This is a genomic window from Pseudomonas sp. PDNC002, assembly GCF_016919445.1.
Classification (GTDB): Bacteria; Pseudomonadota; Gammaproteobacteria; order Pseudomonadales; family Pseudomonadaceae; genus Pseudomonas.
Genome location: NZ_CP070356.1, coordinates 5,289,812 through 5,402,530, shown reverse-complemented (window position 1 = coordinate 5,402,530; position 112,719 = coordinate 5,289,812). Strand labels below are relative to the sequence as shown.

Sequence of the window (112,719 nt, the reverse complement as noted above, 5' to 3'; positions counted from 1 at the left end):
GTACGCCTTCCGCCTCGGCGAGGCGCAGGTCCCGGTAAACCCGCTGATCGGCAAGACGGTGCGCCTGGAGTACCTGGGCGAAATCTTCTGCAGCCACTGCGGGCGCAAGACCAAGAAGAGCTTCGCCCAGGGCTACTGCTACCCGTGCTTCACCAAGCTGGCGCAATGCGACAGCTGCATCATGAGCCCGGAGAAGTGCCACTTCGAGGACGGCTCCTGCCGTGATCCGGAGTGGGGCGAGCGTTTCTGCATGACCGATCACGTGGTCTACCTGGCCAACTCCTCGGGCGTGAAGGTGGGCATCACCCGCGCCAGCCAGGTGCCGACCCGCTGGATCGACCAGGGCGCGCGCCAGGCGTTGCCGATCATGCGCGTCGCGACCCGCCAGCAGTCCGGCTTCGTCGAGGACCTGCTGCGCACGCAGGTCACCGACCGCACCAACTGGCGCGCGCTGCTCAAGGGCGAGGCCGAGCCACTGGATCTGGTGGCTATCCGCGAGCAGATCTTCGACGCCTGTGCCGAGGGGATCGTCGGCTTGCAGCAGCGCTTCGGCCTGCAGGCGATCCAGCCGGTGGTCGGCATGGACCCCATCGAGATCAGCTACCCGGTGGAGGCGTACCTCGCCAAGATCACCAGCTTCGATCTGGACAAGACGCCGGTGGTCGAGGGTACCCTGCAGGGTATCAAGGGCCAGTACCTGATCTTCGATACCGGCGTGATCAACGTGCGCAAATACACCGCGTACCAGCTGGCGATCAGCGCCTGATCGCATCTGCATTGAATTTCCGGCTCGCGGCACGCATCTAGGGATAGATGCGCGCGCGACTCGCCCGCTTCGCTCTAGCTCGCTAGAGTCAGTACCAGATTCCTCCGGCCGGCCCACCGCGCCGGCCGCCTGCCAAGGGGCCAAAAGCCATGCGTACCGAGCAACCGAAAGTCATCTACCTCAAGGATTATCAGGCGCCCGAGTACCTGATCGACGAGACCAACCTGACCTTCGAGCTGTACGAGGACCACACCCTGGTCCACGCCCAGCTGGTGATGCGCCGCAACCCGGATCGTGCGGCCGGCGCTCCGGGCGACGGCCTGCCGCCCCTGGTGCTCGACGGCCAGCAGCTGGAGCTGCTTTCCGTCGCGCTGGATGACCGCGCCCTGGAAGCTGGCGACTACCAGGTCGACGAGAACCACCTGACCCTGCAGCCGACCGCCACGACCTTTACCGTCGACAGCACCGTGCGCATCCACCCGGAAAGCAACACCGCGCTGGAAGGCCTGTACAAGTCCGGCAAGATGTTCTGCACCCAGTGCGAGGCTGAAGGCTTCCGCAAGATCACCTACTACCTCGACCGCCCGGACGTGATGAGCAGCTTCACCACCACGCTCTCCGCCGAGCAGCACAAGTACCCGGTGCTCCTGTCCAACGGCAACCCGGTGGCCAGTGGCTCGGAAGAGGGCGGTCGCCACTGGGCGACCTGGCAGGACCCGTTCAAGAAGCCGGCCTACCTGTTCGCCCTGGTCGCCGGTGACCTCTGGGCGGTGGAAGACAGCTTCACCACCATGAGCGAGCGCGAAGTCGCGCTGCGCATCTATGTCGAGCCGGAGAACATCGACAAGGTCCAGCACGCCATGGACAGCCTGAAGAACTCGATGCGCTGGGACGAGAAGGTCTACGGCCGCGAGTACGACCTGGACATCTTCATGATCGTCGCGGTCAACGACTTCAACATGGGCGCCATGGAGAACAAGGGCCTCAACATCTTCAACTCCAGCTGCGTGCTGGCGAAGGCCGAGACCGCCACCGACGCTGCGCACCAACGGGTCGAAGGCGTGGTCGCCCACGAATACTTCCACAACTGGTCGGGCAACCGCGTGACCTGCCGCGACTGGTTCCAGCTGTCGCTCAAGGAAGGCTTCACCGTGTTCCGCGACAGCGAGTTCTCCGCCGACATGAACTCGCGCACCGTCAAGCGCGTCGAGGACGTGGCCTTCCTGCGCACCAATCAGTTCGCCGAGGACGCCGGCCCGATGGCGCACCCGGTGCGCCCGGATTCCTTCATCGAGATTTCCAACTTCTACACCCTGACCGTCTACGAGAAGGGTTCGGAAGTGGTACGCATGATCCACACCCTGCTGGGCGCCGACGGCTTCCGCAAGGGCACCGACCTGTACTTCGAACGCCATGACGGTCAGGCCGTGACCTGCGACGATTTCGTCAAGGCCATGGAAGATGCCAACGGCGTCGACCTCACCCAGTTCAAGCGCTGGTACAGCCAGTCCGGTACTCCGCGCCTGGCGGTGGAGGAGAGCTATGACGCCGCCGCGCAGAGCTACACCCTGACCTTCCGCCAGAGCTGCCCGGCGACGCCGGGGCAGAGCGAGAAGCTGCCCTTCGTCATCCCGGTGCAGATGGGCCTGATTGACAAGCTTGGCAACGCTCTGTCGCTGCGCCTCAAGGGCGAAGAGCACGCCCATGGTAGCGACCGCGTACTGCAGGTCACCGAGGCCGAGCAATCCTTCACCTTCGTCGGCCTCGCCGAGAAGCCGTTGCCGTCGCTGCTGCGCGGACTCTCCGCGCCGGTGAAGCTGAGCTTCCCCTACGACCGCGACCAGTTGATGTTCCTCATGCAGTTTGATGAGGACGGTTTCAATCGCTGGGAAGCCGGTCAGCAGTTGTCCGTGCAGGTCCTGCAGGAACTGATCGGCCAGCACCAGCGGGGCGAGAAGCTGGTACTCGACCAGCGTCTGATCGTTGCCTTCCGTACGCTGTTGCTGGATACCGGTCTCGACCAGGCCATGGTTGCCGAGATGCTCTCGCTGCCCAGCGAGGCGTACCTCACCGAGATCAGCGACGTGGCCGACGTCGAGGCCATTCACGCGGCCCGCGAGTTCGCCCGCCAGCAGATCGGCGCGGCGCTGCACGAGCAGCTGTGGGAGCGTTACCAGGCCAACCGCAAGCAGTCGCGCGAGACCGCCTATGTCGCCGAAGCCTCGCACATCGCCCGTCGCAGTCTGCAGAACATCGCGCTGTCCTACCTTATCCAGAGTGGCAAGGCCGAAGTGCTCGCCGCCTGCCAGGAGCAGTACAAGGATTGCGACAACATGACCGAGCGCCTGACCGCGCTGGCGGTGCTGGTCAACTCTTCGTTCGAGAGTGAGAAGGCAGAGGCGCTGGCGATGTTCGCCGACTACTTCAAGGATGACCCGCTGGTGATGGACCAGTGGTTCAGCGTCCAGGCCGGCTGCACCCTGCCGGGCGGGCTGGAGCGCGTACAGGCGCTGATGAATCATTCGGCCTTCACCCTGAAGAACCCGAACAAGATTCGTGCGTTGATTGGTGCCTTCGCCAACCAGAACGCGGTGAACTTCCACCGTGCGGACGGCGCGGGTTACCGCTTCCTCGCCGACCAGATCATCACCCTCAATGCGCTCAATCCGCAGATCGCCTCGCGCCTGCTGACGCCGCTGACCCGCTGGCGCAAATACGCACCGGCGCGCCAGGCGCTGATGAAGGCCGAGCTGGAACGTATTCTCGCGTCTGGCGAACTGTCCAGCGACGTTTACGAAGTGGTCAGCAAAAGCCTCGCCTGAGTTTCCCGCCGCGCCCTTCTCCGGGCGCATTGGGTTATCGAAAAGGTGTTACCAACTTTGGTTGGTAACACCTTTTTGTTACCTATCGAAATTGATCGATCATTTCCTTATCGCTTTGCGCTATGGCGAAACCCCGACGGATGCGTCTGTGTCGCGCCTTCAGGGGCCGATTGCGCCATGAGGAATGGCGAATGGCGCAATCGGTCCCAGGATTTGATCAGTGAATGACCAGTCACAAAAAGTAGCGGGAAAGTTGTTTGTTTTTTGTAAGTGAAATCTGACTAGTTGACCAACTTGGCACTGGGGTTGCACCGGCCGATCCCGCTTAGCCTTTGCCCGTCCATTGGGACGGGAGGCGTGTCGAGCACCTTTGGGGGAGTTTCCTTCAGATCGACGACAACAAGGCCGTGGAATAACGGCTGACAAGGCGTACCGCTAGCACTGGCGACGCCGCTAAAGAATGATCAGTCCATGGAGTGAGTCCTAATGGAAATCCCAGTTCGCAAGCCCGTCTTGCGTTTTGCTCCTGCTCGCGCGGGTTTTGCCCTGGCCGGCGTACTGCCGCTGCTGATGTCGGTCCCCGCGGCTGCCGTCGAGTTCAGCTTCCTCGACAACGAGGTCACCGGCTCGCTGGATAGCACCGTGTCCTATGGCGCCCTGTGGCGCGTGCAGGGCCAGGACAAGAACAACAACGACATCAACGGCAACGACGGCAACCGCAACTTCAGCACTGGCCTGGTTTCCGAGGTGTACAAAATCACTTCCGACCTGGAAGCGACCTACAAGAACTACGGTCTGTTCGTACGTGGCTCGGCTTTCTATGACACCCAGATCATGGACAAGCGCAACGACTACTACGATCACAACCAACCGCCGCAGCCGAGCCAGACCTATCCCAACAGCGACCGCTTCACCAGCGAGACCCGCGATGCCGCCGGCAACCGCGCCGAGATTCTCGACGCCTACGTCTACGGCAACTGGGACGTGGCCGATCACCCGCTGACTGCGCGCCTGGGCCGCCAGGTGTTCAACTGGGGCGAGGGCATCTTCTACCGCGGTGGCGTGAACACCACCAACCCGGTGGATGCCGCCAAGTTCCGCCTGCCGGGCTCGGAGCTGAAGGAAGTGCTGATGCCGGTGGAAGCCGCGAGCTTCAACATCGGCCTGACCGACAACCTGTCGATGGACGCCTTCTACCAGTGGAACTGGAAAGAGACCCGCATCGATCCGGTCGGCACCTTCTTCTCCGAGACCGACCTGTTCGCCGATGGCGGCAAGACGGCCTACACCACCGTCGGTGCGCTCTCCAACCCGCTGTTCCAGAGCCTCTATCCGCAACTGTCCGCCGCCCACGTGGGTGGCCTGCAAGGCAGCGATTACCTGGACTCCAACGGTGTGTTCAAGGTGGCCCGCGTCGGCAAGGACATCAACGCGAAGAACGACGGTCAGTTCGGCGTGGCGTTCCACTACATCGCCGAAGAGCTGAACTCCACCGAGTTCGGTTTCTACTTCGTCAACTACCACTCCAAAGAGCCGACCATCTACGCCGACCTGAACAAGGACTACGCGGGCGTGGATCTCGACCAGCTTGCCGGCGTCGGTGGTTTCACCTCCTACGATCAGCTGCTGAGCGCCGCCGGTAGCGGTAACGCCCTGGCCGGCCAGGTGCTGAGCCTGGTCAACGGCGCTACCTCCGTGGACGTGGCCAACCAGGTCAACGCCCGCCGCGAGTACGTCGAGAACATCCGTATGTACGGCTTCAGCTTCAACACCACCGTGGGCGATGCCTCGGTGTTCGGTGAGCTGGCCTATCGCCCGAACCTGCCGATCGGCATCGCCACCACCAACGACCTGCTCGGCGACCTGCTGGTCCAGGCCCCGGGGCTGGCCAGCGGCAAGACCGTGAACATCGGTGGCGGCGACGTCTCGATTCACGACCAGATCCACAACTACGAGCGCGTCGAGGCCTTCAACACCTCGCTGGGCACCATCTACAACTTCGGTCCGTCGCTGTCGTTCGACTCGCTGATGGGCGTCGCGGAGCTGGCGTCCGAACACCTGCGTGGCAGCGATCTGCAGTACACCGCCTATGACGGTTCCAACCGTTACTACTCCGGCCGTGGCAACGGCGCCTACATCTCCGGCTATAACCGCGACGATCAGGTGAACAAGAACGCCTACGGCTACACCCTGCTGCTGTCGGGTACCTGGAACGACGTCTTCGCCGGCGTGAACATCTCGCCCTATGCCGTCTACAAGGACGACTTCGAAGGTAACTCCTACCAGACCGGCAACTTCATCGAAGGCCGCAAGGCCTACACCCTGGGCGTCAAGGCGACCTACCTGAACGCCCTGGAAGCGGAGCTGCAATACACCGAGTTCTACGGCGCCGGTGAAAACAACGCCAGCCGCGATCGCGACAACGTCGGCTTCAACGTCAAGTACTCCTTCTAACGACAAGCATGCGCCGGGTTCCCGTAGGGGCCGGCGCATGAACTTCACGGAGAATCACCATGCGCAACATGCGTACCCTGGTCGGCGCGGCAGTGGCACTCGCCCTGTCCGCCGGCAGCGCCCTGGCGGCGGTTTCCCCGCAGGATGCGGCCAAGCTGCAATCGTCCCTGACCCCGATGGGCGCCGAGAAGGCCGGCAACGCCGCCGGCACCATCCCGGCCTGGACCGGTGGCATCACCCAGGCACCGGCCGGCTACAAGCCGGGCCAGCATCACATCGATCCGTTCGCTGCCGACAAGCCGCTGTACACCATCACCAAGGCGAACCTGGACCAGTACAAGGCCAACCTGACGCCGGGCACCCTGGCGCTGTTCGCCACCTACCCCGATACCTTCCAGATGCCGGTGTACCCGAGCCGCCGCAGTGGTTCGGCGCCGCAGTGGGTGTATGACAACACCCTGAAGAACGCCACCAGCGCCAAGCTGGCCGAGGGCGGCAACGGTTTCGTCGATGCCTTCGGTGGCGTGCCGTTCCCGATCCCGCAAAGTGGCGTGGAAGCGGTGTGGAACCACATCGCCCGCTACCGTGGCACCTACATCGTGCGCCGCGCTTCCGAAGTGGCGGTGCAGCGCAACGGCGACTACTCGCTGGTGACCTCGCAGCAGGAAGCCCTGTTCAAGTACTACATCCAGGGCAACAGCTTCGCCAACCTGAACAACCTGCTGTTCTACTACCTGTCGTTCACCAAGAGCCCGGCGCGTCTGGCCGGTGGTGCCGCGCTCGTTCACGAGACTCTCGATCAGGTGAAAGAGCCGCGTCAGGCCTGGGGCTACAACGCCGGCCAGCGCCGCGTTCGCCGCGCGCCGAACCTGGCCTACGACACCCCGATCGCTGCCGCTGACGGCCTGCGCACCGCCGACGACACCGACATGTTCAACGGCTCGCCGGACCGCTACGACTGGAAGCTGGTGGGCAAGAAAGAGGTTTACATCCCGTACAACAACTACAAGGTTTCCAGCCCTGAGGTTAAGTACAAGGATCTGCTGACCCCGAACCACCTGAACCCGAAATACACCCGCTACGAACTGCACCGCGTGTGGGTCGTCGAAGGCACCCTGAAGCCGGGCTCGCGCCATATCTACTCCAAGCGCGTGCTGTTCCTCGACGAGGACAGCTGGGGCGCCGCCGAGGTCGACCAGTACGATGGCCGCGGCGAGCTGTGGCGCGTCTCGCTGGCCTACCTGAAGAACTACTACGAGCTGCCGACCACCTGGACCGCCCTGGATACCTTCCACGACCTGCAGGCCCGTCGCTACCACGTACAGAACCTGGACAACGAAGAACCGACCACCATCGACTTCAGCCAGGCCGTACCGGACGACTCCTACTTCAGCCCGTCCGCGCTGCGTCGCCGCGGTACTCGCTGAGTTAGTTCGCTGCATGAAAGAGCCCGCCTTCCGGCGGGCTTTTTCTTGGGCGCGGAAAAGTCCGTTGGGAAGCGTCGCGAACCAGCTTTCCAATCCCGGTTCTGTGAAAAGTGTTACCGGACACCCCGCTGCGAGCCGTCAGTGACGCCGCTTTCGGCCGAGATGGCGTAATGCAGTCATCCTTTTGGGTGAGGCCGCGAGGGCTTAACAAAAGATAACGTGGCGTTAATTGTCAGCCTCGGAAAAGGCTGGCTATATAGCCACCACACTCCATACCGCCTGCATAAGAACAAAGAGGTAAAGGCATATGCGTGAGCCCATGTGGCGCACTTCGAGCGAGCAGCCCGTATCGGGAGTGCCGCGCTCCTTCCCCATGTCGCGCAAGTCGATTTCCCTGCTCGGCGCGCTTTCCTTCCTGATGTTGTCCCTGGCTCCGTTGCATGCCGTCGCCGCGACGGAAGCTGCCAGCGATTCCAACTCGATCCCGTCCGCCAAGGCCTCCAACAGCCTGCTGCTGGGCGTCGCCCATGCCGGCAAGCGCCTGGTTGCCGTCGGTGACCACGGGCACATCCTCTACTCCGACGATGCAGGCAAGACCTGGACCCAGGCCACCGTGCCGACCCGCCAGTTGCTGACCTCGGTGTTCTTCATCAATGACAAGAAGGGCTGGGCCGTCGGCCATGACGCCCAGGTCCTGGTGACCACCGATGGCGGCACCACCTGGACTCGCCAGTTCGAAGACCTCAAGCGTGAAGCGCCGTTGCTGGACATCTGGTTCCAGGACGAAAACCACGGTGTGGCCGTCGGTGCCTATGGCGCACTGCTGGAAACCACCGACGGTGGCCAGCACTGGGAAGATGTCAGCGACCGCCTCGACAACGAAGATCAGTACCACCTGAACGCCATCACGGCGGTGAAGGATTCCGGGCTGTTCGTGGTCGGCGAGGCGGGCAGCATGTTCCGCTCCAAGGACTGGGGACAGACCTGGGAGAAACTCGAGGGTCCGTACGAAGGCTCGCTGTTCGGCGCCACCGGCACCACCCAGGCCGGCACCGTCCTGGCCTACGGTCTGCGTGGCCACCTGTTCCGCTCCACCGACTTCGGCACCACCTGGCAACAGGTCAGCCTGCCCACCGCCAACGGCGGCGAACTGGAATTCGGCCTCTCCGAAGGCAGCCTGCTGGATGACGGCACCATCGTCGTCGTCGGCCATGGCGGCAGCGTACTGGAGAGCAAAGACGACGGCGTGAGCTTCACTGTCGTCAACCGCCCGGATCGCCTGTCCCTCGCGGGCGTGAGCGCGGCCGGCAACGGCAACCTGGTGCTGGTCGGCCAGGGCGGTATCCACCTGGCTACGGCGACCGGCGCCGAGCTGACAGAACAACAATAAGCCGGGAGCCTTCATGAACGCTCTGAACAAGCATCAACAGGACAAGGCGACTTTCCTGGAACGCATCATCTTCACCCACCGGCCATTCGTGATCATCACGTGCCTGCTGGTGACCGTCTTCCTCGCCTGGTCGGCCACGCAAGTGCGCCCGTCCACCAGCTTCGAGAAGATGATTCCGCTGCAGCACCCGTTCATCCAGAACATGCTGGAGCACCGCAACGACCTGGCCAACCTCGGCAACACCGTGCGCATCTCGGTGGAAGCGGTGAATGGCGACATCTTCACCAAGGAATACATGGAGACGCTGCGGCAGATCCATGACGAGGTCTTCTACATTCCCGGCGTCGACCGCTCCGGCATGAAGTCGCTGTGGAGTCCGAGCGTGCGCTGGACCGAAGTGACCGAGGAAGGCTTCGCCGGTGGCGAGGTGATCCCGCAGACCTACGACGGTTCCACCAAGGCCCTGGACCTGCTGCGCAACAACGTGCTCAAGTCCGGCCAGATCGGCCGCCTGGTCGCCAACAACTTCAAGTCGAGCATCGTCGACGTGCCGCTGCTGGAGGTCTACCCGGACCCGAAGGACCAGGGCAAGCTGATGAAGCTGGACTACCGCCAGTTCTCCCATGAGCTGGAAGAGAAGATCCGCGACAAGTACCAGCTGCAGAACCCGAACGTGAAGATCCACATCACCGGCTTCGCCAAGAAGGTCGGTGACCTGATCGACGGCCTGCTGATGGTGGTCGGCTTCTTCGGTATCTGCTTCGTCATCACCCTGGTGCTGCTGCTGTGGTTCACCAAGTGCGTGCGCTCTACCATCGCCGTGCTGTCCACCACCCTGGTGGCGGTGATCTGGCAGCTGGGCCTGCTGCACATCATCGGCTTCGGGCTGGACCCGTACTCGATGCTGGTGCCGTTCCTGATCTTCGCCATCGGTATTTCCCACGGCGTGCAGAAGATCAACGGTATCGCCCTGCAGTCCAGTGATGCGGAGACTCCGCTGCTGGCCGCCCGCCGTACCTTCCGCCAACTGTTCCTGCCGGGCATGATCGCGATCCTCGCGGACGCCGTCGGCTTCATCACCCTGCTGGTGATCGACATCGGCGTGATCCGCGAACTGGCCATCGGCGCCTCCATCGGCGTGGCGGTGATCGTGTTCACCAACCTGATCCTGCTGCCGGTCGCCATCTCCTACATCGGCATCAGCAAGAAGGCGGTGCAGCGCAGCAAGGAAGACGCCGTACGCGACCATCCCTTCTGGCGCGCGCTGTCCAACTTCGCCAGCCCGACCGTGGCGCCGATCTCCGTGGTCATCGCCCTGGCAATGTTCGCTGGCGGCATGTGGCAGGGCCATCACCTGAAGATCGGTGACCTCGACCAGGGGGCGCCCGAGCTGCGTCCGGACTCGCGCTACAACCTCGACAACGACTTCATCATCCGCAACTACTCCACCAGTTCCGACGTACTGGTCGTGATGGTCGAGTCCGCGTCCGAAGGCTGCTCCACCCACAAGACCATGTCCGCCATCGACGAGCTGGCCTGGCGCCTGGAGAACACCCAGGGCGTGCAGTCGGCCATTTCCCTGGTCACCGTCTCCAAGCAGATGATCAAGGGCATGAACGAAGGCAACCTGAAGTGGGAGTCGCTGTCGCGCAACCAGGACGTGCTGAACAACTCCATCAGCCGCGCCGAAGGTCTGTTCAACAGCAACTGCTCGCTGGCGCCCCTGCTGGTGTTCCTCAACGACCACAAGGCCGAGACCCTCGACCGCGCCATCGCGGTGGTCCAGGAGTTCGCCAAGGTCAACGAGAAGGATGACCTGAAGTTCAAGCTCGCCGCGGGTAACGCCGGTATCGAGGCGGCCACCAACGAGGTGATCAAGCACTCCGAGCTGACCATCCTGATCCTGGTGTACATCTGCGTGGCGGTGATGTGCCTGATCACCTTCCGCTCCTTCGCCGCGACCCTGTGCATCGTGCTGCCGCTGATCCTCACCTCGGTGCTGGGCAACGCGCTGATGGCGACCCTGGGCATCGGCGTGAAGGTGGCGACCCTGCCGGTGATCGCACTCGGCGTGGGTATCGGCGTGGACTACGGCATCTACATCTACACCCGCCTGGAGTCCTTCCTGCGCCAGGGCCTGTCCCTGCAGGAGGCCTACTACGAGACGCTGAAGTCCACCGGTAAAGCGGTGCTGTTCACCGGCCTGTGCCTGGCCATCGGCGTCGCCACCTGGATCTTCTCGGCGATCAAGTTCCAGGCCGACATGGGCCTGATGCTGACCTTCATGCTCCTCTGGAACATGTTCGGTGCCCTGTGGCTGTTGCCGGCACTGGCGCGCTTCCTGATCAATCCGGAGAAGGTGCGTCAGAAGAAGGCGTCGATCCTGGTTCACTGATCGGTAGTCGAGCGGTAAACAAAAACCGCGGCCCTCGGGTCGCGGTTTTTTATTGCGCTGGATCGGGGCCTGGAGCGGCCGGGAAATCATCGCGGACGGAGTCCGCTCCTACGAGATGCTTCTGCGCTTGGGGCGGCCCTCACCCTAACCCTCTCCCAGGGGGAGAGGGGACTGTTCGGTGCAGGTTGAAGCCTTTGCGTCAGTCGGTTGCCCCTCACCCTGAGGAGCGGGCGCTCAGCCAGGGCTGGGGTGAGGGAAGACCCCGCTCCTACGATATGTCATGCCGTGTAGGAGCGGACTCCGTCCGCGATTGGCTTCACTTCGCTCCGACGTATCGGCGGATCACGGCAGGATCGCAAACACCCGCGCCGGGAACCCTGTGCCCTGGGCGATCTTCGGGAAGCTCACCACTGCCAGTGCACCGGCCTCAGGCACCTTATCCAGGTTCGCCAGCAGTTCGATCTGGTAGTGGTTGGTGCCCAGGATGTAGGACTCCAGCGAGTAGTCGTCCTTGCTGGTGGCGATGCCCGGATCGGTGTCGGTGGTCTCGTGGCCGGACGCGGTGATCTTGCGCGTCTCATAGAGGTACACCAGCGCCTCCTTGCTCCAGCCCGGGTAATGCGCCACGCCCTTGGCGTCCTGGTTCTGCATCTTCGCCTGGTCCGGCCAGCGCTCTGACCAATCGGTGCGCAGCGCCGCGAAGGAGCCTTCGGGTACCGGGCCGTGCTTGGCTTCCCAAGCCTTCACGTCGGCCAGGCTCAGCACGTAGTCGGGGTTCTTCGCCACCTGCTCGTGGATATCGAACACCACCAGCGGCAGGAACTGCTCCTTCACGTCGAGTTGATCGACGCTGCGCAGGCCCTTGTGGAAGTGCACCGGCGGATCGACGTGGGTGCCCCATTGGCCGACGTGGCTGTAGAGCTCCACCTGGAACCCGTCCTTGTCCACGGTGTAGAGCGTCTTGCGGCCCATGGGCTCGAAGCCTTTCCAGTGCGGCGTGTTGCTGTCGAACGAGTGGGTCAGGTCGACCCAGTCGTGCTGCTTGAGGCTGGCGTAGGTGTCCCACAGGCCCGGCTGGGCGGCCTGGGCCGACTGGACGAGAAGCGGTAGCAGGGCGACGGCGAAGAGCAGGGCGGGGCGGCGTTGCATGGGTCTGATTCCTTGACGGGGATGGGAGAGAACGCCTTATCTTTCTCCATCGCTTGTCCAGTCATCCAATTCTGAATTCTGCTTTTCTTATTCCAAAACCTATAGGGAGCAACCATGTCCTTTCAACTGATCGAGTACGCCGACGCCAGCCCTGAAGTCCGCGCCGTCTATGACGACATCATGGCGACCCGCAAGATCGATTGGGTGAACAACTTCTGGAAGGCCCTGGCCAACCATCCGCAGACGCTCAAGCGCACCTGGGAAAGCCTCAAGGAAGTGATGGGGCCGGGGCAGTTGGACCCACTGGTGAAGGAGCTGATCTACGTCGCGGTCAGCGTCACCAACAACTGCAACTACTGCATCGGCTCCCATGGCGCGGCGGCGCGCAAGGCCGGGATGGACGACGCCATGCTCGGCGAACTGATGGCGGTGGTGGCGATGGCCAACGAGACCAACCGCCTCGCCATCGGTTACCAGGTGCCATTGGACGATGTGTTCAAGGGCTCGGTGATGGAGAGCGGTGCCAGCTGAGCCGGTTTCCGGATCGGGTTCTGAGCTGCTGGGAGCTATCGCGGACGGAGTCCGCTCCTACGAGATGCTTCTGCGCTTGGGTCGGCCCTCACCCTAACCCTGGCTACGCGCCCCGCTCCTGAGGGAGAGGGGACCGTTCGGTGCAGGATGAAACTTCGGCGTCAGCGGGCACGGACGGCTCCCTCTCCCTCAGGAGCGGGGCGCGTAGCCAGGGCTGGGGTGAGGGGAAAGTATCGGCACGGATTCACCGGAAGAAGACAGTTGCTCCTACGCTATTTCATGCCCCGTAGGAGCGGACTCCGTCCGCGATTGTTTTCGCCCCACTCGAACCATCAGGGGCTGGATTGGGACAACCGCTGCATCGCCTTCACCGGCGTCCCGTCGCTCCAGCGCCCCATGGACAGTTGGGCTGGCCCGCCGCCCAGCGCGTAGTCGCGATCCTGTCCGTAGAAGGCGGCATCACACAGGGCATCGAACAGCTTCCAGATGCCGTACCAGTCCAGCGCATCGGTGGCCAGGGCATTGTGCGCCGAGGTCTGGCCCTGCTTGAGACGCTGGCGCACGCGCTCCTGCACGCGGTTGAGCAGCCAACTGGAAGAGTCGCTGGGCGGGTAGCGCGGGTCGAAGCGGGGCGCGGTGGGGGCGGCATGGTTGGCCAGCAGCGGCGGGCTGCCATGGCGGTCGCTGCGCAACAGCAGCAAATCCTTGTCGCGGGGAGCCACCTGGGTGCTTTCCGTATAGATGCGTCGTGCGTCATCGCAGGCGACGCGCTCGTCCTCGTCGCCGCACACCGCCAACAGCAAGGTACCGGCGGGAATGTTCGCCAGCGGCTCCAGCGGGACCTGCCGCCAGCGCGGACCACTGCTCTTGCCCGGCTCCACCGCCAGCAGCGCACGCGGCTCTGGTACGCCCAGCCGTTGCCAGGAAGCGGCGAGTCCGCTGGCGATCAGGCCGCCCGCCGAATGCCCGACATAGGCCACATGCTCCAGCTCCGGCTTTACGTTCAACGTGCCCGCCTGCAAGTCGGCGATGGCGCGATGCACCGACTCGGCGGCGTTGGGCAGGAACTCCGCCGCCGGGGTTTTCAGCGTCGCCTGGTAGCGCGGGTAGATGAGGATCGCGCCACGCCGGACGATGTGTTCGATCCAGGCGCGGTAGAGGTCCGGCTGCATCACGCTCCAGCCGTGGGTGAACACCACGACGGGCGCGCTGGCCGGAGCAGGGCGGTCCGGCGTGAAAACCCAGTACTCGTTGCCGTCACTGTTGAAGTGCCACTGGCGCACATCGGCATGGGCGTAGTTCGAGCCGCCAGGGCCTTGTAGCGGTTGGGCCGGCGGTAGGGCAGGGGTTGCCCACGCAGTGGTGCTCAGCAGTAGGCTGGCGATCGACGCCAGGATCAGCCGGTGAAGACGCATGGACGAGCTCTCGGGACGTTGGTGACAGCATAGCCGCCGCTCGAAAGCCGCAGGCCGGGGCTCCGTATCTTCTCCCAAGGCGTGCATGCCCGGCCAATCGAGGCTCAGGCGTCCGGCCTGCGGAGCGGCGCCAATGCTGTTCTGAGCGTGATTCCCAGGGCCTCGAATGTGTCCACGGAAGTGCTGCTGCTCACACTCGAGTGGAAGTCCCGGGCCATCGCCCGGAACGGGGAAGTTCCGCTGCCCTCCGCGCTGCCCGGCGAGCCGATCATCAGCACGACGCCCAGCAAGTGGGCGACATACGACGGGCAGCTCACGCGGGCTTTATCGCGGTGGCTGGCCAGTGCCGACCGGATAACTCTGCGAGCCCTGGGTGCTGCCGTAGCCAGATGGCAACCGTCGCTTGGCACTGGAAGGTTGCAGCATTCATCGGCACTTCCTTGCTTGGAAAAAGTCAATCCACCAACCCTGGCCAGGATTTCCCGGCATCAGGATCGCCCGCTTTCAGAGAGCGATGGAGTCGCTGTCAGGCGTGTCGAAGAGTCGTCCGAGCGCATTTTTTTTGTACAGTCATTAGTTTGCAAATAATTGTTGTTAGTTATTTTTTATTGTGCGTCCTTCCTGTTCGACTTGGATTTGTTACAGCCTGTGTGCGATGTTTGTCGCTTTCTTCGGGCAGGCGTCTAGTACGCTATTTTTCAATTCTCCAGCGGAATGGACTTGATCGCAGTGAAAGCTATTTGAAAGGCGCGGCGTGTAAGCTGTACCGTTCGCGCGGATCCACGTTTATCGAATATTTCTTGTTTTTAATAAATAATTTTAATTATTAAGTGCTGGCACGAGCGGAAAACCGCAGTGAGGGTTTGATGAACTTCAGGTTATGTCTTTCGTCAGGGAAGACAGTTTTGTTCGTGCCGAAACAGAATCGGCTGTACATCGAAGACTCCGAAGAAGTGCGCGATCTCAGCCACACCGAGTCGCGGGTTCTGCTGTTCCTGTTGAGCGAGCCGGGCGTTACCCGCAGCCGCGACGAGATCATGCGCTTCGCCTGGGAGGGGCGTGTGGTGACCATGACCAGTATCAACCTGGCGGTGTTCTCGCTGCGCACGGCCCTGGACGACGGCGACCACCGCGAGGTGATCCAGACCGTGGCCAGGAAAGGGTATCGATTCAATCCCGTCAGCCTGCATTCGATGGCTGAGGACGACACGGCGGCATCGGGCGCCGCCGGTGTGCGCCCCGTAGAGGGCTCGGTATCCAACGAGTCGAGCTCGGGGGCATCCTCGCTGTGGTCGCGCCTGGGAAAGTCCGATGCGCAGGACTGGGGCTGGCGGGTGCTGGCCGTGGGCTCATTGGCGGGGTTGCTGGTCCTGGCGTTGCTGTATCGCATCGACCTCTGGCTGCCGTTGTACCTGAGCTCGCGTTTCGTCCAGGAAAGCGTCCGGTTCAACGACCTGGAAGTGCACCTGGTCGACAGCAATGCCGCGCGACTGGCGGCCATGAAGCGCCTCGTGCTGCCGGTGCTGCAGTCCGGCGAGCTCTCGGGCAAGGCTGACGTCTGGGTGAACCACAAGGGTGGTGCCTACCAGATCATCTGCGCCAGCGACGAGCGCATCCCGGTCGAGATCGTCATCGGCGGGCGAGCGCCGTCCGGCGATGAGCTGCGAGATCAACTGGCGGTCTGTCTGGGCGGTGTTCGATGAAGTGGCTGGCTATTCTACTGGCGTCGTTGTTGGTGCTCCTGGCTTGCTGGGTGGCGGCCAATGGGGAGGGCCAATTCGAAGAGGGCGTCGGCTATTCGAGCCGTTACTTCCTGCGGCCCTCGGCGGGGGTCCAGGTGGAAGGCTGGCGTTCGATACGCTTCAGCGACGAGACCTTCTATTTCAGTTACCTGGAGAACTCCTCCCTGGGCACCGGCACCGGAAAGATGCAGGGGCATATCGAGTCGCAGATGGGCAGGTTCATGGTGCTCAGTGTGGAAAGTGGCAGCCATCAGGGACAGTCGGATCTGACGCAACTTCCCGGCGCGGAAAACATGTATCTTGATCGCGAGTACATCACCACGCCTGGAAATCTGATTCATGTTGTGATGTTGCCGCGTCGGTATAAGGGAAGTATCTGCTACTACTTGGTTGAGTTTCGTTCGGTAGAGTGCAAGTCGCAATATTGAATCAGGTTATGGTAATGCGCTGGTTGTTACATGGCATGGCATCGTTATTGTTAATAATTGTTTTTAATCAAGAATAACGACGGCAATCAAAGGTCGCTCTGGGATACTTCCTGTTGTACGTGGAGCGGTCCTTGATTTATGCGAATCACACATCTTCGCCAATTCATCCTCGCCGCCGAGGAAGTATCTTCCGGCAACAGTTCTGGATACCCAGCCAAAGGTTCCGCCCAGCTCGCCGAATTCTCGGAGCTGGAGGCATTCCTCGGCGCCCGCCTGTTCAGGCAGGAGCGCCGCGCGATGCGCCTGACGGTTGCCGGCAAGCTATTCCTGCAGGACGCTCGGCGGCTTGTGGCGATGTTCGAGCAAGCCCAGCTCAGTGCCCAATCCGTCGAATCGGAACCGGATTGTGTCCTGCGCGTGGCGCTCTCCCACGGCCTGGGGCCAGAGTATTTCGCCGGTATGCTCGGCCAGCTTCACGAGGATGAGCCGGAGGTCCAGGTGCGATTCTTCGAGGTGTCACGGGAGCAGCAACTGGCCGGCCTTCACCAGCACGCCTACGACCTGGGATTTGCGCGATCGCCGGCGGACGGGGAGGGGTTGCTCAGCGTTCCATTCTGGGACGACAGCTTGCTGGTCGTCATTCCAGGCCTGCATCCCCTGGCCCCGCGCACGCAGGTCGATATCGAGTGCCTGCCGGATTTTCCCTTGCTCCTGCAATGCTCACTCCGGGATTGGCAGGTGCGCACGGTGCTGGGAGCGAGGCAGGGCGGGGGGCGCCCTGTGGAGTATGTTTCCAGCGCGGAGATGCTGCTGAGCCTGGTGAACGCTGGCTACGGGGTGGGTATCCTGCGCCAGGCGGACCTCAAGGCGAACCATCGCAGCGGCCTGGTGGTGCGACCGCTGGTCTCCTATGTCGCCAGGGAGTCGGACACGACCTGGTTGCTCCATTGCGAAGCGGTGCCGGCGCCGCACATCCAGCGCTTCATCTATCGCCTGGCGACCTATTTCGCTCGGGCCTGAGCGTCATCGGCCCGGCGTACGGATCAGCGCGGGTAGAGCGGTGGCAGGCTACTGGCTTCCGGAGGCGGCGGGGCATCCGGATCGGCGCCGGGGAGGGTGCGGATCGCTCGCCAGAGGTCTTCGCCCTGCCAGTTGCGGCCGCCTTCGCTGTCGCTGTAGAGCGCGCCGTTGAGGCCGTCCAGCGCATCGGACAAGGGCACGAAGCGCGCCGCCATGTCCGCCAGGGTTTCCGGTTGCTGGCGCGCCCAGGCATCCAGCGCCTGGCGGGTGGCATGGGAATCGTTGGCCTGGCAGGCGCGGCGCAACTCGTCCAGCAGGGTGCGGGTGCTCGGGCCGGCCTGCGCCACGCGGATCACCGCCGGCTGGCTGCGGGCACGCCACCAGAGACCGAAGCCGAGCAGTGTGGTGAGGCTGAGCAGGGCGCAGGCGAATTGCCAGACCCACAGTTGGGCGTTGTCGCCGGCGGCGGCTTCGGCGGGCGCCGAGGGGACGTCGACGTGATCGTCCAGTTGCGGATTGGCGGCGACCTGCAGGGTGCGCGCCGGCAGGCTGGTGCGTTCGACACGGCGGTCCTGGGTGTTCCACCAGACCACTTCCACCGGCGGCAATTCGAGCGTGCCCGCCTTGTCGGCGATCAGCGCTTCGCGCTCTTCGCGGCTGCCGATCACGCCTTGCTCGCCGTTTTCGTTGGCGAGTTGCGGCTGGTCGGGATAGTGGCGCAGGCCTTCCGGGAGCTTGATCGGCAGCGGCGGCAACTGGGCACTGGAAAGGCCATCCACGCGCAGCATGATGTTGCGCGTCAGGGACTCGCCAGCCTTGGCATCCTCGGGTTGCGGGTTCCAGGTTTCGCTCAGGCTCAGCGAGCGCGCCGGCAGCCAGGGGGCGTCCTTCGGGTAGTCCGCGGGCTTGGGGTCGACCTGCAGCGGAATGCTCGGCGAGATGACGCGCACCTGCTTGCCCGGTTGCGGGCCGAAGGGGTTGTAGTCGTCGCTGCGGCGCTGCGCGACCTGGGTGGCATTGAAGGCCTGGCCGGGGATTTCCAGGCTGCCGCTCTTCTGCGGGAAGATGGCGTAGCGCACCTCGATCACGCCGTGGCGCACTCCGTTGATGTCCTTCTCGTAGGTGCGCGGCTCGCCCAGTTGCTCGACGCGGGCGTCGTTCATGCGCAGCGGCGTCAGGCTGCTGTCGTCGTACAGCGACACCGAATGGTAGATGCGCAGGGTGAGGATCACCTGCGACTGCACCCAGGTCTCCTCGCGGTCGACGCTGGCGTCGATGAACACCGGCGCGAGCTTCTGGGTTCCGGCATTGTCCTCGGCCTTGAGCACGTCCAGGCTGATCGGCTCGCTGGCGTTGCCGCCCAGGTGGATCGGCGGAATCTCGACGCTGCCTTCATTGCGTGGCTGCAGGGTGATGATCCAGCGCGTGGTGGCCTGGGCCTTGCCGTTGAGCGTGGTCAGGCGGTTGACCTGGCGGGTGCCGAGCACCACGAACTGGTCGTCCAGCGGCTTGAGGTCGGGCTTGCCGAACAGCGTCGGGTCGTCGGACTCCAGCGTCAGCTCGACGCTTTCGCCCTGGGTCAGGCGCGTGCGGTCGACACTGGCGGTGAAGCTGGCCTCGGCGCGGAAGGCGGCGAGGCAGAGCAGGGTCAGGCAGATCAGCCTTTTCATGGGGTCGGTTCCTGGCGCTGCTGCTGTTGCTGGTACCAGAATTTCCGGCGCAACAGCTCGGACGGATCGTCGGGAATCTGCCGCAGCCACTGTTCCAGGGCCTGACGGCGCTCGTCACCCAGTGGACCGGCATCCTCCGGGTTGGTTTCCTGTTCTTCGCGAGTGTCGTCGCCGGGCTTGTCGCTCTGGCTGGCGGAGGGGCGGTCGGACTCCTGCGAGGGGTTCTTCGCCGCTGGCGCCGGTTTTGAATCGCGCTCGCTGGAGTGTTCTTCCTCACTCTGCTGATCCTGCGGCTTGGCTGCCTGAGGATCGCTGCTCTCGGCAGGGTCGCGGTTTTCCTGCGGCGGCTGCGCCTCGCCGTTGCCCGACGGGTTCTCCTTGCGCTGGCGCAACAGGTCTTCCAGCAGGGCCTTGTTGCGCTTGGCGGCTGCCAGTTCCGGGTCGCGTTCCAACGCCTGGTCGTAGGCGTCGATGGCGGCTTCCAATTCGTTCTGTCTCGCCAGGGCGTTACCCCGGTTGTAGTGGTCGGCGGCCTCGTCGCCCTGGGAGAAGGCCTGGGCAGCGTCGACATAATCGCCGGCGCGGTACAGCGCCAGGCCGCGCCAGCGGAAGTCCTGGAACTGCTCGGCGGCTTCGGCGGGCTTGCCGGCATCGAGCAGGCGATGCCCCTGCTGGTCGGGACGCAGCCAGAGGTCATTGAACTCCAGCGCGTTGGCGTCCTGCGGCGGCGCCCACAGCAACGGCAGTAACAGCGGCAGGCTGAACAGCCAGCCGCGCCGGCCGGCGCAGGCGGCTAGCAACAGGAGTGGCAGCAGTAGCCAGTAGCCTTGATCGGCCCAGCGTTGCAGGCGCATCAGCGCATCCTCCTCGCTCACCTGCAGGCCCTGGGTGTTATCCAGCAGGCCCAGTGTGCGCAGGTCGCCCGTGCTGGCGCGCAGCCGCTGGAAGCGTCCGCCCATGTCCGTGGTGAAGGCGCGCAGCGAGCTTTCATCCAGGCGCGGGACGAGGATGTCGCCCTGGTCGTTCTTCAGGAAGGTGCCGTCTTCCTGGGCGATGGGCGCACCGCCGGCGGTGCCCACGGCGAGCAGCAGCAGGTCCTTGCCCTTGCCCTTGAGGGCCTGGCGGATGCCCTGGCGTTCGCGGGCATCCAGCGAGCTGGTGATCAGCAGGATGCGCCCATTGCCTTCGGCGCCGTTGTCCAGCAGCCGGCGCGCCTGGGCCACGGCGAGGTCGGCGCGCTGGCCGGGTTCGGGCATGATCGAGGGCTTGAGCGCGTCGAGCAGGTTGCGCGCGGTGCCCAGGTCGTTGGACAGCGGCACCAGCGTGTGGGCGCTGCCGGCGTAGACGACGATGGCGGTCTGCGCGTCGCTGCGGCTCTGCAGCAGGTCGAGCAGCTTGCGCCGGGCCTGTTCCAGGCGCGTCGGCTTGAGGTCGGTGGCGAGCATCTGCGGGGTGAGTTCCAGCACCACTACCAGCGGATCGCTGCGCTCCATCGCGGGCTGCTCCAGCTGCTGCCAGCTCGGCCCGAGCAGGGCGAGCACGGCGAGCAGCCAGGCGATGCCGAGATAGATCCAGGGCCGCCGCTCATGACGTCCGCTACCCCCGGCGAGCAGCCAGGGATGGAAGGCTGGCGGCAGCAGCAGTTGCCAGCGACCGGCGCGGCGCTCGCGGTGCCAGAGTTTCCACAGCAGCCAGCCGAGCAGCGGTAGCAGGAGCAACCACCAGGGGCGCAGCAGGTGCGGCCAGAGTGCACTCATGGCTGACGCTCCTTGCGCAAGCGCGCCAGCCATGCGGGCAGGCGCCACTCCTCGGGCGGCCAGAGGGTCCCGACCACCAGCGCCACGCTGACCAGCAGGGCCAGCAGCAGCGGCCAGCTATAAAGGGCGATGGCGGGACGTGCCTGGGTGGGCTTCTGCTCCACCGGTTCCAGTTGGTCGAGGCTGTCGGAGATGCGTTGCAGCTCTTCGCCATTGCGCGCACGGAAATACTGGCCGCCCGTGGTTTCGGCGATGGACTTCAGCGCCGGCTCGTCCAGGTCCAGGCCCGGGTTGAGGCCGAACAGGCCGGCCACGCCGCCCTGTTGCGGATCGGCGCCGATACCGATGGTGTAGACCTTCACGTGCTCCTCGGCGGCCAGGCGCGCGGCGGTCTGCGGGGATATCTCGCCGGCGGTGTTGGCGCCGTCGGTGATCAGCACCAGCACGCGGCTTTCGGCGGGGCGCTGACGCAGGCGCTTGACCGCCAGGCCGATGGCGTCGCCCAGCGCGGTGTCCTTGCCGGCGATGCCAATCAACGCCTCGTCCAGCCAGACGCGAACGGTGTGGCGGTCGAAGGTCAGCGGCGCCTGCAGGTAGGCGCGGGTGCCGAACAGGATCAGTCCGACACGATCCCCCCGTCGCCCTTCGATGAAGTCACCGAACAGCTTCTTCACCAGTTCCAGGCGGCTGACCTCGGCGCCGTCCCAGGTCATGTCGGCGTAATCCATGGAGCCGGAGACATCCACCGCCACCAGCAGGTCGCGGCCGGTGGCAGGAATCGGCAACGGTTCGCCCACCCACTGCGGGCGCGCGGCGGCCAGCAGCAGGCAGAGCCAGAGCAGGGCGAAGGGTGCCTGCTGGCGCCAGGCCGGCAGGCGCGCGCGGGCTCGGCGGCCGGCGAGGCCTTCGAGTTCCTTGAGGAAGCTGACCTTGAGCGCCGCCTCGCCGTTGTCGGCGGGCGGCAGGATGAAGCGCATCACCCACGGCAGCGGGGCAAGCAGGAAGATCCACGGCCAGGCGAACTCAAACATGCTTGCGCACCCAGGTTTCCACGGCGGCGGCGAGGCCGTCGATGGCCTTGTCGTCCAGCTTGCATTCGGCGCGGTAGCCGCCTTCCACCAGGATCATCCAGCGGGTCAGACCCGCGGCCGGGCAGCGGGTGTCGAGGAAGGCCAGCCAGGCGCGGCCGCTGAGGGTATGGCTATGGCTATCGGGCCAGCGCGCTCGGGAGAGACGCTTGAGCAGGCCGTTGAGCGATTGCAGCCAGGGGCCGGCGGGCGCGTGATCGTAAGGGCGCGGCAGGCGCTTGAGTTCTTCCAGCGCGGCTTCGCGCAGCGGGTCCAGCGGCGTCTCTTCGACGACCCTGGCCTTGCGCTTGGGCAGCCAGCGCCGGCGGTTGCGCCACAGCAGCCAGAGCAGCAGCGGCACCAGCGCGGCAAGCAGCCACCAGCCCGGTGCCGGCGGCCACCAGGGCACCGCGGCCGGTTCGATCAAGGGTTCCAGCTGGTCGAGCGGGTTCATTTGGCGTACCCCGGCTGGTGCTGTTCCAGCAGGTTGCGCAGTTGCTCCACCAGTTCTTCCTGGGTGGTCAGCGGCAGCAGTGGCACGCCCAGTCGCAGGGCCAGGCGCTGCCAGCGTTCGCGGCGTGCTTCACCGAGGGCGCGGTAGGCCAGGCGCTGTTCGTCGATGTGGGTGTCCAGTTCCAACTGTGCCAGACCCTCCGCGAATCTCAGCAGCCCGGCGGCGGGCAGGGCGTGGTCGAGCGGGTCGGACACCGGCAGCATCACCAGGTCGGTGTGCCGCGCCAGCAGGGACAATTGCTGTTCGGCCACGTCGCTGAGCGCGCGCTCGTCGCACATCACCATGATCAGGCTGCCGGGCCGCAGCACTTCGCGGGCGCGGCGCAGGGCCATGCCGAAGCCGTCGCCGCTGTGGTTGAGATTGGAGCCGGCGAGCAGGGCGTTGTTGGCGCGCACGATCAGGTTGAACAACTGCAGCAGGCTCTGCTTGCTGCGCCGTGGCTTGATCTCGTGGCATTCGCTGTCGGTGAAGACCAGCCCGCCGATGCGGTCGTTGTGCGCCAGCGCGGCCCAGCCGACGAAGGCGGCGGCGCGTGCGGCAAGCACGGACTTGAAGGACTGCCCGGAGCCGAAGAACATCCGCGCGCTCTGTTCCACCAGGACGTACACCGGGCGCTCGCGCTCCTCATGGAACAGCTTGGTGTGCGGCTCCTGGCTGCGCGCGGTGACGCGCCAGTCGATGGTGCGCACGTCGTCGCCGGCCTGGTACACGCGCACCTGGTCGAAGTCCACGCCACGACCGCGCAGGCGCGAGTGGTGCAGGCCGATCAGCGGGCTGCGCCGCGAGGGCGTGGAGAACAGCTGGACTTCGCGCAGGCGGTGACGGATCTCGATCAGCTCGCCGAGCGAGACGGCCACGCCGGGCGCCAGGACATTGTGCATGTCAGGCGACGGCGACCACGTCGAGGATGCGCTGGACCACGCGGTCCTGGTCGATCCCGGCGGCTTCCGCCTCGAAGGTGAGGATCAGGCGGTGACGCAGCACATCGAAGAGCATCGCCTGGATGTCTTCGGGGCTGACGAAATCGCGGCCGGCCAGCCAGGCGTGGGCGCGTGCGCAGCGGTCCAGGGCAATGGAGCCGCGCGGGCTGGCGCCATAGGACAGCCATTCGGCCAGCTCGGCGTCGTACTTGGCCGGGGTGCGCGTGGCCATGATCAGCTGCACCAGGTATTCCTCCACGGCGTCGGCCATGTACAGGCCGAGGATTTCGTGGCGCGCGGCGAAGATGGCTTCCTGGGTGACCCGGCGCTCGGGTTTGGTCTCGCCGTTCAGTGCTTCGCCGCGGGCCTGCTGGAGGATGCGACGCTCCACCGAGGCTTCCGGATAGCCGATCTTCACGTGCATCAGGAAGCGGTCGAGCTGCGCTTCGGGCAGCGGGTAGGTGCCTTCCTGCTCGATGGGGTTCTGCGTCGCCATCACCAGGAACAGCGGCGGCAGGTCGTAGGTGCTGCGGCCCACGCTGACCTGGCGCTCGGCCATGGCTTCGAGCAGCGCGGACTGCACCTTGGCCGGCGCACGGTTGATTTCGTCGGCCAGCACCAGGTGGTGGAAGATCGGCCCCTGCTGGAACACGAAGCTGCCGTTCTCCGGGCGATAGATCTCGGTGCCGGTGATGTCCGCCGGGAGCAGGTCGGGGGTGAACTGGATGCGGTGGAATTCGGCTTCCAGGCCTTCGGCCAGGTCCTTGATCGCCTTGGTCTTGGCCAGGCCCGGCGCGCCTTCCACCAGCAGGTGGCCGTCGGCGATCAGGGCGATGAGCAGCCGCTCGATGAGCTTTTCCTGGCCGAGGATCTGGCTGGAGAGATACTGGCGCAGTGCAAGGAGCGACTCACGATGTTCCATCGCGTGGATTTCCTGGACGAGGGGTGGGGCTGTAGGACCGCCTACTTTACTGCATCGGCCCTCACTCTTGCAGCGCTGTGCTGCGAGCCCTGTGCGGCGCTACCGGTTCCTGTGGCATCGCGACGCCGGGCAGGGGCGTCAGGCAGCGCAGCGCGCTGTTGGCGTTGCGCTGATGGCGCATGTCGCGGGCGCCGCCATGGACCACCGCAAAGCGGTAGACCCAGGCCACCAGGCGCGGCATTCCGGCCTCCAGCAGCATGCGGTGGAACAGCTCGTCCGCCTCGGCCTTGGTCACCGGGGCGACGTTGAGGAACTGGTACAGCGCGTCGTGGACCAGGCTGGCATGGTGCGCCACCGGCCAGAACATCACGCGCTCCTTCTGCTTGCCGTGGCGCAGGCACTGCACGCTTTCCAGGTGTTCCCACCAGTCCGGCGTGCCAAGAGTCGCAATCCAGAAGAACGGCACCTTCGGCGAGCAGCCGTCCCAGGCGTAGGTGCGCGTGCAGCCGAAGTCGTAGGTGACGGTGCCGGCGCTGAGATCCACGCTGGCGGGACCGGGATTGATGATGATGCGCCCGTCGTGCACCACCAGCCATTCGCTATAGAAGAAGCGGCCCTTGAAGAGGTCGTCCTCGCGCACCAGCGGGAAGTCGATGTAGTTGATCCAGGGACCATTGCGGTCGCGACTGCAGAAGCCCCAGGCGCGCACCGAGCATTCCCGTGCCGCCTCGACCCGGCGCAGGCGTTCGCGGCGGCCTACCCAGCGCGGCAGGAACACCCCGAGGTAGACGGGAATGGCGCCCAGCAGCAGCGGGCGGACGGCTTCGTCGAGAAACAACCAGGCCAACACCACCAGTGCCACGCCCAGCAGGGTGACCAGCAGGTTGTCCAGGTGACGCAGCAGCGGGCGGTGCAGGGGTGGGTGGCGTTGCATGGCGTCCGTTCCAGGCGAGGGGACTCCATGATAGCGCTTTGATATTTCCTACGGCACTTGCGGAACGATCGTGCCGTGAAATTTGTCGCTTCCCTGGGAATGTAGTGCCTGCATGCCGTTGAACGAATATGTCGCAGCCCCGTAAGCCAGTGCCGGCCGACTCCCGATAAGCTCGGTGGGATCGGTGACCGCCCGGTCGGGGCTGTCAATCGAGGGTCACACTGCCCGGCTATACCTGTGGCCCGACACGAGACGATATGCGTTCTACGCTCAATCCAAATAAAACGAGCCCAGCGGAGTAACAACATGGCGTTCTTCACCGCAGCCAGCAAAGCCGACTTCCAGCAACAACTGAAAGCGGCCCTGGCGCAGCACGTCGACGACAAGGGTCTGCCACAAGTGGCCCTGTTCGCCGAGCAGTTCTTCGGCTTCATCTCCCTCGACGAATTGACCCAGCGCAGGCTGTCCGACCTGGTCGGCTGCACGTTGTCTTCCTGGCGCCTGTTGGAACGCTTCGACCCCGCCCAGCCCGAAGTGACGGTGTACAACCCCGACTACGAGAAGCATGGCTGGCAGTCCACCCACACCGCTGTGCAGGTGCTGCACCCGGACCAGCCGTTCCTGGTCGACTCGGTGCGCATGGAACTGAACCGTCGCGGCTACAGCATCCACACCTTGCAAACCAACGTGCTCAGCGTGCGTCGCAATGCCAAGGGCGAACTGCTGGAAATCCTGCCCAAGAACAGCACCGGCAAGGACGTGCGCCAGGAATCGCTGATGTACCTGGAGATCGACCGCGTCTCCCAGACCGGCGAGCTGCGCACCCTGGAAAAGGCCCTGCTGGAAGTGCTCGGCGAAGTCCGCCTGGCGGTCGCCGACTTCCCGGCCATGCGCAGCAAGGCCGAAGAGCTGCTGGCCTGGCTGGGCAAGTCCAAGTCCAAGGCCCGCGCGGAAGAGACCGCCGAAGTGCGCGCCTTCCTCGAATGGCTGCTGGACGACCACTTCACCTTCCTCGGCTATGAAGAATTCACCGTGCAGGAGGAGGCCGACGGTGGCCACCTGGTGTACGACGACAAGGCCTTCCTCGGCCTGACCAAGTTGCTGCGCGCCGGCCTGAACAAGGACGACCTGCACATCGAGGACTACGCGGTGGCCTACCTGCGCGAGCCGGTGCTGCTGTCCTTCGCCAAGGCCTCGCAGCCCAGCCGCGTGCACCGCCCGGCCTACCCGGACTACGTGTCGATCCGCGAGATCGATGCCAAGGGCAAGGTCGTCCGCGAGTTCCGCTTCCTCGGCCTGTACACCTCCGCGGTCTACGCCGAGAGCGTGTTCGACATCCCGTTCATTCGCGGCAAGGTCGCTGCCGTCCTGAAAGACTCCGGCCTGGACAGCAAGGCGCACCTGGGCAAGGAGCTGGCGCAGATTCTCGAGGTGCTGCCGCGCGACGACCTGTTCCAGACGCCGGTGGACGAGCTGCACAGCACCGCCATGTCCATCGTGCAGATCCAGGAACGCAACAAGATCCGCCTGTTCCTGCGCAAGGACCCGTACGGCCGCTTCGCCTACTGCCTGGCCTACGTGCCGCGCGACATCTATTCCACCGAAACACGGATGAAGATCCAGCAGGTGCTGATGGAGCGCCTGAAGGCCAGCGACTGCGAGTTCTGGACCTTCTTCTCCGAATCCACCCTGGCCCGTGTGCAATTCATCCTGCGCGTCGATCCGAAGAATCGCATCGACGTCGACGCCGCCCAGCTGGAGCAGGAAGCCATCCAGGCCTGCCGCTCCTGGCAGGACGACTACGCCGCGCTGGTGCTGGAGAACTTCGGCGAAGGCCAAGGCAACAACCTGCTGGAAGACTTCCCCAAGGGCTTCCCGGCCGGCTACCGCGAGCGCTTCGCCCCGCATTTCGCGGTGGTCGACCTGCAGCACCTGTCCAGCCTGGGCGACAGCCGCCCGCTGGTGATGAGCTTCTACCAGCCGCTGGCCCAGGGTGAGCAGCAGTTGCACTGCAAGCTCTACCACGCCGATACGCCGCTGGCGCTGTCGGACGTCCTGCCGATCCTGGAGAACCTCGGCCTGCGCGTGCTCGGCGAGTTCCCCTACCGCCTGCGCCACACCAACGGCCGCGAATACTGGATCCACGACTTCGCCTTCACCTACGCCGAAGGCCTGGACGTCAACATCCAGGAACTCAACGAAACCCTGCAGGACGCCTTCGTCCACATCGTCAACGGCGATGCCGAGAACGACGCCTTCAACCGCCTGGTGCTGACCGCCGGCCTGCCCTGGCGCGACGTGGCGCTGCTGCGCGCCTACGCCCGCTACCTCAAGCAGATCCGCCTGGGCTTCGACCTGGGCTACATCGCCAGCGCGCTGAATGCCCATGTGGACATCGCCCGCGAACTGGTGCGCCTGTTCAAGACCCGTTTCTACCTGGCGCGCAAACTCACCGCCGAAGACCTGGAAGACAAGCAGCAGAAGCTGGAACAGGCGATCCTCGCGGCCCTGGACAATGTCCAGGTGCTCAACGAGGACCGCATCCTGCGGCGCTACCTCGACCTGATCAAGGCGACCCTGCGCACCAACTTCTACCAGCCGGATGCCGCCGGACAGAACAAGAGCTACTTCAGCTTCAAGTTCAACCCCAAGGCCATTCCGGAAATCCCGCGGCCGACGCCGAAGTTCGAAATCTTCGTCTACTGCCCGCGCGTGGAAGGCGTGCACCTGCGCTTCGGCGACGTGGCCCGTGGCGGCCTGCGCTGGTCCGATCGCGAGGAAGACTACCGCACCGAAGTGCTGGGCCTGGTGAAGGCGCAGCAGGTGAAGAACGCGGTGATCGTGCCCACTGGCGCCAAGGGCGGCTTCATCCCGCGTCGCCTGCCGGTCGGCGGCAACCGCGATGAGATCCAGGCCGAGGCCATCGCCTGCTACCGCATCTTCATCTCCGGCCTGCTGGACATTACCGACAACCTCAAGGAAGGCCAGGTCGTGCCGCCGGCCAACGTGGTGCGCCACGATGCCGACGATCCCTACCTGGTGGTGGCGGCGGACAAGGGCACCGCGACCTTCTCCGACATCGCCAACGGCCTCTCCGCCGACTACAACTTCTGGCTCGGCGACGCCTTCGCTTCCGGCGGCTCCGCAGGCTACGACCACAAAGGCATGGGCATCACCGCCCGTGGCGGCTGGGTCTCGGTGCAGCGTCACTTCCGCGAACGCGGCATCGATGTGCAAAAGGACAGCGTCACCGTCATCGGCATCGGCGACATGGCCGGCGACGTGTTCGGCAACGGCCTGCTGATGTCCGACAAACTGCAGATGGTCGCGGCCTTCAACCATCTGCACATCTTCCTCGACCCGAATCCGGACCCGGCGGCGAGCTTCGCCGAGCGCCAGCGCCTGTTCAACCTGCCGCGCTCCAGCTGGGCCGACTACGACGCCTCGCTGATTTCCGCCGGCGGCGGCATCTTCCTGCGCAGCGCCAAGAGCATCACCCTGACGCCGGAAGTGCGCGCGCGCTTCGACATCGATGCCGAGCGCCTGACGCCCACCGAGCTGATCCATGCGCTACTCAAGGCGCCGGTGGACCTGCTGTGGAACGGCGGCATCGGCACCTACGTGAAGTCCAGCGATGAGACCCATGCCGACGTCGGCGACAAGGCCAACGACGGCCTGCGCGTGGACGGCCGCGATCTGCGGGTGAAGGTGGTGGGCGAGGGCGGCAACCTCGGCATGACGCAACTGGCGCGGGTCGAGTACGGCCTCAACGGCGGCGCATGCAATACCGACTTCATCGATAACGCCGGTGGTGTGGACTGCTCCGACCACGAGGTGAACATCAAGATCCTGCTCAACGAGGTGGTGACCGCCGGCGACATGACCAGCAAGCAGCGCAACAAGCTGCTGGCGGAAATGACCGACCAGGTGTCCGAGCTGGTGCTGGGCAACAACTACAAGCAGACCCAGGCGCTGTCCCTGGCCGAACGTCGCGCCCGCGAGCGCATCGCCGAGTACAAGCGGCTGATGAGCGACCTCGAAGGCCGTGGCAAGCTGGACCGCGCGCTGGAGTTCCTGCCGACCGACGATGCACTGGCAGAGCGCATCGCCGCCGGACAGGGGCTGACGCGTGCGGAGCTGTCCGTGCTGATCTCCTACAGCAAGATCGATCTGAAGGAGCAACTGCTGGGCTCGCTGGTACCGGATGATGACTACTTGACCCGCGACATGGAGACGGCCTTCCCGCAGACCCTGGTCGATACCTTCGGCCCGGCCATGCGCAGGCACCGCCTGAAGCGCGAGATCGTCAGCACGCAGATCGCCAACGACCTGATCAACCACATGGGCATCACCTTCGTGCAGCGCCTGAAAGAATCCACCGGCATGACGCCGGCGAATGTGGCGGGCGCCTACGTGATCGTGCGCGATATCTTCCACCTGCCGCACTGGTTCCGTCAGATCGAGCAACTGGACTACCAGGTGCCGGCGGAAGTCCAGCTGACCCTGATGGACGAGCTGATGCGCCTGGGCCGCCGCGCGACCCGCTGGTTCCTGCGCAGCCGCCGCAACGAGCAGGACGCCGCCCGCGACGTGGCGCACTTCGGTCCGCGTATCGCCGCCCTCGGCCTGAAGCTCAACGAACTGCTGGAAGGCCCGACCCGCGAGCTGTGGCAAGCGCGCTACCAGGCCTACGTCGATGCCGGCGTGCCGGAGCTGCTGGCGCGGATGGTCGCTGGCACCAGTCACCTTTATACCCTGCTGCCGATCGTCGAAGCGGCGGACGTCACCGGCCGCGACCCGGCCGACGTGGCGCGCGCCTACTTCGCCCTGGGCAGCGAGCTTGAGTTGACCTGGTACCTGCAGCAGATCAGCTCTCTGCCGGTGGAGAATAACTGGCAGGCGCTGGCCCGCGAGGCGTTCCGCGATGACCTGGACTGGCAGCAGCGGGCGATCACTGTTTCGGTGCTGCAGATGCAGGACGGTCCGGCGGAGATCGATGCGCGGGTGGCGTTGTGGTTGGAACAGCATGCTCCGCTGGTCGCGCGCTGGCGCGCCATGCTCACCGAGCTACGGGCTTCCACCAGCACCGACTACGCCATGTACGCTGTGGCCAACCGCGAGCTGCTCGACCTGGCCCAGAGCAACCAGCAGGGTGCGCCGACGTCCTGATGCGCGCCGCTCGTTAACCTTTTGATGCTCCAGCCCCGCCTAGTGCGGGGCTTTTTTTCGACTGTGGCCTGGAATCCGAAGGGCTTTCGTAGAGGTGGACCTGTTCCGCGATCCCGCCGCAGGGTCGACGACATACGCAGCACGAAGAGGTGTTTCCCCGATGGGCACGGATTCCGCTGTCAGGGATTTCGCGGACAAGGTCCGCTCATACAGATGCGCGAAGGTGAGCGGCTTCGGCGCCTCAGCTCCCGCTACGACCATCCTCGCGCGGCTCGGTCAGGGCGCGGCGGTACTTGGCATACAGGTCGTCGGACATGTTGCTGGCCCCCAGCATTTTCAGCGCGAAGGACTTCACCTGCTCGTCGCTGTAGGGCTGTTGCTGCGGCGCCGGTTGGCTGCTGCAGCCCACCAGCCACAAGGGCGTGATCAGGGAGAGAAGGGCGAGGGCACGGGTCATGGTTTTCACACGCAGGCTGGTTCGGGACGGGTGTCAGGCTATCAACCGCTCTTTGTGAGCAGAAATCATCCCGTTCAATAGTGGGTATTGCTCTGGCGACTTCCGACAGACCTGTCTGTCAGAAGGTTCCCCGGCTACGGCGTTTTTCCACAAATACGGATATTCTTCGCGGCTGTTCATCTCTCGCCAGGATTTCCCCATGAAAGCGCAACTCGTCGAACTCCTCACGCTGATCAGCTCCGGCTGCCTGGGTGAAGCCGAGATCGAGCAGATAGCTGGCGAGGCCGCCCAGGCCTACGCCGATCCGCAAGCGTTCCTCGCTGCCAATCCGGACATCAATTACGACGACAGCTTCCCGATCCCGTTGGGCGAGTGGGTGGTGACGGGCAGCCTGCCGGAGATCGTGCTGTTCCAGGGCGACAGCTTCGAGGAACTGTTCGGCGAGATTCGCGCGTCGTTCGATCCCAGCGTCAACTTCGTCCTGCAGGCGAAGCAACTGCGCAAGACCGAGCCGCTGGCCGCGCTGAACCGTATCCAGACGCAGCTCGGCGCGCTCTATCCGGAGAAGGGCGGCTATGTGCTGGTGGACTTCAGCGAGTCGCTGGACACCGAGTTGCAGACAGTGCTGGTCTATCGCCAGGATCTGCAGCGCATGATGGCGCTGTGCGTGGAGATCGGCATTCCCGCCGCCCCCGCTCTTGAGGCCGCGCAGCGCGCCGATCAGGACTGAGCTGGGTCCCGGCGCGACGGACGAAAGTTGCCGATGTTCGTCGGCAGCCAGCGATAGTAGAAGTGGAAGGCGAACAGCCTGGGATGGCGGCACGTGCATAGCACGGGTTGGCGGTCGAGCTCGGGCTCCTGCATGTGCAGCAGACCGATGCGCTGGAAGTCCCGCAAGGCCTCGCATTCGTCGTGATCGAGGAGGACCTGCCGGCCGCGCGCCAGGTCGGCGGCGCCGAGGCAGATGCGTGGCAGCAGCGAGGTGCTCATTGTTTGGCGTCCGTTTGCTTGAGCATGGCGCTAAGATCCACCATGAGGTGGCCGCCGATATAGCGGGACGGTACCTCGCCGAGGTCGATCCAGCGCCGTACCACCGCCATCCGATCGGTCATGCCGATCAACTGTGCAAAGCGCTCGGGCGTCAGGTAATACTTGCCCTGGATTAAATCCGGAGAGAACGGTTCTTCCACATTCATGCGGCATCCTGCACCATCGGCAATCGCTGGAAACGTGCGGTGTTGACCGCCTGTTGAGTGGCTAATTTATCCTAATTATTAGGAAAAATGGTAGCACCTCGAAGTCTCGGAAACTGACTACATATGGTGAAGAAATACTTCCTGTTCACTGCGGGAGAAAGACTACGGGCGCTTCGTGCGCTCACAGGCCTGTCTCGCCGCGCATTTGCCGAAACTGTGGGAATGAAAGAGAAAGATGTGGAGAACATCGAGTACGGCAACCAGCGCATGCGCGACGAGGACTTTCAAAAAGTTTGTAGTGTCTATGAGGACTTCAGCCGCTGGATCACCTACGAAGGACCGATCGATTCGGTCCAGGTGACCTGGAAGGTGGCCGACTCCGCGCAACGTGCGGCGGTCTACATGGTGAAGAGCAATCCGCAGTTGCTCCCCACGCTTGGCCTCAGCCTGGAGGAGTGGCAGACCCGGCATCACGAGGTGCTGGAAAGCCTCGATGAGGAAGAGCGGCGCATCCGCGACGACGCGGCGGAGGAGTGACGAATGCTTCAGCCCGGGTGGCCGGCGTGGCGCAGATAGTCGATCACGTCAGGCGCACCGGCGGCCCGCAAGCCCTGGCCGAAGGCGTCCGATTGCGGATGATCCCTGGGTAGCAGCAGGCTTTCCGGGGTTTCCGAGTTGAACAGGCCGAAGCGTGCGTAAGGCATGCCGGTTTCCAGCAGCAACTCCATGAAGGCCGCATCGCTCCATGCCCGGGTGGGCATGGCCAGCATGTGGAAGTCGCGCGCCAGTTCATCGATCACCGGTGCCTGCAGTTCGAAGCGCTGGATGGTCGCCGGCAGGACGATCTCCAGCCCGCGGCGCCGGGCATAGACGGCTGCGTTGGCCAGTTCGCAGGGATGGTTGTCTTCGTCCCAGAACAATCTCGTTCCATGCCATCCGGCGCTGCGCAGCTGCAACGGCGCCTTGCGCTCGAAACCTGGCAGCGCGACGCCCAGCACCTTGGTGAAATCGTTGTAACTGATGATTCGCACCCTGCGGCAGCTGTCGCTGTTGGACAGTTCTTCCAGCGAGGCGAGGTTGCTGTCGAGCTGCGCCCGGCAGCACAGGCCGTCGACGCTGCGCAGGTCAACGGCCGGCAGGTGCTCCTGATAGCTGCTGACCAGGCGCCTGAGGACGGCATGGATGCGCGCCTTGTCTTCCTGTACCGGGCCCGACAGCGCACCGCGCGGCAGGTCGATCAGGCGGTGCAGCGGTGGGCCGGACTGCCAGCCGATGCCGGCGACCAGGTCGGGCAGCGGCTCGAAGGGCAGGGTGAGCGCGCGGCTGCGCTCCGCCACGTTGTGCTCGTCGGCGCCACCAAGGCCCAGGCGCTGGGCGAGGGCGGCCAGGCGACTGGTGACGCTGCGGGGGCGAGGTGGCTGGCTCATGGACGACGCAAGACTCCCGATGGCCGGACGGTCAGTGCAGGAAGCGCCGTGCCTGTTGCGCGGCGAATTGCCCTAAGCATAGAAAACCCTGGCGCCCTTGGGCACATGCGTTGTGGCAAAATTCTTTCCTTCACGTCCGAGGTGGCCTCCATGCCGAGCGTTGTGCTGGATATCTCGCTGCCGACGCACCGGCTGCAAGCGCTTTACCGTGGGCAGGCCAACCGGATTCAGGTGGTCAGCCGCGACGGTCGGCAGGTGAATCTGCCGGCGCATCATCTGCGCCCCTTCATCACCCACACCGGGGTGCAGGGTAGCTTCGAACTGGAATTCGATGAATCCGGTCGGCTGCTGGCGCTGCGTCGCCTCGCCTGAGCGAGGGCGGACTGGCTATAATAGCGCCCCATTTTGCCGACCGATGCCCGACCATGTACAGCCTGGCCCGCGAGCTCCTGTTCAAGCTCTCCCCGGAAACCTCCCATGAATTGTCCATCGACCTGATTGGCGCCGGTGGCCGCCTGGGTCTCAACGGTCTGCTGACGCCCGCGCCGAGGAGCCTGCCGGTGACGGTGATGGGGTTGGAGTTCGCCAACCCGGTCGGCCTGGCGGCCGGCCTGGACAAGAATGGCGATGCCATCGACGGCTTTGCCCAACTGGGCTTCGGCTTCGTCGAGATCGGCACCGTCACGCCGCGTCCGCAGCCGGGCAACCCCAAGCCGCGAATCTTCCGTCTGCCGCAGGCGACCGCGATCATCAACCGCATGGGCTTCAACAACCACGGCGTCGATCACCTGGTCGCACGGGTCAAGGCGGCGAAGTACAAGGGCGTGCTGGGTATCAATATCGGCAAGAACTTCGACACCCCGGTCGAGCGCGCGGTGGATGACTACCTGATCTGCCTGGACAAGGTCTACGCCCACGCCAGCTATGTCACCGTGAACGTCAGCTCGCCGAATACCCCCGGCCTGCGCAGCCTGCAGTTCGGCGACTCGCTCAAGCAACTGCTCGAAGCGCTGCGCCAGCGCCAGGAAGACCTGGCCGTGCAGCACGGCCGTCGTGTGCCGTTGGCGATCAAGATCGCCCCGGACATGAGCGACGAGGAAACCGCGCTGGTCGCCGCCGCGTTGGTCGAGTCCGGTATGGACGCGGTGATCGCCACCAACACCACCCTGGGCCGCGAAGGCGTCGAGAACCTGCCGTTCGGCAACGAGGCGGGCGGTCTGTCCGGCGCTCCGGTGCGCGAAAAGAGCACGCATATCGTCAAGGTGCTGGCCGCTGAGCTGGGTGGGCGCCTGCCAATCATCGCGGCCGGTGGCATCACCGAAGGCGCGCATGCGGCGGAGAAGATCGCGGCCGGTGCGAGCCTGGTGCAGATCTATTCGGGGTTCATCTACAAGGGCCCGGCGCTGATCCGCGAAGCGGTGGACGCCATAGCGGCCGCCCGGCGGGCGTGAAGAGAGGGAGCAGAAATAAGTAGGGCTCCTTTCGGAGCCCTTGGGCTTGCGCCCTTTTCCGCCCGGATGGGGCGGCTTGGGGAAGTCGGTGGTGACCCGCGATCAGCCGCTTGCGTGCTGCATCTGGTTCAGTCGTTGAATACCGGCGGCGCCGGTCAAACCATCCCAGTTGTCGCCACGGCCCTCACGCCAGCCATTGAGCCAGGATTGCCGTGTGGTGGGATGGGTAAATGGACAGAGATCGCGAGATTTTCCAGTAATGCCGTGCTGATATCCGCGCACAAAGGCTCTTTCCAACGGATCACGCTTAAGTCTTCTCATAGGGTGTTGCCCTCACTTGTTGACTGTTATGTCCCGTTGGCCCCCCAGGGAGGCCGGGCGGAAGTTTCCGCCAATGGGGCGCATTGCCGGCGTGACGCGCCCCGCCCGACACCATTGCGGTGAAGGATTACCCCGAGTTCTATCGAAAGGTTCCGGGGCTGTGAATGACCAATTTGTCATAAGGACGTAACTCTTATGGGTTCAAGCCATAAGGTTCGGCCGGGTTGCAAAGTGCCAGTACGGCATAACCCGCCAGGGGCGGGAGGTTGCCAGGGATCAAGGGGAAAGTGTGTCTAAATGCGACTTTCTCTCGTTCCGACGAGTGGGATGACTTCTGCGACTCGAGGTCGCAGACCGGATCGCCGGTCCATCCCTGAAAATGAATACAGGGGTCGCCTTTGCTTCGCGCGGACGAACAAAAGGTGGCCGACAAGGCCGTAAGCGGCTTTGCTGAAAGGGCTCTGGCCCGGGAATTATTTGCGATGGCGGATTTGCACGATCTCTTCCTCACCTGCCCGAAAGGGCTCGATGGCCTCTTGCTGGAGGAAGCCCAGGCGCTCGGGCTGACCGAGGCGCGGGCCCAGGTTTCGGCCATTCGTGGCAAGGGCGACCTGGAGACGGCCTACCGCCTGTGCCTCTGGTCGCGCCTGGCGAACCGAGTGCTGCTGGTGCTCTCGCGCTTCCCGGTGAACAACGCCGAGGAACTCTACCTGGGCGTCAACGCCGTCCAGTGGAGCGACCACCTCGACGCCGGCGGCAGCCTGGCCGTGGAGTTCAGCGGCAAGGGTTCGGGCATCGACAACACCCACTTCGGCGCGCTGAAGGTGAAGGACGCCATCGTCGACAACCTGCGTGCCGAGTTCGGCAAGCGTCCGACGGTGGATAAGGTCAATCCGGACATCCGCGTGCACCTGCACCTGGATCGCGGCCAGGCCGTGCTGTCGCTGGACCTTTCCGGCCACAGCCTGCACCAGCGCGGCTACCGTCTGCAGCAAGGCGCCGCGCCGCTGAAGGAAAACCTCGCCGCCGCCGTGCTGATCCGCGCCGGCTGGCCGAAGATCGCCGCGGAAGGCGGCGCGCTGTCCGACCCCATGTGCGGTGTCGGCACCTTCCTCATCGAGGCCGGCCTGATTGCCGCCGACGTCGCACCGAACCTCAAGCGCGAGCGCTGGGGCTTCACCAACTGGCTGGGCCACGTCCCGGCGATCTGGAAGAAGCTGATCGAGGAGGCGCAGCAACGCGCCGAGGTTGGCCTGTCGAAGACCCCGCTGTGGATTCGCGGCTACGAGGCGGACCCGCGTCTGATCCAGCCGGGCCGCAACAACATCGAGCGCGCAGGTCTCGCCGAATGGGTGAAGATCTACCAGGGTGAACTGGCCACCTTCGAGCCGCGCCCGGACAAGGGCCAGAAGGGTCTGATCATCTGCAACCCGCCCTACGGCGAGCGTCTGGGTGACGAAGCCAGCCTGCTGTATCTCTACCAGCACCTGGGCGAGCGCCTGCGCCAAAGCTGCCTGGGTTGGAGCGCCGGCGTGTTCACCGGTGCGCCGGAACTGGGCAAGCGCATGGGTATCCGCAGCCACAAGCAATATGCCTTCTTCAACGGCGCGCTGCCCTGCAAGCTGATCATGCTCGACGTGGAGCCGCGTCAGTTCGTCACCGGTGATCGCGGCGAGCGCAGCGAATCGGCGCCGACGCAGGGCGCTGCGGTGATTGAGCAGGCGCGTTTGAGCGAAGGCGGGCAGATGTTCGCCAACCGCCTGCAGAAGAACCTCAAGACACTGGGCAAGTGGGCGCGCAAGGAAAAGATCGAGTGCTATCGCGTGTATGACGCCGATATGCCCGAATACGCCCTGGCCGTGGACCTCTACCGCGACTGGGCACACGTGCAGGAGTACGCCGCGCCCAAGTCCATCGACCCGGAGAAGGCCCAGATCCGTTTGCTCGATGCCCTGGCCGCGCTGCCGCAGGCGCTGGGTATTCCCACCGAGCGCATCGTGATCAAGCGTCGCGAGCGCCAGGCCGGCAAGAAGCAATACGAGCGGCAGAACGCCGAAGGCCGCTTCATGGAAGTGGAAGAGGGCGGGGTCAAACTGCTGGTCAACCTGACCGATTACCTCGATACCGGCCTGTTCCTCGACCACCGTCCGATGCGCATGCGCATCCAGCGCGAGGCTGCCGGCAAACGCTTCCTCAACCTGTTCTGCTACACCGCCACGGCCACCGTGCACGCGGCCAAGGGCGATGCGCGCAGCACCACCAGCGTCGACCTGTCGAAGACCTATCTGGACTGGGCACGGCGCAACCTGTCGCTCAACGGTTTCTCCGACAAGCAACGCCTGGTGCAGAGCGACGTGATGGAGTGGCTGCGCGAGGATCGCGGCGAGTACGACCTGGTGTTCATCGACCCGCCGACCTTCTCCAACTCCAAGCGCATGGAAGGCGTGTTCGACGTGCAGCGCGACCATGTCGAACTGGTCGACCTGGCCATGGCAAGACTGGCCAAGGGTGGGGTGCTGTACTTCTCCAACAACTTCCGCAAGTTCGAGTTGGACGAGGGGCTGGCGGCGCGTTACCAGGTCGAGGAAATCAGCGCCCAGACGCTGGACCAGGACTTCGCGCGCAACGCGAAAATCCACCGTGCCTGGCGCATCACCGTACGCTGAGTGCAGGCGGCGCGCGGCGAGGGCCGTGCGTCGTGTCGGCGCTGGGCAAATGGCCATCGGCTGCTATAAAAACTGAGTGACCCTGGGAACGCGAACTCACATGACTCAGTTGCCGGCCTACGAGCAGTTGCCCGTCGCTCAGGGAGTCGCAAGCCAGAAGAAGGCGTTGCAGGCCGCCGGGCTGGTGCTGGTGGCTGGCCTTTTGTTGACGGCGCTGCTGAGCTGGAATGTCTGGCGCAATGCCCGAACCGCCCTGGAGCAGCAGTTCGCGCTGGCCGCCAACGAGCGGATCGACCGGGTTCGCGAGCGGCTATCGATGCAGCAGAGCGAACTGGAGTCGATCCAGCGCTTCTTCGAAAACTCCGAACAGGTCTCCCGCGAGGAGTTCGAGCACTTCGTCAGCCCGCTGCTGGGCGATACGCTGGGCTATGCCTGGTTGCCGCGCGTGGAGCAGCGCAATCGTGCCGCCTTCGAGGCCGGTGCCCATGCGGCCGGTATGCTCGACTTCATGATCTTCGAGTTGACCTTGCAGGGGCAGCCGATTCCCGCGCAGCAGCGCGAGCAGTATTTCCCCATCCTCTATGGCGCGTCCGAGTACCTGGAGGAAATGCCGCTGGGCATGGACCTCAATTCCACGCTGCCGGGGCGCGACCTGGCGCAGCGTGTGGTGAGGGGGCGCACGGTCGAAGCCTCGATGCCGGTGATCCTGCCCGGCGCACCGCCAGCGGACTCCACCGGCGTGCTGCTGGCGGCGCCGCTCTATCGCACCAGCGCTACGGTCAGTCCTACCGCGGAAACCCGTGTGGGCGTGCAGGGCATTCTGCTGGCCGCGATCAGCTACCGCCTGTTGATCGAGCAAGGGGCCGATGGCCATACCGAGCAGTTGGCGCTGACCATGCGCGACGCCAACGATCCGCGTCCGGACGTGCCGCTGTATCGCAGCCCGGTGACGCCGGATGCCACGGCGGAACTGGTTTCCGAGCGCCACCTGAGTTTCGCCGGGCGTGACTATCTGGTGCGTGTCGAGCCATCGAGCGACTTCCTGCGTCGCAACCAGGGGCACCCGCAGCTCTGGATGATCTTCGCGGGTGGGCTGACTTCCGTCCTGCTGGCCGGCTACGTCCTGACGCTGCTGGGGCAACGCCAGCGGGCCCTGCAACTGGTGGCCGAGCGGACCGCCGAACTGCGCGCCAACCAGTTGGAGCTGCAGGAGAACCAGGCACGCCTGCACTTCGCCATGGACAGCGCCGGCCACGGTGTCTGGGACTGGAGCCTGGATACCGGAAACGTCTTCTACTCCCACGCCTGGAAGGCCATGCTCGGCTACCGTGACAGCGAAGTCGGCGCGACCACCGAGGAAAGCACCAGCCGCGTCCACCCGGACGACCAGGCAGCACGCTGCGAGGCGATGCGTCGACACCTGCGCGGGGAGTCGACCCTGTACCAGAGCGAGCACCGCCTGCGTTGCAAGAGTGGACGCTGGCTATGGGTACTGGACCGGGGCCAGGTCGTGGAGCGCGATCATGATGGCTCGGCGCGGCGGATGATCGGCACGCAGACGGACATCAGCTCACGCAAGGCGGCCGAGTTGGAGTTGGGCGAGGTGAACAGCCGGCTGCACGGCTTGCTCGATGCCGCGACGCAGGTGGCCATCGTGTCCACGGACCTGCGCGGATTCGTCCGTAGTTTCAATGTGGGCGCCGAGCGCATGTTCGGCTACAGCGCCCAGGAGGTCATCGGCCGCCCGGTGCCGGAGAACGTCTTCGTCAAGGACGAGATCCGTCGTCGCGCCCATGATCTGTCCAGCGTGCTTGGGCGTGATATCCGTGGATTCGAAGTGGTCGGTGCGCTGGTCGGGGAAGGCCATGAGGAGCACGAGTGGACTTGTGTGCGTCGAGATGGGCGGCAACTGAAGATCAACCTGATCATCACCGGCGTGCGCGACTCGACCGGCAACACCACCGGTTACCTGGGAGTCGCCACCGACATCACCCGGCGCAAGGAGGCTGAGCTGGAGCTGCGCCGGCTGTCAGTCACCGATGCGCTCACAGGTATCCACAATCGCCGCTACTTCAAGGAACAACTGGACCAGGCCATGGCCCGCTGCGCGCGCAGTGGCGAGCCGCTGTCGCTGGTGATGTTCGATATCGACCACTTCAAGGACATCAACGACCGCTACGGGCACGAGGCGGGCGATACCGTGCTGGTGACGCTCTGTCAGCGTATCGCTCAGCGCCTGCGCAAGGTGGATGTGTTCTGCCGCCTGGGTGGCGAGGAACTGGTGGTGCTCTGTCCGGGGAGTACGGTAGAGCAGGCCTGGCAACTGGCGGAGGCGCTCTGGCAGGCGTTGCGCGGCCAACCGATGGACGGCGTCGGGGTGGTCACGGCGAGTTTCGGCGTGGCGTCCTGGTGCCCCGGCGAAAGCGCGGATGACCTGATGCGCAAGGTGGATCGCGCCGTCTACCGCGCCAAGCGCCTGGGCCGAGATCGCCTGGAGCGCGTGGAAGCCTGATGCGCGAACCCCGGCCGTTGGCCGGGGTTCCGAGGGGATCAGCCCTTGGTGCTGCTGTAGAGGTCCAGCAATACCTGATCGAGAATCGACGAGGCGCCCCAGGGGCGGTTGCTGTTGAGGATCGCCACCACCACCCAGTTGCGCCCGTTGGCATCGCGGCTGAAGCCGGCGAGGGCGCGTACGGTGTTCAGGGTGCCGGTCTTGACGTGGGCTTCGCCGGCCATCGGCGTGCCGCGCAGGCGCTTACGCATGGTGCCGTCCTTCGCCACGATCGGCAGCGAAGAGATGTACTCGGCCGCATATGGGCTGTGCCAGGCCGCCTGCAGCATGGCCGCCATCTCGCGGGCGCTGACGCGCTCGTCGCGCGACAGCCCGGAACCGTTCTCCATCACCAGGTGCGTCGCGGTGATGCCCTTGCGTGCCAGCCATTGGCGGATCACCCGCTGGGCGGCCTGGGCATCGTCGGCGTCGGCGCCGTTGCGGTACTGACGGCCGACGGAGAGGAACAGCTGACGGGCCATGGTGTTGTTACTGAACTTGTTGATGTCGCGGATGATTTCCACGACATCCGGCGACATCGCACGGGCCACCAACGTGGCGCTCTTCGGTACGGCCCCTTCGCGATCCTTGCCCAGGATGCTGCCACCCAGTTCCTGCCAGATACCGCGTACGGCGCCGGCGGTGTAGGCCGGGTGCTCGAGCAGCGACATGTAGGTCTGGGCGCTGCAGCCCTGGGGAATCTGCCCGGTGGCGACCAGCGAGGTGCCATCGAACTGGGTGACCGGACTGAAGCGCAGCTTCGGCCAGGCCGGGCAGGGGGCGGCCTTGCTGACCTGGATCTGGTTGTCGATGCGCACGTTCGCCAGCGGTGGGTCCATCAGCACGGTGGCCTTGCTGCCTTCGGTGCGGATCACCAGGCGCACGCTCTTGAGGTTGACCATCAGCGAGTCGGGGCCGACCAGGAACGGTTTGTTGTCATCGCCGCCGTCATCGTTGAACACCGGCAACTGCGGGATATTGAAGTAACTGCGATCCAGGACGAGATCGCCGGTGATGGTGCGGACGCCGTTGGCACGAAGGTCGCGCATCAGCAGCCAGAGCTTTTCCAGGTTCAGCTTCGGGTCGCCACCGCCTTTGAGGTAGAGGTTGCCGTTGAGCGTTCCGTCCTTGAGCTGGCCGTCGGTATAGAACTCGGTCTGCCACTGGTAGGTCGGGCCGAGCATTTCCAGGGCGGCGTAAGTGGTGAACAGCTTCATGGTCGACGCCGGGTTCACCGAGACGTCGGCATTGAAATAGGTGGCGTTGCCAGGTCCATCGAGGGGAATCATTACCAGCGACAGGGCGTCGTTGGTCAGTTTGCTGGCCTTCAGCGCTTTCTGTACGCGTTCGGGAAGGGTGGTATTGATCTGGGCGACGGCCGGCAGGGCGAAAGGCAGCAATGTAGCGAGAGCGAGGACACGCAGTGATTTGAACATAGAAAAGGTGACATCCCAGTGGTCGGGCATTGACTTGAAAAAATGAAAAGATGAAGCGCAACACTACAGATGAAATACTCCCTGTTGTATCGGGAGTTCGACACATTATGCCGCAAGCTGCGGTGGGATGCGCTGGACATCGCGTGCCAGTCGTCATCACGCCAGTCTTGTGTAGCGCAACGCTTTGCCGTGGGCTAGTTACTGTTAATGCTCAGCGCGGCAGTCTTTGCCGGCGCGTGAATGTCCGTCACAGGAGAAACCCATATGGCCACCCATCGCTCCCGCCGTTTACGCAAGAAGTTGTGTGTCGACGAATTCCAGGAGCTCGGATTCGAGTTGAGCTTTCGATACAAGGAAGGGCAAGGCGAGGAGGGGATCGGGGCCTTCATGCAGCGCTTTGCCACCAGCGCGGTGGAGCCGAATGAGATGGTCTATAGCGGTTGCGATGAATATGGCTTGATCTGCCTTGCACGGCGGGGATCCGTGAGTGCCGAACAGCGCGGGCTGATCGAACAGTGGTTGAAGCAGCAGCCCGAGTTGAGTGATTTCACCATCGGCCCGCTGATCGATGCGTGGTATCCGGATCAGCCGGTCGAGCCGCGCCCGCATTGATGCAATGGGGGGAGAGCCTCAGGTCAGCTCTATTCCGAGAGCCTGCAGCAGCGCGTTCTGATCCAGGGGCTTCGAGAGACAGGCGAGGACGGGCAGGCCTCGCCCCTTGAATGACTCGTGCAGTGCGGACAGGTCATCCTCACTCTGGCAACTCAGCAGCACTGCCTGCCGTATCTGACCCGCAAGCACCAATTCGCCGACCAGTTCGACACCGTCGCCGTCGGGCAGGTTGATGTCACATATCAGCAGATCGAAGGGAGTGCTGCGGCGTGCGCACTGCCGTCGAGCCTCGTCGGCATCCAGCGCCGGTGTCAGATGGAAGAATCCCATTCGGTTCAGATGCATCTGCACGGCGATGAGTTGAAAGGGGTGGTCCTCGACGACAAGGATGCTGAGTTTTGTAGCTAGCACGAATGTGGCTCCGTGTAGGGGGGGATTGGTGCCTCGGCTGCTTCCGATATTTAGGGTGGATATGCCCGGCGTGCTTTGACGAAGTGGCTGGGCGCAGCGGCAATGTTGTTAGAGTGGGAGCTGCCATATTCTTGCGTGGTTACGCTGACGATATTCGACGTTTAAAACGAAAAGCATTTTTCGGAGGTCCTGATCCTCTGTTGTATGTCTCTTGGTGTTTCTTTAGTGGTTGATTGTAATTCTCTTGTGAGTAACGCCCCTCTAATGCGCAGTGTGGATTCGGTGATGCTGTTTGTCGCGTATGTTTTTGATTTGGAAAAATGTTCCGATATTGAGGGGTGGGATTTATTTAAACTATGGATGTCGACTTGGTCGAAACCCCTCTGCTGAAATTCTGTAATGCGATGTCCGGCGTCTGATGGCAGGTTGAGATTGCTTTCCCAGCCCACGATCCACGGGTGATTCAGCGCCTGGAAGTAGCGGCCAATACGTCATCTGTCTTGGCCGGTCTGGCGTAGGCATCATGCTCGACGCTCGGTTTGGATTTCGTGTGAGGGAATGAATGTATGTCATCCGGCAATCCGAAAGGTACATGAATGGATGGTGCCGGAGTTCTCTATGAACCGAAGTCGGAAAATCTCGTGTTTCATGTCGGAATGGTCTCTCGAGATATTCCTATGAGTTATACGGTTTGTCTTTCAATGGAGATATTCTGGCGTTAATTGAGATTGGTTGTAGGAAATATATATATATGCTGTAGGAAAAGCCTCTAACGACAAATAACGAGGGTGGCCAACCTCGACAGAATAGGCGTGGCATATATCTTACCGACGGATATTTCATTTTGATGGAACTGTCGGAGGACGATGGATGAGCAAGGTTCTTATTGTTGATGATCACCCGGTCATTCGCATGGCTATGCGAGTGCTGCTGGAGAAGGAAGGTCACGTGATCGTTGGAGAGACCGACAATGGAGTAGACGCACTTTCGCTCGTCAAGGATCTGGTGCCGGATCTGGTGGTGCTGGATATCGGCATTCCTCGACTCGATGGGCTGGAGGTCATCAGCCGAATCTCCGCTTTCGAACTTCCACTCAAGGTGCTGGTGCTGACCGGGCAGAGCGCCTCGCTTTTCGCCATGCGCTGCATGCAGGCCGGCGCCTCGGGTTTCGTCTGCAAGCAGGGCGGCCTCGCGGAACTGATCAGTGCCGTGAATGCGGTGGTCGCCGGGTACAACTACTTCCCCAGCACCGCAATCCGACAAAGCCGGCGCAACGGCGGCCAGGTCGACGACCAGGAGCTCATTCAACGTCTTTCCGATCGGGAAATGGCGGTGTTGCAGTACCTCGCCAACGGCTATTCGAACAAGGAAATCTCCGAGCAGATGTTCATCAGCAACAAGACCGTCAGTACCTACAAGACGCGACTGTTGTTGAAGCTCAATGCTCATTCGCTGGTCGATCTGATCGAGTTCGCCAAGCGGAACGCACTGGTCTGAGGTGAGTGATGTTGAAGTGGTGCGCACGACTCCGCCCAACCATCGGCGTGCTTCTGCTGCTGGTCTGGACTGGCTTCGCCGGAGCCGATCCCATGCCTTGGGCCCCGCTGGGGCTTCTGGCTAGATCCGCGGATGAGCCAATTAAGGTTCGGCTCGATGACTCCGAGTGGCATTGGTTGCGTGACAAGCGCACCCTGGTTCTGGGGGTGACCGCGCCGGACTACGCGCCCTTCGACATTACTTCAAGCGGTACTGATCTGGAGGGAGTAACGGCGGATTACGCCGGTATTCTTTCCAGCAGTCTGAACGTGCGTGTCGAGGTTCGCCTCTATGCCGACAGGACCACTGCCCTGGAGGCGCTGACCCACGGCGAGATCGACCTTCTGAGCCGAGCCACCCGCTTCGAGGGCCTGGCTCCCGGCATCACCCTGACACACCCCTATTTCGTCAACCAGCCAGTGGTGATAGGCCCTGAGGGTATTCAGCTCTCCAGTGCCGATCATCTGGCCGGCAGGCGCATCGCTGTGGTCAGCGATTACTTCTCCAGCCTGGAACTCGGCCGGTATCTTCCAGACGCACAGATCCAGCCCTACCAGTCAGTTCGGCGGGCTCTCGAATCCGTCGCGTTCGGCCAGGCCGATCTCTTCGTGGGCGATGCGTTCAGCGCCCAGTATCTGATCAGCCAAGGCTATCTTCCCAACCTGAAACTACTCAATTTCGCCAGCTTCAATGGCGATGGCTTCGGTTTCGCCGTGCGCGCGGATGCCCAGCCACTGTTGGGGATAATCGACAAGGCGCTGGATGCCATACCGGTGCCGGTAGAAAACGCGGTTCAACGTCGCTGGAGCTCCACAGGGGCCTTCTCCATTGCCAACCAGCGCCTGATTCTCACGCCCCAGGAGCGCCGCTGGCTCGAGCGCAATCCTCGCCCGGTGCTGGTGGTGGACCAGGCGCTGGCGCCGATTTCCTTCTTCGATTCCCAGGGGAACTTCCGCGGCATCACGGCTGACCTGCTGGAGCTGATCCATGCACGTACCGGCCTCAGTTTCGAGGTTCGTCCGGAGCCCAGCATTCCGGCGATGCTGGATAGCATGGTCAACAATCAGGCGAAGGCCATCGGTGCGCTGACGTCTTCGCCGCAGCGCGAAGAATGGCTGAATTTCAGTCGCCCCTATATGACCGCTTCATTCGTGGTGGTCGTTGCCAAGCAATCGAACTGGCTGCACACGCTCGACGACATCAAGGGCAAGCGGATTGCCGTTCCCAGAGGCTCGGTGATCGCCGCGTTCATGCGCCAGCAGCACCCGGAGGTCGAACTCGTCGAAATCGAGAACAACGCCGACGATCTGCCCATGATCAGCGAGGGTAAGGTGGACGGCGCCATCCACTTGCTTTCCTCGGCCAATTACCTGATCTCCCGCTACTACCCGGACCTTCGAATCGGTGCTGCGCTCGACCGTGAGCCTGGGCAGTTCTCCATTGCCGTTTCGCAGACAGACCCCGAGCTTCTGAGCATTCTCAACAAGGCCATCCTGGCGATCTCCCCGGAGGACATGGCCAGCATCACTAGCCGCTGGACCGCCAGCGTGGAGAGGCCCGACAGTGTCTGGAATGGCTATCGGATAATGATCCTGCAACTGACCTGGGGCGGCATTGCACTCCTGCTGCTGGTCCTGGTCTGGAACTGGCGCCTGCAGGTGAAAGTGCATCGGCGTCAGGTGTCGGAGCGCGAGCTGAACTACCGGCTGGAGTTCAAGCGCGCGGTGATCGACGGCATACCGCACCCCGTCGCCGTGCGGGACAGCCAGGGCACGTTGCTCACCTGCAATCGCAGTTTCCTCGAGGCCACGGGCCTGACTCGCGAGACGGCCCCGGGTTCACGCATCGTGGACTGCACATCGATTCTGAAGATGGACGCCCAGGCCCTGCATCAGGTCTATCAGCAGGTCATGGCCGAAGGCGCTGCCCAGGCGGCTGACCTGGTGATGCAGATGAACGGTCAGGTGATGGAGATCTACCATTGGGCCACGCCTTATCGCGACCCCAGGGGAACGCTGGTCGGGTTGGTGACGGGCTGGATCGATATCACCGAGCGCGAGCGGATGCGTCACCAGCTTGAGGCGGCAAAGGAACAGGCCGAGGAAGCGAATCGTGCCAAGAGCACCTTCCTCGCCACCATGAGTCATGAAATCCGAACCCCCATGAATGCCGTGATCGGCATGCTGGAGTTGGCTTTGACCCGAGCAGGGGAGGGGCATTGGGACCGAGAGCCGGTGGAAGTCGCCTATGACTCCGCACGCTCGCTATTGACGCTGATCGGCGACATCCTCGACGTGGCCAAGATCGAGTCCGGGCGCCTCACGCTCATGCCGGAGCGGGCTCGCCTTCGCGAGCTGGTGGAGTCGGTGGCGCGCGTGTTCGACGGCCTGGCGCGGCAGAAAGGCCTGGACTTGAAACTTGAGATCGAGGCGGATGCGGCCTGCGAAGTTCTTATCGACCCGCTTCGGTTCAAGCAGATTCTTTCCAACCTGGTCAGCAATGCCATCAAGTTCACTGATCGGGGACGCGTGAAGATACAGGTATCCGGCGAGCGCGTTCCGGGAGAGCGCCTCTCGCTGGCAGTGAGCGTGGAGGACAGCGGGATAGGCATTTCGGCGGAGGCGCAAAAGCAGCTGTTCGAGCCTTTCAGCCAGGTCGCCTGCGACAGCCATAACACCCGCGGCGGGACGGGGCTGGGGCTGACGATCTGCCGCAAGCTCGCGGAAATGATGGGCGGGACCGTCACCCTGGAGAGTCGCCCGGGCGAGGGCACGCAGGTAACGGTGCGTCTACTGGTGCAGATTCTCGAAGCGTTACCCGAGCAGAAGGTCTGCCTGATTGGCCAAACGGCGTTGCCTGACCGTGTCCTGACGGTGCTCGTGGTGGATGACCACGCTGCGAATCGTCTGCTGCTGACGCAGCAGCTGGAGCACCTCGGTCACCAGGTGGAGGTCGCACGCGATGGTGCGGAGGCCTTGCAGATCTGGCATCCGGAGGATTTCGATCTGGTCATCACCGATTGCAACATGCCTGTACTCAACGGCTACGCCCTCGCCGAGAGAATTCGCGAGCTCGAGGCCGAGATGGAGGCGACTCCGTGCGTGATCTTCGGCTTCACCGCCAACGCCCAGCCCGATGAAGTGGAGCGCTGTCGGCGGTCGGGTATGAATGATTGCCTATTCAAGCCTATCGGCCTGGAGAATCTGCGCATCCGGCTCGGACTGATACCGAGTATCGCGGTGATCAATCACCCGGCGGTGAAAGAGTCAGAGAAAGCCAGTGGTTTCGATCTCCAGGCATTGCAGGAAATGACCGGAGGAAATCCGGGATTGATCCGCCGCCTGATCGAGGAGTTGCACAGCAGCAACGCGGTCGATGCCGGGCATCTCTCGCGACTGGTGAGTGCGAAGGATTGGCCACAGTTGGGCGAACTGGCTCACCGACTGAAGGGCGCTGCTCGCCTGGTCAACGCCAGCGAGCTTCGTGACCTGTGCGGGGCGCTGGAGTGCGCCAGCATGGACGGCCTGGAGGAGCAGGAGATTCGGCAGCGGGCGAAGGCGGTCGAGCTCGCTATCGATACCCTGCAGAGAAGCCTGCTCGCCTACCTCAAGGTCGCTGCCTGACGATGGTTCAGACCGGGCTGGAGCGCCCGGTCATTTCCCTGGCCATCTCGGTGGCATAGCTGTCGGTCATCCCGGCGATGAAGTCGATCACCCGCAGGAAGGCCCGGTAGAGCGACCATTCCGGGGCCGGCGCGTTGTGCCCGAGCAGGTCGAGAATGCGCTGGTTCTTGAACGAGGGCGTGCTCTGGCTGTATTGCTCCAATGCCGCGCCACAGAAGGAATTCAGCAGGATTTCCAGGGTGGTGTAGGCGCCGATCTCGTGCAGTGTCTTGCGCTTGTCCTGGAAGATCTTCTCCCGCGCCATGGCCTTGGCCCGTTGGACGCAGCGTTTGGCCGGGCCGTGCATGTGTTCCACCAGGTCGCCTTGCAGCTGTCCTGCGAGCAGGACGGATTCCTGCTCGACGAAGGCACGGGCAGCGGCATTGGTCAGGTGTTCGATGGCCTTGCCGCGCAGGATGGCCAGTTTGCGTCGGCGCGAATCCTTCGGGCCGAGCTGGCGGTAGGTCTCCGGTAGATCGTCGCCGACCAGGTCAAGCAGCAGCGCTTCGACCTCCGTGTAGTCGAGCAGGTCCATTTCCAGGCCGTCTTCGAGATCAATCAGGCCGTAGCAGATGTCATCCGCCGCTTCCATCAGGTACACCAGCGGGTGGCGCGCCCAGCGTTCATCCTCCAGTTGCGGCATGCCCAGCTTGTGGGTGATCTGTTCGAGCAGCGGCAGCTCGCTGCGATAGCAGCCGAACTTGTGCTTCTTGTAGCCGAGGGAGTCAGCGTGGCGAGCGGTCCAGGGATACTTCAGGTAGGTGCCGAGGGTGGCGTAGGTCAGGCGGGTGCCGCCGTCGAACTGGTGGTACTCCAACTGCGTGAGGACTCGGAAGCCCTGGGCGTTGCCCTCGAAGTTCAGGAAGTCCAGGCGCTCTTCCTCGCCCATGCCATCCAGCCAGCCGCGCCCGGCAGCCTGCTGGAACCAGTGGCGAATGGCGTCTTCGCCGGAATGGCCGAACGGGGGGTTGCCGATGTCGTGGGCCAGGCAGGCGGACTGAACGATCACGCCCATGTCCGCAGGGTCGCACCACTCCGGCAGGCGGTCGCGGATGATCTCGCCGACACGCATGCCCAGCGAGCGGCCCACGCAGCCCACCTCCAGCGAGTGGGTCAGGCGTGTGTGGATATGGTCGTTGCTCGATACCGGGTGGACCTGGGTCTTGCGACCCAGGCGGCGGAAGGCGCCGGAGAAGATGATGCGGTCGTGGTCCTTGTGGAAGGCACTGCGGCCCAGTTCGGCGCTGCTGTGAACCGGTTTGCCGAGGCGTTCACGGGGGAGCAGGGTGTGCCAGTCCATTCGTCTTTCCGCAATCGAGAGAGTTACCGGCAACGCTAGCCGTTCGCGCCGGCAATCTCAATCGCGGCGCTAGAGGCCTTCGGCATCGATGTCGATGAGGAGAAGGCGTCGGCCCTGGTCGATGAATTGCCCGGCGGTCATGCAGTACTGGTTGGTGGTGGCGTCGCGGTAAGTGTTGGACAGGGTGAGGCGGCGCTCTTCCCAGCCTTCGGCCAACAACTGATAGAAGTACGGTCGCCAGGACCAGTTATGGCCCAGATAACGGCGGTTCTCCTTCCAGAACAGGCCGTTCCATTCCAGGTTCGGCGATGTCTGGGTGCCGTGGCGGTCGCACTGGTAGATGCGCAGCAGGCGGCTGAAGGATTCCGGCGCCGGCGGCAGGCTGCTGAGCATGGCGCCGCCTTCGGCCCAGGGCCGCAGCATGTTCATCAGTTCGGAGAGCTGCTGGCGCAGTTGGATGAGATTGGCGCGTTCGTTCAGCTTGCGCCGCACGTAGTGATCGCGGCGGTGCGCGAAGGCATCGCGGAAGGCGTCGCTGGCGGGGAAGTCCAGGGCGGGCTTGGCGAACAGATAGCCTTGGACGTAACGCGCGCCGCACTCTAGGGCGAAGTCCATTTCCTCCTCGGTTTCCACGCCCTCGGCGATGATCCAGCAGCCGGTCTTCTCGGCCATCTGCGCCAGGGCTTTCACCACTTCGCCGCTCGGACCGCCGCGGGCGGCTTCCTGGAACAGGCGCATGTCCAGCTTGAGGATGTCCGGTTGCAGGGCGAGTACGCGGTCGAGTTGCGAGTAGCCCGCGCCAAAGTCATCGATGGCGATGCGCGCGCCGGCCTCGCGGTAGCGCGCCACCACTTCCGGCAGGCGCTGGTGGGCGCCGCCCAGTTCGGTGATCTCGAATACCACGCGTTCCGGCGGTACACCTTGCTGCTGCAGTTGCTTGAGGCTGGGCAGAGGCTGGTTAGGTCGCAGGCGGCTGATCCAGCGTGGCGAGATGTTCAGGCTGAGAAACCAGTCCGCCGGTGCTTCGTGGATACGCGCCAGGGCGGCATCGCGGATTTGCCGATCGAGACGGCGCAGCTCGGCGAGGCCGACCTTGGGATTGAAGAAGAGAGGGCCGACCGAGAGGAGGTCGCCGTTGTCCTGGCGCAGCCGCCCCAATGCCTCGACGCCCGCGATCAGGCCTGTCGCGGTGTCGATGAAGGGCTGGAAGCAGGCGGTGGGTTGCCCGTCGATCAAGGGACACATCCTTAGTGGCGTAACAGATGGCGCCTTCGCGCATGTCTGCGTCACGTTGCAAGAATGTGGCCAGCCTCGACTTCAGAGATGGGTGGAAGGCGCTGGCGGGTCCCCGGGGTCGGACTTCTTGCGCATCTGCAGGATGATCGGGGCGAGGGCTATTCCCAGGCGCAGCAGGCGAATCCAGCCGCGTTTGCGTCCCAGCAGCAGGGCCAGCGCCGCGGCGCCTCCCGCGCCCCAAAGCGGCGCGCTACCGTGCAGGCCGTGGCGCACGCTCTGGCCGAGGTTACGTGCCTGCTGCAAAGGTTGCAGCAGCAACTCGCCTTCCTGGCGAATCTGCTGGCGCTGCATTTCCAGGCGCAGGCGAATGATCGCCTTGCGCAGTTCGGCACGCGTCAGGTTACGGGCATCGGGCATTTCACTCATGGCAGCAGTCGCTCCCTGTCCCTGGCCAGTTCGTCGAGGGTGGCGCTGAACGGCGAACTCTCGTCGCTGACCAGCATGTGCAGGCGCCAGGCACAGAACAGGCACCCGCCGATATAGAAGACGCAGAGACCGATGGCGGCGGGTAGCCGGTAGCTATCCCAGAAGATGATGAGCACCAGTACCGACAGCGCGACCAACAGGAGCAGGGCGAAGACCAGCGCGAGGCCGGCCATCAGCAACATCTGCACCGTGCGGGTCTTCTGTTCCTGCAGCTCGACGCCCAGCAGCTCGACATGCCCGTGCAGCAACCCGAGGATTGCGGCGCCGAAGCGCCGCAGGGAAGGGGAGTTGGCCGAAGGCTTCGGCCCGGCGTCCATTCCGTCGTTCATGAATCAGCGCCGGCTGACCAGCAGGCCGAGCAGGAAGCCGACGCCAGCGGCGATGCCGACGGCCTGCCATGGATGGTCGCCCACGTAGTCTTCGGTGGCATCCACGGCGGCTTTGCCCTGGTCGCGCACCGAGTCCTTGGTGGAGTAGATGGCATCGCGGGCGCGTTTGAGGCTCTGGTGGATCTGCTCGCGCATCTGATCGGCTTCGGCGCCGGCCAGGTCGGCGGAGCTCTGCAGAAGTTTTTCGGTGTCGCTGACGAGGGCCTGGAATTCGGCCAGAAGTTCATCCTTGGCGGCGTTCACTGCGGGCTTGCGAGGCATGTGATGCTCCTTGTGCGGGTTGGGGTTCCTAGTTTTTGAACCCCATGGCTGGAGGAAAGTTTCTCATAAATTCGCCGCCCACCCTCGCGCGGCCGCGAGCTAAAGCCTAGTCGGTGATTCTCCGGGCGGTGGTATGCCGCTTGCATTTCCCTGGTGCGCAAGGAGAGCGGAGCGCCCCAAGGCGGGGCGTCCCCGGAACTTCGAAAGGCCGGGAAAACACGCTCAAATGACTGAAAAACAAAAGGAAGAGTATGAAACTGCCAAGCTGATCGGAAGGCCTGTGGGCCAATCTGGTTCAGTCTTCGGCTCCTGCCTGGTGCGCCGATGCTTCAGTGTGGTGCGACGGGTAAGGGCCGTGAGCCGTTTTGGTGCTTTTCCCCTGACTTCCGGGGCTGCCTGTATCGATGGAAAACCTCAATAGCGCCGTAGAGACCCTGGTCCACGGCTCCAACACGCTGTTCCTCCTGATGGGCGCTGTCATGGTGTTGGCCATGCACGCCGGCTTCGCCTTTCTCGAAGTGGGCACGGTGCGTCTGAAAAATCAGGTCAACGCCCTGTCGAAGATTCTGTCGGACTTCGCCATTTCCACCCTGGCCTATTTTTTCATCGGTTACTGGATCGCATATGGCGTGACCTTCCTGCAGCCGGCGGCAACCCTGGCGAACGAAAACGGCTACGCCCTGGTGAAGTTCTTTTTCCTGCTGACTTTCGCCGCGGCGATTCCCGCGATCATTTCCGGCGGTATCGCCGAGCGCGCCAAGTTCGGCCCGCAGCTGAGCGCCACGGCGCTGATCGTTGCCTTCGTCTATCCGTTCTTCGAGGGGCTGGTCTGGAACGGTAATTTCGGTTTCCAGAAATGGTTGCAGAGCGAGTTCGGCGCCAGCTTCCATGACTTTGCCGGCTCGGTGGTCGTGCATGCTTTTGGCGGCTGGCTGGCACTGGCGGCGGTGGTGCTGCTGGGACAGCGCAATGGCCGTTACCGCGAAGGCCGCCTGGTGGCCTTCGCGCCGTCGAACATTCCATTCCTGGCGGCCGGTTCCTGGATTCTCATCGTCGGCTGGTTCGGCTTCAACGTGATGAGTGCGCAGTCGTTGGCGGGCGCCAGCGGACTGGTGGCGGTCAACTCCCTGCTGGCGATGGTCGGTGGCACGGTGGCGTCGCTGCTGGTCGGCCGCAATGACCCCGGTTTCCTCCACAACGGCCCGCTGGCCGGCCTGGTGGCGGTCTGTGCTGGCTCCGACCTCATGCATCCCATCGGTGCGCTGGCCACCGGCCTGGTGGCTGGGGCGCTGTTTGTCTGGGCGTTCACCGCGACCCAGGTGCGCTGGAAGATCGACGATGTGCTGGGTGTCTGGCCGCTGCACGGCCTCTGCGGCGCCTGGGGCGGTATCGCCTGCGGGATCTTCGGCCAGCAGGCGCTTGGCGGTCTCGGCGGTGTGAGCCTGGCCAGCCAGGCGATCGGCACGCTGCTGGGTGTGATCGTGGCCTTTGCCGGCGGTTTGCTGGTCTACGGGTTGGTGAAGTCGGTCGTGGGCATCCGCCTGACGAAGGAGGAGGAGTACTACGGTGCCGACCTGTCGATCCACAAGATCGGGGCGCTCAGCCAGGACTGAAGGAAATTGCCGGAGCGAGCTTGCTCGCGAACGCGGAGTAACGGTAGAGAGGCTCGCTCCTATGGAAAGAGCAAGAAAAAGCCCGGCATGTGCCGGGCTTTTTCGTCATGCCGTGAGGCTTACCAGAGCGGCATGGTGTAGCTGACGATCAGACGGTTCTCGTCGTAGTCGTTGGTGTAGTTGGTGCGCATGGTCGCGTTACGCCACTTCACGCCCAGATTCTTCAGCGGACCGTCCTGGAAGACGTAGGCGATGTCGGTGTCGCGCTCCCATTCCTTGCCTTCGCCGTCGGTGGTGATCAGGTCGATGTTGTCGCCTTTCACATAACGGGTCATGAAGGTCAGGCCGGGGATGCCGATACCCGCGAAGTTGTAGTCGTAGCGAGCTTGCCAGGACTTCTCGTCCTTGTTGGCGAAGTCGCCGATCTGGATGTAGTTCACCAGGTAGGGGTCGGTGCCGTTGATGTAGGCGAAGCCGGTGTCGCCGCTCATCTTCTGGTAGCCCACACCGAAGGCGTGGTAGCCCAGGGCATAGGTGAACATGGCGTTGAGCGCCTTGTTGTCGACGTTGCTGCCACCGTCGTCATCGGACTTGGCCCAGCGGATGTCGGACTTCAGCGATTGCTTGTCGGCGATCGGCAGCACGTGCATCAGGCCCAGGTAGTGCTGCTTGTAGATGTCTTCCAGGCCGCCGTAGTGGTAGCTGGTGCTGAGGCTGTCGGTCCACTTGTAGGTCAGGCCGCCGAACAGGAACTTGTTGCTGGTGGTGGTATCGCCCAGCTTGATGTTGCGCTTGCCGCCACCGGTGATGGTCATGTCCTCGTAGTCGGAGGAGTCGCGCTGGTTCACCTGGTAGAGGCGGCCGCCGTCAACGGTCAGGCCATCGAGCTCCGCGGAGTTCAGGGCGAAGCCGCTGAAGGTCTGCGGCAGCAGGCGGGTGTCGTTGTACTGCACCACCGGCATCTTCGGCAGCAGAGTGCCGGCTTTCAGTGTGCTCTTGGATGCGCGCAGCTTGGCGGTGATGCCCAGGTCGCCGTAGCTGTCCTCGGCGCGGCCATCGCTGCGCGAGCGCTGCAGCAGGCCGGTGCCGCTGCGGTCAGGCGATGAGTCGAGTTTCAGGCCCAGGGTGCCCAGGGCATCGACGCCGACACCGATGGTGCCGTCGGTATAGCCCGACTCGTATTTGAGGATGAAACCCTGGGCCCACTCCTCAGCCTTGCTCTGGCTCGGTGGCGGGGAGGATTGGCGGAAGTCACGATTGAAGTAGAAGTTGCGCAGTTCGACGGTCGCCTTGCTGTCGTTGATGAAGTCGGCATGGGCAATGGTCGGAACGGTCAAGCTGGTACCCAGCGCGGCCAAAGCCACGGCACGGGCGATCGGGGTCTTGCTCATTGTTATTGTCTCCTCGAGCGCTTGGGGCAGTTCGGTGATGCCGGGTGGATCGGCCCGGCATGTCGATCTGTTACAGCCTATCTACTAAATCATTACCGAATGTTGACGACTCTTAGACCTTAGTCGCTGATTAGTGAGCTGGCTATTGAAGCGCCGAGCGGCGGCTGGCGGGGCTTTCACTGTATCCAGTGGGGGAAGTAGCCGAGCTTGTCCTGCACTTGCGCATCATGGGCGGGCACTACGGTCAGCTTTGGATAGGCAAGCATCAGTTCGTGAACGCGGGCCACTTCGGCCAGGGTCTGGTCGCGGTCGCTGTCCACCAGCTTGCGACTGACCCAGAACTTCTCGTGGGGGCCGGTAAAGCCCGACAGACGCCAGGTGGTGTCGCCGCTGAAGAAGAAGCGCCGTCCGTCGTCCAGCGTAATGAACAGCCCCATCGAGCCCGGCGTATGGCCGCGCATCGGCACCAGGACGAGGCTGCCATCGCCAAACAGGTCGAGGCTCTCGTCGTAGCTCAGGAAGGGGCCGGAATCGAACTGGAGGGGCATCCACTTCACCGGGTGGCGGAACTGACTGGGGAATACCGCCGGCGGCTGGGCGATATGGGCGTAGTTGATCTCTTCGTACGGTGCCCAGACCGGGACGTCCGGAAAGTCCGACAGCCCCGATGCATGGTCCCAGTGCGCATGGGAAAGCAGGATGCGGTCGATGCGGATGCCGCTGCCGGCCAGCTGATCGCGAGCGGGCTTCAGGCCTTCGTACTGGAACAGCGGTTTGTCCCACCAGGGCATGTCCTGCTTGAACTGGGCATCCGCCTGGCTGCCCAGGCCGGTGTCGAACAGGAGGGTGGCGGCGTGGTGCTGGATCAGCACGGCGGTGTGGTTCATCGGCACCTTGCGGGTCCAGTCGCCACCGGCGACGGTGAAGGCTTCGAGGGTGGTGACGCCGGACGTGCGGATCAGCGAGAAACGCACGTCGGCGGCATGGGCCGGGAGGCAGGCAAGGGCCAGCAGCCCGGCTAGCAACAGGGATGGCAGACGCATAGGGGGATTCCTTCAACGCAACGGCAGCGGCCGAGGGCGCCGGCCCTTCGAGTGGTCGGCGCCTGGTCGGGCAGTGGGATCAGATGCGCGGCTGGGCGACGTAGCCGGGCAGGGCGCGTACGCGGGCCAGCCAGTCCTGGACATACGGATAGCCGGACGGTTCGAGTCCACCTTCCTCGGCCAGCGTCACATAGGCATAGACGGCAATGTCGGCGATGGTTGGCTCGTCGGTCTGCGCGAGCCAGCGGTGATAGGCCAGTGTCCCGTCCAGCAGTTCCAGGGCATGGCGGCCCTTGGCTTGCGCAGCGGGCAGATCGCCAGGGCGCTTGAACAGCAGGATCACCCGCGCCAGGGCAAGGCCATGCTGCACCTCATTGGCGGAGAAGCTCAGCCAACTGGCGATGCGGCCCTGGGTGGCGGCGTCCTGCGGGTTCCAATGTGGCTGGGCGTATTGCCGGGCAAGGTAGACGAGGATGGCGTGAGAGTCGCCGATGCGCAGCTCCCCATCCTCCAACGCTGGCACCTGGCCGCGCGGGTTGATCGCCAGAAACGCCGGGCGCTTGTGTGCGCCGCCCTGCAGGTCGATCGGTACGATTTCGGCCCGCTGACCGATGAGGCCGAGGAACAGGCGGATCTTGTAGCAATTGCCGGAGAGCGCAACGTCGTGGAGTTTCATGGCGGCGGACCTTGGAGGGGAAGTGGCGGAATAGATATTAGACAGACAGGTCTGTATAGTTCAAGCGAAATGCGCGCAATCAGCCCGATGTATGTCCAGGCTATGCACCCGCTTCGCTCCCACCTGGGCGAGGCCTCGCGCATAATGTCCGGTCAGGAGGTAATGCCATGGCATCCAGCAAACGCGAGCTGCTGCTCACCACCGCCCAGGATCTGTTCTACCGCGAGGGCTACCACGCCACCGGTATCGATCGCATCCTCGCCGAATCCGGTGTGGCGAAGATGACGCTGTACAAGCACTTCAAGTCCAAGGACGAACTGATCATGGCCGCCCTGGAAGAGCGCCATGCGCGCATGGTCGAGCGCATGGCGGTGGCCGAACGCATCCTTGCCCCACGCGAGGCGATCCTGGCTGTCTTCGACGGCCTGCAGGACGTGTTGAACAGCCCGGATTTCTGCGGCTGCGCCTTCATCCACGCCGCCGGCGAATTCCACGATCGTGAACATCCCATCCATCAGCAGGCCGCCGAGCACAAGGCCTTCCTTGGCCGCTTCTTCGCCGCCCAGCTGGCGCGCCTTGGCGCCGCGGAGCCGGAGGCCCTGGCCCGCCAACTGCAATACCTGCTCGAAGGCGTGCTGGTGATGGCGCACATGCAAGGCCCGGCGCAGCAAGGCCGGGAGGCACGCGCCGTGGCCGACACGCTGTTGCAGCACGCCGGAGTCTGAACCCATGCCGCCAACCCTGGAGCCTCACATGCCCCCGGAATGCCAACTCTTCGGCACCCTCGGCTGCCACCTCTGCGAGGTAGCCGAAGCCGTGCTGATGCCCTTCGTCGAACACGGCCTGCTGGTCGAACTGGTGGACATCGCCGACCGTGAGGAATGGGTCGAGCAATACGGCCTGACCATCCCGGTGCTGCGCCGCTGCGATACCGGCGGCGAGCTCAACTGGCCGTTCGACGCCGAACAGGTCGCCACCTTCCTCAGCCGCTGACTCTTCGGTGGCCTTTCCACTCCTCAAGCAATCGTTGCGAGGCGTTTTCTTATGAAGATCGGATTTCTCGGACTGGGTGGCATGGGCGCCGCCATGGCTACCAATCTCATCAAGGCCGGCCACCAGGTCATCGTCTGGAATCGCTCGCCTGGCGCCGCCGAGCCGTTGGTGGAGCTGGGCGCCATCGCCGCGGCCAATCCGGCGCAGGCGTTCGACGTCGAGTTGGTCATCTCCATGCTGGCCGACGACAACTCGACCCGCGCCGTGCTGCTGGACAGCGGCGCCCTGGCCTCGGCCAGGGCCGGGCTGGTCCACCTGAGCATGGCCACGCTGTCTACCGCCTTCGTCAGCGAGTTGCTGGAGCTGCACCGTGAGCAGGGCGTCGAGTTCGTTGCCGCGCCGGTGTTCGGTCGTACCGATGTCGCCGCCGCCGGCAAGCTGAACATCCTGGTTGCCGGTCCCGAAGCCGCCATCGCCAAGGCGCAGCCGGTGCTCGACGTGCTCGGCCATAAGACCTGGCCGCTGGGCGATGATCCGCTGCGCGCCGTCGTGGTGAAGATCGCCGGCAACTTCATGATCGCCAGCGCCATCGAGGCGATGGGGGAGAGTGCGGCGCTGGTGAAGAGCTTCGGTGTCGCACCGGGCGAACTGCTGGAGATCATGGGCAACACCCTGTTCAACGCGCCGGTGTATCGCAACTACGGAGCGCTGATCGCGGAGCAGCGTTTCGACCCGGCGGCATTCCGGCTGGTGCTGGGTCTGAAGGACGTAGGTCTGGCGCTGTCGGCCGGGCAGGAGCAGCGTGTGCCGCTGCCGTTCGCCAGCATCCTGCGCGACAACCTGCTGGAAGCGATTGCCCACGGCGATGGCGAGTTGGACTGGAGCGCCCTGTCGCAAGTGGCGCTGCGCAAGTCCGGGCAGCTCTGAGTCGCCCATGAAAAAGCCCGTCCGGTTGGACGGGCCTTTTTGTGCCTGGGGATTGGTCCGGAGGAAAAATCGCAGGCAATAAAAAACCCGCCGTTAGGCGGGTTTTTCGGGATTTGGTCGGAGCGACTGGATTCGAACCAGCGACCTTCTCGTCCCGAACGAGACGCGCTACCAAGCTGCGCTACGCTCCGTTTGATGGCGCGCATTCTACCGAAAAACTTTTGATGCACAAGGGGTTAGCGGAAAATTTTTCTAAATGGTTTCCGCGCCCGGCAAAAACGCAGACGCCCCGCAGACCGGCAAAGGTCTGCGGGGCGTCGTCACCACCTGAAGAATCAGAGGTCCTTGACGGTCCGCACCTGATCCTTGTTCACACGGGCGGTTTTGCCATCCAGCTGTTCGAACTCATAGAAGCCGGATTCTTCGTCGTACTTGGGCTTGTCGACCGATTGAATCTCGCGACCGTCGTTCAGGGTGATGACCGACGGAGTGGAGCAACCTGCGAGTACTCCGAAGCCCAGGGCGAGCAGGAAGGCGGGAAGCATCCGTTTGTTCATTAGTGAATCTCCTGATGAGCGAACATAAAGGTACGAAAAATCTGACTGGGAGTTTCGCCGCATAGTTCCCGGAAAATTTTCGAATGTGTCGCTAACGGGCGTGATAGAGCAGCTCCGGGGTATTCAGGTTGGCCAGGCGCGGGTCGTCGACCGGGCACTCCACCGCGCGCAGGCCGAGTTGCGCAAACACATGGCGAGGGCTGCGGTCGCCATTGTTCCAGGCGTCTTCCACCGCCGTGCGCATTACCACCGGCACGATGCAGAACAGCGGCTCCCACTGCTTGCCATGGCGGAGCATGTGCACGACGTCCGGCGCGGCGGCCGATGCGCACAGCAGGTGTTCCAGCAGTGCCGCATCCAGCCGCGGTGCATCGCAGGGCAGCACCAGCAGATGGGGATGGCGGGCGGCGGCGAGGCCAGCGCGGATGCCGGCCAGGGGGCCGGGAAAGTCCGGGCTGTCGTCCTGCACCAGGCGGTCGGCATAGGCGGCGTAGACGTCCGCGTTGCGGTTGCAGGAGATGATCAGGTCGTCGCTGAAGGGGCGGGCGAGGGCGGCGGCGTAGCTCACCAACGGTTTGCCCTGCCAGTCCAGCAAACCCTTGTCCTGGCCGCCCATGCGCTGGCCGCGTCCACCGGCGAGAATCAGGACGGAACAGGGGGGCAGCGGGGCTTGTGGCATGTCAGGGTCTCCGGGGCGGGCCTGTGATATAACACCGCGCATTCCCACCTCACAAGCAAGGGCCCTCATCATGAGCCACAAGGCCGAGCAGCCATTCGTCCCGCTGAATATCGCCGTCCTCACCGTCAGCGACACCCGCACCCTGGAAACCGACACCTCCGGCCAGCTGTTCGTCGATCGCCTGAAGGCCGCCGGTCATAACCTCGCCGCCCGCGTGCTGCTCAAGGATGACCTCTATCGCATCCGCGCCCAGGTCGCGACCTGGATCGCCGAAGACGAAGTGCAGGTCGTGCTGATTACCGGCGGCACCGGCTTCACTGGCCGCGACAGCACTCCGGAAGCCGTGACCTGCCTGCTGGACAAGGTGGTGGACGGCTTCGGCGAGCTGTTCCGGCAGATTTCCGTGGCTGATATCGGCACCTCCACCGTGCAGTCCCGCGCGCTGGCGGGCCTGTCCAACGGCACCCTGGTCTGCTGCCTACCGGGCTCCACCAACGCCTGTCGCACCGCCTGGGATGGCATCCTCGGCGAACAGCTGGACGCCAGCCACCGCCCGTGCAATTTCGTGCCGCACCTGAAGAAGGCGGCGCCCTGCGAGAGCCGCGGATGAGCTGCTGCGACAAGCCCGGCCTGCTGCCGGTCGAGGACGCCCTGGCGCGCCTGCTGATGCTGGCCGAGCAGTCCCCGATCCTTGAGCGCGAAACCCTACCGCTGAACGAGGCCGATGGCCGCGTACTGGCCGAGCCGCTGCTGGCCGGGCTGGACCTGCCGCCGTGGCCGAACAGTGCCATGGACGGTTACGCGTTGCGTCAGGCCGACTGGCAGGGCGAGGCGCTGGTCGTGAGCCAGAAGATCTTCGCTGGCCAGGCCGGTGAACCACTGCAGCCGGGCACCTGCGTACGCATCTTCACCGGCGCGCCGGTGCCGCAAGGCGCAGACTGCGTGGAAATGCAGGAAAACGTCGAAGTGCTGGCTGATGGCCGCGTGCGCTTCCTCGAATCCCTGGAAGCCGGCCAGCACATCCGCCCGCAGGGCCAGGAAACCCGCAAGGGCGACTGCGTGCTGCCAGCCGGTACGCGCCTGGGGCCGATCGAGATCGGTCTGGCTGCCTCGTTGGGCCACGCCGAACTGACGGTGCGCCGCCGCCCGCGCGTGGCGCTGCTGTCCACTGGCGATGAGCTGGTGGAGCCGGGCAAACCGCTGGCGCTAGGGCAGATCTACAACAGCAACCGTCACCTGCTGCGCACCTGGTTGCTGCGCTTCGGTTGCGAGGTGGTGGACGCGGGCATCCTCCCGGACGACCTGGAGCGCACCCGTGCTGCCCTGGCAGGGCTGTCGAACGTGGACCTGATCCTCTCCACCGGCGGCGTGTCCGTCGGCGAGGCGGACTTCCTCGGCGCGGCCCTGCGCGAAGCGGGCGAGCTGGCGCTGTGGAAGTTGGCGATCAAGCCGGGCAAACCGTTGACTGTCGGCCACTACCAAGGCGTGCCGGTGATCGGGCTGCCAGGCAATCCCGCATCCACCCTGGTGACTTTCGCTCTGCTGGCGCGGCCCTACCTGATGCGCCGCCTCGGCATGCAGAAGGTGGAACCGCTGCGCGTGCAGGTACCGGCCGGGTTCAACTGGACCAAACCGGGCAACCGTCGCGAATACCTGCGCGCACGCCTGGAGAACGGCCGCGCGGTGCCCTACGCCAACCAGAGTTCCGGCGTGCTGCGTAGCGCAGCCTGGGCAGAGGGACTTGCGGAGGTGCGCGAAGGCACGACGCTGGCCGAGGGTGATTGGCTGGCCTTCATTCCGTTCAGCGAACTGTTCGACTGATCAGCCGATCGCGGACGGAGTCCGCTCCTACGCAAAACCGCCCACCGTGTGGACGCAGGGAATCATGCCAGCTCCATGAAAAACGCCGGTCTCAGACCGGCGTTTTTTTATGCTGCTGGCGGTACTCGCCGGGCGTCTGGTCAGTCCAGCCCTTGAAGCTGCGGTGGAACGAGCGCGACTCGGTGAAACCCAGGTACTGGGCGATGTCCTGGATCGGCAGGTCGCTGTGCACCAGATAGTGCTCGGCCAGTTCCTGGCGCAGTTCGTCGAGGATCTGCTGGTAGCTGGTGCCGGCCTGCTGCAAATGGCGTTGCAGGGTGCGTACGGTCATCTCGAAGCGCTCGGCGACGCGCTCCTTGCGCGGCAGACCATCCTTGAGCAGCAGGCGCAGGGCGTTCTTCACCCGCAGCGGCAGCGGCTCGTCGTCGTCCAGTTCGGCCATCAGCGCCAGGGCGTGCTCTTCCAGGGTGCGCAACAGGTTGGCGTCGGCCTGGCGCAGCGGGTAGCTGAGCAACTGCAGGGGCACCAGCAGGGCGCTGAAGGGTTGCTCGAAACGCACCGGGCAGCCGAACAGCTGTTCGTACTCGGCGACGTCTGTCCCTTCGGGCTGCGCATGCTCGAACCAGACTTCCTGCGGCGAGCCATTGGTGTCGGCGATCCAGCGCGCATAGAGCAGCCAGGATGCGAGCACGTTTTCCACCATGTGCCGGCGGATCTGTGCGGCCTCGTGGCGACAGTTCCAGATCAGTTTGATATGGCCTTCGCCGGGCTCCAGGCGGCTGACGCCCATGTCACCGACCAGCTTCTCGTAGGGAATGATGCGGCCCATGGCCTCGCCCAGATTGGCGCAGTTCATGGTGATATAGCCGAGCACGCTCCACGAGCCCGGCTGGACGAAGCGCGCCGAGTGCAGGCCGAACAGCGGGTCGCCCGAATGCGCGCACAAGTGTTGCAGCAGCCGTTCGTGAGCCTCGCTGGGCAGGCGCTGGCTGTTGTCGCTCAGTTGCGAGCGCTCAAGACCAGCGGTCTCGAGGGCGACGTCCAGGTCCATGCCGAGCGACTCGGCGTGGCGCAGGTACTTCAGCAGTGCGGGGACGGAGGTATAGCCGAGGGAATGCATGGCGTTCGTTCTTGTTCTGGGTGTCTCGATCGGCAACTGCGCCTGTCTTGATCCGACAGTGACAGGGCAGGGCGGCTGGCTAGTATAGGCAGCCATCAAGCGGCACCGAAATAGCTAATACAGACCCTATTGAAAAGGAGCGGGCATGCGACGCTGGAACGGCTGGGGCGAAGAAACGACGGTAGTGGAACTGCCCGACAACGGGCGCGGTTTTCTCGCCGAGCTGGTCGGTCCGGGCCTGACGCTGCCGGATGCCACGCTGGAGCAGGTACTGGCCAAGGTGCCGGCCTCGCGCCTGCCCGAGCACCCGCTGGTGGTACGCGAAGCCCGCGACCGCCTGCTGCACGCCCGTGGCCAGAGCCTGCCGGACTGGCTGGCAATGCGCGAAGGCGAGTTCGGCGTGTTCCCCGATGGCGTGGCCTACCCGCAGACCGCCGAGCAGATCCGCGAGCTGCTGAAGTTCGCCGAGCTCTGGGATTGCCTGGTGATTCCCTACGGCGGCGGCACCTCGGTGGCCGGCCACATCAACCCGCCGGCGTCCGACAAGGCGGTGCTGACCGTTTCCCTGGAGCACATGAACCGCCTGCTGGAGCTGGACGAGCAGAGCCTGATCGCCACCTTCGGCCCCGGCGCCAACGGCCCGCAGGTGGAAAGCCAACTGCGCGCCCGTGGCTATACCCTTGGCCATTTCCCGCAGTCCTGGGAGCTGTCCACCCTCGGCGGCTGGGTTGCCAGCCGTTCCAGCGGCCAGCAGTCGCTGCGCTACGGGCGCATCGAGCAACTGTTCGCTGGTGGAACCCTGGAAACTTTTGCGGGTAGCCTGGATATTCCGACCTTCCCGGCATCCTCCGCCGGCCCTGACCTGCGCGAAGTGGTGATGGGCTCCGAAGGGCGCTTCGGCATCCTCTCGTCGGTGAAGGTGCGGGTCACGCGCATTGCCGACGACGAACGCTTCTACGCCGTGTTCCTGCCTTCATGGGAGCAGGCGCTGGAAGGCATCCGCACCCTGGTGCAAGCGCGCGTGCCGCTGTCCATGCTGCGTCTGTCCAATGCCATCGAAACGACCACCCAACTGGCCCTGGCCGGCCATCCGGGGCAGATCGCCTGGCTGGAGCGCTACTTGAAGATGCGTGGCGCGGCGGAGCGCAAATGCATGCTGACCTTCGGCGTCACCGGCGACCGGGCGCAGAACGCCACTTCCCTGCGCGCCGCGCGCCGCCTGCTCAAGGGCTTCGGCGGCGTGTTCACCGGCACCTTGCTGGGCAAGAAGTGGGCGCAGAACCGCTTCCGCTTCCCCTACTTGCGCGAGGCGCTGTGGGAGAATGGCTACGTGGTCGACACCCTGGAAACCGCCACCGACTGGTCCAACGTCGACAACCTGCTCAACCGTATCGAGGCCAGCCTGCGTGAAGGCCTGGCCGCCGAGGGCGAGCGTGTGCACGTGTTCACCCACCTGTCCCACGTCTACGGCGAGGGCTCGAGCATCTACACCACCTACGTGTTCCGCCCGGCCGCCAGCTATGCGGAAACACACGAGCGCTGGAGCAAGCTCAAGCACGCCGCCAGCCAGACCATCGCCAACAACCGCGGCACCATCAGCCACCAGCACGGCGTGGGCAAGGACCACGCGCCTTACCTGCCGGTGGAAAAGGGTCCGCTGGGCATGGCGGCGATCAAGGCGCTGGCCGGGCATTTCGATCCGTCCGGCCGGCTGAACCCCGGCACCTTGCTGCAGGACTGAGCCGATGCCTGCCTGGAGTGCGGCGTGGCGCGCCGAGGCGCTGCCGGAGCTGGCGGCGCGCGACTGGGACCTGATCGTGGTCGGCGGCGGCATCACCGGCGCCGGCATCCTGCGCGAAGCCGCACGGCGCGGCTGGCGCTGCCTGCTGGTCGAGCAGCGCGACTTCGCCTGGGGCACCTCCAGCCGCTCCTCGAAGATGGTTCACGGCGGCTTGCGCTACATCGCCAAGGGCCAGTTCGGCCTGACCCGCGACTCGGTGCGCGAGCGCCAGCGGCTGTTGGGCGAGGCGCCGGGGCTGGTCGATCCGCTGAGCTTCATCATGCCGCATTACCAGGGCGGCTTCCCCGGCCCGCGGGTGTTCGGCACCCTGCTGTCGCTGTATGACGCGCTGGCGGGGCGACGCAATCACCTGTTCCATCGCTTGGAGGAACTGCGCTACCTGGCGCCAGGGCTGAAGGAAGATCGCCTGCTGGGCGGCACCCGCTTCCAGGATGCGGTGACCGATGACGCGCGCCTGGTCATGCGCGTGCTGGGCGAAGCGCGGGCTGAAGGTGGCGAAGCCCTGAACGGCCTGAAGGTGATCGAACTGGATCGCCGTGACGGCCGCGTGCAAGGGCTGGTTGCCGAGGACAGTGAGAGCGGCCAGCGTTTCACCTTCCGCAGCCGTGCCGTAGCGCTGGCCACCGGCGCCTGGGCCGATGCCTTGCGGCAGAAGCATGGCAGCGAGCACATCCGCCCGCTGCGTGGCAGTCACCTGCTGCTGCCGGCGTGGCGCCTGCCGGTCGCCCATGCCTTCAGCTTCATGCATGGGCAGGACAAGCGCCCGGTGTTCGTCTTCCCCTGGGAAGGCGCGACCGTGGTCGGCACCACCGACCTGGACCATCGCGAAACCCTGGATGACGATGCCGCGATCAGCCGCGAGGAAGTGGATTACCTGCTGGCGGCCTGCGCACAGCAATTCCCGTCCGCGCAGATCACCGCCGGTGACGTGCGTTCCACCTGGGCCGGCGTGCGCCCGGTAGTCAGCGATGGCGCGCCGTCGCTCAAGCCGTCGGATGAGAAGCGCGAGCACGCGCTGTGGATCGAGCCCGGCTGCGTGACCCTGGCCGGCGGCAAGCTCACTACCTTCCGCCTGCTGGCGCTGGAGGTGCTCACCGCCTGCGCGCCGATGCTGGAGCGCCCGCTGGAGGCTGCCGGCGAGCAAGTCTTCGAGCCGGTCGAACATGTCGCCTTGCCGGGTCTGACTCCGCCCCAGCAAACCCGCCTGCGCGGCCGCCATGGCCGTGCACTGCCGGAGCTGGCGCGGGTGTTGAAAGCTGTGGGCAGCGAATGCATCGGTCACACCGATTCGCTCTGGGCCGAACTGGCCTGGGCGTCGGAAGGCGAACTGGTGCTGCACCTGGATGACCTGTTGCTGCGCCGCACCCGCATCGGCCTGCTGCTGGCCGACGGAGCCGCCCATGAGTTGCCAAGAATTCGCGCGCTGTGCCAACCACGCCTGGGTTGGGACGACGCGCGCTGGAAACGCGAAGAACAGGACTACCTGGCCTTGTGGCGTCGCAGCTACAGCCTTCCGCACTGACCGACTCTCCATTGACCAAGAGCCCCATGAATAACAACAACTACCTGCTGGCCATCGACAACGGTACCCAGAGCGTGCGCGCGCTGCTCTTCGACCTCCAGGGCAACCTGGTGGGCAAGGGCAAGGTCGAGCTGGAAGCGTATTTCTCATCGCAGCCGGGGTGGGCCGAGCAGCATCCGGACTACTACTGGGAGCAGCTGGGCGAAGCCTGCAAGCGCCTGTGGGCCAGCGTCGACATCGACCGCAGCCGCATCCGTGGTGTGTCACTGACCACCCAGCGCGGCACGGTGATCCACGTCGACGAAGCTGGGCAGGCGCTGCGCCCGGCGATCATCTGGCTGGACCAGCGTCGCGCCGAGCTGGGCGAGTCGATCAAGGGGCCTTGGGGCTGGCTGTTCAAGCTGGTGGGCGCGCAGGGTGCGGTGGATTACTTCCGTACCCAGGCCGAGGTGAACTGGGTCGCCCAGCAGCAGCCGGACATCCACCAGCGCACGCACAAGGTATTGCTGCTCTCCGGCTTCCTCACCCAGCGCCTGTGCGGGCGCTACGTGGATTCGGTGGCCTGCAGCGTCGCCTACCTGCCGTTCGACTACAAGAAGCTGCAGTGGGCCGCGCCGCGCGACTGGAAGTGGCAGGCGCTGGATGTGCGCCGTGAGCAGTTGCCGGAGCTGTTCAAGCCGGGCGAAAAACTGGGTGAGATCACCGCCGAAGCCAGCCGCCTGACCGGTATTCCCGAAGGCCTGCCGCTGATCGCTGCCGGTGCCGACAAGGCCTGCGAAGTGCTCGGTGCGGGCGCTATCGACCCGACGGTGGCCTGTTTGTCCTACGGCACCACCGCGACCATCAACACCACCCGTTCGCGCTACCTGGAAACCATCCCGCTGATCCCGCCGTACCCGGCGGCGATCCCCGATCACTTCAACACCGAGGTGATGATCTACCGCGGCTTCTGGATGGTCAGCTGGTTCAAGCGCGAGTTCGGCCTGCGCGAAATGCAGCGCGCCGAGGAGCTGGGTATCGAGCCGGAAAAGCTCTTCGACGAACTGGTCAACAGCGTGCCCGCCGGCTCCATGGGCCTGATGTTGCAACCGTACTGGACGCCGGGCATCCGCGAACCGGGGCTGGAGGCGAAGGGCTCGATCATCGGCTTCGGCGACGTGCATACCCGCGCGCACATCTACCGCGCCATTCTCGAAGGCCTGGCCTACGCGCTGCGCCAGGGCAAGGAGCGCATCGAGAAACGCTCCGGCACCCACATCCAGCGCCTGCGCGTGGCCGGCGGCGGTTCGCAGAGCGACGCGGCGATGCAGCTTACCGCCGACATCTTCGGCCTGCCGGCGGAGCGCCCGCACGTCTACGAGGCTTCCGGCCTGGGCGCGGCCATCGACTGCGCGGTGGGGCTCAAGCTCTATCCGGACTTCACCAGCGCCATCGCCGCCATGACCCGCGTGGGCGATGTCTTCCATCCGCACCCCGAGGCGCAGCGGACCTACGAGCGGCTGTACAACGAGGTTTACCAGCGCATGTACAAGCAGCTGAAACCGCTGTACCAGAGCATTCGGGAGATCACCGGCTACCCGGCCTGAGCTGCCCATTCCTGATTCAGTGATAAAAAGCGACGAAATTTTCCCGCGCTACTCTGGGTCCATTACTTGACGCCCAATCGACCATTCGCGAGGAAGCCAATCATGACCCAACCCAGGGCCCTGCTGATCCTGCACGGCAAGCAAGCCGCCAACGATGAAGTGCGTGCCGCCGTGCTGGCTACGCGCGAAGCGGGGCGTGCCTTGGACGTGCGGGTGACCTGGGAGAGTGGTGACGCCAGGCGGCTGGTGGAGGAGGGCCTGGCGGCGGGTTACACGACGCTGATCGCCGGCGGTGGCGACGGTACCGTGCGCGACGTCGCCGAGGCGCTGGTCCAGGCCGGCGGCGAGGCAAGCCTGGCGATCCTGCCGCTGGGCACCGCCAACGACTTCGCCCGCGCCGCCGGTGTCCCGCTGGAACCAGCCGCGGCGCTGGCATTGCTGGATGTGCCGGCGCGGCCTATCGACCTGGGGGAGGTCGACGGACAGTTCTTCCTGAACATGGCCACGGGTGGCTTCGGTTCGAAGGTCACCGCCAACACCCCGGAAGACTTGAAGAAGCTGCTCGGCGGCGTGGCCTACCTGCTCACCGGCCTGACGCGCTTTTCCGAGGTCCACGCGGCCCAGGGGCGATTTACCGGGCCGGATTTCGAGTGGGAAGGCGAATTCCTCGCCCTGGGCATCGGCAATGGCCGGCAGGCCGGCGGCGGCCATGTGCTCTGCCCGCAGGCCACGGCGGATGACGGGCTGCTCGACGTGAGTATCCTGCCGACCCCGCAGGACATGGCCGGTACGCTGGGCGCTCTGCTGGGCAGCAGCGGGTTCGGCACCCAGGACGTCTTCGTCCGGGCGCGCCTGCCCTGGGTCGAGGTGGAAGCGCGCGAGGGGCTGGACGTCAATCTGGACGGTGAGCCGCTGGAAGGCCGCAAGCTTCGCTTCGAGGTACGCCCAGCAGCGATCGCCATGCATTTGCCGGCGGATTCGCCGTTGCTCTCGTCCACTGGGCGGCTTATCGCCGAGCAGGGCTGATCGCGCTGGTCCGGATCGGACAAGTCGTGCATGATGGCTCACGGCCAGTATCTTGTTGGCGAGGATACGGCCGATAGCTTTCCCGCACGACTCATTCCGAATCTGGAGCAGGCATGGCCGGTATTCTCGACACTGTCGATCAACGCACCCAACTGGTAGGCGAGAACCGCCTGGAAATCCTGGTCTTCCGCCTGGCCGGGCGGCAGCAGTTCGCGATCAACGTGTTCAAGGTGCAGGAAGTCCTGCAGCTGCCGCGCCTGACGCTGATCCCGCAGCGCCACCCGATGATCTGCGGGGTGATCAACCTGCGCGGCCAGACGCTGCCGGTGATCGACCTGTCCCGTGCCATCGGCATGCGCGCGCTGACCCCGGACGCCAACAGCACCATCATCGTCACCGAGTACAACCGCTCGGTGCAGGCCTTCCTGGTCGGGGGCGTGGAGCGCATCCTCAACCTCAACTGGGAGTCGATCCAGCCGCCGCCCGGTGGCGCCGGCCGACAGCATTACCTGACCGCGATCACCAAGGTGGAAGACCGCCTGGTAGAGATCATCGACGTGGAGAAGGTGCTGGCCGAGATCGTGCCGATGAATACCCGTGTCTCCAGTGACCGCCTGGACGACACGCTGCTCAGCCAGACCCGTGGCCGCGAAGTGTTGGTGGTGGATGACTCCAGCGTCGCCATCTCTCAACTGCGCGATACCCTCGGCCAGTTGGGCCTGCGTCTGCACGTGGCCACCGACGGGTTGCGCGCGCTGCAGCAGCTCAAGCGCTGGGCGGACGAAGGCAACGACATGGAAGAAAAGCTGCTGATGATCTTCACCGACGCCGAAATGCCGGAAATGGACGGTTACCGCCTGACCACCGAGATCCGCAACGACCCGCGCCTGCGTGACCTTTACGTGGTGCTGCATACCTCGCTGTCGGGCAGCTTCAACGATGCCATGGTGAAGAAGGTCGGTTGCGACGACTTCCTCTCCAAGTTCCAGCCGGACCAGCTGGTGGAAGTGGTACGCCGCCGTCTGCAGAAAGTCCCAGCCTGACGTCAGTCTTTCTCCTGTAGAGCGAGGGGACGCCTGGTACTTGCTCGCGAACGCGACTTACCGCCGGCTTGCCGGCGGATCGCGGACAAGGTCCGCTCCTACGCAAAGCCGCAGAGCCACAGAGCCGCAAAGCCACAGAGCCACAGAGCCCCGGCACCCCGGCACCCCGGAGCCACAAAGCCACAGAGGGTTCCCCCCGTAGGAGCGGACCTTGTCCGCGAAATCCCCCGGTGAAAACCCTCGTTATCGCCAAGCACTCCCACCGCTCTCTCTTCCGGCACAAACGCCATTGCTAGCCGCCCATCCCACCCCGTATAAGGTCGCTTTCGCCCGTACGAAAGGAAGCCTCCGATGTACACGCTCAGCGAGCTCTACCGCTACCCGGTCAAATCCACCGCCTACGAGCCCCTGGAGTCCGTCCGCCTGGACGCCCTGGGCGTGGAAGGGGATCGACGCTGGATGGTGGTCGACACCGCCAACGGACGCTTCCTCACGCAGCGACTCTTGCCCCAGATGGGCCGCATCGAGGCGCGCTGGCAGGACGGTTTCCAGGCCCTGCGCCTGCGCGCACCCGGCATGGACGATCTGCTGGTGGAAGTGCCGGGCCGCGACGACAACCTCCGCGGCGTGCTGATCTGGCGCGACATACTGCAGGTGCCGGATGCCGGCGATGCCGTCGCGCGGTGGCTAAGCGCGTTCCTCGACCGTGATGTGCGCCTGGTGCAGATGCCCGAACAGCGCGCACGGCAGGTGGACACCGCCTACGCCGCTCCCGGCGAGCACGTCCACTTCGCCGATGGCTTCCCGCTGCTGCTGATCGGCCAAGGTTCGCTGGACGACCTGTCGGCCAAGGTTGGCCGCCCGCTGGAGATGCTGCGCTTTCGTCCGAACCTGGTGGTAACCGGCGCCGCGCCGTTCGCGGAAGACAGCTGGAAGCGCATCCGCATCGGCGACGTCACCTTCAAGGTGGCCAAGCCTTGCTCGCGCTGCATCCTCACCACCATCGACCCGCACACCGGCGAGCGCGACGCCGCCCGTGAGCCGCTGGCGACCCTGTTGGGCTATCGCAACGTCAACGGTGAGGCGTTGTTCGGCCAGAACCTGCTGGCGGAGAGCCATGGCGAGCTGAAGCTGGGTATGCCGGTGGAAGTGCTGGAGTAACGGATCGGCGTACAACGCGGAGCGTTGTACGCCCTACACAAAGCCAGCCTAGGAGTAGGGCGTACAACCGTTCGCGGTTGTACGCCATTTCACGCATGCCGCTGCCGGCTCCGATTCCGGCATAGGCGAACGGCTCTCGCCTTACAGCTTGCTATCGACGCAACCGGTGCTCTGGCACTCGCGCTCACGTTCGCGCAGCACAGCCAGGCGCTCGTTGGTCTTGTCCACAGCGCATTGCAGGTTGACGAAGTAGCCGCCGTCGCGCTCGTAGCTGCACTGGGCGTCGCGGTCCTTGATCCAGGCGATCTGGCTCTTCTTCAGCGAGGCTTTCTGGCCGTCGTTGAGCATCTTGCGCAGGGTGCCGAATTCATTGTTCAGCTCGCGGTCGACCTGGGCGTATTCGGTGCTCAGGCAATACACGCTGTCGAAGGCGTTGCGCGGCTTCTCGCAGGCGGCCAGGGCGAGGTCGGCGCTCAGCAGGCCGGCGGCCAGGGCGGTGCAGGAGAGAATTGTCTTGCGCATGGAAATTTCCTTTTTTCCTTGAGGGAATGAAAGCCGCCCGGCGAGTGCCGGGCGGTGGGTGGTGTCAGAGTTCGTCGAAGAAGCGCTCGTGCCAGTCGACGATGGGCTGCGGCGCGTTGAGCTTCTGCCCGTAGATCACCGCGTAGGACAGCACGTTCTGCACGTAGGAGCGGGTCTCGTCGAACGGAATGGTCTCCACCCAGACGTCGAAGGCCAGGTGACGCGCATCCTTCAGCCACTGGCGCACGCGGCCGGGGCCGGCGTTGTAGGCGGCGGTGGCGAGCACGCGGTTGCCGTTGAACTGGCCGTGAACCTGGCTCAGGTAGGCGGCGCCGAGCTGGATGTTCAGGTCCGGCACGATGAGCTGCTGCGGCGAGGCCAGCGGAATGCCGAACTTCTTCGAGGTTTCCTTGGCTGTGGCCGGCATCAGCTGCATCAGGCCAGTGGCGCCGACGCCGGAGCGCGCATCGGACATGAAGGCGCTCTCCTGACGGGTGATGGCGAACACCCAGCTCGAATGCAGGCCGCGGTTGCGCGCCTCGCGCACCAGGGTATTGCGGTAGGCCATGGGGAAGCGGATGTCGAGATCGTCCCAGTACTTGGCCTGGCTGATCGCGCGGATCGCCGGGAAGTACCACTGCATGTCGTAGGCGATCTTGGCCTGGGCCAGCAGTTCGTCGTGGCTCAGGTGACGGGCGGCGTGGTACCACTCGCGGCGGGCGTTGATGATCTCGCCGCGGGCGTAAAACTCCAGGGCGCGGCGGGTACTCGGCGCATTGCGCACACGCTGCATCGTCCCGGCATCCGGTGATACCGGTCGGTTGTTCAACTGGTACGGTGCGTTGATCCGGTCGGCGGCGAGGAAGCCATAGAAGTCGCGCTCGCCGGCCACCGGCTGGTACAGGCTGATGGCCTGCTTGTTCTGTGGCTGCGCCAGTTGCAGCGAGCGCGCCTGCCAGTATTTCCAGCGGTTGGTCTCGGCCAGCGACGGCGGCAGCGCGCGGGTCAGTTCGTAGGCTTCTTCCCAACGGCCCAGGCGCAGCAGCAGGCGCAGGCGCCATTCGGTGACGGTGTCGTCGCGCAGCTGCGGGTCGTACTTGACCATCATCGGCAGGGCGCGCGGGTCGTAGCGGCGCGCCAGGCTCAGGCCGATCTCGCGAGCGATGGAGACTTTCTCGTCGCTGGAGAAAGGCAGCACCGAGCTGTAGTAGTCCAGCAGGGTGATGGCCTTTTCCGGGTCCTGCTTGGCCAGGCGGCGCAGGCCGAGGCCGACGACATCGGCGGTGGCGTGGTCGCGGGCGCTGAAACGGGTGGTCTGGCTCAGTTGCGCGGGATTCTGCGCGACGTTGACCATCAGCGTGCCCTGGGTGCCGAGGGTCGGCAGGCGCTTGGAGAGCACGGTGGCGAGGCTGTAGTTGCCTTTCTCGGCGGCCAGCTTCAGGCGCTTCCAGACCTTCTCCTCGGTGAGCTGGCCGTCGGCCTGCCACATGGCGAAGGTAGTGTCGCAAGCGTCAGGTTGCGGCTTGCCGACCAGCCAGAGTCTCTCGGCGGTGGCATAACCCTCGGCCTTGTTGCCGTGGCCGAGCTGATACTGGCCGTAAAGGCAGTCCAGCTCGGTGAAGTTCATCTTCGGGTCGTAATAGCGGACGAAGGTGTTCCAGTCGCCGCGGTCGGCCAGTTGGCGCATCCAGCGCAGCTTCAGCCAGTTGATCTGCGGCAGGTCGCCGTGATCGCCGATGAAGCGCTCGATTTCGGCGTTGCTGGCGCTTTTCAGCCGGTTGGTCAGCTCGTCGTAGGCCAGGTAGGGTTCCAGCGGATAATCCGACAGCGCCGTCTGGTAACGGAAATAAGGGCCGCTGTCGCCGCGCGCGAGGGCCTTCTGCGCCTCGTCGTACATCTGGCGCTGCTGGGGCAGGGACGCTGCATTGGCTGTCGAGGCGGACAGGCTGAGGATGAGGCAGGAGAACAGGGAGAAAAGGCGACCGCGCATGGCTCTTCCGGGAAGATGATCGGTGGGCGCTGGATGGCGCGCGCCCGCTGCCGGTTAGCTTAGCCTGTTGCGAGAGGAGGGCGAAAGCGCCACCTCGGATGGGCAACGCAAAGGCGGACGGACGTCTCGCTCGTGGACTTTGTCCATGCCTCTCTGACTTTTGCGCGCTTTCCCTTAAACTGCGCGCCCTGTTTGACGGAGATACCCAATGACCCTGCTCAAGTTCACCGACGTGTCCCTCGCCTTTGGCACCACTCCGCTGCTGGATAAGGTGTCCTGGCAGATCGCTCGGGGTGAGCGGGTGTGCGTCATTGGCCGCAACGGTACCGGCAAGTCGAGCATGCTCAAGCTGGTCAAGGGCGAACAGAAGGCCGACGACGGCGAGATCTGGCGTGCGCCGTCGCTGAAGATCGGCGAGCTGCCACAGGAACTGCCGCGCGCCGATGACCGTACTGTCTACGACGTGGTTGCCGAAGGCCTCGCCGAGGTGGGCGAGCTGCTGGCGCGCTATCACCACCTGAGCATGCATATCGAAAACGAAGAGGACCTGAACAAGCTGGCGCGAGTGCAGCAGGACCTCGAAGCCCGCGACGGCTGGCGCCTGGGGCAGTTGGTGGATACCACCCTGAGCCGCCTGCAGCTGCCGGCCGACAAGACTCTCGCCGAGCTCTCCGGTGGCTGGCGCCGCCGGGTTCTGCTGGCCCAGGCGCTGGTCGCCGAGCCCGACCTGCTGCTGCTGGACGAGCCGACCAACCACCTGGATATCGGCGCCATTGCCTGGCTGGAAAACGCCCTGGCCGACTTCCCCGGCGCCGTCCTGTTCATCACCCACGACCGCTCCTTCCTGCAGGCCGTGGCTACCCGCATCCTTGAGCTGGATCGCGGCCACCTGATCGACTGGAACGGCGACTACGCCAGCTTCCTGGTCCATAAAGAGCAGGAACTGGCGGCGGAAGAGGCAGCCAATGCGCTCTTTGACAAACGCCTGGCCCAGGAAGAAGTGTGGATTCGCCAGGGCATCAAGGCTCGCCGTACCCGTAACGAAGGCCGTGTGCGTGCGCTGAAGGCCATGCGTAACGAACGTGCCGAGCGCCGCGAGCGCCAGGGCAAGGCCAGCTTCCAGATGGAAACCGCGGAGAAATCCGGCAAGCAGGTGATCGTCGTCGAGAAGGCTGGTTTCGCTCATCCGGGCGGCCCTGCGCTGATCCGCGATTTCTCGCTGGTGCTTCAGCGAGGTGACCGTATTGGTCTGCTGGGCGCCAACGGTACCGGCAAGACCACGCTGCTCAAGCTGCTGCTCGGCGATCTGCAGCCGACCTCCGGCAGCGTCAAGGAAGGTACCCGACTGGAAGTGGCTTATTTCGACCAGTTGCGTCACCAGCTGGAGCCGGAAAAAACCGTTATCGACAATATTTCCGAAGGTCGCGAATTCATCACCATCAACGGGCAGAATCGCCATGTCCTCAGCTACCTGGGCGACTTCCTGTTCTCCCCGCAGCGCGCGCGCACCCCGGTGAAGGCGCTCTCCGGTGGTGAGCGGGCACGCCTGTTGCTGGCGAAGTTGTTCAGCAAGCCGGCCAACCTGCTGGTGCTGGACGAACCGACCAACGACCTGGACGTGGAAACCCTGGAACTGCTGGAAGAGGTGCTGCTGACCTTCGACGGCACCGTGCTGATGGTCAGCCACGACCGGGCTTTCCTCGACAACGTGGTGACCAGCACCCTGGTGTTCGAAGGCGAAGGGCGCGTACGCGAATTCGTCGGCGGCTATCAGGACTGGCTGCGCCAGGGTGGCTCGCCCAAATTGCTGGGCGTGGGCGAGGAAAAGGGTGACAAGCCGGCCGCCGCCGCGCCCGCTCCCGAGCAATCGGCAGCGCCGGTGAGCGCGCCGGTCGATGCCGCGCCGAAGAAGAAACTCAGTTACAAATTGCAGCGCGAGCTGGAGGCCATTCCCGGGCAGATCGATGCCCTGGAGGTGGAACTGGCCGCACTGCAGGAAGAAACCGCGTCGCCGGACTTCTACCAGCGTCCCCAGGACGAGGCCCAGGCCGCCCTCGCGCGCCTCGGGTCCTTGCAAGAGGAACTGGACCGGTTGATCGAGCGCTGGGCCGAACTGGAAGAATAATCCGGCCGGTCAGGCGAGGTGCCGTGTGCGTATCGCTGATCAAAGACTGCTAGGAATGGCCGAATGGCAATCGAATACCGCATCACCCTGGATGATGAGCACGAGTTCAGTTATCGCATCGAGCTGGAGCGTCAGTACGACGCGCAGATCGCCGCCCAGGCACCGCGTTGGACGCGCCTGGATTACAACCGCTGCAGCAATTGCCCGCTGAACCCGGCGCAGTACAGCCACTGCCCGGCGGCGGTGGACCTGCACCGGGTGATCGAGGATTTCCGTGGGTTGCCGGCCTTCAAGAAGGTCTCGGTGCAGGTGCGCACGCCGGAGCGCGAGTACATCAAGCATGCCGGTCTGGAAGAAGGGCTGCGCGCGTTGCTCGGTGTGATCATGGCGACCAGTACCTGCCCGCTGCTGGGCCGGCTCAAACCCATGGCGCAGCAGCACCTGCCGTTCGCCAGCAACCAGGAGTTCATCCTGCGCGCGGTATCGCTCTATCTGATGCGGCAATACTTCAACTTCCGCGAAGGTCGGCATGCCGATTGGGAGTTGAAGGGGCTGGTGAAGCAGTTCCAGCAATTGCAGCTGGTAAACCAGGCGTTCTGGCAGCGTATTCACGAGACCTGCGAGGGTGACTCGAACCTGAAGGCTTTCCTGAGCTTCTTCTCCATGGCATCGAGCATGAGCTATTCGCTCGAGGCGCAGTTGCAGAAGGTGCGACCGCTGCTGATGAGCGGGGACGTGCTCGGCGCCTGAAACGAAGCGGGCCCCGAGGGGCCCGCTGTCTCACTTGAGTAGGTTCAGCTGGTTTTCTGCAGTCGCACTGCAAGGACATCGCAGGGCGCGCCGTGCAGCACATCATTGGCGGTGGAGCCCAGCAGCAGGGCCAGGCCGTGGCGACCGTGGCTGCCGACGACGATCAGGTCGCAGTGCTGCTCATCCGCCAGGCGGTGGATTTCCTGGCGCGGCTGGCCATAGACCAGGTGGCACTGGGAGCTGGTGATCTCGGCGTAGGTGAGGGTGAACTGGTGCAGGCGCTCCTTGGCCTGGTCGAACTGCTGCTGCTGCAACATCGACAGGTCCATCGGCACGTCGCCGCCGAAGGCCATCGCCATGGGCTCGACCACATGCACGGCCGAGAGCCGGGCGTCGTTGGCCTTGGCCAGCGCGACCGCCCGCTTCATCACCGGATCGCATTCTTCGGTAAGGTCGACGGCGACCAGAATGTGTTGGTAGGGCATGAGCGTCTCCTCCGGGGGACTCGTTATTAATCAGTATGGCCCTAATGGCCGTGCTTGACCTGTTTGAGCGGTATATCCGATATGACCATGTGGATGGTAATCCTGCTCATTGCACTTGTGCTGAGCCCGCTGACCTGGCTGATTCCCTCGCGCGGCCAGCGCGGCCAGATGGACCTGCGCCTGCAGGCGCGGCGCCTGGGCCTGGCCATGCAGATGTCGCACCAGGAATGGCCGCACTGGCTGGAGCGGCAGCCGCCGCGTTCCTGCGCGCAGTATCACCGCGCCCGTGGCAGGAATCGTGATGCCTGGTGCTACTGGCAGAGCGAGCCGGGCGTGTGGCTGGACCGCTGGCGCGAGGCGAGCGCCCCGGCGGAGCTGGCACAGGCGTTGGCCAACCTGCCGAAGGACGTCTACATGGTCGAGGCGACGCCCCAGTTCCTGGCACTGTATTGGGGCGAGTGGGGCGATGCCGGCGACCTGCAACGGGTCGCCGACTTCATCAAGCAGCATGCCTGAGCGAATCAGCTCTGCTGCGCAGCGTAGAGGCCGGACACCTTTTCCAGGTCTTCGATGATGCGGTCGGAATACTTGTTGATCAGGAACGGCACGCTGTTCTGGTTGTAGTTCTGCAGTGATTTCTCGATATAGCGCCACTTGATCGCCACCGCACGCAGCTCCTTGCCGATTTCCGGCGTGGTCTGCGGCGCCTGCTGCAGCTTCACCAGATTGATCGCGAAGCGGTTGGCCAGGTCGTCCAACGGACGTTCCTCGCCACCGCCGAAGAAGCTGGCGCCCACCGAGGCGTTGCGTGAGGCGTAGTCCACCGCGATGTCCTGCATCAGCAGGCTCTGCTCACGGGTCTGCTGGGTCAGTGGCGGGACCTTGCTGCCGCTTTCATCCTGGATCTTGGCGTAGAGCTGCTCGGCGGTGTCCAGCAGCTTGCGGTTCTGCGCGGCGAGGTCGGCCACAGGCTGAAGGTCGGTGTAGCCGCTCTTGTCCAGCGCGCCGGTCAGGGTCTGCAATTGGGTGGCGTAGGCTTTCCATTGGTCCTGCAGCTGGGTTTTCAGCTTGGCCGATTCGTTGCCGGGCATTTCCCCGAGCTTGCCCAGGGCGTCGCCAGCGCTCTGCGACGAGGCCTCGACCATCTTGGCGTACTTCTGGTCGCCCTCCATCGCATTGAACATGAAGAAGTCGCCGAGGCTGCGCTGGGCGGCGAGGCGTGTCTGGTGGACGTTGAGCAGGTCGCTGGCGGCATCGGCGGCAGCGAAGAGGGGCAGGGCGGTGAGCGCGAGCGCGGACAGCAGACGCACGAGCGGGCGGCTGGGCATCGTTCCAACTCCTTGGAGCCATGGGCTTCTTGTTGTTTTGTATTGCACAGGTTCCAGGCGTCCGCCGGCGTTGGCAGAAGGCAGATCGCCATTGCGCCCGACTCTAGCGCGGGCCATGGGGTTTGAACAGTGGCTGTCGGGACGTTGGTGCCAGGTGGCAATTGTCACGATAGGCGTGATGAATAGCGCATCTGGGCTGCGCTGAATGCTCCGGCCCAGACGCCCCGGCCGCTTTGCGACTGTTACGTCTCGCCGATTGACAAGCATTGGCTTTTGCTAGAAGGTGGGCGCACCCAAATCAAACGGGCGTATGAATCGAGCGTTTGCCCTGTGCAGCGACTCGATCAGAACGCCCCGGCTATCGCGTCGGCGGGTGTGCCGCAAGCTTTGGGACTATCCTCGGCGACTGCCGGGCCGTCCCGATACACGGTGTCCGACGTGTGATTTCAAGCTTCCCTAGCGTGGAGATCAGTTGATGATTTACCAAGGTAAAGCCATCACGGTTAAGGCTCTTGAGAGCGGCATCGTCGAACTGAATTTCGACCTCAAGGGCGAGTCCGTCAACAAGTTCAACCGACTCACCCTGAATGAACTGCGCCAAGCAGTCGATACCATCAAGGCCGATGCGTCCGTCAAGGGCGTGATCGTGACCAGCGGCAAAGGCGTATTCATCGTCGGCGCCGACATCACCGAGTTCGTCGACAACTTCAAGCTGCCTGACGAAGAGCTGCTGGCCGGCAACCTCGAAGCCAACAAGATCTTCAGCGACTTCGAAGACCTGAACGTTCCGACCGTAGCTGCCATCAACGGCATCGCCCTGGGCGGCGGTCTGGAAATGTGCCTGGCTGCCGACTTCCGTGTCATGAGCGCCACCGCCAAGGTCGGCCTGCCGGAAGTGAAACTGGGTATCTACCCGGGCTTCGGCGGCACCGTTCGCCTGCCGCGCATCATCGGTTGCGACAACGCGGTCGAGTGGATTGCCTCGGGCAAGGAAAACAAGGCTGAAGACGCGCTGAAAGTCGGCGCCGTCGATGCCGTCGTGGCTCCGGAAAAACTTCAGGACGCCGCGCTGGACCTGGTCAAGCGCGCCATCGCCGGCGAGCTGGACCACAAGGCCCGCCGTCAGCCGAAGCTGGAAAAGCTCAAGCTGAACGCCATCGAGCAGATGATGGCCTTCGAGACCGCCAAGGGCTTCGTCGCTGGCCAGGCCGGTCCGAACTACCCGGCTCCGGTCGAAGCCATCAAGTCGATCCAGAAAGCCGCCAACTTCGGTCGTGACAAAGCGCTGGAAATCGAAGCCCAGGGCTTCGTGAAACTGGCCAAGACCTCCGTTGCGCAGAGCCTGATCGGCCTGTTCCTGAACGACCAGGACCTGAAGAAGAAGGCCAAGCAGTACGACGAGATCGCCAAGGACGTGAAACTGGCCGCCGTACTCGGCGCCGGCATCATGGGTGGCGGCATCGCCTACCAGTCCGCTTCCAAGGGCACTCCGATCCTGATGAAGGATATCCGTGAAGAGGGTATCCAGATGGGTCTGAACGAGGCCTCCAAGCTGCTCGGCAAGCGCGTCGAGAAAGGCCGCATGACCCCGGCCAAGATGGCCGAGGCCCTGAACGCCATTCGCCCGACCATGTCCTACGGCGACTTCGGCAACGTCGACATCGTCGTCGAAGCCGTGGTCGAGAATCCGAAGGTCAAGCAGATCGTCCTGGCTGAAGTTGAAGGCGTGGTGAAGGAAGATGCGATCCTCGCGTCCAACACTTCCACCATCTCCATCAACCTGCTGGCCAAGGCGCTCAAGCGTCCGGAAAACTTCGTCGGCATGCACTTCTTCAACCCGGTGCACATGATGCCGCTGGTCGAAGTCATCCGTGGCGAGAAGTCCAGCGACGTCGCCGTCGCCACCACCGTGGCCTACGCCAAGAAGATGGGCAAGAACCCCATCGTGGTGAATGACTGCCCCGGCTTCCTGGTCAACCGCGTGCTCTTCCCGTACTTCGGCGGCTTCTCCAAGCTGCTGGGCTTCGGTGTGGACTTCGTGCGCATCGACAAGATCATGGAGAAGTTCGGCTGGCCCATGGGCCCGGCTTACCTGTCCGACGTGGTCGGCATCGACACTGGCCACCATGGCCGTGACGTGATGGCTGAAGGCTTCCCGGACCGCATGGCCGTGGAAGGCAAGACTGCCGTCGACGTGATGTACGACGCCAATCGCCTGGGCCAGAAGAACGGCAAGGGCTTCTACGCCTACGAGACCGACAAGCGCGGCAAGCCGAAGAAAGTCACCGATCCGCAGGCTTATGAGCTGCTGAAGTCCATCGTCACCGAGCAGCGCGAGCTGACCGACGAGGACATCATCAACTACATGATGATCCCGCTGTGCCTGGAAACCGTGCGTTGCCTGGAAGACGGCATCGTCGAAACCGCTGCCGAGGCCGACATGGGCCTGATCTACGGCATCGGCTTCCCTCCCTTCCGTGGCGGTGCCCTGCGTTACATCGACTCCATTGGTGTGGCCGAATTCGTCGCGCTGGCCGACAAGTACGCCGACCTGGGTGCGCTGTACCACCCGACCGCGAAGCTGCGTGAAATGGCCAAGAACGGCCAGAAGTTCTTCGGTTGAGTGCGCAACGAATAGAGCGAGAGTGAATTTATGAGCCTGAATCCGAGAGACGCCGTCATTGTCGACTTCGGCCGCACCCCGATGGGCCGTTCGAAGGGTGGCATGCACCGCAACACCCGTGCGGAGAACATGTCCGCACACCTGATCAGCAAGCTCCTGGAGCGCAACCCGAAGATCGACCCGGCGGAAGTCGAGGACGTGATCTGGGGCTGCGTGAACCAGACCCTGGAGCAGGGCTGGAACATCGCGCGCATGGCGTCGCTGATGACCCAGATCCCGCACACCAGCGCCGGCCAGACCGTCAGCCGCCTGTGCGGTTCGTCCATGAGCGCCCTGCACACTGCCGTGCAGGCGATCCAGACCGGCAACGGTGACGTCTTCGTCATCGGCGGCGTGGAGCACATGGGCCACGTCGGCATGATGCACGGCGTCGATCCGAACCCGCACATGTCCCTGTACGCCGCCAAGGCGTCGGGCATGATGGGCCTGACCGCCGAAATGCTGGGCAAGATGCACGGCATCACCCGCGAGGCGCAGGACAAGTTCGGCGTGCGTTCGCACCAGCTGGCCTGGAAAGCGACCCAGGAAGGCAAGTTCAAAGACGAAATCATCCCGATGGAAGGCTACGACGAGAACGGCTTCCTGAAGATCTTCGACTTCGACGAAACCATCCGTCCGGAAACCACCCTGGAAAGCCTGGCCGCCCTGAAACCGGCGTTCAACCCCAAGGGCGGCACCGTGACGGCGGGTACTTCCTCGCAGATCACCGACGGCGCTTCCTGCATGATCGTCATGAGCGCCCAGCGCGCCCAGGACCTGGGCGTGCAGCCGATGGCCGTGGTTCGCGCCATGGCTGTGGCGGGTGTTGATCCGGCGATCATGGGCTACGGTCCGGTTCCGTCGACCAACAAGGCGCTCAAGCGCGCTGGCCTGACCATCAACGACATCGACTTCTTCGAGCTCAACGAAGCCTTCGCTGCACAGGCCCTGCCGGTGCTGAAGGACCTCAAGGTGCTCGACAAGATGGACGAGAAGGTCAACCTGCACGGCGGCGCCATCGCCCTGGGTCACCCGTTCGGCTGCTCCGGTGCGCGTATCTCCGGCACCCTGCTGAACGTGATGAAGCAGAACGGCGGTACCCTGGGTGTGTCCACCATGTGCGTGGGTCTCGGCCAGGGCATCACCACCGTCTTCGAACGCGTCTAAGCTTTCGTCGATGGGAGAGCCGGGGCCTTGTGCCCCGGCTTTCGTTTTTGTCGGGTGGGGGATTGCCCGACGGCAGCGCAATGAGCACAATCGCCGCCTTTTGGCCGGCCGAGGGAGAACCGACATGCACGTGCAGCCCGGATTGTATCGACACTACAAGGGACAGCAGTACCGCGTGCTCGGTGTCGCCCGGCATTCGGAAACCGAGGAAGACCTGGTGATCTACCAGGCGCTGTATGGCGAATTCGGGCTCTGGGTGCGCCCGCTGAGCATGTTCACCGAGGCGGTGGAAGTGAATGGCGAGAAGGTTCCGCGATTCGCTCTGGTCAGCGCCGAAGACGATCCGCTGGGTCTCCAGACTGGCCCGTCCGGCGAAACCCAAGCTTGACCTTGGCGCGACCGCCACTATATATAGCGGTGCCGCTCCAAGCGCCTCCCTCCTTGTAAATTCATCTTTTCGACGCAGGAATATTCCGATCCATGGGTAAATCGCTGGTCATCGTGGAATCACCGGCCAAGGCCAAGACCATCAACAAGTACCTGGGCAACCAGTACGTGGTGAAGTCGAGCATCGGCCACATCCGCGACCTGCCCACCAGCGGCTCGTCCGCGTCGAAGGAGCCTGCGGCCAAAGGACGCAAGACGGCTGCCGAGGCGCCGGCCCTGTCGCCGAAAGAGAAGGCCAAGCGCCAGCTCGTCAGCCGCATGGGCGTCGATCCGGAGCATGGCTGGAAGGCCAAGTACGAGATCCTGCCCGGCAAGGAAAAGGTGATCGAAGAGCTGCGCCGCCTGGCCAAGGATGCCGATACCATCTATCTCGCAACCGACTTGGACCGCGAAGGGGAGGCCATCGCCTGGCACCTGCGCGAGGCCATCGGCGGCGATGACTCGCGCTACAAGCGCGTGGTCTTCAACGAAATCACCAAGAAGGCCATCCAGGAGGCCTTCTCCCAGCCCGGCGAGCTGGATATCAACCGCGTGAATGCACAGCAGGCACGTCGCTTCCTCGACCGCGTGGTGGGCTACATGGTCTCGCCGCTGCTGTGGGCGAAGATTGCCCGTGGCCTGTCCGCCGGCCGCGTGCAGTCGGTGGCGGTAAAGCTGGTGGTGGAGCGCGAGCGTGAAATCCGCGCCTTCGTGCCGGAAGAATACTGGGAAGTCCACGCCGACCTCGGCACGCCGAAGAACGACAAGGTTCGCTTCGAAGTGGTGCGCGAGAAGGGCGAAGCCTTCAAACCGCTGAACGAAGCCCACGCCATGGCGGCCCTGGAGAAGCTCAAGGCATCCAGCTACAGCATCGCCAAGCGCGAGGACAAGCCGACTTCCAGCAAGCCTTCGGCCCCGTTCATCACTTCCACCCTGCAGCAGGCGGCGAGCAACCGTCTGGGCTTCGGTGTGAAGAAGACCATGATGATGGCCCAGCGTCTCTACGAAGCTGGCTACATCACCTATATGCGTACCGACTCGACCAATCTGTCGGCCGATGCCATCGACATGGTGCGCGGTTTTATCGACAGCGAGTTCGGCAGCAAGTACCTGCCGGCCAAGCCGAATTTCTATTCCAGCAAGGAAGGCGCCCAGGAAGCGCACGAAGCGATTCGACCTTCCGACGTCAACCTGCGTCCGACCCAGCTGTCGGGCATGGAGCGCGACGCCGAGCGCCTGTACGACCTGATCTGGCGCCAGTTCGTGGCCTGCCAGATGCCGCCGGCCGAGTACCTGTCCACCACCGTCAGCGCGGCCGCCGGTGACTTCGAGCTGCGCGCCAAGGGCCGCATCCTCAAGTTCGACGGCTACACCAAGGTGCTGCCGCAGCAGAGCAAGCCGGGCGAGGACGATGTCCTGCCGGTCATGAACCAGGGCGATGCCATGAAGCTGCTCAAGCTCGATCCGAGCCAGCACTTCACCAAGCCGCCGGCGCGCTTCTCCGAAGCTAGCCTGGTCAAGGAGCTGGAAAAGCGCGGCATCGGCCGGCCGTCCACTTACGCGGCGATCATCTCCACCATCCAGGAACGCGGCTACGTCACTACCCACAACCGCCGCTTCTATGCGGAGAAAATGGGCGACATCGTCACCGACCGCCTCAACGAGAGCTTCGCCAATCTCATGGACTACGGCTTCACCGCCGGCATGGAAGAGAACCTCGATGACGTGGCCCAGGGCGAGCGCGACTGGAAACACGTACTGGACGAGTTCTATGGCGACTTCCGCAAGAAGCTCGACCTGGCCGAAGCCTCCAACGACGGCATGCGTGCCAACCAGCCGACGCTGACCGACATCCCCTGCCGCGAGTGCGGCCGGCCGATGATGATCCGTACCGCTTCCACTGGTGTGTTCCTCGGCTGCTCGGGCTACAGCCTGCCGCCGAAAGAGCGCTGCAAAGCCACGATCAACCTGATTCCGGGCGACGAAATCGCAGCGGATGACGAGGGTGAATCCGAATCCCGCGTGCTGCTCGGCAAGCACCGCTGCCCGATCTGCAGCACCGCGATGGATGCCTACCTGGTCGATGAGAAGCGCAAGCTGCACATCTGCGGCAATAACCCGGATTGCGCGGGTTACGAAATCGAGGAAGGGCAGTACCGCATCAAGGGCTATGAAGGTCCGAGCCTGGAATGCGACAAGTGCGGTAGCGAGATGCAGCTCAAGACTGGCCGCTTCGGTAAGTTCTTTGGTTGCACCAACCCGACCTGCAAGAACACCCGCAAGCTGCTGAAGAACGGCGAGCCCGCACCGCCGAAGATGGACGCCATCCGCATGCCGGAACTCAAGTGCGACAAGGTGGACGACATCTACGTACTGCGTGACGGCGCTTCCGGCCTGTTCCTGGCCGCCAGCCAGTTCCCGAAGAACCGCGAGACCCGTGCTCCGCTGGTTGCCGAGCTGATTCCGCACAAGGAAGAGCTGGATCCGAAGTACCACTTCCTGCTCTCAGCCCCGGCAAAAGACCCGGATGGCCGCCCAGCGGTGATCCGCTTCAGTCGCAAGACCAAGGAGCAGTACGTGCAGTCCGAGGTTGAAGGCAAGCCCACCGGCTGGCGTGCGTTCTTCGACGGCGGCAAGTGGAAGGTCGAAGACAAGCGCTGATGGAAGGCGCGCCCCGCTGAGACGGGGCGCGCTTATACTGCCGACGTCGATTGCGAAAGGGGCTCCCGGTCATGGCGAACGAACTCTACACCCGCACCAACCAGAAGCTGTTCTTCGCCGGCCTTGCCCTGGAAGCCTGGCGCAGCGCCGAATCGGCGCGCGCCATGAACGCCCAGGCGCGCATCCAGGCCGAGCGTGAGGCGGCGCTGTTCCATCTCTATGGGGCAGTGCTGGGCGTGGCCCATGAGATCGCCGGCTACTACCGCCTGCCGCAGGCCGGTGCGCCGCGTGCCGAGATGCTGCTGAACGCTGACGTACTGGCTGCCGCGCCGAGCCCCGAGCTCGCGGAAATGGTCGAGCTGGCGCAATCCCCCGAAGCGTGGCTGGGGCGCTTGCTAGCTGCCTATGCCGCCCTGTTCCGGCCGCCGAGCGAGCCGAAGAAGGCCAAAGTCGACCCCACGCAGCCGCTGATCCAGGCGGTGAATGTCGATGAGGATGCGTCGGTCGAGCTGGGCAACGATGAGCTGGAAGCCTGGCGCAAATCCCTGAAAGAGCTGGTGCTGCGCTTCCGCGCGTCCCTCACCGAGCTCTGATTCCCGCTGCTCTTCACATGCTGGCCTTCCGGTCGGGCAGTGACACCTTTGGCTAGGGCGTAGCGAATGTGGCTGTTACACTACGCGTTCTGCTGTGGAGAACGTCGCTATGCCAACCTCATTTCTGGAAATTGTCGAGCTGCCTGACGGGCGTATCGTGCTGCGTCGTGCGGACGAAGAGGAGGCGCTGGTGACCCTGGAGTTTTCCGCTGATGCCAAGGGTTTCCTGCAAGGCCAGCATATCGAGATCGCCAAGGCGATGTTCAATGTCGGCGTGCAGATGGCGGGCCGTCTCGCTGAAGGTGGTGACGTGAGCATGGACGAGGAAGGTCCGCGCGTCCTGCACTGAGATTCAGTTATTCCGCTTCGCCGCGTTCGCGGCGAGGCTTCTGCTTCAACCCAGACGAATATTCAGGCTCTGCGCCTGACCGGCAACGGCGGCGCGGGACAGCTGCGTGCGCGCTTTTGCACTGAGGTTCAGCCAGCTCACTACGGTATGGCTGTTGCCCAGGCGCAGCGCCTCGCAGGCCAGGGCCTGTGCTGCCGCCTGGTCTCGGGCGGGGAGCAGCAGGATGCGCTCGCGGTTCAGGCCGGCCTTGCGCAGCCAGTCCGGCGTCAGGCTGGAGGGCGGTGCGATCAGCGTCAGCCAGCGCGAGTCGCTTTCCTCGCTGAGCTCACGGAGCATCGGGGCCAGCAAGGTCAGGCATTGACCGGGCAGGCCGCGCAGGGAGATCTCGCTGAAGGCGCTCTCGTCGTCGGCGGGTTCATCTTCCATCAGCTCCGGGAGCAGGGGAGCAGTACCGCTCGCCCAGAGTGCTTCCTGGAACAGCGGGAGTTGCGGCAGGTTCAGCGGCTGCGGGTACTGCATGGATGTCTCCTGTTCAGCGACGGATCACGCCGACGCTCAAGCCTTCGATGACCAGTTCCTGTTCCTTGAGATCGACCTCGATGGGCGCGAACTCGGGGTTTTCGGCGAGCAGCCAGACCTTGCTGCCTTCGCGCTTGAAGCGCTTCACCGTCACCTCTTCACCCAGGCGGGCAACCACGATCTGGCCGTTGCGTGCTTCGCGGGTGACGTGCACGGCGAGCAAGTCGCCGTCCATGATGCCGACGTCCTTCATGCTCTGGCCGCGCACGCGTAGCAGATAGTCGGCTGGAGGATTGAAGAAGGTGGGGTTGATGCGGCAGGTGTCGTCGACGTTCTGCTCGGCCAGGAGCGGTGCGCCGGCGGCGACGCGGCCGATGATCGGCAGCTCGTCGTCATTGGCGGCGGCCTTGGGCTCGAAGCCGGGAATGCGGATGCCGCGGGAGGCGCCCGGGGTCATCTCGATGGCGCCTTTGCGGGCGAGGGCTTTCAAGTGCTCCTCGGCGGCATTGGGCGACTTGAAGCCGAGTTCCTGGGCGATTTCCGCGCGGGTGGGCGGGTAGCCGTTGGCTTCCAGGCAGCGTTTGATAAAGGCGAGGATCTCGGCTTGGCGCGGCGTGAGCTTCAGCATGTCCATACTCTGGCTTTTTATACAGTGACTGGAATTATATACAGTGATGGCGGGCTGGCAATGCTTATTTCGCGCGGCTGTCAGTGGAACGTTCGTGCATGTAACCTTTGGCGGCTGGCGGGCGTCTTGCTAATTAGTCTTATGCGAACCCGGCGTCTCGTCGCATTGCCATGATATTGGTAACAATCCATCGCACTTTGCTTGACAATAGAAGATGCTGAAACGTATGTTTCAAACAAGTGTTTGTCAGGCGGAGTAGCCATGGCCCAGTCGGAAACCGTCGAACGCATCCTGGATGCTGCGGAACAGCTGTTCGCGGAGAAAGGCTTCGCCGAAACCTCCTTGCGTCTGATCACCAGCAAGGCGGGGGTGAACCTCGCTGCGGTGAACTATCACTTCGGCTCGAAGAAGGCGCTGATCCAGGCGGTCTTCTCGCGCTTCCTCGGTCCGTTCTGCGCCAGTCTCGAAAAGGAGCTGGATCGCCGCCAGGCAAAGCCGGACGCGCCGCGCGCCAGCCTGGAAGAGCTGCTCGAACTGCTCGTGGTCCAGGCGATGGCGGTGAAGCCTCGCAGTGGTAACGACCTGTCGATCTTCATGCGCCTGCTCGGACTGGCCTTCAGTCAGAGTCAGGGTCACCTGCGCAAGTACCTCGAAGAGGTCTACGGAAAGGTATTCCGTCGCTACATGCTGCTGGTAAACGAATCAGCGCCACGTCTGCCGCCGCTGGAGCTGTTCTGGCGCGTGCACTTCATGCTGGGTACTGCGGTGTTCAGCATGTCCGGTATCAAGGCCCTGCGTGCCATGGCTGAGAACGATTTTGGCGTGAACACTTCCATCGAGCAGGTCATGCGCCTGATGGTGCCGTTCCTCGCCGCTGGCATGCGTGCCGACAGTGGTGTCAGCGATCCTTCGCTGGCCGGCGCCCAGCTCAAGCCGCGCACCAAATCCAGCACCGCGCCGGCACCGGCCAAGGTGTAATCCTCGGCCCAGCCTTGTGCTGGGCTGCGTTGTCCTGATCGGCTAAAGTAGCCGGCCATGGCTGCTCTCGATCTCCTCCATATTTCCGTTGCTGACCAGATGCTCTACGGCTTTGCCGCAGGGCGCCTGGTCGTGCGCGTGCAGGTTTCCACTGCTGCCAATGGCGCGGGGGAGCGCAACGGCTCCGGTTGTACGCCACGCGGCCTGCATCAGGTTCGCGCCCGGATTGGCGACGAGCTGCCCAAGGGCGCAGTGCTGAAAGGGCGACGCTGGACCGGCGAGACCTGGACGCCCGACCTACACGCGGCGTTTCCCGGGCGCGACTGGATCCTCTCGCGCATCCTCTGGCTCAGCGGCTGCGAGCTGGGGCGCAACCGGATGGGCGAGGTCGATACCTTCCGCCGCTATATCTACCTGCACGGCACGCCGGACTGCGAGCCTATGGGCACGCCGCTTTCCCACGGCTGTATCCGCCTGCGCAATGACGACCTGCTGGAACTCTTTCCCCGCGTTCCCCTCCATTGCCGGGTTCGTATCGATGAAGCCGCCTGCCCCGACTGGCGGGCGGCGCAACTGGATTAAGGAATACGCATGCAAGGCTCCCTGATGCTCGACATCGGCGGCACCTGGCTCACCGCCGAGGACCGCCAGATCCTGCGCCACCCGGAAGTGGGCGGCCTGATCATCTTCGCCCGCAACATCGAATCGCCGCGCCAGGTGCGTGAGCTGATGGCCGCCATCCGCGCGGTGCGCCCCGATCTGCTGCTGGCGGTGGACCAGGAAGGCGGTCGCGTGCAGCGCCTGCGCCAGGGTTTCCTACGCCTGCCGGCGATGCGCGCGATTGCCGACAATGCCAACGCCGAGCGACTGGCCGAGCAGTGCGGCTGGCTGATGGCGACCGAGGTGCTGGCGGTCGGGCTCGACCTGAGCTTCGCTCCGGTGCTGGATCTGGACCATCAGCGCAGCGCGGTCGTCGGTAGCCGCGCCTTCGAGGGCAATCCGGAGCGCGCCGTCGCGCTGGCCGGCGCCTTCATCCGTGGCATGCATGCCGCCGGCATGGCCGCCACTGGCAAGCACTTCCCCGGCCACGGCTGGGCGGAAGTCGATTCCCATGTGGGCATTCCCGAGGACGAGCGCACGCTGGAGCAGATCCGCGCCGTGGACCTGGTGCCGTTCCAGCGCTTGTCCGGTGAGCTGGACGCGCTGATGCCTGCCCACGTGATCTACCCGCAGGTTGATCCGAATCCCGCCGGCTTCTCCCGCCGCTGGCTGCAGGACATCCTGCGCGGCGAACTGGGCTTCGATGGTGTGATCTTCAGCGACGACCTGTCCATGGCTGGCGCTCATGTGGTCGGTGATGCGGCCAACCGAATCGAGGCCGCGCTGAGTGCCGGCTGCGACATGGGGCTGGTGTGCAATGACCGCGCCTCCGCCGAGCTGGCCCTGAGTGCTCTGCAGCGCCTGAAAGTGACGGCACCTCAGCGCCTGCAGCGCATGCGCGCCAAGGCCTGGCCGGGCATCGAATACAAGCAGCTGCCGCGCTGGCAAGAGGCCGTGGGTGAGCTGCGCGCCGCACAACTGATCGACTAATTGCGAACTGCTGCGCGTCGGCATAACCGCGTTGGAAGGCTGGATCAGACTGCTCGTTGACATGAAGTCAACTCCGCGTCCGATCCACCCTCCCGCCTTGTTCTGCTCTAGCTCGCGAGATCGCAGGGATAATTTGAGGATAGAAGCATGACTGTCTACGCCATCATCGGCGGCACCGGCCTGACCCAATTGGAAGGGTTGACCCTGAAGGATGCCATCGAGCTGGATACGCCCTACGGCGCGCCCTCGGCGGCCATCCAGCGCGGCGAGTTCGCCGGCCGCGAGGTGCTGTTCCTCGCTCGCCATGGCCATCCGCACCGTTTCCCGCCACACCAGGTGAACTACCGCGCCAACCTCTGGGCGCTGCAGCAGGCCGGCGCCCAGGCCGTGCTCGCGGTGAACGCCGTGGGCGGTATTCATGCGGCGATGGGGAGCGGTCACCTGTGCGTGCCGCACCAGATCGTCGATTACACCTGGGGTCGTGAGCACACCTATTTCGCCGGCGATATCGACCATGTCACCCACATCGATTTCAGCCATCCCTACGACGAGCCGCTGCGCCAGAAGCTGATCGCCGCACTGCAGGAATTGGGTTATGCGTACAGCAGTCATGGTGTCTACGCAGCTACCCAGGGGCCGCGCCTGGAAACCGTGGCGGAAATCGCCAAGCTGGAGCGCGACGGTTGCGACATCGTCGGCATGACCGGTATGCCTGAAGCTGCGCTGGCCCGTGAGCTGGACCTGCCATACGCCTGTCTGTCGCTGGTGGTGAATCCGGCGGCGGGCAAGTCCAGCGGCATTATCACCATGGCCGAGATCGAGCAGGCGCTGCACGAAGGTATCGGCAAGGTGCGCGAGGTACTGGGGCGCGTGCTGGTGAGTTGACGTTGGATCCTACGGAAAGCAAGAAAAAGCCCGGCGAATGCCGGGCTTTTTCGTTATTGGGCGGACTGGGCCGGTGGCGGGGCCTCGAAGCCGCCGTCTGCCGGAGCGGCCGGGGCAGGCTGCTGCGGCGCGTCCGGGCCGGTCGGTGCCTCGTCTTCCATGCCGGGCGGCGGAGCGGCTGCCGGCTTGGCGTTGAGCGGGGTGACCTTGATCAGCATGCCCAGGCTCGGGTGGTCGAGGTAGGTCAGCACACTGTTCTTCAGGCTGGCTTCCTGAACCATGTGTTGGCTGGCGGCGAGTAGCCCGTCCTGGCCGAACTGATTGATCCAGAAGTCGGTCTGGGTGTTCACGAAGCGTTGCTGGCTCAGGGTGACGGTGCCTTCCACCGGGAAGTGGCCGTCGCGCTTGGCGCCTTCGGTCAGGGAAATCTTTACCGGGTTGGCATCGATCTCCTGGCGCCAGGCCTTGTGCATCAGGACCTGGAAGCCTTCGTTCTGCTTGAGCTTGGTGACCTGCGCGTCCATTGCGGTGGGGCGCGAGCTGTCCGGGCCGGGCGGTTGCGCGCCTTTGGCCCAGTCATCCGGGGCGGGGCGGCTGGCGAGCACGACATCGCCGGACTGCTGGAAGAGGATCAGCTCTACCTGGTAAGGCTCGGCAAAGGCCGCCGGCGACAGCAGTGCCAGCGACAGCAGCAGGGGTTGGAACAGGCGCATGCACAGTGTCCTTAGTGAGTCTGTGGCGTGAGGCGCTCAAGCAGCGCCTCCAGCGTGTTGAACCGTTCTTCCGGGCGCTCCATGGGCACCTGGAACTTGAAGAGGGTGGCCCCTTCGAATTTGTACCGATTGGGTTGGCTCTGGATCATCTTGATCAGAACCAGCGGGTCGACGCAGGTATCGGCGGCGAATTCTACCCGGCCTCCCTGGGGGCCGGCATCTATCTTCACGATGCCGAGCTTTTCCGCCTGCAGCTTGAGAAGCGTCAGGCGAATCAGGTTCTTCGCTGGCTCTGGCAGAAGGCCGAAGCGGTCGATCATCTCCACCTGCAGTTCGCGCAGGCCGTCTTCGTCGGCGGCGTTGGCGATGCGCTTGTAGAGGATCAGGCGGGCGTGGACGTCCGGCAGGTAATCCTCGGGGATCAGCGCCGGGACGCGCAGGTTGATGTCCGGCCCGCCGCCCAGGGGTTGTTCCAGGTTTGGTTGCTCGCCCTTGCGGATGGCCTTCACCGCGCGTTCGAGCATTTCCATGTAGAGCGTGAAGCCCACCGCCTGGATCTGCCCGCTCTGGCCGTCGCCCAGTAGCTCGCCGGCGCCGCGGATTTCCAGGTCATGGGTGGCCAGCACGAAGCCGGCACCGAGATCCTGGGCGTTGGCGATGGCTTCCAGGCGCTTCTCGGCGTCCGGGGTCATCTGCTTGCGCGGCGGGGTGAGCAGGTAGGCGTAGGCCTGGTGGTGGCTGCGACCGACGCGGCCGCGCAACTGGTGCAACTGGGCCAGGCCGAACTTGTCGGCACGCTCGATGAGAATGGTGTTGGCACTGGGCACGTCGATGCCGGTCTCGATGATGGTCGAGGCCACCAGCACGTTGAAGCGCTTGTGGTAGAAGTCGCTCATCACCCGTTCCAGTTCGCGCTCGTTCATCTGCCCGTGGCCGATGCCGATGCGCGCCTCAGGAACCAGCTCCGCCAGGTCGCGGGCGCATTTCTCGATGGTCTTCACTTCGTTGTGCAGGAAGTACACCTGGCCGCCGCGCAGCAGCTCGCGCAGCAGGGCTTCCTTGATCACCGACTTCTGCTCTTCCATGACGAAAGTGCGCACGGACAGCCGGCGCGCCGGCGGCGTGGCGATGATCGACAGGTCGCGCATGCCGGCTACCGCCATGTTGAGTGTGCGCGGGATTGGCGTGGCGGTGAGGGTGAGGATGTCCACCTCGCTGCGCAGCGACTTCAGCTGCTCCTTCTGGCGCACGCCGAAGCGGTGTTCCTCGTCGATGATGACCAGGCCGAGGTTCTTGAACTTGACGTCGTCCTGCAGCAGCTTGTGGGTGCCAATGACGATGTCCACCTTGCCTTCGGCCAACTGCGCCACGGCGCCTTCGACTTCCTTGGCGGACTTGAAGCGGCTCATCACCTCGACCGTTACCGGCCAGTCGGCGAAGCGGTCGCGGAAGCTGTTGTAGTGCTGCTGGGCGAGTAGGGTGGTGGGCACCAGCACGGCGACCTGCTTGCCGCTGTGCACGGCGACGAAGGCCGCGCGCATGGCCACTTCGGTCTTGCCGAAGCCGACGTCGCCGCAGACCAGGCGATCCATTGGCTTGTCGGCGAGCATGTCGGCGACCACGGCCTCGATGGCGGTCTGCTGGTCCGGGGTTTCCTCGAAGGGGAAACCGGCGGAGAAGGTGGCGTAGTCGACCTGCGGGTCCTTGAACGCGTAGCCCTTGCGTGCGGCGCGACGGGCATAGATGTCGAGCAGTTCGGCGGCGACGTCACGGACTTGTTCGGCGGCCTTGCGCTTGGCTTTCTGCCAGGTTTCCGAGCCCAGCTTGTGCAGCGGTGCCAGGGCGTCGTCGCTGCCGGTGTAGCGGGCGATCAGGTGCAGGTTGGCGACCGGCACGTAGAGCTTGGCTTCGTCGGCGTATTCGAGGGCGAGGAATTCGGCGTTCTGGCCGTCGATTTCCAGGGTGATCAGGCCCATGTAGCGGCCGACACCGTGGTCGATGTGGACCACCGGTGCGCCTTCGCGCAGTTCGGTGAGGTTCTTGATGACGTTTTCGCCACCGTCGCGGGTCTTCTCGCGACGGCGGCGTTGCATGACACGTTGGCCGAACAGCGGGCTCTCGGCCACCAGGGCGATGCCCGGCTGGGACTTCTGAGCTTCCAGCAACAAGCCTTCGTCCATCGGCGCAATGGTGATCGCCAGGCGATCCTTGTGCGCCAGGAAGCCTGGCCAGCCTTCGACCTCGACCGGGCGCAGCTTCAGGCGCGCCAGCAATTCCAGCAGCACCTCGCGGCGCCCCGCGGATTCGGCAGTGAACAGGATGCGCCCGTCGAACTGTTCGATGAACTGGCGCAGGCGCGCCAGCGGTTCGGTGGCCTTGGCCTCGATGGCCAGTTCCGGCAGCGGCTCGGCAGGGAAGCGCTCGCGCCCGACGCCGGTCTCGATGGGCTCGGGGCTGGCCACCACGCGCGGCCAGTTCTTCAGGCGGGCGAAGCAGTCCTCAACCGGCAGGAAGACTTCACCTGGCGGCAATAGTGGGCGTTCCGGGTCGTAGCGACGGTCTTCGTAGCGGTTGCGCACGTCGGTCCAGAACTGCTCGGCGGCGGTTTCGATGCCCGGCAGGGAGAACACCTGGGTGTCCTGCGGCAGGTAGTCGAACAGCGTCGATGTCTCGCCATCTTCGAAGAACAGCGGGATGTAGTACTCGATGCCGGCGGGTGTCAGGCCGCTGGCCAGGTCCTGGTAGATCGGGCAGCGGCGGTAGTCGACGTCGAAGCGCTCGCGGAAACGACCGCGGAAGCCGGTCACCGCGTCCTTGCGCAGCGGGAACTCGCGCGCTGGCAGCAGGCGGATGCTCTCCACCTTGTCGATGGAACGCTGGGTTTCCGGATCGAAGGTACGCAGCGTCTCGATTTCGTCGTCGAACAGGTCGATCCGGTAGGGCAGTTCGCTGCCCATCGGGAACAGGTCGATCAGCGCGCCACGCACGGCGAATTCGCCGTGTTCGTAGACGGTATCCACGCAGCGATAGCCGGCGGCCTCGAAGCGGCTGCGCATCTGTTCGACGTCGAGCTTCTGGCCAACATCCAGCACCAGGCTGCTGCCGAGCAGGAACTTGGCCGGCGCGAGCCGGTGCAGGGCGGTGGTGATCGGCACCACCAGCACGCCGCGGCGCAGTTCGGGCAACTGATAAAGAGCGGCGACGCGCTGGGAAATGATGTCCTGGTGCGGCGAGAAGACGTCGTAGGGCAGCGTTTCCCAGTCCGGTAGCTGTAGTACCGGCAGGTCCGGCGCGAAGAAGCGCAGCTCCTGCTCCAGGCGCTCGGCGCTCTGGCTGTCGGCGGTCAGCAACAGGGTGAAACGTTTGGCTGGGCCGGCCGCTTCAGCGATGGCCAGGCTCAGGGCGGCCCCGGGGAGGTTGCCCCAGGATTGCTTGCCGGCAGCAGTCGGCAATGTAGGAATGCGCAATACGGACACGGGCGTTCGTGGCTCCGGTCGAGGAATTTGACCGGCCGGATTGTAACTATCCCGATTGACGGATGTCAGTCATGCGACGGTCGCGGATTGCCGGAGAAGGTTCACACCGTCATAATGTAGCCCCTTTTTTCTTCTCCTACATGTGGAAGGTATTGCCCGTGACCCAGAAGCCCGACCAGTGTCTCGGTGAGTGGATCGATCGTGAAGCCCTCGCGGAAGCCATGATTCCGCTGATCGGCCAACTCTACCGTAACAACAACGTGGTGACCTCGATCTACGGCCGTGGCCTGATCAACCGTTCGGTGATCGCGATCCTCAAAGCGCACCGTTTCGCCCGTCACCGCCTGGCCGAAGAAGGCGGGCTGTCGGTTCACGACACTTTCCCGATCCTCAAGGCGATGAGCGAGTTCAAGCTGGGCGCCGCTTCCGTCGACCTGGGCAAGATGGTTGCCAAGTTCAAGACCGAAGGTAACGGTCGCAGCATCGAGCAGTTCACCAAGGACGAGCTGGCCGACGTGGTTGGCAAGCAGAACGGCGGCGCCCGCGAAGGCACTGACGTCGTCCTGTACGGTTTCGGTCGTATCGGCCGCCTGCTGGCGCGCATCCTCATCGAGAAGACCGGTGGCGGCGACGGCCTGCGCCTGCGCGCCATCGTCGTCCGCAAGGGCGCCGAAAACGACCTGGTCAAGCGCGCCAGCCTGCTGCGCCGCGACTCCGTGCATGGCCCGTTCGATGGCACCATCACCATCGACGAAGAGCACAACACCATCACCGCGAACGGCAACCTGATCCAGGTGATCTACTCCAACGACCCGGCGTCGATCGACTACACCCTGTACGGCATCAAGAAAGCCCTGCTGGTCGACAACACCGGCAAATGGCGTGATGCCGAAGGCCTGGGCCAGCACCTGAAGTGCCCGGGTATCGACCGCGTGATCCTCACCGCTCCGGGCAAGGGTGCGCTGAAGAACGTCGTACACGGCATCAACCATGGCGACATCACCGCTGACGACAAGATCGTTTCCGCCGCCTCCTGCACCACCAACGCCATCGTACCGGTGCTGAAAGCCGTCAACGACCAGTACGGCATCGTCAACGGCCATGTCGAAACCGTTCACTCGTTCACCAACGACCAGAACCTGATCGACAACTTCCACAAGGGCAGTCGTCGTGGCCGCGCCGCGCCGCTGAACATGGTGATCACCGAGACTGGCGCCGCTACCGCTGCCGCCAAGGCTCTGCCGGTTCTGAAAGGCAAGCTGACCGGCAACGCGATCCGCGTTCCGACGCCGAACGTCTCCATGGCCATCCTGAACCTGAACCTGGAAAAGGCCACCACCCGCGAAGAGATCAACGAGTACCTGCGCCAGATGGCCATGCACTCGGACCTGCAGAAGCAGATCGACTTCGTTGCTTCCCAGGAAGTGGTTTCCACCGACTTCGTCGGTTCCCGCCATGCGGGCGTCGTCGATGCCGAGGCGACCATCGCCAACGACAATCGCGTCGTCCTGTACGTGTGGTACGACAACGAGTTCGGCTACAGCTGCCAGGTCGTCCGCGTGATGGAAGACATGGCTGGCGTGAACCCGCCGGCTTTCCCGCGCTGATTCAGGCGGTCTAGATAAACGGGAGCTCTCGGGCTCCCGTTTTTCGTTAGTGGCTCCACTATTCCAACGATAAAATCTGCCAACTCCTGCAACCGGAAAGACTTCAAATGGATGGACAACATCTGCATGAAGGCGAGCTGAAGCGCGGTCTGAAGAACCGCCACATCCAGCTGATCGCCCTCGGCGGCGCCATCGGTACCGGCCTGTTCCTGGGCTCGGCCGGCGTCCTGCAATCCGCCGGCCCGTCGATGATCCTCGGCTACGCCATCGGTGGTTTCATCGCCTTCCTGATCATGCGCCAGCTGGGCGAGATGATCGTCGAGGAGCCCGTCGCCGGTTCCTTCAGCCACTTCGCGCACAAGTACTGGGGCGGCTTCGCCGGCTTCATGTCGGGCTGGAACTACTGGGTGCTGTACATCCTGGTGGGCATGTCGGAGCTGACCGCGGTCGGCAAGTACATCCAGTTCTGGTGGCCGGACTTCCCGACCTGGGCGACGGCAGCGGTGTTCTTCGTGCTGATCAACGCCATCAATCTGTTCAACGTGAAGGCCTTCGGCGAGACCGAGTTCTGGTTCGCGATCATCAAGGTCGTCGCCATCATCGGCATGATCCTGCTCGGCGTCTGGCTGCTGGTCAGTGGCACTGGCGGCCCGCAGGCCTCGGTGAGCAACCTGTGGGCCCATGGCGGCTTCTTCCCCAATGGCTGGAAGGGTCTGATCATGGTCCTGGCGATCATCATGTTCTCCTTCGGTGGCCTGGAGCTGGTCGGCATCACTGCCGCCGAAGCCTCCGAACCGAAGAAGGTGATCCCCAAGGCGATCAACCAGGTCATCTACCGCATCCTGATCTTCTATATCGGCGCCCTGGCCGTGCTGCTCTCGCTGTACCCGTGGGATGCCCTTCTGCAGAGCATCAACAGCGCTGGCGACCCCTACAGCGGCAGCCCGTTCGTGAAGGTCTTCTCGCTGCTGGGCAGTGAGTACGCGGCGAACATCCTGAACTTCGTGGTGCTTACCGCCGCGTTGTCGGTCTACAACAGCTGCGTGTACTGCAACAGCCGCATGCTCTACGGCCTGGCCGAGCAGGGCGACGCCCCGCGCGCCTTCGCCAAGGTCGATGACCGTGGCGTACCGCTGCTGGCCATCGGCGTGTCGGCCTTCATCACCCTGGCCTGTGTCGTGGTCAACTACGTGATCCCGCACCAGGCGCTGGAGCTGCTGATGTCCCTGGTGGTCGCCGCGCTGGTGATCAACTGGGCGATGATCAGCCTGGCCCACATGAAGTTCCGCAAGGCCATGCAGGCCAAGGGCGTGCAACCGTTCTTCCGCGCGCTGTGGTACCCCTTCGGCAACTGGCTGTGCCTGGCCTTCGTGGTGTTCATCCTGGGCATCATGCTGCAGATTCCGGGCATCGATGTGTCGGTGTACGCGATCCCGGTGTGGGTCGTGCTGATGGGTGCTTGCTACTACCTGTTCAAGCGCAAGTCCCCGGTCAAGGCTGACGCCTGATTCGGTTGAGAAACGGGAGCTTCGGCTCCCGTTTTCTTTTGGTAATGCACCTTTGCCATAGCGGAAACAGTGCGGCAGGGCGCTTGCGGTAGAATGCCCGGCGCCGCTCGCCTGGCGGCTGATGGAGAAGACCTTGTCCCGTGCAAGCCTGTTGATCGTGCTTCTGGTCGCGACCTTGACTGGTTGCGGGCAGTCCATCGAACGCTTCGGCGGCCCGACCATGGGCAGCAGCTACACGGTGCAATACGTGCCGGCCGGCAAAGCGCCGGAAGCGGCGAAGCTCAAGGCGGAGGTCGATACGATCCTGGCCAGCCTGGACGAGCAGTTCTCTACCTACCGCGACGATTCCGTGGTTTCCCGTTTCAATGCCCTGCCGGCCGGCGCCTGCATGGCCCTGCCGGCGGACATGCTCACGCTCTGGCGTTACGGCGAGCAGCTTTCGCAGCAGAGTGGCGGCGCCTTCGACCTGACCGTCGAACCGCTGATGAACCTCTGGGGCTTCGGCCCGCAGTCGCGCCGCGAGCAGGTGCCGGCTCCGGCCGATCTGCAGCGTGAGCGCGCCCGCGTTGGGCATCAGCATCTGCGCCTGGGGGGCGAGCAGTTGTGCAAGGACGTCGACGCGCAACTGGACTTCGACAGCATCGTCGCCGGCTACGCGGTGGATCGAGTCAGCGCGCACCTGGCCGAGCTGGGCCTGACGGATTACCTGGTGGAGATCACCGGCGAGCTCAAGGCCGTGGGCCACAAGCCCGATGGCACGCCCTGGCGCATTGCCCTGGAAGTGCCCAGCGGCGAGCGCGCGCGGCAGGTGGAGCGCTCGGTGGCGGTGGACGGTTTTGGCCTGTCCACCTCCGGCGACTACCGCAATTATTTCGAGGAAGGTGGGCAGCGCTACTCGCACACCTTCGACCCGCGCAGCGGTACGCCGGTCAGGCACGCGCTGGCGGCGGTCACGGTGGCCGATGCGCAGGCGCTGCGGGCCGATGGCCTGTCGACCCTGTTGATGGTGCTGGGGCCGGAGGAGGGCTATACCTTTGCCGAGCGCAATGGGCTGGCAGCCTTCTTCATCGTGCGCGAAGGCGAGGGCTTCGTGACCCGCGCGACGACGCGCTTCGAAGCGCTGTTCCCGTCGCCTGAATGAAAGCTTCGGCGGGCATGATGGCGGCCCGCAGGGATGATGAAGGCATGTAGTGGCGGCAAAATTCGCCTACCTGCCGACCAACCGCTAATGTGCAGCCTTTTGCCGCAGGGCTAAGCTGCGCCAATGATTTCGATCCGCCTCGGCGCATGTGGTGCCGGGGCTTCGCCGGGAGCGCCACGCGGGTGCCCCGGCCTGTTCTGAAGGAGTACGCATGGCTGTCTACAACTACGACGTGGTGATTCTCGGCACGGGCCCGGCAGGCGAGGGGGCGGCAATGAACGCCTCCAAGTACGGGCGCAAGCTGGCGGTGGTGGACAGCCGTCGCGTGGTCGGCGGCAACTGCACGCACCTGGGCACCATCCCGTCCAAGGCGCTGCGTCACTCGGTGAAGCAGATCATCGAGTTCAACACCAACCCGATGTTCCGCCAGATCGGCGAGCCGCGCTGGTTCTCCTTCCCGGACGTGCTGAAAAGCGCCGAGAAGGTCATCTCCAAGCAGGTGTCTTCGCGCACCGGCTACTACGCGCGCAACCGCATCGACATGTTCAACGGTACCGCCAGCTTCGTCGACGAGCGCACCGTTGAAGTCGTGACCCCCAGCGGCGCCGTGGAGCGTCTGGTGGCCGACCAGTTCGTCATCGCCACCGGCTCGCGCCCGTATCGTCCGTCGGACATCAACTTCAACCACCCGCGCGTCTACGACAGCGACACCATCCTGTCCCTGAGCCACACCCCGCGCCGCCTGATCATCTACGGAGCCGGCGTGATCGGCTGCGAGTACGCCTCGATCTTCAGCGGTCTTGGTGTGCTGGTGGACCTGGTCGACACCCGCGACCAACTGCTGAGCTTCCTCGACGACGAAATCTCCGACGCGCTGAGCTACCACCTGCGCAACAACAACGTGCTGATCCGTCACAACGAGGAGTACGAGCGCGTGGAAGGCCTGGACAACGGGGTGATCCTGCACCTGAAGTCCGGCAAGAAGATCAAGGCAGACGCCCTGCTGTGGTGTAACGGCCGTACCGGCAACACTGACCGCCTGGGCCTGGAGAACATCGGCATCAAGGTCAACAGCCGTGGCCAGATCGAGGTGGACGAGAACTACCGTACCTCGGTGTCGAACATCTACGCCGGTGGCGACGTGATCGGCTGGCCGAGCCTGGCCAGTGCCGCCTACGACCAGGGCCGTTCGGCCGCCGGCAACATCGTCGAGCACGATGGCTGGCGCTTCGTCAACGACGTGCCGACCGGCATCTACACCATTCCGGAGATCAGCTCCATCGGCAAGAACGAGCACGAGCTGACCGCGGCGAAGATTCCCTACGAAGTGGGCAAGGCCTTCTTCAAGGGCATGGCCCGTGCGCAGATCTCCAACGAGCCGGTGGGCATGCTGAAGATCCTGTTCCATCGCGACACCCTGGAAATCCTCGGTGTGCACTGCTTCGGCGACCAGGCCTCGGAGATCGTCCACATCGGCCAGGCGATCATGAACCAGCCGGGCGAGCTCAATACCCTGAAGTACTTCGTCAACACCACCTTCAACTATCCGACCATGGCCGAAGCCTACCGCGTAGCGGCGTTCGACGGCCTGAACCGGATTTTTTGAAATACCCTGACCGGCGGCCTGAGCCGGTCGGGGGGAACCTGCTCAGCGATTCCCGATCGTGGCAGTGGCCAAACCGGGAAAGTCTGTAATCAGGCTGTCCACGCCAAAATCAGCGAGCCGGCGCATCAGTGCCGGCTCGTTGACCGTCCAGACCGACACGTGCAGCCCCTGTTTCTGTGCCTTCAGCAGCCGCTCCGGGGTGCACAGCATCCAGTTCAGCGCCAGCAGGTGGCAGCCATAGTGCGAGGCTACCTTCAGCGGGTCGAGCCAGGCATATTCGGCCACCAGCCCGCGTTGCAGGTCCGGCGCCAGTTCTTCCAGGGCGCGCAGCACCGTGCGCGAACTCGAGGTCACGGTAATCCGGTCACGCAGCCCGAAACGGCCCACCAGTTGATGGATCGCCTGCACGGTGCGACCGGCGCGGTCCTTCGACGCGCTTTTGACTTCCAGCTGCCAGTGCTCGAACTCGCAGCGCTCGAACAACTCCGCCAGGCGCGGGATAGGGCAGGGGCGCACCCAGCCCGGACCGCCTTCGCGGGCATCCATGGTCACCAGGTCCTCCGCCAGTTGCTCGGAAACCTTGCCGCGCCGGCCGGTGGTGCGTTTGAGCGTCGGGTCGTGGATCACCATCAGCTCGCCGTCGCGGGACAGGTGCAGGTCAAGCTCGCAACGCTTCACGCCATGTTCCAGGCAGCGCAGGAAGCTGTTCAGGGTGTTTTCCGGTGCTTCGCCTTTGGCGCCGCGATGGCCATAGATCAGAGTCACTGAGGCTCCTTGGGAGACGGGGTCTTCGGAGAAAGGTCTTTGAGGTACTGGGATCGGTGCTGGCGGACGGCGTCGACGACGTGCCCGCTCTCGAAATAAACGCTGAATTCGCGATAGTCCCAGCGCGAGATGGGCGGCTTGCCCACCGCTGGGTGTTCCTCGTCCGGCAGGCCGAAGCGCTCCAGCACGGCCTTCTGGCTCTCGCCGCGTGCCGGCAGCACGATGTGCGGATCGCCCTGGTCGCCCACGGGAATCTCGATCGTGTCGGCCAGCAGTGGCAGCGGTACGGCGAGGCAAAGCAGAAGCAGCAACTGACGCATGGAAATCCTTTCGTTCATTCGTCGCGAGCCTTGGCCAGGCGGCGTTCCAGAGCCTGGCGCTGGAGGATGTGGCGGGCCAGCAACTGGCGCTGGGCGTCACCGAGGATGTCGAATTCGGTACCGATCTCGTAGTCGCCCTCGGGTTGCTGCTGGCAGTGGGTGACCTTGGCGCGCAGCAGCAGGCCCAGGCCCTGGGGCAGCAGGACGATTTTCAGCGCCAGTGGCTGGCCCACGGGAAGCGGCTGATCGTCGCGGAAGTTGATGCCACCTTCGGACAGCGTCACCTTGCGCGCCGGGCCGATCTCGCTGAGCAGGCTCTGGGTCAGGGCCTGGGCGATCAGGTCGATGCGCTTGTTCATCACCTTCAGGTAGCTGGCCAGCGGGCGGTCGCGCTCGTGGATATGGCGCAGCAGGTGCTGCGACTCGAAGTCGGTGAGGTGCAGGTCGCTGAGCAGGTTGAACAGCGCGGAATCATCCTGAAGCACTTCTTGCGAGTGGATTTCGTCCTCGCGTAGCGGGCGAAATTCCAATGCGAGCGTGTCTTCAATACGATAGTATTCGCGGCGGTCATCCGCGTCTGGAGTGGACATGGCGAACCCACGGCGGCAGTGATGGTCTGAGTGTAAAGCCGCCTGCCGAGCCCCGCCACACGGAAGTCAGCCGCCAGATGGATTCTGCCGCCGGACGCACTCTTCATCTTCTTGATCGGTCCCCCATGTTCAGACCTCTTTCCGTCTACATCGGAACGCGCTACACACGCGCCAAACGCCGCAGCCACTTCGTTTCCTTCATTTCGCTCACTTCCATGATCGGCCTCGCGCTGGGCGTGGTGGTGATGATCGTCGTTCTTTCCGTGATGAACGGCTTCGACCATGAGATGCGCACCCGCGTACTGGGCATGGTTCCCCACGCCACGGTCGAGTCCTACCAGCCGATTTCCGACTGGCAAGGCATCGCCGGGCAGATCAAGACCCAGCACCCCAACGTGCTGGAGGTCGCGCCCTTCATCCAGATGCAGGGCCTGCTCAGCGCCGGCGGCACGGTACAGAAGGTGCTGATCAATGCGGTCGATCCGAACGAGGAGAGCAAGGTCTCGATCATTGACCAGTTCTTCCAGGAGGGCTCGCTGCAGAGCCTCAAACCCGGCGAGTTCGGCATCGTCATTGGCGACAAGGCGGCGAAGAACCTCGGCGTGAAGCTGGGCGACAAGGTCACCTTCATTGCCCCGGAAGTCTCGGTCACCCCGGCTGGCATGTTCCCGCGCATGAAGCGCTTCACCGTTGTCGGCACCTTCCATGTCGGCGCCGGCGAGCTGGACGGCTACGTCGCCATGGTCCAAATCGATGACGCCGCGCGTATGCGCCGCCTCAAGGAAGGCCAGGTCGAAGGCCTGCGCCTGAAGCTCGACGACCTGTTCCAGGCGCCGCGCACCGCCTGGGAAATCGCCCGGACCCTGAAGGGCAACGACTACTTCGCCCGCGACTGGACCCGCAGCCACGGCAACCTGTACCAGGCCATCCGCATGGAGAAGTCGATGATCGGCCTCTTGTTATTGCTGATCGTCGCGGTCGCCGCGTTCAACATCATTTCCACCCTGGTCATGGTCGTCACCGACAAGAAGGCCGACATCGCCATCCTGCGCACCCTCGGCGCCACGCCGGGGCAGATCATGGCGACCTTCATGGTCCAGGGTACGGTGATCGGCGTCATCGGCACCTTCATTGGCGGCGTGCTGGGTATCCTCGCGGCGCTCAACGTCAGCTCCGCCATTGCCCTGCTGGAGCGCCTGCTGGGCCACAAATTCCTCAACGCGGACGTCTACTTCATCGATTACCTGCCCTCGCAACTGATGAGCGAGGACGTGATCCTGGTGTGCAGCGCCGCGCTGATCCTGAGTTTCTTCGCCACCCTGTATCCGGCCTGGCGTGCGGCGCGCACCCAGCCCGCGGAGGCATTGCGTTATGAGTAACAACGATCAGGCTGTCCTGAGCTGCCGCGACCTCGGCAAGCGTTACGAGGAAGGCCCGCAGTCGGTCGAAGTGCTGTCCAACGTGCAGCTGGAACTGCTGCCCGGCGAGCGCGTCGCCATCGTCGGCAGCTCCGGCTCGGGCAAGAGCACCCTGCTGAACATGCTCGGCGGCCTCGATACGCCCAGCTCCGGCAGCGTCTGGCTGGCCGGCGAGCAGCTGTCGGCGCTGAACGAGAAGCAGCGCGGCCTGCTGCGCAACCGCGCGCTGGGCTTCGTCTACCAGTTCCACCACCTGCTGCCGGAGTTCACCGCGCTGGAGAACGTCTGCATGCCGCTGCTGATCGGCAAGACGCCGATCCCCGAGGCCCGTCAGCGCGCCACCGCGCTGCTGGAGCGCGTCGGTCTGGGGCATCGCCTGAGCCACAAGCCGTCCGAGCTGTCCGGCGGCGAGCGCCAGCGCGTGGCTATCGCCCGCGCCCTGGTCAACACACCGAAACTGGTGCTGCTCGACGAGCCCACCGGCAACCTCGACCAGCACACCGCCCACGGTATCCAGGAACTGATGCTGGAACTGTCGCAGTCCCTGCGCACCGCCTTCCTGGTGGTGACCCACGACACTCACCTCGCCCAGCAGATGGACCGTGTGCTGCGCCTGGAGGAGGGTCGGCTGGTCGCCGCCTGAGGGATACCGGAATGTTCAGACCCCTGTCCGTCTTCATCGGCACCCGCTACACCCGGGCCAAGCGGCGCAATCACTACATCTCGTTCATCTCCCTGACCTCGATGATCGGCCTCGCCCTGGGCGTGCTGGCGATGATCGTGGTGCTGTCGGTGATGAACGGCTTCCAGAAGGAAATGCGTTCGCGGATTCTCGGCATGGTCCCCCACGCCGTGCTGCAAAAGACCAGCGGCCCGCTGGACGACTGGCAGCGCGTAGCCGAGGTGGCGAAGCAGAACCCGAAGATCGTCGGCGCGGTGCCCTACACCGAAGTCGACGGCATGCTCTCCTATAAAGGGATGATGCAGCCCATCGAGGTGGACGGCGTCGATCCTGCGCTGGAAACCCAGGTATCGATCATCGGTCAGCACATGGTCCGGGGCAGCCTCGATGACCTGAAAGTCGGTGAGTTCGGCGTGGTCATCGGTGAGATCACCGCACGGCGTTTCCACGTCAACGTCGGTGACAGCCTGCTGCTGATCGTTCCCGAGCCCAGCTCCGCGCCGGGCGGCATCACCCCGCGCATGCAGCGCCTGAACGTCGTCGGCATCTTCAAGGTCGGCGCCGAGCTGGACAGCACGCTGGCGTTGATCCATGTGGATGACGCAGCGAGCCTGATGCGCTGGCAGCCCGGCCAGGTGCAGAGCGTGCGTATCGCCCTGAAGGACCTGTTCCAGGCACCGGAAGTCGGCGCCGCCATCGCCAAGCAACTGGGCGACGGCTACCGTTCAGTGGACTGGACGCACACCCAGGGCAGCCTGTTCAGCGCGATGAAGATGGAAAAGACCATGATCGGCCTGCTGCTGTTGCTGATCGTCGCGGTCGCCGCCTTCAACATCATCGCCACGCTGATCATGGTGGTGGCCGACAAGCGCGCGGACATCGCCATCCTGCGTACCCTGGGCGCCACGCCGAAGCAGATCATGGCGATCTTCATGGTCCAGGGCACGGTGATCGGCCTGATCGGCACCGTCATCGGCTGCGTGCTGGGCGTGCTGGCGGCGTACAACGTCACCGCCATCGTCTCGACCCTGGAGCGCATCGCCGGCACCCACGTGTTCAATTCGGACATCTACTTCATCAATTACCTGCCGTCCGACCCGCAGATCAGCGATATCGTGCTGATCTGCGTCGCGGCGCTGTCGATGAGCTTCCTCGCCACGCTGTACCCGGCTTGGCGCGCGGCCTCGACCCAGCCGGCGGAATCGCTGCGCTACGAGTGATGCCTTTGCCTACGAAAAAGCCGCCCCGATGGGCGGCTTTTTCGTCTCTGCAATCGGAGGCTGGGATTGGCGTAGGAGCGGACTTCGTCCGCGATTGGCTGGCCGCGCTCCCTGGTTGGCCGGAGCTGCGGTGAATCGATCGCGGACGGAGTCCGCTCCTACAAAGACAAGAGCCTAGAGCCCGCGCTGCACATTGCGCAGCGCCCGGCGCCGCCGCCAGCTGCGGCCGATCCACCAGCGCCAGTAACCTTCGGTGGCCAGGTAGCCGAGGATACCGACCAGAATGCCGCAGATCACCGAGCCCAGCAGGAAGGGCTGCCAGAGCATCGACAGTTCGCCGCTGATCCATTCCCAGGTCAGGTGGTCGGGCAGGGCGCGCGCCGGAATGCCCATCACCCAGGCGCCCATCTTGTAGGTGCAGTAGAACACCGGCGGCATGGTGATCGGGTTGGTCAGCCAGACCAGCCCTACCGAGATCGGCAGGTTGGCCCGCACCCAGACGGCCAACGAAGCGGCCAGCAGCATCTGCAGCGGGATCGGGATGAAGGCGGCGAATAGCCCCATGCCCATGGCGCGGGACACGGAGCGGCGATTCAGGTGCCAGAGGTTGGGCGACTGGATCAGCGGTCCGAGAAAGCGCAGGCCCTTGTGGTTCCTGATGCTCTCCGGATCCGGCATGTAGCGCTTGAAGATTCGGCGCGGCATGGGGGAAATCTCTGGCAGACGGACGACGCCACATTATGCCTAGCTAGGTGACAGTCATTCGTTGCCAACTATGTCCGTGTGTAACCGCCGCCGATTCATCGGATCAGCGGTTGCGCGGGACTCCAGGGAGGAGTCCGTTGCCTCATACAGGGATGTTCGCGCTGGCCTGCGGGCTGCTACTCCTGCGCTGGATGCCGGTGCTCCCGCCGGGCTGGGTGCTGCTGCTTCTGTCCGCCTTCGCGCTGCCCCTATTGTTTACCCGCGCCTACTTCATCGGCCTGTTCCTGCTGGGGTTCGCCTGGGCCTGCCAGTCGGCGCAGTGGGCGCTGGACGATCGCCTGGCCCGAGAGCTGGATGGCCGCACGTTGTGGCTGGAGGGCAGGGTAGAAGGCTTGCCCGATCGCACCGGGCCCTCGGTGCGCTTCATGCTCACCGACGTCACCAGTCCGCGCCTCAGGGTACCCGCCACGTTGCGGGTGTCCTGGTTCGGCGGTCCGCCGGTCGAAGGGGGCGAGCGCTGGCGCTTGGCGGTGAAGCTCAAGCGGCCGCATGGCATGGTCAACGGCGCGGGTTTCGACTATGAAGCCTGGCTTACCGCGCAGCGCATCGGCGCCACCGGCAGCGTCAAGGATGGACAGCGGCTCCAGTCGGCCAGCGGGCCAAACGCCTGGCGCGAGGCCTGGCGGCAGCGCCTGCTGGCAGTGGATGCCCACGGCCGCTCTGGCGCCTTGGCGGCGCTGGTGCTGGGCGATGCCTCCGGGCTGACGCCAGCGGACTGGCAGGTCCTGCAGGACACCGGAACCCTCCACCTGATGGTGATTTCCGGCTCGCACATCTCGTTGCTGGCGGGGCTGCTCTACGCGCTGATCGCGGCACTCGCGCGTTTTGGCTGCTGGCCGGCGCGCCTGCCTTGGCTGCCGTGTGCCTGTCTGCTGGCGGCGGCCGGCGCCTGGAGCTACAGCCTGATGGCGGGGTTCGACGTGCCGTTGCAGCGCGCCTGCATCATGGTGTCCATCGTCCTGCTGTGGCGTCTGCGATACCGACATCGCGGGTTGTGGACACCGTTGCTCGGCGCTCTGCTGGCGGTGCTGCTGGCCGAACCGTTGGTAGTGCTGTTACCGGGGTTCTGGTTGTCCTACGCAGCCGTCGCCTTGCTGATCTTCGGCTTCTCCGGCCGGCTTGGCCGTTGGACCGCCTGGCGCACCTGGCTGCGTGCGCAGTGGCTGATGGCGGTCGGGCTGCTGCCGGCGTCCATCGCGCTGGGGCTGCCGCTGAGCATTTCAAGCGTGATTGCCAACCTGGTCGCGGTGCCCTGGGTGGAGATGGCGGTCGTGCCGCTGGCGCTGCTCGGCAGCCTGTCGCTTGGGCTGCCCTGGGTGGGCGAGGCGCTCCTCTGGGTGTCCGGTTGGTTGCTCGACCTGCTCTTCCAATGGCTGGGCTGGATGGCGGGGCTGGCGCCTGCGTGGCAGCCGGTGGCGGCGCCGGCCTGGGCGCTATCCGTGGCCATGCTGGGCGCCCTGTTGCTGCTGGCTCCAGCGGGAATGCCACTGCGCGCGCTCGGGTTGGCGATGTTCCTGCCGGTGTTCTGGCCGACGATTTCGCGGCCGCCACCTGGGCAGGCGGAAATCCGTGTGCTTGATGTCGGACAGGGGTTGTCAGTATTGATTCGCACGCGAAATCACGCCTGGCTCTACGACACCGGCGCGCGCAACGGTGACTTCGATATTGGCGAGCGGGTGGTCGTGCCGACGTTGCGCAGCCTGGGCATCGACCACCTCGACATGCTGATGCTCAGCCATGCGGACAACGACCACGCGGGCGGTGCCCCGGCGGTGAAGGCGGCCTTGCGACCGGCCCATGTGGTCAGCGGGGAGCCCGATCGCCTGCCGGCGGAGCTGCGGGCGGCACCGTGCCCCGGTACGCACTGGGACATCGATGGCGTGCGCCTGTCTTCGTGGGCGTGGAAGGGCGCGCGGGAAAGCAACGACCGCTCCTGCGTGCTGGAGGTCACTGCCGACGGAGAGCGACTGCTGTTGACCGGCGACCTGCCGCAGCCAGGTGAGATCGCCTGGCTGGCCGAACACCCCGGCGTCCACATCGACTGGCTGCTCGCCGGGCACCACGGCAGCCGCAGTTCTTCGGGCCCGATCTTCCTTCGTGCGATCGGGCCCTCCGCGGCATTGATTTCCCGTGGCGCCAACAACCCCTACGGCCATCCCCATCCGTCGGTCGTGGAGCGCTTCCGCGCACTGGGTATACGGATTCACGATACGGCGGAGCAGGGCGCGCTGACCCTGATGCTCGGTGCCCATGGCGAGCTCCGGGGAGTGCGGGAGGGTGCACATTTCTGGCAGGAAAATTGAGCCTGGGGCGGTCGGCTCGCCACGGCCCCTGTGCTAGAGTGGCGCCACTTTTTTTCAGGGGATTCACCACTGTGTGGGAACTGGTCAAAGCTGGCGGCTGGATGATGCTGCCGATCTTGCTGAGCTCCGTCGCTGCCATGGCGATCGTCGCTGAACGTCTGTGGACCCTGCGCCTGAGCCGTGTGGCGCCGCCGCAACTGCTCGGTCAGGTGTGGAAGCAGATCAAGGACAAGAAGATGAACAGCCAGGCCCTGAAGGACCTGCGCGCGTCGTCTCCGCTGGGTGAAATCCTCGCCGCGGGCCTGGCCAACTCCAAGCATGGTCGCGAGATCATGAAGGAGTGCATCGAGGAAGCCGCCTCCCGCGTCATCCACGAGCTGGAGCGCTACCTCAACGCCCTGGGCACCATCGCCGCCATGGCGCCGCTGCTCGGCCTGCTGGGCACCGTGTTCGGCATGATCCAGATCTTCAGCGCCTTCATGGGTGACGGCATGGCCAACGCGCCGATGCTCGCTGGCGGTATCTCCAAGGCGCTGATCACCACCGCGGCCGGCCTGATCGTGGCGATCCCGGCGGTGTTCTTCCACCGTTACCTGCTGCGCCGCGTCGATGAGCTGGTCATCGCCATGGAGCAGGAAGCCATCAAGCTGGTGGAAGTGACCCAGGGTGACCGCGAAGTCGACTTCGTCGAGGAAGGCAAAGCGTGAAATTCCGCCGCAGAGCGGGCGGAGCGGCCCGCGAGGACGTCTTCATCAACCTGGCGTCGTTGATCGACGTGATCTTCGTGTTGCTGCTGTTCTTCGTGGTGGCCACCTCGTTCACCAAGCCGTCGCAGCTCAAGGTCGAACTGCCTGAGGCGGTCAGTGGCACACCGCCCGAAGCCACCGAGATCAAGCAGCTGGAAATCTCCATCAGCGTCGAAGGTCACTACGCGCTCAACGGCCAGAGCCTGGCCCGCGACGACCTGGACAACCTGATGAGCGCCATGCAGCGCGAATCCGCGGGCGACAACAGCCTGCCGGTGGTGATCACCGCCGATGGCAAGGTGGATTACCAGTCCGTCGTCACTGCGATGGATGCCGCCGGCAAGCTGGGCTTCACCCATCTGCGCATCACCACCATCGAGTCCCGTTCGGACGCCAAGAAACCCTGATGGCGTTCTCCGATCGTCTGCTCGACGCCTGGTACAAGGGCCACCCGGCCCTTGTCCTGCTCAAGCCGCTCGAATTGCTCTACCGGCGTGTCGCCCGCGGCCGCCGGGATGACTTCCTCTCCGGCGCCAAGCCGGCCTACCGCGCGCCGGTGCCGATTATCGTGGTGGGCAATATCACCGTCGGCGGTACCGGCAAGACGCCGATGATTCTCTGGTTGATCGAACATTGTCGCGCCCGTGGCCTCAAGGTCGGCGTGGTCAGCCGTGGCTATGGCGCAAAGCCGCCGCAGACGCCCTGGCGCGTGCGCGCCGAGCAATCCGCGACGGACGCCGGTGACGAGCCGCTGATGATCGTGCGCCGCAGCGGCGTGCCGCTGATGATCGATCCGGACCGCTCCAGTGCCGTGCGTGCGCTGCTGGCCGAGGAGCCGCTGGACCTGATCCTCTGCGACGACGGTCTGCAGCATTATCGCCTGGCCCGTGACCTGGAGCTGGTGCTGATCGACGCCGCGCGCGGCCTGGGCAATGGCCGCTGCCTGCCCGCCGGACCGCTGCGCGAGCCCGTCGAGCGCCTGGACGAAGTGGACGCCGTGCTGCACAACGGTGCACCGTTCGATCCGCCGGGCGCCTTCTCCTTCGTCCTGCGACCTTCTGCCCTGGTCAACCTGGCCAGCGGCGAGCGACGGGACGTCGAGCTTTTCCCCGCAGGGCAGGCGCTGCATGCGCTGGCCGGGATCGGCAACCCCCAGCGTTTCTTCACGACGCTCGAGGCGCTAAACTGGCGGCCGATTCCGCATCCCTTCCCCGACCATGCGGCCTACACCGCCGAGCAGCTGCGCTTCACGCCGGAACTGCCGCTGGTCATGACCGAGAAGGATGCGGTGAAATGCCGGTCCTTCGCCGCGCCCGACTGGTGGTATCTCGCCGTCGAAGCGCAGCCCTCGCCGGCCTTCGTCGCCTGGTTCGACGTCCAGCTCGAGCGCCTGCTCGCCCGCTGATCGTCCCGCCTGCAGGGCGCACGCATACATTACTGGCTCACGTTCAAGGAACGCACCATGGACCCGAAACTCCTCGATATCCTCGCCTGTCCGCTGTGCAAGGGCCCGCTCAAGCTCACCGACGACAAGTCCGAGCTGATCTGCAAGACCGATGGCCTGGCCTACCCGGTGCGTGACGGCATCCCGGTGATGCTCGAAGGCGAAGCTCGCACCCTTAACGTCGACGAGCGTCTGGACAAGTAATCCCATGAGCCACGCCTATACCGTCGTCATTCCCGCCCGTTACGCCTCCACCCGCCTGCCGGGCAAGCCGCTGCAGGATATCTGCGGCAAGCCGATGATCCAGCACGTCTGGGCGCAGGCCGGCAAAAGCTCCGCCACCCAGGTCGTGGTCGCCACCGACGATCAGCGCATCTTCGAAGCCTGTCAGGGCTTCGGTGCCCAGGTGGTGCTGACCCGCGCCGACCATAACTCCGGCACCGACCGCCTGGCGGAAGTCGCCGACGTGTTGGGTCTGGCCGACGACGCCATCGTGGTCAACGTGCAGGGCGACGAGCCACTGGTGCCGCCGTCGATCATCGACCAGGTGGCCGCCAACCTCGCGGCGCACCCGGAAGCGGGCATCGCCACCCTGTGTGAGGAAATCCATGACCCGGCCGCGCTGTTCAATCCCAACATCGTCAAGGTGGTCAGCGACAAGAACGGCCTGGCCCTGACCTTCAGTCGCGCCACGCTGCCCTGGGCGCGTGACGCTTTCGCCGTGGATCGCGAATCCCTGCCGGCCAATGTGCCGTACCGCCGCCACATCGGCATCTACGCCTACCGCGCGCGCTTCCTGCGTGACTTCGTGGCCTGGGGTCCGTGCTGGCTGGAAGACACCGAATGCCTGGAGCAGCTGCGCGCGCTCTGGCACGGCGTGCGTATCCATGTGGCTGACGCCCTGGAAGCTCCGCAGGCGGGTGTCGATACCCAGGAAGACCTGGAGCGCGTTCGGCGCATCCTGGGGGGCTGATGAAGGTCCTGTTCGTCTGCCTCGGGAACATCTGCCGCTCGCCCACTGCCGAAGGCGTATTCCGCCACAAGGTCCGCGAAGCGGGCCTTGAGGATCGCGTCGAGATCGACTCGGCCGGCACCGGCGATTGGCACGTCGGCAAGGCGCCGGACGCACGCACTCGCGCCGCCGCGCTGCGCCGTGGCTATGACCTGTCGGGCCTGCGGGCGCGGCAGGTCAATGTGGCGGACTTTTCCCGCTACGACCTGGTGCTCGCCATGGATCACGCCAACCTGCGCGACCTGAAGCACCTGCGCGCCGGTAATGGCAAGGCTGATCTGGACCTGTTCCTGCGCCGCTACGAAGGTGTAGTCGACGAAGTGCCGGATCCGTACTACGGCGGCGAGGATGGCTTCGAGCAAGTGCTGGACCTGGTGGAGCGGGCCTGTGACGGCCTGCTCACGGAAGTGAAGAGGCGCCTGTGACGCTGCAGCTGCAAGAACACATTTCCCTCAAGCCCTACAACACCTTCGGGGTCGAAGTCGCGGCGCGCTGGTTCGCCCAGGCTCATGACGACGACGAGGTGCGCGCCGGTATCGCGGTTGCCGCCGAGAAGGGCCTCTCGTTGATGGTCGTTGGTGGTGGTAGCAACCTGTTGCTGACCCGTGATATCGACGCGCTGGTTCTGCGCATGGCTTCTCGTGGCCTCCGTGTCGTCAGTGACGATGGCGAGCATGTGGTGGTCGAGGCCGAAGCAGGCGAAGTCTGGGACGACTTTGTGCGCTGGACCCTTGCGCAAGGATTTGGCGGACTGGAAAACCTCAGTCTCATTCCCGGCACCGTGGGTGCTGCACCCATGCAGAACATCGGTGCCTACGGCGTCGAGATCAAGGACGTGTTCGCCGGCCTGACCGCGCTGGATCGCCAGACTGGCGAGCTGCGCGAGTTCGGTCTGG

99 protein-coding genes and 1 tRNA gene (2 of these 100 only partly in view) are annotated in these 112,719 nt (G+C 64.4%); 60 read left to right on the top strand and 40 right to left on the bottom strand.

Annotated features, from left to right (window positions below; all coding sequences use genetic code 11):
- The 6 genes from JVX91_RS24320 to JVX91_RS24295 all read left to right on the top strand — a co-directional run.
- A protein-coding gene (locus tag JVX91_RS24320; protein WP_205336643.1) for a DUF2797 domain-containing protein crosses the window boundary here: on the top strand, positions 1-766 show its 3' portion. It extends 62 nt beyond the left edge of the window; only the last 766 of its 828 coding nucleotides appear in the window; the start codon falls outside the window, past its left edge; the stop codon is at positions 764-766.
- A 149-nt stretch (positions 767-915) separates the two neighbouring features.
- Entirely contained in the window at positions 916-3,588 is a 2,673-nt protein-coding gene (gene pepN / locus JVX91_RS24315) for an aminopeptidase N (RefSeq protein WP_205336642.1), read from the top strand.
- A gap of 486 nt (positions 3,589-4,074) precedes the next feature.
- Positions 4,075-6,042 (top strand): DUF1302 domain-containing protein, encoded by a 1,968-nt coding sequence (locus tag JVX91_RS24310; protein WP_205336641.1) that lies wholly within the window; start codon positions 4,075-4,077, stop codon positions 6,040-6,042.
- 59 nt (positions 6,043-6,101) lie between these two features.
- Positions 6,102-7,469, top strand: a complete 1,368-nt coding sequence (locus JVX91_RS24305) for a DUF1329 domain-containing protein (protein ID WP_205336640.1) — start codon at positions 6,102-6,104, stop codon at positions 7,467-7,469.
- 307 nt (positions 7,470-7,776) lie between these two features.
- Complete coding sequence (locus tag JVX91_RS24300; RefSeq protein ID WP_240201660.1) at positions 7,777-8,859, top strand: YCF48-related protein; 1,083 nt, start codon at positions 7,777-7,779, stop codon at positions 8,857-8,859.
- A gap of 13 nt (positions 8,860-8,872) precedes the next feature.
- Complete coding sequence (locus tag JVX91_RS24295; RefSeq protein ID WP_205336639.1) at positions 8,873-11,254, top strand: RND family transporter; 2,382 nt, start codon at positions 8,873-8,875, stop codon at positions 11,252-11,254.
- A 342-nt stretch (positions 11,255-11,596) separates the two neighbouring features.
- Here JVX91_RS24295 and JVX91_RS24290 read toward each other — a convergent pair whose 3' ends face one another.
- Positions 11,597-12,403, bottom strand: coding sequence for a cyclase family protein (locus JVX91_RS24290; protein WP_205336638.1), 807 nt, complete (start codon positions 12,401-12,403; stop codon positions 11,597-11,599).
- Positions 12,404-12,517: 114 nt separating this feature from the next.
- Here JVX91_RS24290 and JVX91_RS24285 point away from each other — a divergent pair, with 114 nt between their 5' ends.
- A complete protein-coding gene (locus JVX91_RS24285; RefSeq protein ID WP_205336637.1) occupies positions 12,518-12,934 on the top strand; it encodes a carboxymuconolactone decarboxylase family protein in 417 nt (138 codons plus the stop codon).
- Between the two features lie 332 nt (positions 12,935-13,266).
- Here the strand turns inward: JVX91_RS24285 and JVX91_RS24280 are convergent, their stop codons facing one another.
- Positions 13,267-14,349, bottom strand: coding sequence for an alpha/beta hydrolase fold domain-containing protein (locus JVX91_RS24280; protein WP_240201659.1), 1,083 nt, complete (start codon positions 14,347-14,349; stop codon positions 13,267-13,269).
- Positions 14,350-15,260: 911 nt separating this feature from the next.
- On the opposite strand from JVX91_RS24280, the gene JVX91_RS24275 reads away from it, so the two are divergent.
- From JVX91_RS24275 to JVX91_RS24265, 3 genes are all read left to right on the top strand, one after another.
- The gene (locus JVX91_RS24275) at positions 15,261-16,052 is read left to right on the top strand and encodes a winged helix-turn-helix domain-containing protein (protein WP_240201791.1); all 792 of its coding nucleotides are present in this window, start codon (positions 15,261-15,263) and stop codon (positions 16,050-16,052) included.
- On the top strand, positions 16,049-16,519 hold the full coding sequence (locus JVX91_RS24270; RefSeq protein ID WP_205336635.1) for a hypothetical protein: 471 nt from the start codon (positions 16,049-16,051) through the stop codon (positions 16,517-16,519). Before JVX91_RS24275 ends, JVX91_RS24270 begins: the two co-directional genes overlap by 4 nt.
- Before the next feature lie 138 nt (positions 16,520-16,657).
- On the top strand, positions 16,658-17,539 hold the full coding sequence (locus tag JVX91_RS24265) for a LysR family transcriptional regulator (RefSeq protein WP_205336634.1): 882 nt from the start codon (positions 16,658-16,660) through the stop codon (positions 17,537-17,539).
- Positions 17,540-17,562: 23 nt separating this feature from the next.
- Here the strand turns inward: JVX91_RS24265 and JVX91_RS24260 are convergent, their stop codons facing one another.
- From JVX91_RS24260 to JVX91_RS24230, 7 genes are all read right to left on the bottom strand, one after another.
- Complete coding sequence (locus tag JVX91_RS24260) at positions 17,563-19,209, bottom strand: BatD family protein (RefSeq protein WP_205336633.1); 1,647 nt, start codon at positions 19,207-19,209, stop codon at positions 17,563-17,565.
- Complete coding sequence (locus tag JVX91_RS24255) at positions 19,206-20,966, bottom strand: VWA domain-containing protein (protein ID WP_205336632.1); 1,761 nt, start codon at positions 20,964-20,966, stop codon at positions 19,206-19,208. The genes JVX91_RS24260 and JVX91_RS24255 overlap by 4 nt, the downstream gene beginning before the upstream one ends.
- Positions 20,963-21,997 (bottom strand): VWA domain-containing protein, encoded by a 1,035-nt coding sequence (locus tag JVX91_RS24250; protein WP_205336631.1) that lies wholly within the window; start codon positions 21,995-21,997, stop codon positions 20,963-20,965. Before JVX91_RS24250 ends, JVX91_RS24255 begins: the two co-directional genes overlap by 4 nt.
- A complete protein-coding gene (locus JVX91_RS24245; RefSeq protein WP_205336630.1) occupies positions 21,990-22,487 on the bottom strand; it encodes a DUF4381 domain-containing protein in 498 nt (165 codons plus the stop codon). Before JVX91_RS24245 ends, JVX91_RS24250 begins: the two co-directional genes overlap by 8 nt.
- Positions 22,484-23,428 (bottom strand): DUF58 domain-containing protein, encoded by a 945-nt coding sequence (locus JVX91_RS24240; protein WP_205336629.1) that lies wholly within the window; start codon positions 23,426-23,428, stop codon positions 22,484-22,486. Before JVX91_RS24240 ends, JVX91_RS24245 begins: the two co-directional genes overlap by 4 nt.
- Position 23,429: 1 nt before the next feature.
- On the bottom strand, positions 23,430-24,389 hold the full coding sequence (locus JVX91_RS24235; RefSeq protein ID WP_038803712.1) for a MoxR family ATPase: 960 nt from the start codon (positions 24,387-24,389) through the stop codon (positions 23,430-23,432).
- A 61-nt stretch (positions 24,390-24,450) separates the two neighbouring features.
- Positions 24,451-25,323 (bottom strand): DUF1353 domain-containing protein, encoded by an 873-nt coding sequence (locus JVX91_RS24230; RefSeq protein ID WP_205336628.1) that lies wholly within the window; start codon positions 25,321-25,323, stop codon positions 24,451-24,453.
- 306 nt (positions 25,324-25,629) lie between these two features.
- On the opposite strand from JVX91_RS24230, the gene JVX91_RS24225 reads away from it, so the two are divergent.
- Positions 25,630-30,492: an NAD-glutamate dehydrogenase gene (locus JVX91_RS24225; protein ID WP_205336627.1), complete on the top strand. Its 4,863-nt coding sequence runs from the start codon at positions 25,630-25,632 to the stop codon at positions 30,490-30,492.
- Between the two features lie 241 nt (positions 30,493-30,733).
- On the opposite strand, the gene JVX91_RS24220 is transcribed toward JVX91_RS24225, so the two are convergent.
- Positions 30,734-30,949: a hypothetical protein gene (locus JVX91_RS24220; RefSeq protein WP_205336626.1), complete on the bottom strand. Its 216-nt coding sequence runs from the start codon at positions 30,947-30,949 to the stop codon at positions 30,734-30,736.
- A gap of 199 nt (positions 30,950-31,148) precedes the next feature.
- Here JVX91_RS24220 and JVX91_RS24215 point away from each other — a divergent pair, with 199 nt between their 5' ends.
- The gene (locus tag JVX91_RS24215; protein WP_205336625.1) at positions 31,149-31,679 is read left to right on the top strand and encodes a hypothetical protein; all 531 of its coding nucleotides are present in this window, start codon (positions 31,149-31,151) and stop codon (positions 31,677-31,679) included.
- Here JVX91_RS24215 and JVX91_RS24210 read toward each other — a convergent pair.
- Both JVX91_RS24210 and JVX91_RS24205 read right to left on the bottom strand, forming a co-directional pair.
- The gene (locus tag JVX91_RS24210) at positions 31,670-31,939 is read right to left on the bottom strand and encodes a hypothetical protein (RefSeq protein WP_205336624.1); all 270 of its coding nucleotides are present in this window, start codon (positions 31,937-31,939) and stop codon (positions 31,670-31,672) included. The genes JVX91_RS24215 and JVX91_RS24210 overlap by 10 nt on opposite strands.
- A complete protein-coding gene (locus tag JVX91_RS24205; RefSeq protein WP_205336623.1) occupies positions 31,936-32,145 on the bottom strand; it encodes a DNA-binding protein in 210 nt (69 codons plus the stop codon). Before JVX91_RS24205 ends, JVX91_RS24210 begins: the two co-directional genes overlap by 4 nt.
- Before the next feature lie 123 nt (positions 32,146-32,268).
- On the opposite strand from JVX91_RS24205, the gene JVX91_RS24200 reads away from it, so the two are divergent.
- Positions 32,269-32,682 (top strand): helix-turn-helix transcriptional regulator, encoded by a 414-nt coding sequence (locus JVX91_RS24200; protein ID WP_205336622.1) that lies wholly within the window; start codon positions 32,269-32,271, stop codon positions 32,680-32,682.
- Positions 32,683-32,690: 8 nt separating this feature from the next.
- Here JVX91_RS24200 and JVX91_RS24195 read toward each other — a convergent pair whose 3' ends face one another.
- A complete protein-coding gene (locus tag JVX91_RS24195; RefSeq protein ID WP_205336621.1) occupies positions 32,691-33,572 on the bottom strand; it encodes a DUF6685 family protein in 882 nt (293 codons plus the stop codon).
- Positions 33,573-33,722: 150 nt separating this feature from the next.
- Here JVX91_RS24195 and JVX91_RS24190 point away from each other — a divergent pair, with 150 nt between their 5' ends.
- Both JVX91_RS24190 and JVX91_RS24185 read left to right on the top strand, forming a co-directional pair.
- Positions 33,723-33,944: a DUF2835 domain-containing protein gene (locus JVX91_RS24190; RefSeq protein ID WP_205336620.1), complete on the top strand. Its 222-nt coding sequence runs from the start codon at positions 33,723-33,725 to the stop codon at positions 33,942-33,944.
- Positions 33,945-33,997: 53 nt separating this feature from the next.
- Positions 33,998-35,023 (top strand): quinone-dependent dihydroorotate dehydrogenase, encoded by a 1,026-nt coding sequence (locus JVX91_RS24185; protein ID WP_205336619.1) that lies wholly within the window; start codon positions 33,998-34,000, stop codon positions 35,021-35,023.
- Positions 35,024-35,125: 102 nt separating this feature from the next.
- Here JVX91_RS24185 and rmf read toward each other — a convergent pair whose 3' ends face one another.
- Complete coding sequence (gene rmf / locus JVX91_RS24180) at positions 35,126-35,344, bottom strand: ribosome modulation factor (RefSeq protein ID WP_205336618.1); 219 nt, start codon at positions 35,342-35,344, stop codon at positions 35,126-35,128.
- Positions 35,345-35,826: 482 nt separating this feature from the next.
- Here rmf and rlmKL point away from each other — a divergent pair, with 482 nt between their 5' ends.
- The gene (gene rlmKL, locus JVX91_RS24175) at positions 35,827-38,010 is read left to right on the top strand and encodes a bifunctional 23S rRNA (guanine(2069)-N(7))-methyltransferase RlmK/23S rRNA (guanine(2445)-N(2))-methyltransferase RlmL (RefSeq protein ID WP_205336617.1); all 2,184 of its coding nucleotides are present in this window, start codon (positions 35,827-35,829) and stop codon (positions 38,008-38,010) included.
- Between the two features lie 100 nt (positions 38,011-38,110).
- Positions 38,111-40,522 carry a diguanylate cyclase gene (locus tag JVX91_RS24170; protein ID WP_205336616.1) on the top strand — a complete coding sequence of 804 codons (2,412 nt, stop codon included), beginning with the start codon at positions 38,111-38,113 and terminating at the stop codon, positions 40,520-40,522.
- A gap of 38 nt (positions 40,523-40,560) precedes the next feature.
- On the opposite strand, the gene dacB is transcribed toward JVX91_RS24170, so the two are convergent.
- On the bottom strand, positions 40,561-41,997 hold the full coding sequence (gene dacB, locus JVX91_RS24165; protein WP_205336615.1) for a D-alanyl-D-alanine carboxypeptidase/D-alanyl-D-alanine-endopeptidase: 1,437 nt from the start codon (positions 41,995-41,997) through the stop codon (positions 40,561-40,563).
- Between the two features lie 264 nt (positions 41,998-42,261).
- Here dacB and JVX91_RS24160 point away from each other — a divergent pair, with 264 nt between their 5' ends.
- The gene (locus JVX91_RS24160) at positions 42,262-42,609 is read left to right on the top strand and encodes a 50S ribosome-binding protein YggL (protein WP_205336614.1); all 348 of its coding nucleotides are present in this window, start codon (positions 42,262-42,264) and stop codon (positions 42,607-42,609) included.
- Between the two features lie 18 nt (positions 42,610-42,627).
- Here the strand turns inward: JVX91_RS24160 and JVX91_RS24155 are convergent, their stop codons facing one another.
- Positions 42,628-43,020 carry a response regulator gene (locus JVX91_RS24155; protein ID WP_205336613.1) on the bottom strand — a complete coding sequence of 131 codons (393 nt, stop codon included), beginning with the start codon at positions 43,018-43,020 and terminating at the stop codon, positions 42,628-42,630.
- An 870-nt stretch (positions 43,021-43,890) separates the two neighbouring features.
- Here JVX91_RS24155 and JVX91_RS24150 point away from each other — a divergent pair.
- Together JVX91_RS24150 and JVX91_RS24145 are read left to right on the top strand one after the other, a co-directional pair.
- Positions 43,891-44,517: a response regulator transcription factor gene (locus JVX91_RS24150; protein ID WP_205336612.1), complete on the top strand. Its 627-nt coding sequence runs from the start codon at positions 43,891-43,893 to the stop codon at positions 44,515-44,517.
- 47 nt (positions 44,518-44,564) lie between these two features.
- Positions 44,565-48,179 (top strand): transporter substrate-binding domain-containing protein, encoded by a 3,615-nt coding sequence (locus tag JVX91_RS24145; RefSeq protein WP_240201658.1) that lies wholly within the window; start codon positions 44,565-44,567, stop codon positions 48,177-48,179.
- Positions 48,180-48,186: 7 nt separating this feature from the next.
- On the opposite strand, the gene JVX91_RS24140 is transcribed toward JVX91_RS24145, so the two are convergent.
- The 5 genes from JVX91_RS24140 to JVX91_RS24120 form a co-directional block, all read right to left on the bottom strand.
- Complete coding sequence (locus JVX91_RS24140) at positions 48,187-49,518, bottom strand: deoxyguanosinetriphosphate triphosphohydrolase (protein WP_205336610.1); 1,332 nt, start codon at positions 49,516-49,518, stop codon at positions 48,187-48,189.
- A gap of 69 nt (positions 49,519-49,587) precedes the next feature.
- Positions 49,588-50,754 carry an EAL domain-containing protein gene (locus JVX91_RS24135; protein WP_205336609.1) on the bottom strand — a complete coding sequence of 389 codons (1,167 nt, stop codon included), beginning with the start codon at positions 50,752-50,754 and terminating at the stop codon, positions 49,588-49,590.
- 81 nt (positions 50,755-50,835) lie between these two features.
- On the bottom strand, positions 50,836-51,180 hold the full coding sequence (locus JVX91_RS24130; protein WP_205336608.1) for a hypothetical protein: 345 nt from the start codon (positions 51,178-51,180) through the stop codon (positions 50,836-50,838).
- On the bottom strand, positions 51,177-51,557 hold the full coding sequence (locus tag JVX91_RS24125) for a phage holin family protein (protein ID WP_205340091.1): 381 nt from the start codon (positions 51,555-51,557) through the stop codon (positions 51,177-51,179). Before JVX91_RS24125 ends, JVX91_RS24130 begins: the two co-directional genes overlap by 4 nt.
- Positions 51,558-51,572: 15 nt before the next feature.
- Positions 51,573-51,890 carry a YqjD family protein gene (locus tag JVX91_RS24120; RefSeq protein ID WP_205336607.1) on the bottom strand — a complete coding sequence of 106 codons (318 nt, stop codon included), beginning with the start codon at positions 51,888-51,890 and terminating at the stop codon, positions 51,573-51,575.
- Between the two features lie 404 nt (positions 51,891-52,294).
- Here JVX91_RS24120 and JVX91_RS24115 point away from each other — a divergent pair, with 404 nt between their 5' ends.
- Positions 52,295-53,503, top strand: coding sequence for an ammonium transporter (locus JVX91_RS24115; RefSeq protein ID WP_205336606.1), 1,209 nt, complete (start codon positions 52,295-52,297; stop codon positions 53,501-53,503).
- Positions 53,504-53,622: 119 nt separating this feature from the next.
- On the opposite strand, the gene JVX91_RS24110 is transcribed toward JVX91_RS24115, so the two are convergent.
- The 3 genes from JVX91_RS24110 to JVX91_RS24100 form a co-directional block, all read right to left on the bottom strand.
- Positions 53,623-54,894, bottom strand: coding sequence for an OprD family porin (locus JVX91_RS24110; protein ID WP_205336605.1), 1,272 nt, complete (start codon positions 54,892-54,894; stop codon positions 53,623-53,625).
- 176 nt (positions 54,895-55,070) lie between these two features.
- Positions 55,071-55,931, bottom strand: a complete 861-nt coding sequence (locus tag JVX91_RS24105) for an MBL fold metallo-hydrolase (protein ID WP_240201790.1) — start codon at positions 55,929-55,931, stop codon at positions 55,071-55,073.
- Positions 55,932-56,016: 85 nt separating this feature from the next.
- Complete coding sequence (locus tag JVX91_RS24100; protein ID WP_205336603.1) at positions 56,017-56,613, bottom strand: glutathione S-transferase family protein; 597 nt, start codon at positions 56,611-56,613, stop codon at positions 56,017-56,019.
- A 167-nt stretch (positions 56,614-56,780) separates the two neighbouring features.
- Between JVX91_RS24100 and JVX91_RS24095 the strand changes: the two genes are divergently transcribed.
- Genes JVX91_RS24095 through JVX91_RS24085 form a run of 3 tightly spaced genes read left to right on the top strand, consistent with a single transcriptional unit; the run spans position 56,781 to position 58,533 of the window.
- Positions 56,781-57,338 (top strand): TetR family transcriptional regulator, encoded by a 558-nt coding sequence (locus tag JVX91_RS24095; RefSeq protein ID WP_205336602.1) that lies wholly within the window; start codon positions 56,781-56,783, stop codon positions 57,336-57,338.
- Positions 57,339-57,366: 28 nt separating this feature from the next.
- Positions 57,367-57,606 (top strand): glutaredoxin family protein, encoded by a 240-nt coding sequence (locus JVX91_RS24090; protein WP_275892377.1) that lies wholly within the window; start codon positions 57,367-57,369, stop codon positions 57,604-57,606.
- A 51-nt stretch (positions 57,607-57,657) separates the two neighbouring features.
- Entirely contained in the window at positions 57,658-58,533 is an 876-nt protein-coding gene (locus JVX91_RS24085; RefSeq protein WP_205336600.1) for an NAD(P)-dependent oxidoreductase, read from the top strand.
- A 114-nt stretch (positions 58,534-58,647) separates the two neighbouring features.
- On the opposite strand, the gene JVX91_RS24080 is transcribed toward JVX91_RS24085, so the two are convergent.
- The 3 genes from JVX91_RS24080 to mobA all read right to left on the bottom strand — a co-directional run bounded on the left by JVX91_RS24080 (position 58,648) and on the right by mobA (position 59,769).
- Positions 58,648-58,724: transfer RNA gene (locus JVX91_RS24080), tRNA-Pro, on the bottom strand.
- Between the two features lie 144 nt (positions 58,725-58,868).
- Positions 58,869-59,090: a YgdI/YgdR family lipoprotein gene (locus tag JVX91_RS24075; protein WP_017519306.1), complete on the bottom strand. Its 222-nt coding sequence runs from the start codon at positions 59,088-59,090 to the stop codon at positions 58,869-58,871.
- 91 nt (positions 59,091-59,181) lie between these two features.
- Positions 59,182-59,769 carry a molybdenum cofactor guanylyltransferase MobA gene (mobA, locus tag JVX91_RS24070; RefSeq protein ID WP_205336599.1) on the bottom strand — a complete coding sequence of 196 codons (588 nt, stop codon included), beginning with the start codon at positions 59,767-59,769 and terminating at the stop codon, positions 59,182-59,184.
- Between the two features lie 70 nt (positions 59,770-59,839).
- Between mobA and moaB the strand changes: the two genes are divergently transcribed.
- Together moaB and glp are read left to right on the top strand one after the other, a co-directional pair.
- A complete protein-coding gene (gene moaB, locus JVX91_RS24065; protein ID WP_024767350.1) occupies positions 59,840-60,379 on the top strand; it encodes a molybdenum cofactor biosynthesis protein B in 540 nt (179 codons plus the stop codon).
- On the top strand, positions 60,376-61,590 hold the full coding sequence (glp, locus tag JVX91_RS24060; protein ID WP_205336598.1) for a gephyrin-like molybdotransferase Glp: 1,215 nt from the start codon (positions 60,376-60,378) through the stop codon (positions 61,588-61,590). Before moaB ends, glp begins: the two co-directional genes overlap by 4 nt.
- Before the next feature lie 91 nt (positions 61,591-61,681).
- On the opposite strand, the gene JVX91_RS24055 is transcribed toward glp, so the two are convergent.
- Complete coding sequence (locus tag JVX91_RS24055) at positions 61,682-62,710, bottom strand: AraC family transcriptional regulator (protein ID WP_205336597.1); 1,029 nt, start codon at positions 62,708-62,710, stop codon at positions 61,682-61,684.
- Positions 62,711-62,855: 145 nt separating this feature from the next.
- Here JVX91_RS24055 and JVX91_RS24050 point away from each other — a divergent pair, with 145 nt between their 5' ends.
- From JVX91_RS24050 to JVX91_RS24025, 6 genes are all read left to right on the top strand, one after another.
- Positions 62,856-64,451, top strand: a complete 1,596-nt coding sequence (locus tag JVX91_RS24050) for an FAD-binding oxidoreductase (RefSeq protein WP_205336596.1) — start codon at positions 62,856-62,858, stop codon at positions 64,449-64,451.
- A 4-nt stretch (positions 64,452-64,455) separates the two neighbouring features.
- Entirely contained in the window at positions 64,456-66,033 is a 1,578-nt protein-coding gene (locus JVX91_RS24045; RefSeq protein WP_205336595.1) for a glycerol-3-phosphate dehydrogenase/oxidase, read from the top strand.
- Between the two features lie 26 nt (positions 66,034-66,059).
- Positions 66,060-67,619: an FGGY-family carbohydrate kinase gene (locus JVX91_RS24040; protein WP_205336594.1), complete on the top strand. Its 1,560-nt coding sequence runs from the start codon at positions 66,060-66,062 to the stop codon at positions 67,617-67,619.
- 102 nt (positions 67,620-67,721) lie between these two features.
- On the top strand, positions 67,722-68,645 hold the full coding sequence (gene yegS, locus JVX91_RS24035; RefSeq protein WP_205336593.1) for a lipid kinase YegS: 924 nt from the start codon (positions 67,722-67,724) through the stop codon (positions 68,643-68,645).
- A gap of 113 nt (positions 68,646-68,758) precedes the next feature.
- On the top strand, positions 68,759-69,688 hold the full coding sequence (locus JVX91_RS24030; protein ID WP_205336592.1) for a chemotaxis protein CheV: 930 nt from the start codon (positions 68,759-68,761) through the stop codon (positions 69,686-69,688).
- Positions 69,689-70,039: 351 nt separating this feature from the next.
- Positions 70,040-70,849 carry an MOSC domain-containing protein gene (locus JVX91_RS24025; RefSeq protein WP_205336591.1) on the top strand — a complete coding sequence of 270 codons (810 nt, stop codon included), beginning with the start codon at positions 70,040-70,042 and terminating at the stop codon, positions 70,847-70,849.
- A 141-nt stretch (positions 70,850-70,990) separates the two neighbouring features.
- Here JVX91_RS24025 and JVX91_RS24020 read toward each other — a convergent pair whose 3' ends face one another.
- The gene (locus JVX91_RS24020) at positions 70,991-71,371 is read right to left on the bottom strand and encodes a lysozyme inhibitor LprI family protein (protein WP_205336590.1); all 381 of its coding nucleotides are present in this window, start codon (positions 71,369-71,371) and stop codon (positions 70,991-70,993) included.
- Positions 71,372-71,435: 64 nt separating this feature from the next.
- On the bottom strand, positions 71,436-73,361 hold the full coding sequence (locus tag JVX91_RS24015) for a transglycosylase SLT domain-containing protein (RefSeq protein ID WP_205336589.1): 1,926 nt from the start codon (positions 73,359-73,361) through the stop codon (positions 71,436-71,438).
- A gap of 208 nt (positions 73,362-73,569) precedes the next feature.
- Between JVX91_RS24015 and JVX91_RS24010 the strand changes: the two genes are divergently transcribed.
- Together JVX91_RS24010 and JVX91_RS24005 are read left to right on the top strand one after the other, a co-directional pair.
- Positions 73,570-75,486: an ATP-binding cassette domain-containing protein gene (locus JVX91_RS24010; protein ID WP_205336588.1), complete on the top strand. Its 1,917-nt coding sequence runs from the start codon at positions 73,570-73,572 to the stop codon at positions 75,484-75,486.
- Positions 75,487-75,549: 63 nt separating this feature from the next.
- Positions 75,550-76,236, top strand: coding sequence for a hypothetical protein (locus tag JVX91_RS24005; protein WP_205336587.1), 687 nt, complete (start codon positions 75,550-75,552; stop codon positions 76,234-76,236).
- A 44-nt stretch (positions 76,237-76,280) separates the two neighbouring features.
- Here JVX91_RS24005 and JVX91_RS24000 read toward each other — a convergent pair whose 3' ends face one another.
- Entirely contained in the window at positions 76,281-76,721 is a 441-nt protein-coding gene (locus JVX91_RS24000; protein WP_205336586.1) for a universal stress protein, read from the bottom strand.
- Positions 76,722-76,802: 81 nt separating this feature from the next.
- Here JVX91_RS24000 and JVX91_RS23995 point away from each other — a divergent pair, with 81 nt between their 5' ends.
- Positions 76,803-77,237: a hypothetical protein gene (locus JVX91_RS23995; RefSeq protein ID WP_205336585.1), complete on the top strand. Its 435-nt coding sequence runs from the start codon at positions 76,803-76,805 to the stop codon at positions 77,235-77,237.
- 5 nt (positions 77,238-77,242) lie between these two features.
- On the opposite strand, the gene JVX91_RS23990 is transcribed toward JVX91_RS23995, so the two are convergent.
- Positions 77,243-78,049, bottom strand: coding sequence for a hypothetical protein (locus JVX91_RS23990; RefSeq protein ID WP_205336584.1), 807 nt, complete (start codon positions 78,047-78,049; stop codon positions 77,243-77,245).
- 475 nt (positions 78,050-78,524) lie between these two features.
- On the opposite strand from JVX91_RS23990, the gene fadB reads away from it, so the two are divergent.
- The 6 genes from fadB to JVX91_RS23960 all read left to right on the top strand — a co-directional run bounded on the left by fadB (position 78,525) and on the right by JVX91_RS23960 (position 85,907).
- Entirely contained in the window at positions 78,525-80,672 is a 2,148-nt protein-coding gene (fadB, locus tag JVX91_RS23985) for a fatty acid oxidation complex subunit alpha FadB (RefSeq protein ID WP_205336583.1), read from the top strand.
- Positions 80,673-80,702: 30 nt separating this feature from the next.
- A complete protein-coding gene (gene fadA, locus JVX91_RS23980; protein WP_169939741.1) occupies positions 80,703-81,878 on the top strand; it encodes an acetyl-CoA C-acyltransferase FadA in 1,176 nt (391 codons plus the stop codon).
- Between the two features lie 124 nt (positions 81,879-82,002).
- Positions 82,003-82,266, top strand: a complete 264-nt coding sequence (locus JVX91_RS23975) for a DUF1653 domain-containing protein (protein WP_205336582.1) — start codon at positions 82,003-82,005, stop codon at positions 82,264-82,266.
- 92 nt (positions 82,267-82,358) lie between these two features.
- Positions 82,359-84,965: a type I DNA topoisomerase gene (gene topA, locus JVX91_RS23970; protein ID WP_205336581.1), complete on the top strand. Its 2,607-nt coding sequence runs from the start codon at positions 82,359-82,361 to the stop codon at positions 84,963-84,965.
- Between the two features lie 71 nt (positions 84,966-85,036).
- Positions 85,037-85,558 (top strand): DUF6586 family protein, encoded by a 522-nt coding sequence (locus JVX91_RS23965; RefSeq protein ID WP_205336580.1) that lies wholly within the window; start codon positions 85,037-85,039, stop codon positions 85,556-85,558.
- 109 nt (positions 85,559-85,667) lie between these two features.
- A complete protein-coding gene (locus tag JVX91_RS23960; protein WP_205336579.1) occupies positions 85,668-85,907 on the top strand; it encodes a hypothetical protein in 240 nt (79 codons plus the stop codon).
- Between the two features lie 45 nt (positions 85,908-85,952).
- On the opposite strand, the gene sulA is transcribed toward JVX91_RS23960, so the two are convergent.
- A complete protein-coding gene (sulA, locus tag JVX91_RS23955; protein WP_205336578.1) occupies positions 85,953-86,426 on the bottom strand; it encodes an SOS-induced cell division inhibitor SulA in 474 nt (157 codons plus the stop codon).
- Between the two features lie 13 nt (positions 86,427-86,439).
- Positions 86,440-87,054, bottom strand: a complete 615-nt coding sequence (gene lexA / locus JVX91_RS23950) for a transcriptional repressor LexA (RefSeq protein ID WP_205336577.1) — start codon at positions 87,052-87,054, stop codon at positions 86,440-86,442.
- 261 nt (positions 87,055-87,315) lie between these two features.
- Between lexA and JVX91_RS23945 the strand changes: the two genes are divergently transcribed.
- The 4 genes from JVX91_RS23945 to JVX91_RS23930 all read left to right on the top strand — a co-directional run bounded on the left by JVX91_RS23945 (position 87,316) and on the right by JVX91_RS23930 (position 90,507).
- The gene (locus tag JVX91_RS23945) at positions 87,316-88,032 is read left to right on the top strand and encodes a TetR/AcrR family transcriptional regulator (RefSeq protein ID WP_205336576.1); all 717 of its coding nucleotides are present in this window, start codon (positions 87,316-87,318) and stop codon (positions 88,030-88,032) included.
- 57 nt (positions 88,033-88,089) lie between these two features.
- Positions 88,090-88,614 carry a L,D-transpeptidase gene (locus JVX91_RS23940; RefSeq protein WP_205336575.1) on the top strand — a complete coding sequence of 175 codons (525 nt, stop codon included), beginning with the start codon at positions 88,090-88,092 and terminating at the stop codon, positions 88,612-88,614.
- A gap of 9 nt (positions 88,615-88,623) precedes the next feature.
- Positions 88,624-89,622 (top strand): beta-N-acetylhexosaminidase, encoded by a 999-nt coding sequence (gene nagZ, locus JVX91_RS23935; protein WP_205336574.1) that lies wholly within the window; start codon positions 88,624-88,626, stop codon positions 89,620-89,622.
- Between the two features lie 147 nt (positions 89,623-89,769).
- The gene (locus JVX91_RS23930; RefSeq protein ID WP_205336573.1) at positions 89,770-90,507 is read left to right on the top strand and encodes an S-methyl-5'-thioinosine phosphorylase; all 738 of its coding nucleotides are present in this window, start codon (positions 89,770-89,772) and stop codon (positions 90,505-90,507) included.
- A gap of 53 nt (positions 90,508-90,560) precedes the next feature.
- On the opposite strand, the gene JVX91_RS23925 is transcribed toward JVX91_RS23930, so the two are convergent.
- The gene (locus JVX91_RS23925) at positions 90,561-91,220 is read right to left on the bottom strand and encodes a CsiV family protein (RefSeq protein WP_205336572.1); all 660 of its coding nucleotides are present in this window, start codon (positions 91,218-91,220) and stop codon (positions 90,561-90,563) included.
- An 11-nt stretch (positions 91,221-91,231) separates the two neighbouring features.
- Positions 91,232-94,696, bottom strand: a complete 3,465-nt coding sequence (gene mfd, locus JVX91_RS23920; RefSeq protein ID WP_205336571.1) for a transcription-repair coupling factor — start codon at positions 94,694-94,696, stop codon at positions 91,232-91,234.
- A gap of 140 nt (positions 94,697-94,836) precedes the next feature.
- Here mfd and JVX91_RS23915 point away from each other — a divergent pair, with 140 nt between their 5' ends.
- The 4 genes from JVX91_RS23915 (at position 94,837) to sthA (ending at position 100,558) form a co-directional block, all read left to right on the top strand.
- Entirely contained in the window at positions 94,837-96,303 is a 1,467-nt protein-coding gene (locus tag JVX91_RS23915) for a glyceraldehyde-3-phosphate dehydrogenase (RefSeq protein ID WP_205336570.1), read from the top strand.
- A gap of 107 nt (positions 96,304-96,410) precedes the next feature.
- The gene (locus tag JVX91_RS23910) at positions 96,411-97,811 is read left to right on the top strand and encodes an amino acid permease (protein WP_205336569.1); all 1,401 of its coding nucleotides are present in this window, start codon (positions 96,411-96,413) and stop codon (positions 97,809-97,811) included.
- Positions 97,812-97,932: 121 nt separating this feature from the next.
- On the top strand, positions 97,933-98,952 hold the full coding sequence (locus tag JVX91_RS23905; RefSeq protein ID WP_205336568.1) for an FAD:protein FMN transferase: 1,020 nt from the start codon (positions 97,933-97,935) through the stop codon (positions 98,950-98,952).
- Between the two features lie 211 nt (positions 98,953-99,163).
- A complete protein-coding gene (sthA, locus tag JVX91_RS23900) occupies positions 99,164-100,558 on the top strand; it encodes a Si-specific NAD(P)(+) transhydrogenase (RefSeq protein WP_205336567.1) in 1,395 nt (464 codons plus the stop codon).
- Between the two features lie 42 nt (positions 100,559-100,600).
- Here the strand turns inward: sthA and JVX91_RS23895 are convergent, their stop codons facing one another.
- From JVX91_RS23895 to JVX91_RS23885, 3 genes are read right to left on the bottom strand one after another with little or no spacing between them, the layout of a single operon-like run.
- Positions 100,601-101,323, bottom strand: coding sequence for a glycerophosphodiester phosphodiesterase (locus tag JVX91_RS23895; RefSeq protein ID WP_205336566.1), 723 nt, complete (start codon positions 101,321-101,323; stop codon positions 100,601-100,603).
- Positions 101,320-101,643 (bottom strand): phosphodiesterase, encoded by a 324-nt coding sequence (locus JVX91_RS23890; RefSeq protein ID WP_205336565.1) that lies wholly within the window; start codon positions 101,641-101,643, stop codon positions 101,320-101,322. Before JVX91_RS23890 ends, JVX91_RS23895 begins: the two co-directional genes overlap by 4 nt.
- Before the next feature lie 14 nt (positions 101,644-101,657).
- A complete protein-coding gene (locus JVX91_RS23885) occupies positions 101,658-102,233 on the bottom strand; it encodes a PilZ domain-containing protein (protein ID WP_205336564.1) in 576 nt (191 codons plus the stop codon).
- A gap of 125 nt (positions 102,234-102,358) precedes the next feature.
- Here JVX91_RS23885 and JVX91_RS23880 point away from each other — a divergent pair, with 125 nt between their 5' ends.
- Genes JVX91_RS23880 through JVX91_RS23870 form a run of 3 tightly spaced genes read left to right on the top strand, consistent with a single transcriptional unit; the run spans position 102,359 to position 105,553 of the window.
- Positions 102,359-103,612, top strand: coding sequence for a lipoprotein-releasing ABC transporter permease subunit (locus JVX91_RS23880; protein WP_205336563.1), 1,254 nt, complete (start codon positions 102,359-102,361; stop codon positions 103,610-103,612).
- Positions 103,605-104,294, top strand: a complete 690-nt coding sequence (lolD, locus tag JVX91_RS23875; RefSeq protein WP_205336562.1) for a lipoprotein-releasing ABC transporter ATP-binding protein LolD — start codon at positions 103,605-103,607, stop codon at positions 104,292-104,294. Before JVX91_RS23880 ends, lolD begins: the two co-directional genes overlap by 8 nt.
- An 11-nt stretch (positions 104,295-104,305) precedes the next feature.
- A complete protein-coding gene (locus JVX91_RS23870) occupies positions 104,306-105,553 on the top strand; it encodes a lipoprotein-releasing ABC transporter permease subunit (RefSeq protein WP_205336561.1) in 1,248 nt (415 codons plus the stop codon).
- Positions 105,554-105,727: 174 nt separating this feature from the next.
- Here the strand turns inward: JVX91_RS23870 and JVX91_RS23865 are convergent, their stop codons facing one another.
- Complete coding sequence (locus tag JVX91_RS23865) at positions 105,728-106,258, bottom strand: DUF2062 domain-containing protein (RefSeq protein ID WP_205336560.1); 531 nt, start codon at positions 106,256-106,258, stop codon at positions 105,728-105,730.
- A gap of 152 nt (positions 106,259-106,410) precedes the next feature.
- Between JVX91_RS23865 and JVX91_RS23860 the strand changes: the two genes are divergently transcribed.
- The 8 genes from JVX91_RS23860 to murB all read left to right on the top strand — a co-directional run.
- Positions 106,411-108,621, top strand: coding sequence for a DNA internalization-related competence protein ComEC/Rec2 (locus tag JVX91_RS23860; protein ID WP_205340090.1), 2,211 nt, complete (start codon positions 106,411-106,413; stop codon positions 108,619-108,621).
- A 71-nt stretch (positions 108,622-108,692) separates the two neighbouring features.
- Entirely contained in the window at positions 108,693-109,328 is a 636-nt protein-coding gene (locus tag JVX91_RS23855; RefSeq protein WP_017519262.1) for a MotA/TolQ/ExbB proton channel family protein, read from the top strand.
- Positions 109,325-109,774: a biopolymer transporter ExbD gene (locus tag JVX91_RS23850; RefSeq protein WP_205336559.1), complete on the top strand. Its 450-nt coding sequence runs from the start codon at positions 109,325-109,327 to the stop codon at positions 109,772-109,774. The genes JVX91_RS23855 and JVX91_RS23850 overlap by 4 nt, the downstream gene beginning before the upstream one ends.
- On the top strand, positions 109,774-110,772 hold the full coding sequence (lpxK, locus tag JVX91_RS23845) for a tetraacyldisaccharide 4'-kinase (protein ID WP_205336558.1): 999 nt from the start codon (positions 109,774-109,776) through the stop codon (positions 110,770-110,772). The genes JVX91_RS23850 and lpxK overlap by 1 nt, the downstream gene beginning before the upstream one ends.
- A 57-nt stretch (positions 110,773-110,829) precedes the next feature.
- A complete protein-coding gene (locus JVX91_RS23840; RefSeq protein ID WP_081519465.1) occupies positions 110,830-111,015 on the top strand; it encodes a Trm112 family protein in 186 nt (61 codons plus the stop codon).
- A 4-nt stretch (positions 111,016-111,019) separates the two neighbouring features.
- A complete protein-coding gene (gene kdsB / locus JVX91_RS23835; RefSeq protein WP_205336557.1) occupies positions 111,020-111,784 on the top strand; it encodes a 3-deoxy-manno-octulosonate cytidylyltransferase in 765 nt (254 codons plus the stop codon).
- On the top strand, positions 111,784-112,248 hold the full coding sequence (locus tag JVX91_RS23830; RefSeq protein ID WP_205336556.1) for a low molecular weight protein-tyrosine-phosphatase: 465 nt from the start codon (positions 111,784-111,786) through the stop codon (positions 112,246-112,248). The genes kdsB and JVX91_RS23830 overlap by 1 nt, the downstream gene beginning before the upstream one ends.
- Positions 112,245-112,719 carry the 5' portion of a UDP-N-acetylmuramate dehydrogenase gene (murB, locus tag JVX91_RS23825; RefSeq protein ID WP_205336555.1) on the top strand. 545 nt of this gene lie beyond the right edge of the window, so 475 of the gene's 1,020 nt are visible here — the first part of the coding sequence; its start codon is at positions 112,245-112,247; its stop codon lies beyond the right edge, outside the window. The genes JVX91_RS23830 and murB overlap by 4 nt, the downstream gene beginning before the upstream one ends.

What these genes read in the sequence shown, in the direction of transcription:
- rmf (WP_205336618.1), bottom strand. Translation starts at nt 35,344, where the DNA reads ATGAGAAGACTTAAGCGTGATCCGTTGGAAAGAGCCTTTGTGCGCGGA.
- JVX91_RS23890 (WP_205336565.1), bottom strand. Translation starts at nt 101,643, where the DNA reads ATGCGTCAGTTGCTGCTTCTGCTTTGCCTCGCCGTACCGCTGCCACTG.
- JVX91_RS23865 (WP_205336560.1), bottom strand. Translation starts at nt 106,258, where the DNA reads ATGCCGCGCCGAATCTTCAAGCGCTACATGCCGGATCCGGAGAGCATC.
- nagZ (WP_205336574.1), top strand. Translation starts at nt 88,624, where the DNA reads ATGCAAGGCTCCCTGATGCTCGACATCGGCGGCACCTGGCTCACCGCC.
- JVX91_RS24150 (WP_205336612.1), top strand. Translation starts at nt 43,891, where the DNA reads ATGAGCAAGGTTCTTATTGTTGATGATCACCCGGTCATTCGCATGGCT.
- JVX91_RS23925 (WP_205336572.1), bottom strand. Translation starts at nt 91,220, where the DNA reads ATGCGCCTGTTCCAACCCCTGCTGCTGTCGCTGGCACTGCTGTCGCCG.
- JVX91_RS23975 (WP_205336582.1), top strand. Translation starts at nt 82,003, where the DNA reads ATGCACGTGCAGCCCGGATTGTATCGACACTACAAGGGACAGCAGTAC.
- fadA (WP_169939741.1), top strand. Translation starts at nt 80,703, where the DNA reads ATGAGCCTGAATCCGAGAGACGCCGTCATTGTCGACTTCGGCCGCACC.
- JVX91_RS24235 (WP_038803712.1), bottom strand. Translation starts at nt 24,389, where the DNA reads ATGGAACATCGTGAGTCGCTCCTTGCACTGCGCCAGTATCTCTCCAGC.
- JVX91_RS24045 (WP_205336595.1), top strand. Translation starts at nt 64,456, where the DNA reads ATGCCTGCCTGGAGTGCGGCGTGGCGCGCCGAGGCGCTGCCGGAGCTG.
- JVX91_RS24090 (WP_275892377.1), top strand. Translation starts at nt 57,367, where the DNA reads ATGCCCCCGGAATGCCAACTCTTCGGCACCCTCGGCTGCCACCTCTGC.
- JVX91_RS23880 (WP_205336563.1), top strand. Translation starts at nt 102,359, where the DNA reads ATGTTCAGACCTCTTTCCGTCTACATCGGAACGCGCTACACACGCGCC.
- JVX91_RS24015 (WP_205336589.1), bottom strand. Translation starts at nt 73,361, where the DNA reads ATGCGCGGTCGCCTTTTCTCCCTGTTCTCCTGCCTCATCCTCAGCCTG.
- JVX91_RS24295 (WP_205336639.1), top strand. Translation starts at nt 8,873, where the DNA reads ATGAACGCTCTGAACAAGCATCAACAGGACAAGGCGACTTTCCTGGAA.
- kdsB (WP_205336557.1), top strand. Translation starts at nt 111,020, where the DNA reads ATGAGCCACGCCTATACCGTCGTCATTCCCGCCCGTTACGCCTCCACC.
- rlmKL (WP_205336617.1), top strand. Translation starts at nt 35,827, where the DNA reads ATGGCGGATTTGCACGATCTCTTCCTCACCTGCCCGAAAGGGCTCGAT.
- JVX91_RS24190 (WP_205336620.1), top strand. Translation starts at nt 33,723, where the DNA reads ATGCCGAGCGTTGTGCTGGATATCTCGCTGCCGACGCACCGGCTGCAA.
- sulA (WP_205336578.1), bottom strand. Translation starts at nt 86,426, where the DNA reads ATGCAGTACCCGCAGCCGCTGAACCTGCCGCAACTCCCGCTGTTCCAG.
- lolD (WP_205336562.1), top strand. Translation starts at nt 103,605, where the DNA reads ATGAGTAACAACGATCAGGCTGTCCTGAGCTGCCGCGACCTCGGCAAG.
- JVX91_RS23910 (WP_205336569.1), top strand. Translation starts at nt 96,411, where the DNA reads ATGGATGGACAACATCTGCATGAAGGCGAGCTGAAGCGCGGTCTGAAG.
- JVX91_RS23870 (WP_205336561.1), top strand. Translation starts at nt 104,306, where the DNA reads ATGTTCAGACCCCTGTCCGTCTTCATCGGCACCCGCTACACCCGGGCC.
- lexA (WP_205336577.1), bottom strand. Translation starts at nt 87,054, where the DNA reads ATGCTGAAGCTCACGCCGCGCCAAGCCGAGATCCTCGCCTTTATCAAA.
- JVX91_RS24220 (WP_205336626.1), bottom strand. Translation starts at nt 30,949, where the DNA reads ATGACCCGTGCCCTCGCCCTTCTCTCCCTGATCACGCCCTTGTGGCTG.
- JVX91_RS24160 (WP_205336614.1), top strand. Translation starts at nt 42,262, where the DNA reads ATGGCCACCCATCGCTCCCGCCGTTTACGCAAGAAGTTGTGTGTCGAC.
- JVX91_RS24110 (WP_205336605.1), bottom strand. Translation starts at nt 54,894, where the DNA reads ATGAGCAAGACCCCGATCGCCCGTGCCGTGGCTTTGGCCGCGCTGGGT.
- JVX91_RS23840 (WP_081519465.1), top strand. Translation starts at nt 110,830, where the DNA reads ATGGACCCGAAACTCCTCGATATCCTCGCCTGTCCGCTGTGCAAGGGC.
- JVX91_RS24215 (WP_205336625.1), top strand. Translation starts at nt 31,149, where the DNA reads ATGAAAGCGCAACTCGTCGAACTCCTCACGCTGATCAGCTCCGGCTGC.
- JVX91_RS24305 (WP_205336640.1), top strand. Translation starts at nt 6,102, where the DNA reads ATGCGCAACATGCGTACCCTGGTCGGCGCGGCAGTGGCACTCGCCCTG.
- JVX91_RS23930 (WP_205336573.1), top strand. Translation starts at nt 89,770, where the DNA reads ATGACTGTCTACGCCATCATCGGCGGCACCGGCCTGACCCAATTGGAA.
- JVX91_RS24075 (WP_017519306.1), bottom strand. Translation starts at nt 59,090, where the DNA reads ATGAACAAACGGATGCTTCCCGCCTTCCTGCTCGCCCTGGGCTTCGGA.
- JVX91_RS24285 (WP_205336637.1), top strand. Translation starts at nt 12,518, where the DNA reads ATGTCCTTTCAACTGATCGAGTACGCCGACGCCAGCCCTGAAGTCCGC.
- JVX91_RS24195 (WP_205336621.1), bottom strand. Translation starts at nt 33,572, where the DNA reads ATGAGCCAGCCACCTCGCCCCCGCAGCGTCACCAGTCGCCTGGCCGCC.
- JVX91_RS24085 (WP_205336600.1), top strand. Translation starts at nt 57,658, where the DNA reads ATGAAGATCGGATTTCTCGGACTGGGTGGCATGGGCGCCGCCATGGCT.
- JVX91_RS24130 (WP_205336608.1), bottom strand. Translation starts at nt 51,180, where the DNA reads ATGAGTGAAATGCCCGATGCCCGTAACCTGACGCGTGCCGAACTGCGC.
- JVX91_RS23965 (WP_205336580.1), top strand. Translation starts at nt 85,037, where the DNA reads ATGGCGAACGAACTCTACACCCGCACCAACCAGAAGCTGTTCTTCGCC.
- JVX91_RS24205 (WP_205336623.1), bottom strand. Translation starts at nt 32,145, where the DNA reads ATGAATGTGGAAGAACCGTTCTCTCCGGATTTAATCCAGGGCAAGTAT.
- JVX91_RS24200 (WP_205336622.1), top strand. Translation starts at nt 32,269, where the DNA reads ATGGTGAAGAAATACTTCCTGTTCACTGCGGGAGAAAGACTACGGGCG.
- JVX91_RS24020 (WP_205336590.1), bottom strand. Translation starts at nt 71,371, where the DNA reads ATGCGCAAGACAATTCTCTCCTGCACCGCCCTGGCCGCCGGCCTGCTG.
- JVX91_RS23945 (WP_205336576.1), top strand. Translation starts at nt 87,316, where the DNA reads ATGGCCCAGTCGGAAACCGTCGAACGCATCCTGGATGCTGCGGAACAG.
- JVX91_RS24140 (WP_205336610.1), bottom strand. Translation starts at nt 49,518, where the DNA reads ATGGACTGGCACACCCTGCTCCCCCGTGAACGCCTCGGCAAACCGGTT.
- JVX91_RS24010 (WP_205336588.1), top strand. Translation starts at nt 73,570, where the DNA reads ATGACCCTGCTCAAGTTCACCGACGTGTCCCTCGCCTTTGGCACCACT.
- yegS (WP_205336593.1), top strand. Translation starts at nt 67,722, where the DNA reads ATGACCCAACCCAGGGCCCTGCTGATCCTGCACGGCAAGCAAGCCGCC.
- JVX91_RS24260 (WP_205336633.1), bottom strand. Translation starts at nt 19,209, where the DNA reads ATGAAAAGGCTGATCTGCCTGACCCTGCTCTGCCTCGCCGCCTTCCGC.
- glp (WP_205336598.1), top strand. Translation starts at nt 60,376, where the DNA reads ATGAGCTGCTGCGACAAGCCCGGCCTGCTGCCGGTCGAGGACGCCCTG.
- JVX91_RS24210 (WP_205336624.1), bottom strand. Translation starts at nt 31,939, where the DNA reads ATGAGCACCTCGCTGCTGCCACGCATCTGCCTCGGCGCCGCCGACCTG.
- JVX91_RS24245 (WP_205336630.1), bottom strand. Translation starts at nt 22,487, where the DNA reads ATGAACCCGCTCGACCAGCTGGAACCCTTGATCGAACCGGCCGCGGTG.
- JVX91_RS24310 (WP_205336641.1), top strand. Translation starts at nt 4,075, where the DNA reads ATGGAAATCCCAGTTCGCAAGCCCGTCTTGCGTTTTGCTCCTGCTCGC.
- JVX91_RS23960 (WP_205336579.1), top strand. Translation starts at nt 85,668, where the DNA reads ATGCCAACCTCATTTCTGGAAATTGTCGAGCTGCCTGACGGGCGTATC.
- JVX91_RS23860 (WP_205340090.1), top strand. Translation starts at nt 106,411, where the DNA reads ATGTTCGCGCTGGCCTGCGGGCTGCTACTCCTGCGCTGGATGCCGGTG.
- JVX91_RS24125 (WP_205340091.1), bottom strand. Translation starts at nt 51,557, where the DNA reads ATGGACGCCGGGCCGAAGCCTTCGGCCAACTCCCCTTCCCTGCGGCGC.
- fadB (WP_205336583.1), top strand. Translation starts at nt 78,525, where the DNA reads ATGATTTACCAAGGTAAAGCCATCACGGTTAAGGCTCTTGAGAGCGGC.
- JVX91_RS24280 (WP_240201659.1), bottom strand. Translation starts at nt 14,349, where the DNA reads ATGCGTCTTCACCGGCTGATCCTGGCGTCGATCGCCAGCCTACTGCTG.
- topA (WP_205336581.1), top strand. Translation starts at nt 82,359, where the DNA reads ATGGGTAAATCGCTGGTCATCGTGGAATCACCGGCCAAGGCCAAGACC.
- JVX91_RS24300 (WP_240201660.1), top strand. Translation starts at nt 7,777, where the DNA reads ATGCGTGAGCCCATGTGGCGCACTTCGAGCGAGCAGCCCGTATCGGGA.
- JVX91_RS23940 (WP_205336575.1), top strand. Translation starts at nt 88,090, where the DNA reads ATGGCTGCTCTCGATCTCCTCCATATTTCCGTTGCTGACCAGATGCTC.
- JVX91_RS24005 (WP_205336587.1), top strand. Translation starts at nt 75,550, where the DNA reads ATGGCAATCGAATACCGCATCACCCTGGATGATGAGCACGAGTTCAGT.
- JVX91_RS24240 (WP_205336629.1), bottom strand. Translation starts at nt 23,428, where the DNA reads ATGCACAATGTCCTGGCGCCCGGCGTGGCCGTCTCGCTCGGCGAGCTG.
- JVX91_RS24025 (WP_205336591.1), top strand. Translation starts at nt 70,040, where the DNA reads ATGTACACGCTCAGCGAGCTCTACCGCTACCCGGTCAAATCCACCGCC.
- JVX91_RS24270 (WP_205336635.1), top strand. Translation starts at nt 16,049, where the DNA reads ATGAAGTGGCTGGCTATTCTACTGGCGTCGTTGTTGGTGCTCCTGGCT.
- JVX91_RS24100 (WP_205336603.1), bottom strand. Translation starts at nt 56,613, where the DNA reads ATGAAACTCCACGACGTTGCGCTCTCCGGCAATTGCTACAAGATCCGC.
- JVX91_RS24000 (WP_205336586.1), bottom strand. Translation starts at nt 76,721, where the DNA reads ATGCCCTACCAACACATTCTGGTCGCCGTCGACCTTACCGAAGAATGC.
- JVX91_RS24230 (WP_205336628.1), bottom strand. Translation starts at nt 25,323, where the DNA reads ATGCAACGCCACCCACCCCTGCACCGCCCGCTGCTGCGTCACCTGGAC.
- JVX91_RS24185 (WP_205336619.1), top strand. Translation starts at nt 33,998, where the DNA reads ATGTACAGCCTGGCCCGCGAGCTCCTGTTCAAGCTCTCCCCGGAAACC.
- dacB (WP_205336615.1), bottom strand. Translation starts at nt 41,997, where the DNA reads ATGTTCAAATCACTGCGTGTCCTCGCTCTCGCTACATTGCTGCCTTTC.
- JVX91_RS24225 (WP_205336627.1), top strand. Translation starts at nt 25,630, where the DNA reads ATGGCGTTCTTCACCGCAGCCAGCAAAGCCGACTTCCAGCAACAACTG.
- JVX91_RS24170 (WP_205336616.1), top strand. Translation starts at nt 38,111, where the DNA reads ATGACTCAGTTGCCGGCCTACGAGCAGTTGCCCGTCGCTCAGGGAGTC.
- moaB (WP_024767350.1), top strand. Translation starts at nt 59,840, where the DNA reads ATGAGCCACAAGGCCGAGCAGCCATTCGTCCCGCTGAATATCGCCGTC.
- JVX91_RS23995 (WP_205336585.1), top strand. Translation starts at nt 76,803, where the DNA reads ATGACCATGTGGATGGTAATCCTGCTCATTGCACTTGTGCTGAGCCCG.
- JVX91_RS24265 (WP_205336634.1), top strand. Translation starts at nt 16,658, where the DNA reads ATGCGAATCACACATCTTCGCCAATTCATCCTCGCCGCCGAGGAAGTA.
- JVX91_RS24095 (WP_205336602.1), top strand. Translation starts at nt 56,781, where the DNA reads ATGGCATCCAGCAAACGCGAGCTGCTGCTCACCACCGCCCAGGATCTG.
- sthA (WP_205336567.1), top strand. Translation starts at nt 99,164, where the DNA reads ATGGCTGTCTACAACTACGACGTGGTGATTCTCGGCACGGGCCCGGCA.
- JVX91_RS23830 (WP_205336556.1), top strand. Translation starts at nt 111,784, where the DNA reads ATGAAGGTCCTGTTCGTCTGCCTCGGGAACATCTGCCGCTCGCCCACT.
- JVX91_RS24050 (WP_205336596.1), top strand. Translation starts at nt 62,856, where the DNA reads ATGCGACGCTGGAACGGCTGGGGCGAAGAAACGACGGTAGTGGAACTG.
- JVX91_RS24290 (WP_205336638.1), bottom strand. Translation starts at nt 12,403, where the DNA reads ATGCAACGCCGCCCCGCCCTGCTCTTCGCCGTCGCCCTGCTACCGCTT.
- lpxK (WP_205336558.1), top strand. Translation starts at nt 109,774, where the DNA reads ATGGCGTTCTCCGATCGTCTGCTCGACGCCTGGTACAAGGGCCACCCG.
- JVX91_RS23905 (WP_205336568.1), top strand. Translation starts at nt 97,933, where the DNA reads ATGGAGAAGACCTTGTCCCGTGCAAGCCTGTTGATCGTGCTTCTGGTC.
- mobA (WP_205336599.1), bottom strand. Translation starts at nt 59,769, where the DNA reads ATGCCACAAGCCCCGCTGCCCCCCTGTTCCGTCCTGATTCTCGCCGGT.
- JVX91_RS23915 (WP_205336570.1), top strand. Translation starts at nt 94,837, where the DNA reads ATGTGGAAGGTATTGCCCGTGACCCAGAAGCCCGACCAGTGTCTCGGT.
- JVX91_RS23990 (WP_205336584.1), bottom strand. Translation starts at nt 78,049, where the DNA reads ATGCCCAGCCGCCCGCTCGTGCGTCTGCTGTCCGCGCTCGCGCTCACC.
- JVX91_RS24250 (WP_205336631.1), bottom strand. Translation starts at nt 21,997, where the DNA reads ATGTTTGAGTTCGCCTGGCCGTGGATCTTCCTGCTTGCCCCGCTGCCG.
- JVX91_RS24040 (WP_205336594.1), top strand. Translation starts at nt 66,060, where the DNA reads ATGAATAACAACAACTACCTGCTGGCCATCGACAACGGTACCCAGAGC.
- JVX91_RS24255 (WP_205336632.1), bottom strand. Translation starts at nt 20,966, where the DNA reads ATGAGTGCACTCTGGCCGCACCTGCTGCGCCCCTGGTGGTTGCTCCTG.
- JVX91_RS24030 (WP_205336592.1), top strand. Translation starts at nt 68,759, where the DNA reads ATGGCCGGTATTCTCGACACTGTCGATCAACGCACCCAACTGGTAGGC.
- JVX91_RS24120 (WP_205336607.1), bottom strand. Translation starts at nt 51,890, where the DNA reads ATGCCTCGCAAGCCCGCAGTGAACGCCGCCAAGGATGAACTTCTGGCC.
- JVX91_RS24115 (WP_205336606.1), top strand. Translation starts at nt 52,295, where the DNA reads ATGGAAAACCTCAATAGCGCCGTAGAGACCCTGGTCCACGGCTCCAAC.
- JVX91_RS23885 (WP_205336564.1), bottom strand. Translation starts at nt 102,233, where the DNA reads ATGTCCACTCCAGACGCGGATGACCGCCGCGAATACTATCGTATTGAA.
- JVX91_RS24055 (WP_205336597.1), bottom strand. Translation starts at nt 62,710, where the DNA reads ATGCATTCCCTCGGCTATACCTCCGTCCCCGCACTGCTGAAGTACCTG.
- pepN (WP_205336642.1), top strand. Translation starts at nt 916, where the DNA reads ATGCGTACCGAGCAACCGAAAGTCATCTACCTCAAGGATTATCAGGCG.